A 110759-nucleotide genomic window follows, 5' to 3' on the forward strand; every position below is an offset into this window, starting at 1 on the left:
GTACCACCCGACTCGACCCCCAGGCCCTCTACTTCGTCTCGTACGACGGCCTGGTCAACAACAACTCCTTCCAGAAGAGCGGCCTTCTGACCCACCGGGGCCACCAGTACGCCGTCTGGTACACGGCGAGCCGCGCCGCCGTCGTCGCCCGCCGGGCACTCGGCGACGCCGACTGGGCCACCGTCACCCTCGACCACCGGCTCAAGAGCGACGACTCGCACAACGTCATCTCGATGGGGGTCTCCACGCTCGACGGCAGGCTGCACCTGAACATGGACTCCCACAGCAACGGCTACTTCTATGTGAAGTCGGTCGCCGGGCTCATGGACGACCCCTCGGCGGCGGCATGGACGCCCGACGTCTTCGGCCCCGTCCTGACGTCTCTCGACGGCACGGAGCTGACCTCCCAGTTCACCTACCCGCAGTTCCTGACGACCCCCGAGGGCAGGCTCCAGTTGAGCTACCGCGCCGGTGTCTCGGGAAACGGGCGCAACGCGCTCGCCGAGTACGACGGCACCCGGTGGACGGCGCTGGGGGAGTGGACCGCCTCGACCGGCACCTACACCAGCGCGCACGGCTCCTCCACGGCCCGCAACATGTACCTGCACGGCGTCGACTACGGCGGCGACGGACGCCTGCACGCCTTCTTCACCTGGCGGGAGCAGAGCGCCGCCGTGATGTGCGCGAGCGGCGGGCTGAGCAACCACGACACCGGCTACGTGTACTCCACCGACCGGGGCCGCACCTGGCGCAACGACGCCGGAACCCTCGTCGCCACCACGGGCGGCCCCGGCCTGGTGGCCGTGGACAGCCCAGGACTCGTCGTCGACCCGCTCGACCCCGACCACTCCCTGATGAACCAGGAGAGCCAGGCCGTCGACTCCACCGGCCTGCCGCACGCCGTCATCAGCTACGTCCCCGGCCGCTTCGGCCAGTGCACCACCGACTACGCCGCCGACCGCACCGCCCACGGCCGCGCCTTCCACCTGCGCAAGGACGCGTCGGGCGGCTGGACCAAGACCGAGATCCCCGTCCCGCCCCACTCCACCCAGCGCACCAGGCTCGTCCTCGACGCCCACGACAACGCTTACGCCGTCCTGCCCCGCGGCCACATCGCCGGGGCGTCCAGGGCGTCCGGCTACACCGACTGGGCCCTGCTCCACGACGCCGCCGACCTGAACGCCTTCGGCGAGGTGGTCGTCGACGAGGCGCGGGTGGGCGCCGACAACACCCTCTCCTTCCTCTACCAGGAGACCTCCACGGGCACCGCGCCGTCCGCGCTCCACGTGGCCGACTTCGCCCTGCCCGGATGACCGGGGTCAGGGGCGCCGGGACCGGCGGGGCCTGCGGGGTGTGAGGGCCGCAAGGGCGGCCACGTCAACACTTGGCAACGATTTTCATATCACAGGGATCTGGAATGGTTCCGAAAATCGTTTCCATCTAATGTGGGGGCGTGCCCGCCCGAGCGGGCGCACCGCTTCGCGTGACACCCGTACGACCCCTGGTGGAGGAATCCCATGTCCCTGTCCACGTCCCGGCTCCTGGCGCTGGCCACCGGCGCCTCGCTCGCCCTCCTCGCGGGCTGCGGCGGCTCATCGGACTCCGACGGCGGCAAGGACTCCGCACCAGGCTCCGGGGCCAAGATCCCGGTGGTCGCCTCCACCAACGTCTACGGGGACATAGCCAAGGCCGTCGGCGGCGACCGGGTCGACATCACCTCGATCGTCAGCGACCCCGACCAGGACCCGCACTCCTACGAGGCCAGCACCCAGAACCAGCTCGCCCTCTCCAAGGCCAAGGTCGTCATCGAGAACGGCGGCGGCTACGACGACTTCGTCGACCGCATGCTGAAGACCGCGGGCGGCGGCGCCGAGGTGATCAACGCGGTCAAGGTCTCCGGCAAGACCGCCCCCGAGGGCGGCGAACTCAACGAGCACGTCTGGTACGACTTCCCCACGGTCGCCAGGATCGCCGACAGGATAGCCACCGCCCTCGGCAAGGCGTCCCCCGACGACGCCTCCGACTTCACTGGCAACGCCAAGTCCTTCACGGCGAAGCTGAAGCCGCTGGAGGACAAGGAGGCGCAGATCAAGAAGGCGCACCAGGGCGACGGCATCGCCATCACGGAACCGGTGCCGCTGTACCTGACCGAGGCGAGCGGCCTCGTCAACAGGACCCCCGAGGACTTCAGCGAGGCCATCGAGGAGGGCAGCGACGTCTCCCCGAAGGCGCTCCGCGACACCCTCGCCCTCTTCACCGGCAAGAAAGTCCGGGTGCTCGTCTACAACGAGCAGACCTCGGGACCGCAGACGGAGAAGGTCGGGAAGGCCGCCAAGGACTCCGGCGTCCCCGACGTCCCGGTGACCGAGACCCTGCCCGACGGCAAGGACTACCTCGGCTGGATGGGCGACAACGTCGACGCGCTCGCGGAAGCGCTGGAGAAATGAAACGGCCCGGCATGGCCCTGTTGCCCGGCCCCCGCACCGCAGCCGAGGACGCACCGCCCGACGACGCCCCCGCGATCAGCCTGCGCGGCGCCGCGCTCTCCTACGGCGACCGCGAGGTGTGGCGCGACGTCGAACTCGACGTGCGGCCCGGGGAGTTCCTTGCGGTGCTCGGGCCCAACGGCTCGGGCAAGACCAGCTTCGTACGCGCCCTGCTCGGGCGGCACCCCCTGTCCGCGGGCACCCTCTCCGTCCTCGGGCGGGCGCCGCGCGCCGCGGGCCGTGACATCGGCTATGTGCCCCAGCAGTCGTCGCTGTCCACCCAGACCATGGTCCGCGCCCGCGACCTGGTGCGCTTCGGGATCGACGGGCACCGCTTCGGGCTGCCGCGGCGCTCGGCCGCCGTACGCCGCAGGGTGGACGAGATTTTGGACGCCGTCGGCGCCTCCGCCTACGCGGACGTCCCGCTCGGGCTGCTCTCCGGCGGCGAGCGCCAGCGGGTGCGCATCGGCCAGGCCCTCGCCACCGACCCCCGGGTGCTGCTCTGCGACGAGCCGCTGCTCTCCCTCGACCTGCACCACCAGCGCGCGGTCACCGCACTCGTCGACGCACGGCGCCGCTCCCACGGCACGGCGGTGGTCTTCGTGACCCACGAGATCAACCCCGTACTCGACCTGGTCGACCGGGTGCTCTACCTCGCCAGGGGCGGGCACCGGGTCGGCACCCCCGACGAGGTGCTCACCTCCGAGTCGCTGTCCGAGCTGTACGGCAGCCGGGTCGACGTGCTGCGCGTCCAGGGCCGGGTCGTGGTCGTCGGCGCCCCCGACGGGCCTGCCACGCCCGCCCACCACGACACCGTGGAAGGAGCACGCCCATGACGCTCGCCGACGGCATCTGGCAGCAGATGTTCACCTTCGACAACTACGGCGAACTCCTCACCCTGGTGCGCAACTCGCTGATCGTCGGCGTCGCGCTCGGCCTCGTCGGCGGGCTCGCCGGGGTCTTCGTCGCGATGCGCGACCTGCCGTTCGCGGTGCACGGCATCAGCGAGCTGTCCTTCGCCGGAGCCTCGGGCGCGCTGCTGGCGGGCACCAACATCGTGGCCGGGTCGATCGTCGGCTCCCTCGTCGCCGCGGGCGCGATCGGGCTGCTGGGCGCCAGGGCCCGCGACCACAACTCGGTCATCGGCATCCTCATGCCCTTCGGCCTCGGCCTCGGCGTGCTCTTCCTCGCGCTCTACAAGGGCCGGGCGGCGAACAAGTTCGGCCTGCTCACCGGGCAGATCGTGGCCGTCGACAGCCCCCAGACCGGCTGGCTGCTCGGCACCTCTGCCGTGGTCCTCGCCGCGCTCGCGGTGATCTGGCGCCCGCTCACCTTCGCCAGCGCCGACCCCGACGTCGCCCAGGCCCGCGGGGTGCCCGTACGGGCGCTGTCCCTCGGCTTCATGATCCTGCTCGGGCTCGCCGTCGCGCTGTCCGTCCAGGTCGTCGGCGCCCTGCTGGTGCTCTCCCTCGTGATCACCCCCGCCCTGGCCGCCGCGCGGATCACCGCCTCCCCCGTACTGCTGCCCGTCCTCAGCGTGCTGTTCGCGGTGGTCTCCATCGAGGGCGGCATCCTGCTCGCGCTCGGCGGCACCATCCCCATCAGCCCGTATGTGACGACGATCTCCTTCGCGATCTACGTCGGCTGCCGACTGGCCGGCCGGTACCGCGCCAGGCGCTGGGGGGCGAGGAGGACCACGGCACAGCCCGCGTGAGCACCGCGGGGCCCGCCGTCGCTCCCGGCCGTGTCACTCCGGGTCGTCGCGCTCCGCCACCCGCCGGTGCCGCGCCAGCGCGGGCAGCACGAACCACGCCAGGCCGAACCACACCACCATCCCCGCCACGATCCACCCCGCCGCGGTGTCGCTGCCCGCCACCCGCAGCACCAGCAGCAGCGCCGCGGCCATCGTGCACACCAGCAGGGCCAGGCCGAGCACGGTCAGCCGCGACGCCCAGACCACCGTCTCCGGCTTCAGCCGCAGCCCGGTCAGCATCCGGTGCAGCGACACCGGGCCCACCAGTGCCCCCGTGGTGCCCGCGCCGAGGGCGACGGTCACGATGTACAGGGTGCGGTCGCTGTCGGAAAGCTCCCCGAAGCGCTGCTGGAAGGCGACCGTCAGCAGAAAACCGAAGAGGATCTGCACACCCGTCTGCACCACCCGAAGCTCCTGGAGGAGTTCGCCCCACTGCCGGTCCGCCCGCTGCTCCGGGGTCTCGTCCCGGCCGGGGGCGGCACTCTCCGGGTCCACCCGGTCACCCTCCGCGCCTCGCGCCATGCCGCCTCTCCATCGCTCCGCACGCCACCGACGCCGCTCCGGGTGCCCCGCGAGGCCCGCGCCAATCGGCATCGCCCCGCGATACCGGGCATCCGTCGAGGTTCATCCGGGCGCGGCACGAGGAGATGGCCGCCTTCGAGGCCGTCGGGTACGCCAAGTTCTCCGGCCGGGCGGGGTGTGCGCCGCGACCCCGGGCCCCGCCGACGTCCAGGAACTCGACTGCACCCCGCCCACCCACGCGTTCAAGATCGTGCCGTCGAGCCTCGGCATGGCCTCCTGGGCGCCGGGGTGGCCAAGGCGCTCCTCGGCAAGGACGTACTCCCCGACGACGTCGTCCTCGCCGCGGACTCCGGCTCCGCCGCCAACTGGTACGCCCGCCATGTGCGGATGCGCGGCGACATGCGCGGCTCGCTGTCCGGCACCCTCGCCACCCTGGGCTGCGGTGTGCCCTACGCCATCGGCGCCGACTTCTCAAGGGCGACAGCGACAGGGCCGCCATGGTCAGGCAGGGTTTCAAGGCGAAAATCCAGGAGGCACTGCCGGACCGCCGCCCCCGTTCGTGAGACCCGTACCCGCCCCCCGGCCGCTGCGCCGAACGGCCCACGCCGCGTTTGCCGCCGTCCGCGCGCGGCTACAACGGCTCGGGCGGCGCCCCTGTCGTCACGCGCCGCCGCCGCGAGGAGGCAGCACGATGGCGCAGCTCGAACAGCCGGTCGCACGGCCCGCCGCGGCCCGGTCGGGGACGGAACGCCGAATCTCGGCGGGCAACCGGGTGCTGAGCGTCCTGACGACCACCGACCACAAGACCATCGGCTCCATGTACCTGGTCACCGGCTTCGCCTTCTTCCTTTTCGCGGGCCTGCTCGCGATGGGGATGCGGGCCGAACTCGCAAGGCCGGGGCTCCAGTTGTTCAGCCCCCAGGAGTACAACCAGATGGTGACGATCCACGGCACCATCATGATGCTGCTGTTCGCCACCCCCATGTTCGCCGGGTTCGCCAACGCGGTCATGCCGCTCCAGATCGGCGCCCCCGACGTCGCCTTCCCCCGGCTCAACGCGCTCACGTACTGGCTCTACCTCTTCGGCGGCCTCACCGTGGTCGGCGGCTTCCTGGTGCCGGGCGGCGCCGCCGCCTTCGGCTGGTTCGCCTATGCGCCGCTGAACAGCGCGGTGCGCTCGCCCGGCGCCGGGGGCGACCTGTGGGCCATGGGCCTGGTCGTCGCGGGGCTCAGCACCACCCTCGGCTCGGTGAACTTCATCGCCACCATCGTCTGTCTGCGCGCCCCCGGAATGACGATGTTCCGCATGCCGATCTTCACCTGGAACATCCTCTTCACCTCCATCCTGGCGCTGCTCGCGTTCCCCGTCCTCACCGGGCTGCTGCTGGCGCTTGAGGCGGACCGCAAGTTCGGCGCGCACGTCTTCGACGCGGCCAACGGCGGCGCGGTGCTCTGGCAGCACCTCTTCTGGTTCTTCGGCCACCCCGAGGTGTACATCGTCGCGCTGCCGTTCTTCGGGATCGTCACCGAGATCATCCCGGTGTTCAGCAGGAAACCCCTCTTCGGATACGTCGGCATGGTCGGCGCCACCATCGCCATCACCATGCTGTCGGCCACCGTGTGGGCCCACCACATGTTCGCCACCGGCGCGGTGCTGCTGCCGTTCTTCTCGGTGATGTCGTTCATCATCGCGGTCCCGACCGGGGTGAAGTTCTTCAACTGGATCGGCACCATGTGGCGCGGCTCGCTCTCCTTCGAGACCCCCATGCTCTGGTCCGCCGGATTCCTCGTCACCTTCCTCCTCGGCGGCCTCACCGGGGTGCTGCTGGCCTCCCCGCCGCTCGACTTCCACGTCACCGACAGCTACTTCGTGGTGGCACACCTGCACTACGTGCTGTTCGGCACCGTCGTCTTCGCCATGTTCGCCGGCTTCTACTTCTGGTGGCCCAAGTGGACCGGGAAGATGCTCGACGAACGCCTGGGGAAGATCCACTTCTGGACCCTGTTCACCGGCTTCCAGGGCACCTTCCTCGTCCAGCACTGGCTGGGCGAGGAGGGTATGCCGCGCCGCTACGCGGACTACCTCGCGGCCGACGGCTTCACCCTCCTGAACACGATCTCGTCCATCGGCGCCTTCCTGCTTGGCCTGTCGACGCTGCCGTTCCTCTACAACGTCTGGCACACCGCACACCACGCGCCCCGGGTCGCCGTCGACGACCCCTGGGGCTTCGGGCGCTCCCTGGAGTGGGCCACCTCCTGCCCGCCGCCCCGGCACAACTTCGAGGCGCTGCCCCGTATCCGCTCCGACTCACCCGCCTTCGACCTGCACCACCCGGAGGCCGGGGCCGCCACGCCCCCCGACACCGCCGGGCCCACGCCCAGCACCCACCGGGGGAGCGGCGCATGAGGACCGAGACCAGGCTCTTCGCGGGGGTGGCCCTGTTCTTCCTGGTCACCGACGTCATCTACACCGTGTGGTCCCGGGAGCCCGCGGGCATCGCGGCGCTCACCGTCTCCTTCGCGATGGCCGCCCTCGTCGCGTTCTTCTTCGGCCGGGTGCACCGGCGCGACGGTGCGCGCCCGGAGGACCGCAAGGACGGCGCCGTGGCCGACCGCACGGGTCCTGTCGACTTCTTCCCGCCGCACAGCCCCTACCCGGTGCTCACCGCGCTCGGCGCCGTGCTCGCCGCCCTCGGCGTCGTCTTCGGGCTCTGGCTCTTCCTGCTCGCCGCGGGCGTCCTGCTCGCCGGAGTCCTCGGCCTGGTCTTCCAGTACGCCGACCGGGACTCCGCGTAGCCCCGACACCCCGTAGCCCCGACACCGCGCGGCCCGCGCCACCGTGCGGCTGCGCGCACCGCCGGTGCCTCAGTCCCGGTCCTCGTCGGACCACGGTGACGCCGAGGGCGCCGTCAGCGCCTCCTCGCGGCGCCTGTCCTGCTCCGGTGTCACCGTCGTCTCCACCCGGTCCCGGTAGTACCAGGAGCTGAGCGCCGACCTGAGCCGGCCACGGCGCCGCTCCCCGGCCCGCGCGGGCGGCAGCGGCCCTGGCGTCTCGCGCACCACGAACCGGTAGCGCAGCGCGCCGGGCGCCGGGCTGTGCCGTTCGCCGATGCCGCCGAACACGCTCTGCCCGATCTCGCCCGTCTCGTCGCCCTCCTCGACCCGCCGCCTGTCCCGGAACTGGAGCGCCAGGCACACCCGCCGGGTCAGCCAGAACGCCGCGGGCGGCGCCAGTACGAGCGACACCCGGAAGATCCAGGTCAGCGTGTTCACATCGAGCTTCAGCGAGTGCGCAGCGACGTCGTTGCCGCCCGCCAGCAGCAGCACCGCGTACCCGACCACCGCCGCCACCCCGAGACCGGTGCGCACCGGCCGGTCCCTGGGTCGGTCGCACAGGTGGTGCTCCACCCGGTCACCCGTCACCCACTTCTCGAAGAACGGATACATGTAGAGCACCACGAACAACACCCCGGGCAGCACCACCGCGGGAACGAGCACGTTCCACATCACGGTGTGCCCGGCGAAGTCGGTCTCCCAGGGCGGCATCATCCGCAGCGCCCCCTCGAGGAAGCCCACGTACCAGTCGGGCTGCGCCCCCGTGGACACCTGGTCGGCGTTGAACGGCCCGTACACCCACACCGGGTTGATCTGCGCCACCGCCGCGAGCACCGTGAGCGCCCCGAACACCATCAGCAGCAGCCCCGTCGACTTCGCCGCGAACTGCGGGAACATCGGCTGCCCCACCACGTTCCTGTTGGTCCTGCCGCGCGCCGACCACTGGGTGTGCTTCAGATAGACCACCAGCACCAGATGGGCCACCACGAGCGCCAGCAGCAGCCCCGGGATCAGCAGCACGTGCAGGATGTACAGCCGGGGGATCAGCACATGTCCGGGGAACTGCCCGCCCCAGACGAAGAACGCCAGATAGGTGCCGACCACCGGGATCGAGCTGACGATGGTGAACGCCGTGCGCAGCCCGGTGCCGGAGAGCAGGTCGTCGGGCAGCGAGTACCCGCAGAAGCCTTCGAGCAGCGCCAGCAGGAAGAGGGTCACCCCGATCACCCAGTTGGCCTCGCGGGGCCTGCGGAACGCGCCGGTGAAGAAGACCCGCAGCAGATGCACCCCGATCGACGCCAGGAACACCAGCGCCGCCCAGTGGTGGATCTGACGCACCAGCAGCCCGCCGCGCACGTCGAAGGACACCCCCACCGTGGACGCGTACGCCTGTGTCATCCGCTGCCCGCGCAGCGGGGCGTGGCTGCCCCGGTAGACGGTCTCCACCATGCTGGGGTCGAAGAACAGCGTCAGGAAGACACCGGTCAGCACCAGCACCACGAAGCTGTACAGCGCCAGCTCGCCGAGCAGGAACGACCAGTGGTCGGGGAACGCCTTGCGCAGCAGCGCCCGCGCCGCCTCGCTCACCGGGAGCCGTCGGTCCACCGCCTCGTAGCCGGTCACCGCGGCTTCTCGTCTCCTGGCCGCCGTCCGCCGACCGCGCCGCTCCAGCATGTGCGGGCCTCGCTCCCGTCGCCTGCTCCTCACCTACGCGAGCACATGGTTAACCGCGCCCGCGGGCGGCCAACCCGGCGTTAGGCGGAACAGCGCAGAGCGGCGGGCCAGGCGGGGGTACGGGACAGGAGGGCGCAGGGCCGTACGGGACGGACTGCTGACGCCCCCTCAGTTCCCGGCGGGCGGCGCCGCGAACCGGGCCGTGAACGCCGCCGCGTCCCAGCCACCGCCGAGCCCGGGGCCGAGCCAGCCGGGCGCCGCCGCCCGGAAGCCGCCCGGGGCGAGCGACCCGGCGCCCGCCGGGACCGCGCCGAGCAGGGGCGCGCCCGCGGCCGTCGGCAGGTCCGCCAGATTGCAGCGCGCCGCGAGGCCGGGCCGCTCCGGCCAGCTCCCGACCACCACCCCGAGCTGGTCGAGCCCCCGGGCGCGCAGCGCCTCCGCGGTCAGCGCCGTGGTGTTGAGGGTGCCGAGCCCCGCCGCCGCCACCACCAGGACGGGGGCGCCGAGTTCCCCCGCGGCGTCCGCGAGGGTGCCGCCGTGCGCGCCGAACCTGACCAGCAGGCCCCCGGCGCCCTCGACGAGGACCAGATCGTGCTCGACGGCCAGCTTCTCGGCGGCCCGCGCCACATCCTCCGGCTCGACCGGCGTCATCCCCGCGCGCAGCGCGGCCGTGGCGGGGGCCAGCGGCTCGGGGAAGCGTGACACCTCGGTGGCGGGCACCCCGGCCAGCCGCGCCACCTCCCCGGCATCGCCCGGCTCGTCGGGCGCCACGCCGGTCTGCGCGGCCTTCAGCACCGCGACGGACCTGCCGCCCGCCCGCGCCACCGCCGCGACGGCCGCCGTCGTCACCGTCTTGCCGATCTCGGTGCCCGTCCCCGTGACCACGACGACCGCCATGCCGCCACCGTCCCTTCGTACCGCGCGGCAGCCGCCGCGCGCTCGTCCCGTACGCCCCGCCGTGCGCGGGCCCGCTCAGCCCGCGGTGGCCGCCGCCGCCACGGCCCGGCAGATCCGGGCGACGTCGTCGTCGTCCGCCACATACGGCGGCATCGTGTACACCAGATCCCGGAAAGGACGCAGCCAGGCGCCCTCCGCGACGGCCGCGGCGGTCGCCGCCGCCATGTCCACCTCGTGGTCGAGCTGGACGACCCCGATCGCGCCCAGCACCCGCACCTCGCGCACCCCGGGCAGCCCCGCCGCCCCGGCGAGCCCGTCCAGGAGCCCGGCCTCGACCCGCTTCACCCGCGCCGCCCAGTCCTGCGACAGCAGCAGCTCCACCGAGGCCGAGGCGACCGCCGCCGCCAGCGGGTTGCCCATGAACGTCGGCCCGTGCGCCAGCACCGGCACCTCGCCACGGGAGATCCCCTCGGCCACGGCAGGACTGCACAGCGTCGCCGCCATCGTCAGATAGCCGCCGGTCAACGCCTTGCCCACACACATCACATCCGGGCTCACCCCGGCCTGCTCCGCCGCGAACAGCGTGCCGGTGCGCCCGAAGCCGGTGGCGATCTCGTCGAACACCAGCAGCACCCCGTGCGCGTCGCACGCCTCGCGCAGCACCCGTAGATAGCGCGGCGAGTGGAAGCGCATGCCCCCCGCGCCCTGCACCACAGGCTCCACGACCACCGCGGCCAGTTCGTCCGCGTGCCGCGCCACCAGGGCGCGCAGCACGTCCGCGTACTCCTCCTCGTACGCGGCGGGCGGCGCCGGGGCGAAGACCTGCTCGGGCAGCACCCCCGACCACAGCGCGTGCATCCCGCCCTCCGGGTCGCACACCGACATCGGCTGCCAGGTGTCGCCGTGGTAGCCGCCGCGCCAGGTCAGCAGCCGGTGCTTGCCGGGACTGCCGAGGGAGCGCCAGTACTGGAGGCACATCTTGACGGCGACCTCCACCGACACCGAGCCCGAGTCGGCGAGGAAGACATGCTCAAGCCCCTCGGGCGTGATGTCGACAAGTCGCTTCGCCAGCCGTACGGCGGGCTCGTGGGTGAGCCCGCCGAACATCACGTGACTCATCCTGCCGAGCTGCGCGGTGACCGCCTCGTTGAGCACCGGGTGGTTGTACCCGTGGATCGCCGACCACCAGGAGGACATCCCGTCGACCAGCTCCGTGCCGTCGTCGAGGCGCAGCCTGACCCCGGCGGCCGACTCCACCACGAGCGGCTCCGTACGGCCCGGCATCGGACCGTACGGGTGCCAGACGTGCCGGCGGTCGAGGTCGAGCAGGTCACGCATTGGGTGCGAGGTCCGTTCCCGCGCCCCTGCGGCGTACCGCCACCAGGTCCGTGCGCGCCGCGCCCGCCGGGGCCGGCACGCGCTCCTCCTCGGCGGCGGGCGCCTCGTGCCCGCCCGCGCACGCCCCGCCGCAGCCGTGGCCGCCCTCGGCGCACCCCGGTGCCTCCGACAGCTCGGAGCGGTGGGCGGGCAGCGTCACCGTGCCCGGGTCCTCCACCTCGAAACCGGCGTCCGCGATCATGTCCAGGTCGGTCTTGCCCGCCTGGCCCTCGCTGGTCAGATAGTCGCCGAGGAAGATCGAGTTGGCCAGGTGCAGCGCCAGCGGCTGGAGGCTGCGCAGATGCACCTCGCGCCCGCCCGCGATCCGCACCTCCACGTCGGGGCAGACGAACCGGGTCATGGCCAGGATGCGCAGGCAGTGCTGCGGGGTGAGGTTCCACTCCTCGCCGAGCGGCGTCCCCTCGAACGGGATCAGGAAGTTCACCGGCACCGAGTCCGCGTCCAGCTCGCGCAGCGAGAAGACCACGTCGACCAGGTCGTCGGCGCTCTCGCCCATGCCCGCGATCAGCCCCGAGCACGGCGAGAGCCCCGCGGAGCGGGCCCGGCGCACGGTGTCGACCCGGTCCTCGTAGGTGTGGGTGGTGGTGATGTCCCCGTAGGTCGCCTCCGAGGTGTTCAGGTTGTGGTTGTACGCGTCGGCGCCCGCCGCGCGCAGCCGCTCGGCCTGGCCGTCGGAGAGCAGGCCGAGGCAGGCGCAGACCTCCACGCCCTCGTTCTGGCCCTTGATCGCCTCGATGGTCCGCGACACCCGGTCCACGTCCCGGTCCGTCGGGCCCCGGCCGCTCGCCACCAGGCACACCCGCTTCGCACCGCCCGCGACCCCGGCCGCCGCCGCCCGGGACGCCTCGTCCGGCTTCAGCCAGGTGTACTTGAGGATGTCGGCGCCCGAGCCGAGCCGCTGGGAGCAGTAGGAGCAGTCCTCGGGACACAGCCCGGACTTCAGGTTGACCAGGTAGTTCAGTTTCACCCTGCGCCCGAACCAGTGCCGCCGCACCTTCCCGGCCGCGGCCACCACGTCGAGCACGTCGTCATCGGGGGTGGCCAGCACGGCCAGGGCCTCTTCGCGGGTCGGCAGTTCCCGCCGGAGCCCCTTCTCGACCAGCGTCGTCAGCAGATCCATGGCCTCGATCCTCGCCTACCGCGGGCCCGGGGTCCAAGGAGACTTCGTACAAAGGAGACGCCGCGGGGTGTGGGTATGACCACATGCCGCGGGTTCGTCCACCCCGGTTAGGGTCGCGGTACGGCCCGCCGCCGCCCGCGGGCAGCCCCCGTACCGCATGGAGCGCAGGATGCCGAGACCGCCCTTCGACTGGATCGACGAGCAGGCGCGGCTGCGCGCGGACGCGGGGCTGACCCGGGTGCTGCGGCCGCGCGCCGCGCGGACCACGCTCCTCGACCTCGCGGGCAACGACTACCTCGGCCTCTCCCGGCACCCCGAGGTCACCGCGGCCGCGGCCGAGGCGGCCGGGAGCTGGGGCGCGGGCGCCACCGGCTCCCGCCTGGTCACCGGCTCCACCGAGCTGCACGGGGATCTTGAGCGCGAACTCGCCGCCTTCTGCGGCGCCGAGGCCGCCCTGGTGTTCTCCTCCGGGTACGCGGCCAACCTCGCCGCGGTCACCGCGCTCGCCCCCCACGGCACCCTGCTGGTGTCCGATGCGGCCAACCACGCCTCCCTCATCGACGGCTGCCGCCTGGCCCGCGCCGCTGTGCAGGTCACGCCGCACGCCGAGCCCGAGGCGGTGCGCAAGGCGCTCGGCACCCACCACGGGCCCGCCCTCGCGGTCACCGACTCGGTGTTCTCCGTCGACGGCGACGCGGCCCCGCTCGCGGCGCTCGCCGCCGTCTGCCGGCAGCGGGGCGCGGGCCTCCTCGTCGACGACGCCCACGGCTTCGGCGTGCTCGGCGAGGGCGGCAGGGGAGCGGTGGCCGCCGCCGGGCTCGCGGGCGCCGCCGACACCGTCACCACCGTGACCCTCTCCAAGTCCCTCGGCAGCCAGGGCGGCGCCGTGCTCGGCCCGGCCCCCGTCATCGCCCACCTCGTCAACGCCGCCCGCACGTTCATCTTCGACACCGGGCTCGCCCCCGCCGCCGCGGGCGCTGCGCTCGCCGCGCTGCGGCTGCTGCGCCGCGAGCCCGGACGGCCCGCCCTGGCGCGGGCCGCCGCCGCCCGTCTGTACGAGGGGCTGACGGCCGTGGGACTGCGCGGCACCCGCCCGGACGCCGCCGTCGTCTCCGTGCACGCTCCGTCACCGGAGACGGCGGTGGACTGGGCCGAAGCATGCCGGTCCGCAGGGCTGTTGGTGGGCTGTTTCCGGCCACCCTCGGTACCGGACGGCATCTCCCGGCTGCGGCTGACCGCCCGCGCCGATCTGACCCGGAACCAGCTCGACCGGGCGCTCGACACCATCATCCGCACCGCGCCCGACCTGGCGGACACCGCACACAACGCATGAGAAACGGCCGGAAACGCATAGAGCAGCGGTCGAAATCCCGCCAGCGCGCTCGAAGATCACGTCTAGCCGCTCAAATACGGTCGGTCGTAGCAGAGTTCACCGAATTGAGCGACAGATGTCCGCACATCTCGGTGGATCGGCTCCCGCGACCCCCGTCGAAGTGGCAGGCTGACGGGCAGCACCGGCCCCCGGGCGGCCCCCTCCCCGTCCGCCCCGCGGGACGGCCGGGCCTGGAAGGGGCAGCGCCGCCATGGCAGATCTTCAGGAAGCATCCGTCACGCTGAGGAGTGATGCCGCCTCGGTCCCCGCGGCGCGCGGCTACGTCGGCGACGTGCTCGCCCGGTGGGGCATGCCGTGCGGTTCAGAACCCGCCGACGCGGTACGGCTCATCGTCTCCGAACTCGCCACCAACGCCGTCCAGCACACCTTCGGCCAGTCCCCGACCTTCACCGTCGACGTCGTGCTCGAACGGGACGAGCAACTGCGCATCGGCGTCACCGACAGCCACCCGCGCCACCCCCAGCGGCTGCCCGCCGCGGTGCAGCAGGACAACGGGCGCGGCCTGGTCATCATCCGCTGGCTGATCGCGGAGCGCGGCGGGCGGCTGCTTGTCACGCCCACGCCCGCGGGCGGTAAGACGGTCTGGATCATGCTGCCGTGGCCGGTGCGCGTCGGCGCGGACGCCTGAGCGCCCGCGCCGGGCACGGGGCGCGCGGCGACCGCACCGCGCACCCCTGGGCGCCGAGGGCCGCCAGGTCAGGCGACCCGGCCGTACGACACCTGCTTCGTCCAGATCCGTTCCAGCTTCACCACGTCCCCGCTCTTGGGGGCGTGCCAGATCCGGCCGTGCCCCGCGTACACCCCGACGTGGTACACGCCTCCGCTGCCGTGGAAGAACACCAGGTCGCCCAGGGTGCGCCGGGACGCCTGCACATGGTGGGTGCCGTTGTACTGCGAGGCGGCGGTGCGCGGCAGTTTCTTGCCCGCCTGTTTGAACGAGTAGACCGTGAGACCCGAGCAGTCGAATCTTCGTGGGCCCGCCGCGCCCCACTGATAGGGCGAGCCCTTCTTGGAGGCGGCCACGTCGAGCGCCTTGACCGCCGCCGGGGCGGCCGCGGCCTCGGTGGCGCCGCCCGGTAGCGCGAGGGAGGAGCCCACCGCGGCGAGGGTGAGGGCGGACGCGGTGCAGGACCGCGTGAGAAGACCTGGGACACTATTGAGCGCTGTCATGCGCGAACCCTTCGTCCAGCCGCCTGTGAAGGATGGCCTGTCGGGTTCGGGCGGCGAAGGTGCCCGGCCGCGTCGGCGGCTTCACCCCAAGGGCCTTCGGCGCGATGCCGTCGGCCCGCCGTGCTGGGTCCTCCACTCCTGCCGATCCACTCACGTCGACCCTGCGTCCCGTGCGGCGGCAGGATTCGGCGTCCGCCAGGACCGCCCCGTCGCCGTGACGAGGGCTTGTCGTCGCAACGGATCTTCGTCCACCCCGGGCCCGATGTCAGCGCAATCCGGCGTTCCCCCGGCGCGCCGCGCGGCTGGCCCGACCGGGTGGCGCGCCGTGCGCGCGGGTGCCGTCGCGGCGCTCGTACCAGCGGCGCCGCGCATCCGTGGCGGTGGCGGGCGCAAGTGCGACGGGGCCGCGCCCGGCGCGGTTTCGCCCCCGGTTGGGGGTCTCGCGTTACGCCGGAGGGGGGTAGCCCGTACGGCGCGTTTCGCGGCGCGACACCACCGCGGCGCGGGGTCAGCGGCCGGGGGCGCCGGGCGGGCCGCCGTCCCGGTGCGGCCCCGCGGGGGCGGGCAGGGTGACCCGGGTGGTGCGGCGTTCGCCGTCGAGGACCCGCATGGCCTGCGCGAGCGTGGCGCCGTGCAGCTCGTCCTCGCCGCGCTGGTGCATCGTGGCCAGCGCGTCCCGCAGTTCGAGCGCCTTGGACACCAGGGCCTGGGCGGCCCGTAGCCCCCCGTAGGTGTGGTCGGCGCGGGCCGGGTTGATGCGGCCGAGCAGGTCCACGGCGTCGAGATAGCAGTCGATCAGCTCGCCCTCGGCGCGGGTCAGCGCGGGCAGCGGCGGCAGCTCGGGCGGCAGCATCGGGCGCTCACCGCCCGGCCGGCACGGCCCCGGACGCCTTGCGGTCGGCGATGATGCGGTCCACGAGCCCGTACGCGACGGCCGCCGAGGCGTCCAGCACATGGTCGCGCTCGATGTCCGCCGAGATCCGCTCCTTGTCCCTCCCGGTGTGCCGGGCCAGCAGCTCCTCCAGCAGCTCCCGTACGCGCAGCAGCTCCTGCGCCTGGATGGCGAGGTCCGTCGCCTGCCCCTCGACGGGCTCGTCGAGCGACGGCTGGTGGATCAGCACCCGCGCCCCCGGCAGCATCGCCCGCTTGCCCGGGGTGCCCGCGGCGAGCAGCACCGCGGCGGCGGACGCGGCCTGCCCGAGGCAGCAGGTCTCCACCTCGCAGCCGATGAAGCGCATGGTGTCGTAGATCGCCGTCATCGAACTGAACGAGCCGCCCGGCGAGTTGATGTAGAGGGAGATGTCGCGGTCGGGCGCGGCGTGCTCCAGGTAGAGCAGTTGCGCCATGACGTCGCTCGCCGAGGTGTCGTCGATCCGGGTGCCGAGGAAGACGATCCGCTCGTCGAGCAGCTTGGAGTACGGGTCAAGGGTGCGGTGTCCCGAACTGGAGCGCTCGGTGAACTCGGGCAGCACATAGCGGCCTGACGGCTGGGTCATGACGGTGCCTCCTCGCGACGGACCCCGCGGGCATACTCGCAGGGCCTGCACGTCCTGTAAAAAATGTACAGGACGTACATGACGTAATGTGGGGAGCATGGCGCATGAGATTCCGGTGACGCAAGCACGTGCGGAGTTCGCCGAACTGATCAACCGCGTGGTCTACGGCGGCGAGCGCGTGGTCGTCACCCGCCACGGAAAGCCGCTCGTCGCCCTGGTCTCGGCCGCTGACCTGGAACGACTCGAAGAGTTGGGCGACCGCTCCGAGGACCAGGTGATCTCCTCGGTCTCGTCGGTGCGCGGGGTCGCGTCCGCTCCCGGCGAACGCCGGCGCTTCGGGATCGCGGCGGAGCACAGGGGACCCGACCCCCGGTAGCCGGACGGGCCGCGGGGCCGCCGACGGAGGGGACGAAGGGGCGCCGGGGCGGCTCCCGGCGGCGGGTCAGCTCAGCGGCAGCCGCGGGAAACGGTGCCCGGCGGCAAGCGACTTGTCGCTCTTGGCGGCCTCCGCCTTCGCCTCGGCGGCGTACTGGTCCACGTACTCCTGCCCGGACAGCTCCAGGATGGTGTACATGATCTCGTCGGTGACGGCGCGCAGGACCGCCTTCTCGTCCTCAAGGCCCTCGTAGCGCGAGAAGTCCAGCGGGGCGCCGAAGCGGATGGTGATCTTCCGGAGGCTCGGCAGCTTCTGTCCCGGCGGCTGCGCCTCGAAGGTGCCGATCATCGCGCACGGCACCACGGGCACCCGGGCGCGCAGCGCCATCACGGCCACCCCGACCTTGCCCTTGTAGAGCCGGCCGTCGAACGAGCGGGTGCCCTCGGGGTAGATCCCCAGCAACTCGTCGCGGCTCAGCACCGAAAGGCCTTCTCTGATGGCGGCCTGCCCGGCCGCACGCCCGGAGCGGTCCACCGGGATCTGCCCCACGCCGCGGAAGAACGCCGCGGTCAGCCGCCCCTTGATGCCGGGGCCCGTGAAGTACTCGGCCTTGGCGAGGAAGGTGATACGGCGCCTGAGCATGGCCGGCATGATGAAGTGGTCGGCGAAGGACAGGTGGTTGCCCGCGATGATCGCGGCCCCCGACTCCGGCACGTGCGCGAGCCCCTCGATGCGCGGCCGGAACAGCAGGCGCAGCAACGGGCTGAAGAACAGGTACTTCAGCACGTTGTAGAACACGGTGTTCCCTCGCTCATTCCGGTCGGCTCCACGGGCATGCTCTGCCAGGTCACACCGCCCGTCGGGGCCCCGGCCCGCCCGCCTGCGCCACACCGTCCATGACCAGGTCTGACCGGACCCGTGCCGACTCCCATCCGGCCTTGCTGACACTTGATCAGCGAAGGACCCGATGACGCACGGTCTGCATCTGTCCGGCTGATCCTAGCCCGACCCGCCGGGCGGCCCGCAGAGTCGGGGCGAAAGGGTTCTCCGGGCCCGGCCCCCTCCGACGGTCACGGGCGCCCGCCCCGTCCTCCCGCGCGTCGGCGCGGGGGCGCCGCCGGGGCCCGATCGGTCACGAGCCGGCTGCCCGTTCAGGCACAGGCCCGCGCGCGGGGGCCGGCCCGCCACTGCCCGCCCCTCGACCTCCTGCTGCGCGATGAGGCACTGCTCGCACCCGGGCACCCGACTGGTGGCGGGAAGCCGGAGGTCTCCACCACCGCCGCTGGGCAGGACCTACGGGTTCGTCCAGGAAGGGCAGACCCGTCCCACGGAGGGGCACGCACGCGGCGGGCCGGACTTCGGTGATCATCCGTCAGCCATACTCCCCGCCCGACAGGGCATCTGCACTGTCAGCCATCGGAAGGCGGCGCGGTCGACGGGGCCCAGGGGGAGCGGGCTCGCGTCACGGCCGGACAGTCACCCGGCCCCGCTCCGCCTCCACCCCGAGCGCATGGCCGCGGTGCAATGCGCCTGCCCGACCGAGGAGCGGAATGACCCTCTACGAACACCCCCTGACCCCCGCGGGCTCCGCGGAGCCCGCCGGCGGCGAGGCCGGCCGCATGTTCCAGATGATCACGGGTTACTGGGTGACCCAGGTGGTGCGCACGGCGGCGGAACTCAACATCGCCGACCATCTGCGCGCCGGTCCCGCCACGGCGGCCGAGATGGCGCGCGAGGAGTCGCTCGACCCCTCCGCCACCCACCGCTTCCTGCGCGCCTGTGTCGCCCTTGACCTCGCCACCTGCGAGGACGGCGAGCACTTCGCCGCCACGCCGCTGCTGGAGACGCTGCGCACCGACCGCGCGGGCTCGCTGCGCGACCTGGCCCTGTGGGGCGGGATGTCGTGCCACTGGAAGCCGTGGGACCAGCTCGTCGACGCGGTGCGCACCGGCGAGGCGCAGGCCCCGGCCGTGCTGGGCCAGGACCTGTTCACCTACTTCAGCGGACACCCCGACGAGGGGGAGCAGTTCACCGCGGCCATGACGGCGATGACCGACGGGGTCGCCGAGCACCTGGCCGACGTCATCGACGTGACGGGAGCGGAGAAGGTCGTCGACATCGGCGGCGCCGCGGGCGCCTTCGTACAGACCCTGCTGGTACGGCACCCGTCGCTGCGGGGAGCCTGCCTCGACCTGCCGCACGTCGCCGACGCCGCCGAGAAGTCGGCCGCCCGCGCGGGCGTCTCGGACCGCTTCGACTTCATCGGCGGCGACTTCTTCGACTCGGTGCCCGCCGCCGATGTCTACCTGCTGAAGTACGTGCTGCACGACTGGGACGACGAGTCGGCGGTGCGGCTGCTGCGCAACTGCCGTGACGCGCTCAACCCCGGCGGCCGCATCCTGGTCACCGAACTGGTCATCGGGAGCGAGGAGGCCGCGGGCGGCCTGCCTACCCTCATGGACCTCAACATGCTGACGCTCTCCAACGGCGGCCGCGAGCGCAGCCGTTCGGAGTTCGAGGAGGTGTTCAAGGCGGCCGGGCTCCAGCTTCGTACCGTGACGCCGTCCGCCTCGCTGATCTCCGTGGTCGAGGCCGTGGCGGCCTGAACCGCCGGTGTCCGGCCGCCGGAACGCCAGGGCCTCGTGGCGTCGGCGGCCGGGGCGCCGACGGGCGCACGGGCACGGCAGGTCGACCGCGGTCGTCACGACCGTGGTCGTGCTAGCTTGGCGCCATGCCCACGAACGACGGCGCGGCCGGACCGAGGAGCCGCCGGGAGCGCCCCGCGAAGCCCGCCCTGAGCAGGCAGGGAATCATCGACACGGCGCTCGCCATCCTCCGTGACGAGGGGCTCGCCAAGGTCACCATGCGCCGTGTCGCCGCCGCCCTCGACTCCGGGCACGCGTCGTTGTACGTCTACGTCAGGGACACCGAGGACCTGCACGCGCAGATCCTCGACGCGCTGCTCGGCGACATCGGCGTCCCGGCCGCCGCCGACGGCGACTGGCGCGCGCGGATGCGCACACTGCTGACGGAGTACGGCACCCTCCTCGCCCGCCACCCCGGCATCGCCCGCATGGCGATGTCCACCCAGCCCACGGGCCCGCACTACATGGCGCTCGTGGAGGCGGTGCTCGCGCTGCTGCACGAGGGCGGCGTCGCGGACGCGGCCGCCGCCTGGGGAGTCGACCTGCTCCTGCTCTACCCCACCGCCATCGCCGTCGAGCACAGCAACCCGAAGGCCGACGCCCGCAGGGCCGAGGCCCGTACCGAGCTGGCCGACCGGCTGGCGGGCGCGGACGCGCGGGACCACCCGCACATCGCCCGGCTCGGCGCCGCACTTGTCTCCGGAACCGGCAGGGCCCGTACCGACTGGGCGCTGGACGTCCTGCTCGACGGCATCCTCGCCGCGAACGCCCGTACCCCCGAGGCGGAACCGGGCGGTACCGCGGCCGAGGAGTAGCAGGCCCTCGCCCGCACTCCGTGACCCGGGCGCCCGGGTCATGTCGCGATGTCGGGGTACGGCAGGGTCACATGGGCGAGCCGGCGGGCGTACTCCCGCTGGAAGCCGAGGGGTTCGTGGTCCCGTTCGAACATGCCGATGAAGAGGGTGAGCGTGAGGAACGGGTGGGCGCCGAGTGCGAAGAGCCTCGGGTAGTCGTGCGTGGCCAGCGCCTCGCGCTCGGTGTCGTCGAAGCGGAGCCAGGTCGAGGACTCGCCCTCGTGGCAGCCCAGGATGCGGCCCGCCCAGTTCTCCTCCCAGAAGGCGACGGTGCCGCGCGGGTCCTCCCGGTAGCGCTCGACGAGCGCGGGGTCCCGGTCGACGGTGAACAGGAACTTGTCCAGCAGGTACTTGCTCACGCCCGCACCCCCCGCGGATACCAGGTGAAGTACGCCTCCATGGTGTGGAAGAGGTCGTACGTGTCGACGTAGTCGGCCTTCTCGCCTTCCCCCGCCACCCCCATCATCAGCAGGAAGTCCATGAAGCCGTGGGTGGCGTTGCCCGGCAGGTGCAGGCTGTCCAGGGTGACTTCCGCGAGGCAGCCCTCGATGTCGCCCGACGCGATCCACCCGACCGCCCTGCGGTCGAACTCGGGGTCGGGCCCCGTCGGCCCGAACTGCCGCGGCCCGCCCAGCTCCAGCGAGAGATGCCCGGTGCCGATGACCGCCACCCGCTGGTCCGACGGCCAGGACTCGACCAACTCCCTGATGGTGCGGCCCAGTTCGACGAAGCGCCGGGGGCGCGGCAGCGGCGGCGCGAAGATGTTGGTGTAGACGGGCACGACGGGCAGGTCGTTCTGCGGGCGCAGCGTGAGGATCGGGCAGGTGATGGAGTGGTCGAGCCGCAGCTCGTTGGAGAACGCCAGGTCGAACCCGGCGTCGAGGCCCTCCCGCAGCACATGGGCGGAGAGCGCCTCCTCGCCCGTCAGCAGCATCCTCGGCAGCCCGAACTCCCGCTGCTCGTTGGAGAAGTTGGCGTCGTAGAACGGCGCCTTGCCGACGAGGAACTGCGGCATGTTGTCCAGCCAGAGCTGGTGGAAGTGGTCGGAGCCGACCATGACGAGGACGTCGGGCCTCGCCCTGGTGAGGGTCGCGCGGAACGACTCGATCTTGCGCACCCACTCATCCGCGAACGGCGGCCGGTCCTCGCCGGTGGCCGTGCTGGCGCGGTAATAGAACGGGTGGTGGGTCGACGCGATGACGGCGACCAGTTCAGCCATGGGCTCCTCCGTGGTCCGCGGCGCGGGGCGGGTGGGGCTCGGGAGCGACCGGGCGGTTGTTGAGGTCGACCGAGCGGAAGATCTCGTCGGCGACCGGATGGCGCAGCTCCTCGGCCAACTGGCCGATGAGCCCCGCGGTGCGGGCCAGCAGCGCGAAGCCACGCAGGAGTTCGAGCGGCAGCCCCAGGTCGGCCAGTGCGGCGCCGCAGGCCCCGGCGCCGTTGAGCGGCAGCGTCCTGCCGAGCACCCGCGGATGCACCCGCCCGATCGCCGCGAACAGCGACAGATGGGGGCCGTGAAGGCCCTCCTCGGCGGCGATGCGCAGCAGCCGCGGGGTCCGCGGGTCGCCCCGCTTGTGCACATGGTGCCCGAGCCCCGGCACATAGCGGCCCTCGGCCCTGGTGGCCGTGACGGCGTCGAGGGCGACCGCGTCCCAGCCCGCGTCGTCCGTGGGCGGTGCGCCGCCGAGGCCGCCGATGACCCGGTCGAGGTAGCGCCCGCAGTCCTCGGTCACCCCGAGGAAGCGGGAGCCGCCGCCGAGCAGCCCGGCGGCGAGCGCGCCCTGCACCGAGTCGGGCGCCGACAGATAGGTCAGCCGGGTCACGATCGCGGTCGGGGTGAAGCCGTGGTCGGCGAGGGCGGCGAGCACCGCCTCGAAGACCCGGGTCTCGCCGGGGGAGGGGCGCCGCTGGGCGGCGAGCCAGAACGCCAGCTCGCCGAAGCCGACCTCGCCCATGACGTCCTCGGCGAGGTCGCGGCCGAGCAGTGTGATCGAGGTGGGGGACGAGGCGCCGAGCGCCGTCGGATAGCGCCGGACCTCTGCGCCGTCCGCACCGTGCTCGCCGTGCTCGGGACGGTCGGCCGGGTCAGGCATCGTGCTCCGCACGGGGGCTGCTCAGCCAGGCGCGCACCAGGGCGCCGTGCTCGTCGAGTTCCGGCGGCGGCAGCCGGTAGGCGATCTCGGTCTCGGAGAAGCGCACGGGGTGGCGGGTGGTCGGCACGGCACGCCCGCCCTCGCCCGCCGCCACGACCGGTTCGAGACCGAAGCGCTCCGCCATGGCGAAGCCGCCGTCGATGGTGTGGACGGGACCGCAGGGCACCCCCGCCGCGACGAGCAGGTCGAACCACTCGGCGGCGCCGCGCACGGCGAGCCGCCGCACCAGCAGCGGCCGCAGCTCGTCCCGGTTCGCGGTGCGGTCGGCGTTGCGGGCGAAGCGCGGGTCGTCGGCCGCCTCCGGCATGCCGAGCACCTCGCACAGCCTGCGGAACTGCCCGTCGTTGGCGGCGGTCACGATCAGGTCGTGGTCGGCGGTGGGCAGCGGCTCGTACGGGAACACGCTGGGGTGGGCGTTGCCCATGCGGTAGGGGACCACGCCCCCGGCGACGTACGCGGAGCTGTGGTTGACGAGCCCGGTCAGCGCCGAGGACAGCAGGTTGACCTCGACGTGCTGGCCGCGCCCCGTCGCGTCCCGGTGGCGCAGCGCGGCGAGGATGCCGATGGCCGCGTGGTTGCCCGCCATCACGTCGAAGACGGAGATGCCGGCGCGGTAGGGCGGCCCGTCGGGGTCGCCGGTGAGGCTCATCAGCCCGGAGACCGCCTGGACCATCAGGTCGTACCCCGGCACATGCCGCCCGGGACCCGAGCCGAAGCCGCTGATGGAGGCGTAGACGACGCCCGGGTTCGCCTCCCGCACCGTGGCGAAGTCGAGCCCGTACCTGGCGAGTCCGCCGGGCCGGAAGTTCTCGACCAGCACGTCGGCCCGTGCCGCCAGTTCCCGCGCGAGCCGGGCGTCCGCTGCGTCGCGCAGGTCGAACGCGACCGAGCGCTTGCCGCGGTTGACGCCCAGGTAGTACGTCGAGGTCCCCTCGCGCACCGGCGGCGTCCACGCACGGGTGTCGTCGCCGCCTGGGGCCTCCACCTTGATGACGTCGGCGCCCAGGTCCGCGAGCAGCATGGTGGCGTAGGGGCCCGCCAGGACGCGGGAGAAGTCGGCGACCAGCACGCCCGCCAGCGGCCCCCGGGCGGCGGGGGAGTCGGTCGCGCGGTCCGGCATCCCCATCAGCTCCCCGGGAGAACGTCCGCTGGGCGGACGGACGTCCGGCCGGTGCCGATTGTGCCACGGCCGCGCCACGCGTCAAGGGGTCGTGGCGCTCAGCCCCGCGGCTCGGCGACCGCGCCCTGGCGGTGCGTCACCTGGGGCACCGTCTCCAGGCGCGCGAAGTCGGCGCTGATCTCGCCCGCGGTCCGCAACAGCAGCGGCAGATGGTGCTCGACCAGGCGCGCCACGGGTGTCTCCGCGGCGTGCGCGTTCACGTTGAGCGCGGCGATCACCCGGCCCTCGCCGTCGCGCAGCGGCGCGGCCACCGAGCGGATGCCGCGCGCGAGTTGCTCGTCCGTGAGGGCCCAGCCCCGGGCGCGCACCTCCCGCAGCGCCGCCTCGCGCTCGGCGCGGTCGGGCCGCCAGCGCGGCATAAGCCCCGACCTGCTCGGCTCGGCGAGCGCACGGTCCGCGTCGGCCGGGCCGAGCGCCGCGAGCAGCACCTTGCCGAGCGATGTGGCGAGCGCCGGGAACCGGGTGCCGATCTGCACCGCGAGCGTCACGATCCGCGGCACGGCGACCCGCGCGACATAGACGATGTCGCCGCCGTCGAGCTGCGCGATCGAGCAGGACTCGCCGGTGCGGGAGGACAGCTCCTCCATGTGCGGCCTGGCCACGTCCCACAGGCCCATGGACCTCACATACGCCACGCCGAGGCCGAGGACGCGCGGCGTGAGCGCGAAGCCGGGCGTCCGGGCGCGGACATAGCCCAACTCCTCAAGGGTGAGCAGGATGCGGCGCGCCGTGGGCCGGGCGAGCCCGGTCGCCGCCGCCACCTCGCTCAGCGACATCACAGGACGCCCCGGCTCGAACGCGCTGATCACGTCGAGGCCGCGCGCCAGCGCCTCGATGAAGTCGGGTCCCGTCCCCTGGCGTGCCATACGCTCCCCCGTCCGTCAGCCGTCGTCGCACCCCCCTGTCCGCTGGACGGACAGGCCGCGCACGGCCCGACCAGTGAAACACAACGCCGACTCCACGGGCATATCGTCAGGCCATGGCCGCCCTCCAAGCAGCCACGGCGCACGGCCGCCCGTACTGCCGAAGAACGGGAACGGACGACTCGACCGCAGAGCGGACACAGAAGCCCGTTTCCGTGTGCTCCCGCCTCCCTCCAGACGGTTGACACCCGAACTGCCGCTGCACACAGTGGCCTTGCATCCTGCCGACCGTCTGGCAGACGGGCGTCCGGACCCCGGGCGACCCGGTCGCACCGTGGTGAGGAGCCCCTGGTGAGCGAGCGCACTCCCTTCCCGTCAGGACGCCCCGTGGTGCTGCGCGGCGGCACGGTGCTGCCCATGGACGACCGGCGCCGTGTCCTGGAGAACACCGACGTGCTCGTCGTCGGCGACCGGATCGCGGCCGTCGGCACCGCGCTGCCCGTCCCCGACGACACCGTCGCCGTCGACGCCACCGACGGCATCGTCATGCCCGGGATGATCGACACCCACCGCCACATGTGGCAGACCGCCATGCGCGGCTACGGCGCCGACTGGACCCTCACCCAGTACTTCGTCTGGTACTACCTGGAGTCCGGCAAGCTCTTCCGGCCGCAGGACGTGTACGCGGGCAACCTCCTCGCGGCGGTCGAGGCCCTCGACGCCGGGGTGACCACGGTCGTCGACTGGTCCCACGGGCTGCGGACCGTCGACCACGCGGACGCCGCCGTCGACGCGCTGCGCTCGGTCCCCGGCCGCTTCGTGCTCGCCTACGGCAACATCCAGCAGCCGCCCGCCGTATGGACCGGCGCCCCCGAGTTCCGGGACTTCGTGCGCCGCCGGATCACCGGGGACGACATGCTGGGCTTCCAGATCGCCTTCGACGTGACCGGCGACCCCGAGTTCCCCGAGCGGCCCGCCTTCGAGACGGCCCGCGACCTCGGCGTCCCGGTCACCACGCACGCGGGCGTGTGGGGCGCCACAGGCGACGACGGCATCCGCCTGATGCACGACAACGGCTTCATGACCCCGCAGACCGTGTACGTGCACGCGGCGTCGCTTTCCACCGACTCCTACCACCGCATCGCCGCGACCGGCGGCTCGGTCTCCGTCTCCACCGAGAGCGAGCAGAGCGCGGGCCAGGGCTACCCGCCCACCTGGGCCATCCGCGCCCACGGCATCCCGGTCTCCCTCTCCATGGACACCAGCGTGTGGTGGAGCGGCGACCTGTTCTCCGCGATGCGCGCGACACTCGGCGCCGACCGCGCACGCGAACACCTGGAGGCGCACGCCAGGGGCGAGACCGTCACCCACTGCGCGCTCCGCGCCGAGCAGGTCGTCGACTGGGCGACCAGGGGAGGCGCCCGCGCCATCGGCCGCGGCCACGACCTCGGCAGCGTCGAGGCGGGCAGGAAGGCGGACCTCGTCCTGCTCAAGAACGAGCACTCGCCCGTCTCGTTCCCGGTCCTCAACCCCTTCGGCCACGTCGCCTTCCAGGCGCAGCGCGGGGACGTGCACACCGTCCTGGTGGACGGCCGCGTCGTCAAGCACGAGCACCGCCTCGTGGGCATCGACCTCGCCGCGGTCCGCGCGCGGACCGACGCCACCGTCGCGTACCTGCGCGCCACCCTGGGCGAGGAGGGCTGGCGCAGGGGCATGAGCCCGGACGTCCCCGAGACCGGGATACTCGACAACCCCTACACGTACACCGACTTCCGCACCGCCTCCACCCACAGCCGCAAGGAGTGATCCCGCGGCTCCCCTCCAGCCCTCCTCCGGGCCCGCGGCACACTCCCGCGGGCCGCTGTGCGACCGTGGTGGCGACCAGACGGGCACCGCGGACACGCGGGACGCACCACGCGTCACCGGCACAAGGAGCAGCGAACAGCGCATGGCACGGCCCATCACCATCGTCACCGGAGGCGGCCGCGGCATCGGCGCCGCCACCTGCGTGCGCCTCGCGCGCGACGGGCACGACATCGCCCTCGGCTACGTACGGGACCAGGACGCGGCGGAATTGACGGCACGTCAGGTCAGGGCGCAGGGCGCCCGGTGTGTCGCCGTGCGCGCCGACGTCGCCGAAGAGGCCGACGTCGACCTGCTCTTCGACACCGCGCACGCACAACTCGGCGCCCCCACGGGGCTCGTCAACAACGCCGGCTACTCGGGCCCGCTCACCCGGCTCGCCGACGCGGAGACCGCCGTCCTGCGCAGGGTGCTCGACGTGAACCTCCTCGGCACCCTGTTCGCCTGCCGCCGCGCCGCCCGCGACATGGCCGGGGGCGGCGCCGTCGTCAACGTCTCGTCCGGCGCCGCCACCCTCGGCTCCCCCGGCGAGTACGTCCACTACGCGGCGGCGAAGGCCGCCGTCGACTCCCTCACCCTCGGCCTCGCCAAGGAACTGGGCCCCGCCGTCCGGGTCAACGCGGTCGCGCCCGGCGCGATCACCACCACCATGCACGCCGACATGGGTGACGCGGGACGCGCCGAACGCATCGGCGCCGGCACCCCGCTGGGCAGACCCGGAGCCCCCGAGGAGATCGCCGCCGCCATCGCCTGGCTCCTGTCGGACGACGCCTCGTACACCACGGGCGCGGTCCTCAGGGTCGCGGGCGGGCGCTGAGCGGCGCCCCCCGCCGGGAGGGCGCGCCCGCGGTCAACGCCCGTCGCGTCGCCCCGCGCGCCGTCGCCGTACCAGCACCACCCCGCCGAGCACCGCGAACGGCCAGGTCGCCGCGAACGCCCAGATCGCGCCCGGCTCCTGGGTCTGGATGCCCGCCACCAGCAGGACCGCCGCCGCCACCGACGTCAGCAGCAGGAAGAGGTTCCTGCCCCACTCGGCGGCCTCCCACCCCTCGCGCAGCCGCCACCTGGCACGTGTCGTACGCGTCCGCCGGTTCAGATCCCGGTCGTGCCTGAGGACCTCCTCCATCTCGTCCAGGATTCGCTGCTCGTGATCGGGAAGCCGACCTGTCGCCATGGTTCCCACCTCCCAGCGCTCTCGTCGGCCGGTGTCCTGCGGCTCTCGCCTGACACGGCCACGAGTCCCCACGCTCCCGGCGGCCTAACGTGCACCGGCCGGCTGGTGGCGGGGGAGGGGCGGCGCCCCCGGGTGGCCCGGCGCCGCGCCCGCGCGCCGACCGGTACCGCAGTCATCCGGCCCCGCCTCGGCCACACAAAGCCCCCAGGTCGCTCGTTCGCCGCATCCGGATCAGGCCACGACGGCCAAGGCGCCCCCCGGGGCCCCAGGGGGGCGTCGGCGCGGGCCCCCGGGTCAGGTGCTGCGGGAGGCCACCATCCCCAGCGTGATCAGGCCGAGCACGACCCAGCCGAACCACAGCCACCCGTTGCTGCCGAGCGCCACCGTGTAGGCGGTCACGGCGACCAGGCCGCCGACCGTTATGACCCCCATCGCCTTCGTCGTCCCCGGCGTCTCGCGCATCGCGGCACCCTCCTCGTGCGGCCGGACGCGCCCGCGCCCGGGTCCGAACCTCCATAGTCACCCGGAAGGGCTACGAGAGGCCAGAGGACCAGGTGCCGGGGGTGGCCGTTCCGGACGGTGGCCGCGCGGTCACCGTCCGCCCGCCCGGCCCCCGCGGCCGGTACGCGTCAGTTCCCGCGGGCCTGGAGCGACGCGAGATACGCGTTGTACTCGGCAAGCTCCTTGTCGCCGTCGCGGTCCGCCTGGCGGTCGGCGCGGCGCGCCTGGCGCTGCTCGGAGCGGTACCACTGGAACAGCAGCGCAAGCAGCACGATCACCGACGGGACCTCGCTGAACGCCCAGGCGATACCGCCCGCCGCGGTCTGGTCGGACAGCGCCTCGATGCCGAGCGAGGCCGGAGGGTGCTTGTACGCGTCCACCATCGGGCCCGACGCCATCATCAGCGCGATGCCGAAGAACGCGTGGAACGGCATGCCCGCGAACAGCTCCAGCATCCGCATCACATGGCCGGGGCGGTGCGGCCCCGGGTCGATGCCCATGATCGGCCAGAAGAAGACCAGGCCGACCAGGAGGAAGTGCACCATCATCGCCGCGTGCCCGACGGCGGAGCCCATCAGGCTGTCGAAGAGCGGCGTGAAGTAGAGCCCGTAGAGGCTGGCGATGAACACCGGGATGGTGAAACCGGGGTGGGTGACCACCCGCAGGAACCGGCTGTGCAGGAACGCCAGCAGCACCTCGCGCGGCCCGGTGCGCCCGCGCCCCGCCACCGGCAGCGCCCGCAGCGCCAGTGTCACCGGCGCCCCGAGCAGCAGCAGGAGCGGCGCGAGCATGCTGATGATCATGTGCTGCACCATGTGCACGCTGAACATGACCATGCCGTAGTCGTTGAGCCGGGTGCACATCGTCAGCAGGACGAGCAGCACTCCGAGCACGAAGGACACGCTGCGGCCCACGGGCCAGGCGTCGCCGCGCCGCAGCAGCCGCGCCAGGGCCGAGCCGTACAGCGCGAGCCCGACGAGGCAGGCCGCGAGGAAGAACGGCTGGGTGGACCAGTGGAGCCCGTTGCCCAGCGTGAACGGCGGCAGGTCCATCGTCATGCCGTGCATGCCGTGATCCATCCGCCGCTCCTGATTCGTGCCGATTGCGCGGTTCTTGACGGCAACCAGACTAGAACCGCCCCCGCCGGGACCCGAGGGCGGGGGCGGCTTACGCGCATGGGGCGGAACCCATGTGGGTCACCGGGCGAAACCCGGGTGGCTCAGGGGGCGTTCACAGGACGGTCTCGGCCTCGGCGTAGCGCGCGTCGGGCACCGTCTTCAGGGTCTCCACGGCATCCGCGAGCGGCATCATCACGATGTCGGTGCCGCGCAGCGCCGTCAGATGCCCGAACTCGCCGCGGTGCGCGGCCTCCACGGCGTGCCAGCCGAAGCGGGTCGCGAGCACCCTGTCGTACGCGGTGGGGGTGCCGCCGCGCTGCACATGGCCGAGGATCACAGGACGCGCCTCCTTGCCGAGGCGCTCCTCAAGCTCCACGGAGAGCTGCCGCGCCACGCCCGCGAAGCGCTCGTGGCCGTACATGTCGGTGCCGCCCTCGTCGAACTCCATGGAGCCGGCGCGGGGCTTCGCGCCCTCCGCGGCCACCACGATGGCGAATTTCTTGCCCGCAGAGAACCGCTCGCCGACCCGCCTGGCCAGCTCGTCGATGTCGAAGGGCCGCTCGGGCACCACGATGGCGTGGGCGCCCGCCGCCATCCCCGAGTGCAGCGCGATCCAGCCGGTATGGCGGCCCATGACCTCCACGATCAGCACCCGCTGGTGGGACTCCGCGGTGGTCTTCAGCCGGTCGAGGGCCTCCGTCGCCACGCCCACCGCGGTGTCGAAGCCGAAGGTGACGTCGGTGCCCGCGATGTCGTTGTCGATGGTCTTCGGGACCCCGACGATCGGCAGGCCCCCGTCGGACAGCAGCCGCGCCGCCTTCAGCGTGCCCTCGCCGCCGATCGGGATGATCGCGTCGAGCCCCAGGTCGGCCACGTGGCCCTTGGCGCGCTCGACCCCGTCGCGCAGGTGCGCGGGCTGGACCCGGGAGGAGCCGAGGATGGTGCCGCCACGGGCGAGGATGCCGCTGACCGCGTCCAGGTCAAGCTTGCGGTAGTCGCATTCGAGCAGGCCCTTCCAGCCGTCGTGGAAGCCGATGACCTCGTCGCCGTGGTCGACGACGGCTCGGTGCACGACCGAACGGATCACGGCGTTCAGCCCTGGGCAGTCGCCGCCGGAGGTGAGAACACCCATTCGCATAGCCCGGAATACCTTTGCAACGTGGGCCGAAGGCCGGACCACGTCGTCCGGCTGGAGCACGGCCAGCCTACCGGCGACCCCGGACCGCCAGGACCCGCCGTCCGACTGCTGGACACGCTTCCAGGCGCCGTGTGAGCGATTCGACACCACGCAGCGGAACGAGGTCCCTGCGCGCGGTGAACGGCCGGGGGCGGGGCGGCGAAGCCCGGGCGGGCCCCGGGACCCGCCCGGTCCGCCCGGGCACGGGCGCCCGGCGTGGAGCGTCCTACGCGGGCTGCTGCGCCGCGGCGATCCGCTCGGCGCGCAGCGCCTCGTACCAGCGGTCGTCGGCGGGCGGCAGCGCGTTCACGTCGAGGGCCAGCTTCAGCAGCAGGTCGGCGATCAGCGGGTTGCGGGCGAGTACGGGGCCGTGCATGTACGTGCCGAAGACGGTGTCGTTGTACGCGCCCTCGGTGCCGTCGCCCGTGCCGTTGCCCCTGCCGAGCCTGACCTGGGCGAAGGGGCGCGCGTGCGGGCCGACGTGGGTGACGCCCTGGTGGTTCTCGAAGCCGGTGAGCGGCGGCAGGCCCAGACGGGGGTCGATGTCGCCGAGGACGTCGCCGACGCAGCGCTCGCCCTCGCCGCGGGTGGAGCGCACGTCGAGCAGCCCGAGGCCCGGCTCCCGCTCGCCGAGGTCGTTGATGAACTCGTGGCCGAGGATCTGGTACCCGGCGCACACCGAGAACACGATGGCGCCGTTGGCCACGGCCCGGGAGAGACCGCCGTCGCGGCGCAGCCGCTCGGCGGCGAGCCGCTGCGGCCGGTCCTCGCCGCCGCCGATCAGGTAGATGTCGCCCGAGGTGGGCACCTGCTGGTCGCTGCGGACGTCGATCCGGGTCACGTCCAGGTGCCGCTGCCTTGCCCTGCGCTCCACGACCAGGGCGTTGCCCTGGTCGCCGTACGTGCTCAGCAGGTCGGGGTAGACCCACACCAGTCGCAGACTGCTATCGCTCATGCCGAGGAGGTCCCTCTCCGGGATCGGGGGTGGCCGGTGGGTGTCAGTTGCCGACGCGGCGGCGCAGGTCCTGGAAGGCGGTGTAGTTCGCGATGACCTCGATCCGGCCGGGGGCCGCGGCCCGTACGGCCTCGTCGACGGTGTCGCAGACCTGGAAGTGCTGGCCCGCGACCTCCAGGCGCACCGCGAGGTCGAGCCGCCTGTCGCCGATGACGACGATGGGGTGCCCGGTCAGCCGGGTGTAGTCGACGTCCCAGAGCCAGGAGGTGTCGGTGCCGTCCGCGCCGCGCGCGTTCACCGAGAGGATCACCGGCGTCGGCGGCGGGTCGATCAGCGAGAACGTCTCCAGCCAGCCCGCCGGGTTCTTGGCGAGCAGCAGCCGCATGTCGCGGCCCGCGAACTGCACCACGTCGTAGCGCCCGGCCACCGCCTGCACCTGGTACATCCGCTCCAGCGCGACCTGCGGCGGCACCCCGAAAGCGGCGGCGACGGCGGCGGACGAGGCGGCGTTGGCCCTGTTGGCGCGGCCGGGGAGCTGGAGGTGGATGGGCCAGGCCGAGCCCTGCGGGTCGATGACGTGGTCGCCGGAGAGCACCCAGCTCGGCGCCGGGCGCCGGAAGCCGCACTCGCCGCAGTACCAGTCGTCGCCCGGGCGCTGCATCACACCGCCGCAGGACGGGCAGGACCAGGCGTCGTCCTTCCACATCTGCCCCGCGGCCACCCAGACCACGTTCGGCGACGACGAGGACGCCCACACCACCAGCGGGTCGTCGCAGTTCGCGATGACGACGGCCTTGGAGCCCGCCAGGCCCTCCCGCCAGTTCTCGGCGAGCATACGGGTCTCCGCGGCACGGTCGAGCTGGTCGCGGGAGAGGTTCAGCAGCGCGATGGCCTTCGGCTCCACGTCGCGGGCGACCCCGGCGAGGTACTTCTCGTCGACCTCGATCACGCCGAACCGCGCGTCGGAGCCGCCGGCGAGCGCGGAGGTGATCCCGGCCGGCATGTTGGCGCCGAGCGCGTTGGAGACCACCGGGCCCGCGGCGCGCAGCGCCTCCGCGATCAGCCGGGTGGTGGTGGTCTTGCCGTTGGTGGCGGAGACCAGGACCACGTCGAGGTGCTGGGCGAGCCTGCGCAGCAGCTCGGGGTCGAGTCTGAGTGCCACTTTGCCGCCGATGACGGAGCCGCTGCCACGGCCCGCCGCGCGCGAGACGGCCGCGGCCGCTCTCCCCGCCGTCACGGCCAGCTTGGACCGCGGTGACAGCGGGTCCGTGTTGCCTGCCATCCTTGTCGCTCCTCCTCGCGTACGGCGCCGCGCCCACCCCGGGCGGAGGGGAGGCGGGTGGCGTGTGGGCCAAGCCTATCGAGATCCGCGCCTGGCCCCCTACATCGGCACCGTCACGGTTCGGCCCGCCGCGGAGCTGGTGCGCGGGGGCCGGGCGGCCCGCGGGCCCGCGGACCGTAGGCTGTGCCGATGCGACACGCTCCCATCCCCGGCGCCACGGGGCGCGTACGGCCCCTGGTCCCGTTCGCCGACCCGGTGCTGCGCGGTCCGTGCGCGCCGGTGGCGGAGCGCGGCGCCGCGCTGGGGCGGCTGGTCGAGGACATGTTCGCCACGATGTACGCCGCGCGTGGCGTGGGCCTGGCCGCCAACCAGGTCGGCGTGGCCCTGCGGGTGTTCGTCTACGACTGCCAGGACGACGACGAAAGGCGCAGGCTCGGACACGTCGTCAACCCGGTGCTGGAGAGCGCGGAAGGAGTGCTCGTGGGCGGCCCGGAGGGCTGTCTCTCGCTGCCGGGCGTGGAGGCCGTCACGCCCCGCTTCGACCGTGCGGTGGTCACCGGCACCACCCTCGCGGGGGAGCCCGTGGAGCTGCGCGGCGAGGGGTACTTCGCCCGCTGCCTCCAGCACGAGTGCGACCACCTGGACGGCGCCGTCTACACGGAGCGTGTCGGAGGCTGGCGCCGCCGCCGGGTGGAGCGAGCGGCGGCCAGGGCCTGGCGCGCGGGCGGCTGACCGGTACGGCCGCCGCGGCGTCAGAACTCGGGTCCTTCCGCACTGTTGTCGACGACGGCGAGGCGGCCCCAGAGCAGATCCGTCAGGCCGCTCACCAACTCGCCGCGGGAGCAGGGTCTCTCGTTGAGCCACCAGTCGCCCGCCGCGTGCATCAGGCCGACGATGCCGTGCCCCCAGACCCGGGCGAGCCGGCCGCCCTCGGGGCCGAAGTCGATGCGCTCCTCGATGACCTTGGTCATGTCCTCGCCGAGGCTGCGCAGCAGCGGCGCGACCTGGCGGCCGACGTCCACGTCGGTGTCGCCCTGGGGGCTGCCCTCCGAGGGGTGCATCAGGAAGCGGTAGACCTGCGGGCGCGCCTCGATCGCGGCGAGGTAGGTGTCGAGGGTGGCCTCGACGCGCTGCCTGCGCTCCGCGGGGGCGTCGAGGGCGGCGCGCAGCGCTTCGAGGAGGCCGTCGGTGTGCCGCTTGGCGAGCGCCGCGTACAGGCCGCTCTTGTCGCCGAAGTGCCGGTAGAGGATGGGCTTGGTGATGCCCGCCTCGGCCGCGATCGCGTTCATGGAGGCCCCGGGTCCGTCGCGCAGCACCACGCGCTCGGCGGCTTCCAACAGCTCTCGCCGCCGGTCGTGTGACCGCTCAGGGTTGCCCAATGCTCTCTCCCCACCCGTGCTGTTTCGGTGACGCATCGGCAAACTAGCACTTGGCGGCGTGGGCGCCTCGAACGCTCTACCGGCAGTTGACATTTTCTACCAGCGGGTAATAAGCAGCTATTACCGTAGGTAACGTAAGCTGGACGGCGGAGCGCTGGAGGGGTCATGGCCGAGTTCACGATGGAGCTGAGCGACGAGCAGAAGGAGATCAGGGACTGGCTGCACGGCTTCGCCGCCGATGTCGTCAGGCCCGCGGCGGCGGAATGGGACGAACGCGAGGAAACCCCCTGGCCGGTGATCCAGGAGGCCGCCAAGGTCGGCATCTACTCCCTCGATTTCTATGCCCAGCAGTACTTTGATCCGACGGGTCTCGGGCTGCCGATGGCCCTGGAAGAGCTGTTCTGGGGCGACGCGGGCATAGCCCTGTCGATCGTGGGTACGGGCCTCGCCGCGGTGGGGGTGCTGGCCAACGGGACGGACGAGCAGATCGGCACCTGGATACCCCAGATGTACGGCGACGCGAACGACGTCAAGCTCGCCGCGTTCTGCTCCTCGGAGCCCGACGCCGGCTCCGACGTGGCCGCCATGCGCACCCGCGCGGTGTACGACGAGGCCGCCGACGAGTGGGTGCTGAACGGCACCAAGACCTGGGCCACCAACGGCGGCATCGCCAACGTCCACGTGGTCGTCGCGGTCGTCGACCCCGGTCTCGGCTCCAAGGGCCACGCCTCGTTCATCGTGCCCCCCGGCACCCCGGGCCTGAGCCAGGGCCAGAAGTTCCGCAAGCACGGCATCCGCGCCTCCCACACCGCCGAGGTCGTGCTCGACGAGGTGCGGGTGCCGGGCTCCTGTCTGCTCGGCGGCAAGGAGAAGCTGGACGAGCGCCTCGCCAGGGCCAGGGAGCGCGCCTCCGGCGGCGAGCAGGTGCGCAACGCCGCGATGGCCACCTTCGAGGCGTCGCGCCCCGCCGTCGGCGCCATGGCCGTCGGCACCGCGCGCGCGGCGTACGAGGTCGCGCTCGACTACGCCAAGGACCGCCGCCAGTTCGGCCGCCCCGTGATCGACAACCAGGGCGTCGCCTTCCAGCTCGCCGACATGCGCACCCGTATCGACGCATCGAGGCTGCTGGTGTGGCGGGCCTCCTGGATGGCCGTGAGCGGGCGCCCCTTCGAGGCCGCAGAGGGCTCCATGTCCAAGCTCTTCGCCAGCGAGACCGCGAAGCAGGTGACCGCGCAGGCGGTGCAGATACTGGGCGGCAACGGCTTCACGCGCGAGTACCCGGTCGAGCGGATGCACCGGGACGCCGCGATTTACACCATCTTCGAGGGCACGAGCGAGATCCAGCGCCTCGTCATCGCACGGGCGCTGTCGGGCGTCCCCATCCGCTGACCGCCCACCGCAGGCGCCGCCGGTGAGTCGGGGTGCCGCCCTTGGGCACGGCGCCACAGGACCGGCGGATGGGGATTCGGTGACGAGGGCGGTGCGCCCAGGGTCCGGGCCGCGAAGGCATGGGAAGATCGTCCAGGCGCTTCCCACGGGGGGCGGGCGTCGGTCCGGAGAGGCGCGCCCATCCGATCCGACGAGGAGGAACACATGTCCAAGCCGCCACTTCCCGAAGCCGCGGTGGCCCTGCTGCGGAAGGCCAACCCCGCGGTCATCGCCACGGTGCGCGCCGACGGCCAGCCGGTGTCCGCGGCGACCTGGTACCTGTGGGAGGACGACGGCCGGGTGCTGGTCAACATGGACGTGAGCCGCGCCAGGCTCAAGCACCTGCGCCGTGACCCCCGCGTCACCCTCACCGTGCTCGACGCGTCCGACTGGTACACCCATGTGACGCTGATCGGCCGGGTCGCCGGGCTGACCGACGACGAGGGCCTCACCGACATCGACCGGCTCTCCCGGCACTACCTCGGCAAGCCCTACGCGAACCGGGACAACCCCCGGGTGTCCGCCCGTATCGAGGTGGAGCGCTGGCACGGCTGGGGCAGTCAGCAGGACACCGACCAGCCCAGCGGCTGACACACACCGACCCGGGGGAGGCGCGGCGCCCCGGCGCCCGCCTCCCGCGCACGCCTTGCCAGGACCTGGCCGCGCGCCGGGTACGGTGCACAAGATCGAAGTCCCCCCGCGGGACGCCCACCGCTCACCACGAGGCCGGCCCATGCGCGCTGTCAGCTACGACTCCTACGCCCCCGACAACTCCCGGCTCACCTTGGGCGAGTTGCCCCGGCCGAAGGTCGGCCCGGGACAGGTGCTCGTCCAGGTGCGGGCGGCCGGGGTCAACCCGGTGGACTGGAAGGTCATGGCGGGCGGCCTCGACGCCGTCATGGACGCGGTCTTCCCGGTGATCCCGGGCTGGGACGTGGCCGGTGTCGTCGCCGCGCTCGGCTTCGACGTGCCGGAGTTCGCGGTGGGCGACGAGGTCATGGCCTACGCCCGCAAGGACGTGGTGCACGGCGGCACCTTCGCCGAGTACGTCACCGTGCCCGCGGGGGCCGTCGCCCGCAAGCCCGCCGCGCTCGACTGGCCGCAGGCGGGCGGCCTGCCGCTGGCCGGGCTCACCGCGCTGCGCACCCTCGACAGGCTGGCCGTGGGCTCGGGCGACACCGTGCTGGTGCACGGGGCGTCGGGCGGTGTGGGCGGCCTCGGCGTGCAGATCGCGCGGGCCCGCGGCGCCCGGGTCATCGGCACCGCCTCCGAGCGCAACCACGACTACGTGCGCGGCCTCGGCGCCGAGCCCGTCGGGCACGGCGAGGGCCTCGCCGAGCGGGTGCGGGCGCTGGCGCCCGGCGGGGTCGACGCGGTCGCCGACTTCGCGGGCGGCCAGTTGGAGACCACCCTCGCGGTGCTCGCCCCGGGCGGCCGGCACGGCTCGATCGCGGACGGGCAGGCGGGGGAGCACGGCGGCGAGGTGATCTGGGTCAGGCCGGACGGCGCCGGGCTCACCCGCCTCGCGGAGCTGGCCGACCGCGGCGGACTCACCGTCGAGGTGGCCGCCACCCACCCCCTGGAGGAGGTCGCCGCGGCCTTCGACGCGAGCCGCACGGGACACACCCGCGGCAAGCTCGTGATCACCCCATGACCGCGGCCCGCGCCCTCATCCGGGCCCGTCGGCCGGAGCGGCTTCCGTCTCCGCCTCCGTCTCCGTCTCCGCCTGCGTCCCGTGCCGCAGCGGTGTGAGCTGCTCGATGTCGTAGCGCAGCCGCAGCTCGGCGATCGCCCGGTGGTCGGGCGGCCCCTCGGCGGACAGGATCTCCAGCAGCTCGTCGAAGTACCGCTCATGGTCGGGCGGCGGCGACGCCTGGAAGAACATCTTCGCGGGGCTCCCCGTCGGGTTGGCGAACGCGTGCGGGCACCCGGGCGGCACCGCGATCACCGTGCCGGGGGTGGCGCGCACCACCCTGCTGCCCGCGGCGGAGCGCCAGCCCTGCCAGCGGTCTCTGGTGCGCACCAGTGGCTCGAACGCGAGCACGTCCAGCTCGCCCTCCAGCACGTAGAACAGCTCCTCGCTCCTGGCGTGCACATGCGCGCCCACATCGAAGCCTGGCGGCACGGTCACCTCGAAGCTGGAGGCGATCCGCGAGTGCGAGCCGGTCACCTTGTACGTCACCTGCTGGGCCGCGGTGCGCACGGTGCGGCCCTGGCCCGGCGGCACGAGCAGCCCCTCGGGCGGGCCGAGCGCCGTCACCGCCCCACCCCCGCCCGGAGCCCCCGCACCCGGGCCCTCACCACGCCACCGGCAGGGCCTCGGGGCCCCTGATCAGCGCGCCGCGCCGCCAGGGCACCTCGTCGGGCGGCACCGCGAGCCGCAGCCCGGGGACCCGGTCGAGCAGGGTGTCCACCAGCAGCTCCGACTCCATCCGGGCGAGGATGCCGCCCACGCAGTAGTGCGGGCCGTGCCCGAAGGCGACGTGCGGGTTGGGGCTGCGGTCGAAGTCGATGCGCTCCGGCTCTGGGAAGACGTCGGGGTCGCGGTTGGCGGCCAGATAGGACACGTAGACCGGGTCGCCCGCGCTGATCGGCACCCCGCTCACGGTGACGTCCTCCAGCGCGATCCTGGAGAGGCCCACCGCCGACCTGTGCGGGATGTAGCGCAGCAGCTCGTCCACGGCGCCGGGCCGCACCGCCGGCTCCGCGCGCAGCCGCTCCATCAGCTCGGGCCTGGTCAGCAGCAGGTAGAACATCTGGCCGCTGTTGTTGGTGACCGCCTCGCCGCCGATCTGGATGAGCACCGCGAGGCCCAGCGCCTCCTGCCGGGTCAGCTCGCCTGCCGCCATCGCCGCCCCGAGCAGCGCGGCGACGTCGTCGCCCCCGCTGTCCGCGCGCTCCTCGGTCAGCCGTCCGAAGTAGGCGGTCATCTCGTCCCTGGCCCGCTCGCTGACCTCGGCCCCGTACGAGGAGGAGAGGATGCGGTCGGTCCACTCGTGCATCCGCCCGCGGTCCTCGGCCGGTACGCCCATCACCTCGCACACCACGGCGATCGGGAAGGGGCCGAGCACGTCGGAGGTGAGGTCGGCGGGCGGCCCGCCGCGCAGCATCGCGTCGACGAGGGCGTCGAGTTCGGCCCGCGCGCGCTCGCGCACCCGCTCCACGCCCCGCGCCGTGAACGCGGCGGTGACCGCGCGGCGCAGCCGGGTGTGGTCGGGCGGATCGGCGAAGCCGACGGCGCCCTTCGCGGGGATGAAGTGCGGGGCGAGCCGGGTGACCTGACGGCCGAGGACGGCCTCGCGGCTGAAGCGGGCGTCGTTGGTCACCGCGCGCACGTCGTCGTAGCGGGTGACGAGCCACGCCCAGCCCTCCCCGTTGGGCAGTTGGATACGGGTGACAGGGCCCTCCCGCATCAGCTCGGCGAGCACCGGGTCGAAGTCCACGGCGGTCAGGTCGAGCGCGGGCCAGAACCGTACCGGCGGACGGGTGTCCGTGGCCGGGTCCCTCGTGGTGGTGTCGTCCATGGTGCTGCCTCCGGCGTGGTCTTCCGGGGCGTGGCGCCCCTTGGGCTGGCGGTCGGTGCGGGGGAGCGGGGTGCGGGACGTCGGCGGGGTGTCAGGCGCGGGCGCCGAGTGCGCGGCTGCGGTCGTCGGCGGTCCAGCGGCCGAGTGTCATCTCGGCGGTGATGCCGGGGCCGAATCCGGCGAGCATGCCGCGGGCACCGGCCCCGGCACCGCCCTCGTCGAAGAGCCTGCGCAGCGCGTCGAGAACGACGGCGCTCGCGATGTTGCCGTACTCGGTCAGGGTGGCCCGGCTGAAGCGGAACGCCTCGGGGGGCACCCGGAGGAACTTGCTGAGGTCGTCGAGGATGCGGGGGCCGCCCGCGTGGATGATGTAGAAGTCGAGTTCCGAGGCGTCCCAGCCGTGCAGCCCCGCGAGCGCCATCAGCGCGGGGGCCAGCGGCTCCATGGTGCCGGGCACCCGCTTGTCCAGCAGGAAGTGGAAGCCGGTGGCCCGGACGTCGTAGGCGATCCAGTCCTCCGTCCGGGGGATCAGATACGAGCCGTTGCGCTCCAGTTCGATCCCGGTGCCCCCGCTGCCGCGCACCACCGCCGCCGCCACCCCGTCGCCGAAGAGGCCGTTGGAGAGCAGTGAGCCGATGCCGAGGTCGGTGGGCTGGTAGCAGAGCGAGCAGAACTCGCAGGCGACGATGAGGGCGTTGGCCTCGGGGTAGGCCGTGCAGAAGTCGTGGGCCCTGTTGACCGCAGCGCCGCCTGCCGCGCAGCCGAGCTGGGCTATGGGTATCTGCCGGGTGTCGCTGGCGAACCCCATGGTGTTGATGAGCCACGCGGTCAGCGACGGCATCATGAAGCCGGTGCACGAGACGTAGATGATCACGTCGATGTCGGCGGGGCGCAGCTCGGCGTCGTCCAGCGCGCGCCGCACCGCCTCGGGGACCCGCGCCTTGGCCTCGGCCTCGTACAGCTTGTTGCGCTCCTCGAAGCCGGGGTGCTTCAGCGTCTCCTCGATGGGCTGCACGATGTGCCGGGTGAGCACTCCGGTGTTCCCGATGAGCCGCAGGGCCAGGGGGAGCTGGGGGTGGTCGGCGTGGTGGCGGCGCGCGAGGGACAGCGTCTCCTCCATGGTGATGACGTGTTCCGGCACAGAGACCGCGGGCCTGCACAGAGTCGCCATGAGCCTGCCTTCTCTCGTTCCCCGGGGGTGAAGGGTGATTTCTTCACGATCGCCCAGACGGCGGCGGATCTCCCTTCTGACTACTCCAGTCCGGGGACGGGCGGAGCGCCCCTTTCGCTGCGTCTCAGGCCCCCGCGGGCGTCGTCGCCCCTTGTGGCGCGGCCGCCCGTGGTCCGGGGGTGCGGCCCGGGGCGGGAACCATAGCCTCCCTATATAGGTGTATGATACAAAGGTCTTCATGGGCCAGGAAGACACACCGGACGGGGACGACGTCGCCGCGTTCCTCGAAGACCTCGCGCTGATGGCGATCCGCCACATCTCCGTGCGCGACATCAGCTTCACCACCGCCTCCACGCTGGGCAGGCTCGACCGCCTCGGCCCCGCGAGGCTCACCGACCTGGCGGGCGCGGAGAGCGTGGCCCAGCCGTCCATGACCCAGCTCGTGCAGCGGCTCGAACGCCAGGGTCTGGTCACACGAGTGCGGGACCCGGGCGACGGCCGGGTGGTGCTGGTGTCCATCACGGACGCGGGGCGCGAGCTGATGCGGCGCCGCCGCGCCACCCGCGTCAAGCTGCTCGGCGGGCTGCTCGACGGCCTGTCCGAGGCCGACCGGCAGGCCCTCGCCGAGGTCGCGCGCCTCGGCGCCGGCCCGCTCAGACGCCTCGTCGAGAACGCCTCGGCGCCCGCGGCCGACCGCACCGGCTGACCCGTACGCCCGCGGCGGGCCGCCGACCGGCACCGCCCCCGCCCCCCACACCCCGGAGTCCCATCAGAACTGGAGCACCGCTTGTCCTCCCACTCACCCGCGGCGAGCCCCTTCCGACAGCCCAGGGCCGTCTGGGCCGTGGCCTTCGCCTGCGTCATCTCCTTCATGGGCATCGGACTCGTCGACCCGATCCTGCCCGCGCTGGCCCAGAACCTGGACGCCACACCGAGCCAGGTCTCCCTGCTCTTCAGCAGCTACCTGATCGTCACGGCCGTCGCCATGATCTTCGTCGGCTGGATATCCAGCCGGATAGGCGCGAAACGCACCCTGGTCATCGGCCTGTCGGTGATCGTGGTCTTCGCGGCGCTCGCGGGCGCCACCGGCTCCATCAACGGCATCGTCGGCTTCCGGGCCGGATGGGGCCTCGGCAACGCGATGTTCATCGCGACCTCCCTCGCCGTGATCGTCGCCTCCGCCAGCGGCGGCTTCAGCGGCGCGATCATCCTCTACGAGACGGCACTCGGCCTCGGCATCGCCGTCGGCCCGCTGCTCGGCGGCCTGCTCGGGGACGTGAGCTGGCGCGGCCCGTTCTTCGGCGTCGCCGTCCTCATGGCCATCGCACTCGTCGCGACCGTCACCCTGGTACCGCCCACGCCGAAACCCGAGCGCGTCACCTCACCCGTCGCCCCGCTGCGCGCGCTGCGCCACCGCAGCCTGCTGACGATGGGCATCGTGGCCCTGATGTACAACTGGGGCTTCTTCACGATGCTGGGCTACGCGCCCTACCCGATGGAGCTGGACGCCCTCCAACTCGGCCTGGTCTTCACCGGATGGGGCCTGCTGGTCGCCGTCTTCGCGGTGTTCGGCGCACCGCGCCTCCAGGCGCGCTTCGGCACCGCCAGGGTGCTCTACGCCAACCTCCTCGCGCTCGGCGTGATCATGGCGGTGATCGCGGCGTGCGTCCACACCCCGGTCGTGGTCGTGGTGGCCGTGATCGTCAGCGGCGCGTGCATCGGCATCAACAACACCCTGACCACCCAGGCGGTGATGCTGGTCGCCCCGGTCGAGCGGTCCGTGGCGTCGTCGGCGTACGGCTTCCTGCGGTTCATCGGCGGCGGCCTCGCCCCGTACGTCGCGGGCAAGCTCGCCGACGCGGCGGGCCTCGGCCTGCCCTTCTACGTGGGCGCGGCAAGCTTCGTCCTCGCCATCCCCGTCCTGGCCACCGGCCACCGCATGCTGAGCAAGGCGGAGGCGGGCGGCGACGGCGCCGCAGCGCCGGTGGCCCCCGCGCTGAGCGCGGTCGGTGCCCCGGTCCCCGCGGGCTCGTCCCCCGTCGTGGTCGCGGTGGGCCCGCACCGGGGGGCGGCCGCCACCGTGGACGCCGCAGCCCGGCTCGCCGCGGGCTCCGCGAGCCCGCTGGAGATCGTGCATGTGCGGGAGACCGCCGTCGTCGAGGAGCAGAGCGCCGACACCGAGACCGAGGAGCAGGCCCGCGCCGCGGTGCGGGAGCACCTGGACCGGGTCGCCGCGCGCGGCGTCACCGCGTCGGGGCAGATCCTCACCAGCGTCGGCGACCACGCCTCCGCGGGCCGGGCGCTGGCCCGGCACGCAAGCGAGGTCGGCGCCCGTACGGTGGCGGTGGGGCGCTCGCCGCGCGGCGCGGTCGCCCAGTTCGCGAGCGGCGGCTTCACCAGCGCGCTCATCCACGCCGCCGCCTGCGACGTGGTCCTCGTCGAGACCGAGGGGGCGCCGAGGCCGCTGACCGCCGACGCGCTCAAGGAGCTGCGGGGCAGCGCCGCCTGAGAGGGCCCCGCCCGGCGCACCGCCACCCGGCGCGCCGGGCGGGGTTCAGTCGCGGGTGGCGCTGCTGTGCGCGATGCAGGCGACGTCGATGCGGTCGGCGAGCTTGGCCAGTTCGATGGTGAGCGCGGCGACCGTGTCCTCGTCGAGTCCGCCCTGCCCGGTGTGGACCAGGTGCAGCCAGTGGCCGCCGATGGAGCGCAGCAGCCGGCTCACGTCGCCCGCGGCCATCTGCAGGCGGCCATGGCTGTCGGTGATCACAGGCGGGGTGACTTCGTGAGGCACTTGGGCCCTCCCGGGGGACGACGACGCCAAGGATCGTAGCCGCAGCGCGGCGCCGTCCGGCGCAGCTTGGCCGTGGCGGGCCCGGAAAAGGGGGTGCCCCGGCCGGACGGGGGGATCGCGGCCGGGGCTGCTCTCGGGCGGGGCGGGTCTTCACCGCTTCCCCACACCTAGATGAACGGTAAACCAAACGGGCGCGTTCCCGGAAACCGGCGGGGCACCTGTGATGTGTGTTACTCCGCGGCGGCGGGCGGCGGTGTCACTCGTCGGCGCCGGTCAGGGGCTGGTCCGAGGCGGGGATCAGCCGCGCCGACAGGTCGGGCTCCGGCATGTCGGGGTCGAAGGGGAACAGCGGGCGGCGCACCCGGTGGTGGCCGAGACGCGTCAGGTCCTGGTCGACACCGCCCGGGGTCAGGGCCATCCGCCACCCGGCCGCCATGGCGAACAGCTCGGGCTCCAGGTAGCCGATCTTCACGATGACGATGTCGGCGCCGCGCGGGTCGAGGTCGAGCCCCGTGAAGTCCTGTTCGAGGTGGTAGGGCTTGCGCAGCTCGGTGAGGATCGCGTACACGCTGCCGACCCTGAGGACGACTTCCGTGCGGGCGTTGCGGTCGCCGTGCCGGATCGCGTGGACGGTGCCGGTCATCGTGACGGGCCCGGCGTGCCGGTCGTCGACCTCGGCGCCCGCGGTCACCGTGACGGAGGCGCCGACGCCCGCGGCCACCGCGGTGGCGACGGCCGCGGGCCCCGGCACGGAGGCGTAGAGGACCGTGGGACCCTCCGGGTCCTTGAACTCGGGTCGGTCGAGCAGCCTGGCCAGCCCCCAGGTGACGTCGCCCGCGCCGCCCGCCGTCGGGTTGTCGCCGGTGTCGCTGATGAAGTACGGGCGGTCCGCGCCCGCGAGCGCGGTGTCCAGGCACGCGTCGTACGTGCCGGTCTCCGCGACGAAGCCGAATTCGCGCCTGGCCTCCCAGAAGCCGCGCGCGAGCCGCTCGGCGCCCGCGGCCACGGCGCCCTCGTCGGGGCCCGTGACGACGACGGCGGCCCGGTTGCGGGGCTCGTCGGCCCAGGCGTAGCCGACCCACACCGCGGCGTCGGTGACCCCCGCGGCGGCCTCGACCTCGGCCACGGCCGCGTACACGCTCCTGCCGGGCTCCACCCGGGTCGAGGTCTGCTCCCCGGCCAGCAGCACGGGCACCGGCACCCACGCCTTCACGGGGCGGGGCGCGCCGGAGGCGAGCAGGTCGAGCAGGTTGCGCGCGGCGCGCTCCTTGGTCTCCATGGCGTCCTCGTGCGGTGCCATGCGGTAGCAGGTGATGAGGTCGCTCATGTGGGCCAGCGGGCGCGAGACGTTGCCGTGCAGGTCCATGGAGGTGGACACCAGGACGTCGGGGCCGAGGAGTTCCCTGATGCGGGCGAGCAGGACCGCCTCCGCGTCGTCGACGCCCTCGACGGTCATCGCGCCGTGGATGTCGAACCAGAGGCCGTCGGGGCGCGGCAGGGCGGCGAGGCGGTCGAGGAGTTCGGTGGACAGCTCGTCGAACGCGGACGCGGTGACGACGCCGCCCGGCAGCGCCTTGCCGACCAGGGCGCCCTGCCAGTCGGCGGCCTCCCGCAGCGGCTCGCCGGGCGCGAGGAAGGGGTAGCGGGTCAGCACGTCGGCGCCGCGCAGCGGGTGGAAGGCGGGGGCCTCGGTGCGCGCGGGCGAGAACGACGAGGACTCGATGCCGAGCCCGGCGATCGCTATCACCGGGCGGGTGGGAACGGGGTGGGACTGCGCCACGGGTACCTCACAAGGGGTCGGTGTCAGGCGCCGCCGGGGGCGCTGTCCGTCCCCGGGGACGCCTGACGGGGAATGGTGCCGGGCCGCCGCCCTGCGGTGGCGCCCGGCCTGCGTCTGTCGCCTCCGATGGCGGTGGCAGGCAAAGCCGCGAGGGCGTCGGCGAGGGCGGCCTGGAGGGCGAACTGCCCGGCGCCCACGAGACCGGCGTCGGCGCCCAGCCGGGTGCGCTCGATGGCCAGGTGCCGGGTGACAAGGGGGTGGCAGCTCTCGTAGAGCTGGCTGCGCACCGCGGCGACGAACGGGTCGAGGGTCGAGAAGATGCCGCCGAGGTAGACGGCGTCCGGGTTGAAGAAGTTGACGTTGGCCGCGAGGACGAGGCCGAGGTAGCGGCCCGCCCTGCGGACGGCGTGGGTGGCGCCCGGATGGGCGTCGGAGGCGAGCCGTACGACGTCGGCGGGGGTGTCGACGTCGGTGCCCGCCTCCCGCAGGATGCGCACCAGGGCGGCGCCCGAGGCGATCGTTTCGAGACACCCGGTGTTCCCGCAGGAGCACGGCACCTCGCCCGCGGCGTCGACGCGGACGTGGCTGATGTCGCCCGCCGCGTCGGTGGCGCCGCGGTAGAGCCTGCCGTCCACGATGATGCCCGCCCCGATCGCGGAGCCGATCTTCACCGTGATCGACTGCCGCTGCACGGGGGAGCGGGCGCTGTGCTCGCCCACCGCCATGCAGTTGGCGTCGTTGTGGACGGCCGCGGGCAGGCCGAAGCGGTCGGCGAGCCAGTCCCGTACGGGGAAGCGGTTCCAGCCGGGCATCCGCGACGGCAGGGTGACCACACCCGATCCGACCTCCACGGGTCCTGGCAGCGACAGGCCCACCGCCCTGAGGCTGCCCGCGTCGCTGCGCTGCGCCAGGGCCGCCAGAGCCTCGGCAAGTTGCGGCAGTACGACCTCGGGGCCCTCCGCGGTGGCGAGCGGGACCGTGTCGACGTCGCGCAGCCCGCCGCCCGCGAGGACGGTGCCGACGCGGGCGTGCCGCCCGCCCAGGTCGGCGGCGAGCGCGTAGCCGCTGGTGGCGCCGAGCCTGAGGACCTTGCGTGGGCGGCCTCCGGTGGGGGACGAGGTGCCGTGCTCCACGACGAGACCGTGGGTCACCAGGTGCCCGACGGTAAGGGATATCGTCGAGGGCGCGGCACCGAGCAGATCGGCAAGCTCGGTACGCGACTCCGCCTGTCCAGAGGCGAGGAGTTCGAGGACCTGCGCGGCCAGGGTGGGGGCACCCGCGCCGTGCTTGCGGCGCGGCGCGCTTTTTTCGGACATGGCGGGGATTACTTCCGCAGCGGGGCGTTTGACGTGAGGGTACGCGTGCTTCCGGGCGCGGCAGCGGAGGGAGTTTCTATCCCAAGTTTGTCCAAAATCCCCCTTCTCGGCTGCCGATTTTCTTTTTTCAGTACGGCAGTAACTGGATTGTTATCCAGGAGCGTTTGTTACTTCGACGAGTGGGTCGTTGACTAGCCGCCACAAGCGCCGGTCCCCCTGTCGTCGCCCGGATCGTCCGTGTGCGGGGGCCCGTTCAGTCCCTGAGGAGAGCCATGTTTCCTGCTCGCAGACCGGAGCGCCGCCGCTCGGCACTCGCCGTCGGTGCCGTCGTTACGGTGAGCGCACTGCTCGCCGCCTGCTCCGGGACGAGTGGGTCCTCGTCCTCGTCGAAAGACGCGATCAACTACGCCCTGCCGGCGAATTTCACGCCGAACTGGATACTGCCGATCGGTACCGCGGCACACCTGAACACCAACAACAGCTCCATCGCGCACAGCCTCTGGGAGCCCCTGGTCGCGTTCGACGGCTCCACCGGCAAGATCGCCTGGAACAAGAAGGCGTCGCTGGCCACCGCCGCGGACTTCGCCGCCGACCGCAAGAGCGTGAAGATAACGCTCGGCGACCGGCACTGGAGCGACGGCAAGCCGATCACCTCGCGCGACGTGGAGTTCTGGTTCAACGTCATCAAGACGAACAAGAAGGACTGGGCCAGCTACAGCGTCGGCAAGGCACCGGACGACTGGACCTCGTTCAAGACCAACGACGACCGGCACTTCACCCTCACGTTCGACAAGGCGTACAACCCGCAGTGGATGCTGGCCAACCAGCTCGACCTGATCACGCCGCTGCCGCAGCACGTGTGGGACAAGACCTCCGCCTCCGGGAAGGTGTCGGACGCCGACCGCACCGAGGCGGGCGCCAAGAAGGTGTGGACCTACCTCAACACCGCCGCGAAGGACATCGCGCACTACGCGTCGAACCCGCTGTGGAAGACCGTGAGCGGCCCGTACAACCTCAAGTCGTACTCCACCGCGGGCAAGGTCGTCCTCACCGAGAACAAGAAGTACGACGGCGGTGAGAAGGCGGGCATCCCGACCGTCAACCTGCTCCCGTTCACCACCACGGACGCGGAGAAGAACGCGCTGCGCTCCGAGAAGGTCGACTACGGCTACATCGACGCCACCGACCTCGACCAGGAGTCCACCTTCACCGACCAGGGCTACTCCGTGAAGCCCTGGACCGGCTGGGCCATCACCTACCTGCCGTACAACTTCAACAACCCGAAGATGGGCGCCGTCTTCAAGCAGCTCTACGCCCGGCAGGCGATCCAGCGCTCCATCGACCAGGTCAGCATGGCCAAGGTGATCTTCAACGGCACCGCGGTGCCCGGCTACGGCCCGGTCCCGCAGGCGCAGGCGTCCGGATACCTCTCGCCGGTGCAGAAGAACAACCCCTACCCCTTCTCCACCAGCGCCGCGAAGAAGCTCCTCACCTCGCACGGCTGGAAGCAGCAGGGCGGCGCGATGGTGTGCGAGGAGCCCGGCTCCGCAGACACGCAGTGCGGTGACGGCGTCGAGCAGGGCACCAAGTTCGAGATGCAGGTGCTGTCCCAGTCCGGCTCCACGGTCACCGACAACATGATGAGCACGCTCCAGTCCTCCCTCGCGAAGACCGGGATCAAGCTGTCCATCAAGACCGCGCCCGTCAACTCGGTGCTCTCGCAGACCCCGCAGTGCACCGAGGACCAGGACATCTGCAAGTGGCAGCTCTCCTTCTTCGGCACCGCGGGCAGTTGGTACTTCCCCGCGTTCCCGTCCGGTGACTCGCTCTTCCAGACCGGTGGCGGCTCCAACTTCGGCAACTACTCCAACAAGGAGGTCGACGACCTGATCAGCGGGTCCAACACCTCCGACTCCACGGACGCCATGCAGGACTACAGCGAGTCCCTCGCCAAGGAACTGCCCGTGGTGTGGCTGCCCGAGCCCGACTACCAGATCTCCGTCATCAAGAACGGCCTGGGCGGCTTCACCCAGGACTCGCTGGGCAACTTCCACCCGGCGCAGTGGAAGTGGGGCAAGTGACCCCGCCCCCCATCCGCACAGCACAGCCCGAGCGGTCGGACGCACCATGCCAACCCTGCTCTATCTGATCCGCCGGGTCCTCGCGGCCGCCGTGGTGGTGCTCATCGTGACGGTGGTGGTCTTCTGCCTCCTGCACGCACTGCCCGGCGGCCCCGCGAGGGGCATCCTCGGCCCCGGGGCGACCCCCCAGCAGATCAGCTCCTTCAACCACGAACAGGGCCTCGACAGGCCACTGCCCGTGCAGTACGTGTACTACCTGCGCACCCTGCTCCACGGCGACCTGGGCGTCTCGTTCACCGCCAACGAGAGCGTGTCCGACCTCATCGTGCAGCGGCTGCCGAAGACCCTGGTGCTGACCGTGCTGTCCGCGGTGGTCGGCCTGCTGCTCGCCGTCCCGCTGGGGATGTGGCAGGCGGTACGGCGCAACCGCCCCGTGGACTACGCGGTCACCACGCTGAGCTTCGTCGCGTACGCCACCCCGGTGTACTTCCTCGGCCTCGTCCTGGTCCTGGTGTTCACCCAGATCCTGCCGTGGTTCCCGTCGCAGGCCCCGCAGGGCGACACCCTCGGCCAGGTCTTCGTCGACTCCAACGCCCTGGTGCTCCCGGTGATCACGGGCGCCGCGTCGATGGTGGCGGTGTTCAGCCGCTACATGCGCGCGGCGACCCTGGAGAACCTCTCCGAGGACTACGTCCGCACCGCGCGGGCCGGTGGCGCCCGGCAGCGTGCCATCCTCCGCCGGCACGTGCTGCGCAACTCGCTGACCCCGGTCGTGGCGATGCTCGGCTACTACGTACCGGTCCTCTTCGGCGGGTCCCTGGTGGTGGAGCAGCTCTTCAACTACCCGGGGATGGGCCTGCTCTTCTGGAGCGCCGCGCAGTCCTCCGACTATCCGGTGCTGCTCGGCTGCGTCCTCGTCATCTCCGTCGCCACGGTGGCCGGGACCCTGATCGCCGACATCGTCCAGCGGGTCGTCGACCCACGAGTGAAGGCAGGCGGGGCATGAGCGCCGTGCTACAACCGGGCCAGGCGCCCGCGCCCCCCGGCATGCCCGAGGCGCCGGAGGGCGCCACACCCGCCCGGCTCGGGCTGCGCAGGTTCGCGCGCAACCGGCTCGCCGTGGCGGGCCTCGCCGTGGTGCTGCTCTTCGTCCTGTTCTGCTTCGTCGGGCCGCTGCTGTACACCACGGACCAGATCCACACCTCCCTGGACCAGGTCAACCAGGCGCCCGGCGGCTCCCACTGGTTCGGCACCGACGCCGTCGGCCACGACGAGCTGGGGCGGCTCATGTACGGCGGCCGGGTGTCGCTGATCGTCGGCCTTGCCGCCGGGTTCCTCGCCACCGTGATCGGGACGCTCTGGGGCGCACTCGCCGGGTACGCGGGCGGCTGGACCGACGCCGTGATGATGCGCTTCGTGGACGCGGGCATCGCCATCCCCGCGCTGTTCATCCTGCTCGTCGTGTCCGCCATCTCGACACCGGGCACCTGGGGCCTCGTCGTCATCCTCGGCCTGGTCTCCTGGCTGGTGCCGTCCCGGCTGATCCGGGCGGAGACACTCACCCTGAAGAACCGGGACTACATCCTCACGCTGCGGGCCACCGGCGGCACCCACGGCCGGGCCATCGCCCGGCACATCCTGCCGAACTCGGTCTCGACGATCGTCGTCGCCGCCACCTTCCAGGTCGCCGACGCCATCCTGCTCGTCGCCTACGTGTCCTATCTGGGCCTGGGCGTGCAGCCGCCGTCGACGGACTGGGGCGGCATGCTCTCCGCGGGGCTCACCGCCGCGCACTCGGGCCGCTGGTGGCTGATCGTGCCGCCAGGACTCGCGATCATCCTGGTGGTGTGCGCGTTCAACGCCATCGGCGACGGGCTCAGGGACGCCTTCGACGTGAGGGGACGCGGATGAGCGGCGACGCCGGTGACGGCAACGACGGCAAGCGGGGCCAGGCGGCACCGGTCTGCCGGGTGGCGGGACTCGACGTCACCTTCACCACCGAGACGGGCGACGTGCCCGCCGTGCGCGGGGTCTCCCTCGACATCAGGCCGGGCGAGACCCTGGCCCTGGTCGGCGAGTCGGGGTCAGGCAAGTCCACGGTCGCGCTGACCGCCATGGGACTGCTGCCGCCGCACGCCCGGGTCACCGGGACCGCCGTGGTCGGCGGCACCGACGTGACCGGCGCCACCGAGGACGAACTCGCGGGCCTGCGCGGGCGCACCGCGTCCATGGTCTTCCAGGAGCCGGCCACCGCGCTCGACCCGCTGACCCGCGTCGGCCGGCAGATCGCCGAGGTGATCCGCAACCACCGGCCGGTGGGCGCCAAGGAGGCCGCCGCCGAGGCGGTCGAACTGCTGCGCCGCGTCGGCATCCCCGAGCCGGAGAAGCGGGCGTCCTCGTTCCCCTTCCAGCTCTCCGGGGGCCAGCGGCAGCGGGTCGTCATCGCGATGGCGATCGCCAACAGGCCGTCCCTGCTCATCGCCGACGAGCCCACCACGGCGCTCGACGTCACGGTGCAGGCCGACATCCTCGACCTGCTGCGCGAACTGGCCGCGGAGGCCGGGACCGGCGTGCTGCTCGTGACCCACAACATGGGCGTGGTCGCGGACTTCGCCGACCGGGTCGCCGTCATGCTGCGCGGCGAGGTCGTCGAGACCGGCGACGTGGCCGACGTGCTGGGCCAGCCCACGCACACCTACACCAAGCGGCTGCTCGCCGCCGTGCCCCGGCTCACCGTCGCGGAGCCCGAGCGGCACGGCGGCCTCGCGCCCGACGTCCTCGCCAAGGAGCGTGCCGAGGCCGAGGCGGCGGAGGAGGCCAGGTACGCCAAGGACTCGGCGCGCGACGAGGTGGTGAGCCTCGGGAAGGTCTCCGTACGGTTCGGGCGCGGCCCGCGCGCCGTCCACGCGCTCGACGGGGTCTCCCTGACCGTGCGCGCCGGGGAGACCGTCGGCCTCGTCGGCGAGTCGGGCTCGGGCAAGTCGACCGCCGCCCGGGTCGCCCTCGGCCTGGTACGCCCGGTGTCGGGCACGGCCCGGCTCTTCGGCACCGAGCTGCGCGGCACCCGCGGGCGCGCGAGGCGCGAACTGCTCTCGCGGGTCGGGGTGGTCCTCCAGGACCCCGCGGCCTCCCTCGACGCGCGGATGAGCGTGGCGGAGTGCGTCGCGGAACCGCTGCGCGTCCACCGGCGCACCATGCCGTCCGCCGAGCGGCGGGCCCGGGTGACCGAGGCGCTTGAGCGGGTCAGGCTGTCGGGGAAGCTCGCGGGCCGCGCCCCCGGGGAGCTGTCCGGCGGGCAGCGCCAGCGGGTGAGCCTGGCCAGGGCGCTGGTGCTCGGACCCCGGCTGCTGGTCGCCGACGAGCCCACGAGCGCGCTCGACGTCAGCGTGCAGGAGACCGTCCTCGACGTCATCGAGGAGTTGCAGCGCGAGCTGGGCTTCGCCTGCCTGTTCGTCTCCCACGACCTCGCCGTGGTCCAGCACTTCGCCCGCAGTGTCGTGGTGATGCGCGACGGGCGCGTGGAGGAGGAGGGCCTGGCGTCGACCACCCTGCTGCACCCGGGCACGGACTACACCAGACGGCTGATCGCCGCCGTGCCGGTCCCGGACCCCGTGGTACAGCGGCGGCGCCGCTCGGAACGCCTTGCCGCCGCCCCAGGGGCGGGCGCGTGAACGTTCCCGCCCTGCCCCCCGGACCCGTGGACGGGCTCCTCGCGGGGGTGGACATCGGCGGCACCACCACCCGGGTGGTGCTGTGCGGGCCCGGGCTCGGCGTCGAGTGCGCCGCGGAGGTCCCCACCCCCGCGGCGCACGGCGGCGCCGCCATGACACGGGCCGCGTTCACCGCGCTCGACACCCTCCTCGACGGCGAGCCGCGCCCGCTGGCCGGGATCGGGTTCGGCGCCGCGGGCGTGGTGGACCGGGTCGACGGACGCATCCTCGTGGCCAGCGACTCCTTCTCCGGGTGGGCCGGGTTCGGGGTGACCGACGCCGCCGAGGCCGCGCTCGGGGTGCCCGCGTTCCTGGACAACGACGTCAACGCGTTCCTGCGCGGCGAGGTCGCGCACGGCGCCGCCGTGGGGGAGCGGCACGTCCTCGGGATGACGCTGGGCACCGGCGTCGGCGGCGCGCTGTGGATCGACGGCGCCCTGTACGACGGGCCGCACGGCGCCGCGGGCGAGATCGGACACGTGCCGGGCTTCGGCGACCTGCACTGTTCCTGCGGCGGCCGCGGCCACCTGGAGACGCTGGCGGCCGGGCGGGCGATCACCGCCGGATACGCCCGGCGCACCGGGCGGGTGCGCAGCGCCCAGGAGATTGCGGACGCCGCCGTCCGCGGCGACCAGGACGCCGCGGCGGTCTACGAGCGTGCCGGGGCCGCCGTCGCCCGCGCCCTGCTGATCACCGCGGGCGTCCTCGACGTCACCACCGCGGTGCTCGGCGGCGGGGTCAGCGACGCCTGGACCCTGCTCGAACCGGCCATCAGGGCCGCCGTCGCCGAGGAGCCCCCGGTCAGCGGGCGGCCGCTGCGAGTGGTCCCGTCCCGGCTCGGCCGGGACGCGGTCGCCGTGGGAGCCGCCGCGCACGCCCTGACGGAGCTGGGCGCGGCGGTACGCACCCCGTAGCCCCGCACGGCGGGAGCGCGCCGGTGGCGGTGTTCAGCCGCCGGCGCCCTCCCACACCGTCGTCGCGTTGCAGAAGGCCCTGATGCCGTGCCCCGCCAGCTCCCGGCCGTAGCCGGAGCGCTTCACCCCGCCGAACGGGAGCGCCGGGTGGGACGCGGTCATGCCGTTCACGAAGACCCCGCCCGCGCGCAGGTCCCGTACGCACCGGGCCAGGTCGACCGCGTCCCTGGTCCACACGTTGGAACTCAGCCCGAACGGCGTGTCGTTCGCCAGCGACACCGCCTCGTCCAGGCTCGCCGCCCGGTAGAGCGACGCCACGGGGCCGAACGTCTCCGCGTGGTGGATACGCATGCCGGGGGAGAGGTCGGTGAGCACCGTCGGCTCGTAGTACCAGCCGTCGTCCAGGCCCGCGGGGCGCCGCCCGCCGCACAGCACCCGGGCGCCCTGCGCCACCGCGTCCTCGACCAGCTCCTCCAGGTCGGCGCGCCCCTGCTCGCTGGAGAGCGGGCCCACCTCGGTGTCCTCGTCGGCCGGGTCGCCCACCCGCAGCGCCGACATGCCCTCGGTGAACCGCTCGGTGAACTCGTCGAAGACCCGGGCGTGCACGATGAACCGCTTCGCCGCGATGCACGACTGCCCGTTGTTCTGCACCCGGGCCGTCACCGCCGTCTGCGCCGCCTTCGCCACGTCCGCGGAGGGCAGCACCAGGAACGGGTCGCTGCCGCCGAGTTCGAGCACCGTCGGCTTGACCTCGTCGCCCGCGACCGACGCCACCGAGCGCCCCGCGGGCTCGCTGCCCGTCAGCGTGGCGGCCGCCACCCGGGGGTCGCGCAGCACCCGCTCGACCTCGCCCGAGCCGATCAGCAGCGTCCCGAAGCAGCCCTCGGGGAACCCGGCACGGCGCAGCAGGTCCTCCAGGTACAGCGCGGTGCCCGGCACGTTCGAGGCGTGCTTCAGCAGCCCCACGTTCCCCGCCATCAGCGCGGGCGCGGCGAACCGCACCACCTGCCACAGCGGGAAGTTCCACGGCATCACCGCGAGCACCACCCCGAGCGGCCGGTACACCACCCGGGCGGCGAGCGCCCCCGAGTCCTTCACGTCCGCCTCGTCGGGGTGCTCGTCCGCGAGCAGCGACTCGGCGCGCTCCGCGTACCACCGCATCGCCTTCACACACTTCACGGCCTCCGCGCGTGCCTGCACGACGGGCTTGCCCATCTCGGCCGTCATCAGCCGCGCCACATCGGCGGCATCCTCCTCCAGCAGCTCGGCCGCCTTGCGCAGCAGCACCGCGCGGTCCCCGAAGGTCGTCAGGCGCCAGGTCGCGAACGTCTCGTGCGCCCTGGCGATCCGCTCCTCGATCCCGGCCGCGTCCAGCGCCTCGTACGTCCTGAGCACGGCGCCGTCGGCGGGATTCACCGTGGCGATGGGCATGGATCACGACCTCCTCGAACGGGACCTCCCCGCCCCCGGGCCGGGGGCGCGCCACGCCCGCGTACCCCTCCCGGACGGCGTCATGCCGCGCCGCACCGGCCGGTTCACCCGGCGCCGAGGTGCTCCGCGAGCCGGTCGAGGAAGACCGCCTGCGCCGACACCACCGCGGTCCGCGCCGTGGTCAGCCCGAACCACGCCACCCGGTCCAGCTCGGGGAAGGTCTGGACGCGCCCCGAGCCGCGCGGCCACTCCATGGTGAAGGTGCCGGGCACCACCGCCCCCGGGTCGAGGTCCCCCGGCACCGCCCACACCGTGACCACCTTGCCGCCCGACTGCCTGACCCGGCCGAGCGGGATGGGCGCGGCCTGCGGCGGCGGCACCCCCAGCTCCTCGGTGAACTCCCGGCGGGCCGCGTCGAGCGGCGTCTCGGGGTCCTCGTACTCGCCCTTGGGCACGGTCCACGCGCCCGCGTGCCTGCGCGCCCAGAACGGCCCGCCCATGTGGCCGAGCAGCACCTCGACCCGGCCCGGCACCCCCGCGGCGGCCGGGTCCCGTGCCGCGGGCCCGTCCGCCGCGGGTGCCCGCCGGAACAGCAGCAGCCCCGCCGAGTACTTCTGTGTCATGCCCCCAGTCTGGGCACCGCGCGGCCCGCCGTCCTCCCCGGGGGCCCCGGCTCCCCCCCGGCGCGGCGGGCTCAGGCGCGGTGCGCGAGGACCGTCTCCACGGTGTCCGCGTCCTCGGGCCGCTTGTCCTCGCGGTAGCGCAGCACCCGTGCGAAGCGCAGTGCGACGCCCGCCGGGTAGCGGGTGGAGCGCTGGAGCCCGTCGTAGGCGATCTCCACCACCAGCTCAGGGCGCACCGTCACCACATGGCCGTCGTCGCCCGTGGACAGCGCCCCCAGCCGCTCGGTCTGCCACCGCAGCATCCGGTCGGTCAGCCCCTTGAACGTCTTGCCGAGCATCGCGAACGAGCCGTCCTCGCGGCGCGCCCCGAGGTGCAGGTTCGACAGCGTGCCGGTGCGCCTGCCGTGCCCCCACTCGGCGGCCAGCACCACCAGGTCGAGGGTGTGCACCGGCTTCACCTTCAGCCAGGACGCGCCGCGGCGGCCCGCGCTGTACGGCGCGTCGAGGCCCTTGACCACCACGCCCTCGTGGCCGCGCGCCAGCGTCTCGTCGAGGAAGGCCGCGGCGGCCCGCCGCGCCGCCGGGTCCGCGGGGTCGCCGACCAGGGTGCGCCGCACCCGCAGCGGCTCGGGCACGAGACGGGCGAGCACCGCGTGCCGCTCGGCGAACGGCAGGTCGAGCAGTTCGCGCCCGTCGGCCGCGAGCGCGTCGAAGAAGACCGCAGAGAGCGGCACCTCGCGGGCCGCCGTCGCCACGTCGACCCGCGCCCCCACCCGGCCCGACACCTCCTGGAAGGGCCGGGGCCGCCCGTCGGGGCCGAGCGCGATCACTTCGCCGTCCAGGATGAGGTCGGCCCCGGGCAGCTCGTGCGCCACCGAGGTCACCTCGGGCAGCCGCGCGGTGATGTCGTCGAGGGTGCGGGTGAAGACCCGTACCTCCCCGGCCGCGCGGTGCACCTGCACCCGGATGCCGTCGAGCTTCTCCTCGACCGCGCACGGCCCGAGCCGGTCGAGCGCGTCCTCCACCCCCGGCGCGGAGCCCGCCAGCATCGGCAGCACCGGGGTGCCCACCGTCAGCCGGAACCCGTCCAGCGCGTCCCGCACCCCCGAGGGGTCGGCCGCGAGCAGCGCCTCGGCCACCGGTGCCAGCGAGCCCGCCAGCATCACCGCCTGGCGCACCTCGGCGGGCGGCGCCCCGGTCGCCCTGGCCAGGCCCTCCACCGCCACCGCCACCAGCGCGCCCTGCCGCACCTCGCCGGTGAGCAGCCCGAACAGGAAGCGCTGCTCGGGCTCGGTGGCGGCGGCCAGCAGCTCCTGCACGAGGCGGCGCCGCCTCGCCCCCGAGCCCGCGCCGCTCACCCCGGCCAGCTCGGTCAGCCGGGCGTCCGTGCCGCGCACCGTCAGCGTGGGCTCGGCCGCGGGCGGCGCGGGATCGCGCAGGGACGCCCAGCCGATGCCGATACGGCCGCCGGGCAGCCGTCCCGCGAGGTAGGGGATCACGATCGGCACCTCGCCTGGCTCCGTGTCCCGGAACAGCTCGGCGAGCAGCGCGATCTTCCGGGACCGCGCCGAGGCGGCGGCGACGTCCCCTGACACCTGGGCGAGCCGGGCGAGCAGCATGGCCCCATCGTGCACCGCCGCGCCCCGCGCCGCCCCCGGTGCGGCGCCCGCGCCCGCGCCGTACGGGGCGCCCCGTACGGCGCGGGGAACGCGGGGAGGAGTATGGGGGGCATGTCCGTCCCCGCCATGTCCGCCCCCTTCCTGTCCGCCGCGCCCACGCTGCCCGTTGCGGGCCCGCTGTTCGACCCGGGCTCGGGCCAGGGTCTTCGCCAGTTCGCGGAACTCGGTATCGCCCTGCTGCTCTCCTCGCTGATCGGGCTCGAACGCGAGGCCCGCCAGAAGAGCGCGGGGCTGCGCACGCACACCCTCGTCGGCGTCGGCAGCGCCCTCTTCATGGAGGTGTCCGTCCACGGCTTCGCCTCCGTGCTCGGGCTCGACAGCGTCGCGTTCGACCCGTCACGGGTGGCCGCGCAGATCGTGTCGGGCATCGGGTTCATCGGCGGCGGGCTGATCTTCGTCAGGCGCGACGCCGTACGGGGCCTGACCACCGCCGCGACGATCTGGCTGACCTGTGCCATCGGCATGGCCTGCGGCGGCGGTCTCGCGCTGCTCGCCATCGGGGCGACCCTGGTGCACTTCCTGATCGTGCGCGGCTTCCCGCTGATGTTCGCCCGGCTGCCCCGGCACGCGGCCACGGACACCGTGCAACTGCGGCTCAGCTATCTGCCGAGCCGGGGCCTGCTCGGCCGCGCCCTCGAACTGTGCACCGGGCGCGGCTTCCGGGTCGTGGACGTCCAGGTCGAGAGCCGCCCGGACGACCCGCGGCGCCCGGTCGACGTGGTGCTGCGCCTCGAAGGCAGCGCGCCGGGCTACGAGCTGGTGGCCGAGCTGACCGACTGGGAGGGCGTGGGCTCGGTGAGCCTCGGGCGCGAGGAGGACAGCACGGAGTGAGCCGCGGGCCCGCCGCCCGGCGCGCCCCTCCCAGCGAGGGGCGCGCCGTCGACCGGTGGGGGCCGCCTCACCACTCCCCGTCGCCCACCGGCTTGCCCGGGCCCAGCGGCTCGACCTGTCCCGCGCCCGGCTCGGCCCAGGGCTCGTGGTCGGCGCCGAGCCAGTCGCCCACCGGCTGCACCCCGCTCAGCGGCTCCGCGCCCGGCAGATCGGCTGCGTCCTCGTCGAAGTACGAGAACCAGGGCAGCCCGGCCGCGGTGTACGCGGCGCGGTCCACCGGCGAGGGCGGCGGTGCCTCGCCGGTGATACGGCGCCAGTCGGGCGGCGTCACCAGGTGCACGAACACCCGGCCCGCGGGCGTGGCGGCGTAGTCCGACAGCGGGCGGTCGTCCCGGTAAACCTCCTGGCGCATGCTCCCGCCCGCGCCGACCCCCATCGCGGCCGCCCTGCGCGGCATCGCGCCCCCGGGCGCGGCGGCGGCCGTGGGCGCGCCGCCCGGCGGAGAGCCCGGCGGCGCGAAGCCGCCGGGTGGCGCGGGCGGGGCGGCGAGGCCGTACCCTGCCTGCTCCGGGACGGCCCGCCGCGCCTGCGCGAGCCGCCGCCGTTCCTCGTCCCACGCCCGGCGCGCCGCGTCGGTGAGCGCGAAGGACTGGAGCTGTACGCCGCCCCAGGTCTCCTCGCCCGTCACCTGGCCCTCCACCGTCGCCCCGAGGCCGAGCGGCACCGCGACGAACTGGCGCACCGTGCCCGAGCCCGAGTTGATCCCGTCGAGCCAGGGCTGCCTGGGCAGGGGGACGTAGTTCTGCCGGGCGTTCTGCCGGGCGTTCTGCCGGGCGCCGCGCAGCTCGGCGCTCCACGGCCGCCCCGACACCGCGCAGACCTTGCCGACCCCGACCTGGAGCGCGCAGGGCACCGACGTGCCGCGGAAGTTGAGCCACATCGCCTCCCGCAGGTACACCGGCAGCATCACGCCGCCCCGCGCCAGCCACTCGGGCGGCGCGGTGTCCGGGTAGTCCTCGACCCGGCGCAGCGGGAAGTCACCGAGTCCTGGCGGCAGTTGGTGGGTGCCCGACTCGGGCAGCCGCAGGGTCCTGACGAAGGAGACCCGGGCGCCGCCGGGGAGGTGCAGGGTGTTCGACTCGATCCGCACGCTGTCGTTCAATCGGCCCACTTCCTCTGCTGGGGCCGCGCGGCGTGCCATGCCGCGCGGCGCACGGACAACCGCCGTCCTCGGGAGCGCACCGGCTCCCAAGGACTCTCACGGCATTCTGCCCGCGGCGGTTCCCCGGCGCCCGCGATTTCCGGCACTGACCCGACAAGAACCGACAAGGCCCGACGAACCGGCCCCTACGGGCGGGGCCCGCGTGCGGCTCCCAGCGCGCCCGCCGCCGCGACCGCGGCCGCCCCCGCGAACGCCACCGTGTACGCGGCCGGCGACGCGAGGCCCGTGTCCGCGGCCGTCACCCCGACGACGAGGGAGATACCCACCTGGCTGCCGACCGCCCCGCCGACCGTGCGTGCCACGGTGTTGACGCCGTTCGCTGCGCCGCCGTGCGCCGCCGGGGCCGCCGAGGCCACCAGGCGCGGCAGCGCCGCCATCGCGAACCCGTACCCCGTGCCGCACACGGCGTAGCCCACCACCACCTCCCAGACGGCGGTGTGCGCCACGGCAAGGAGCACCCCGCCCGCCGCGGCCACCGCGAGCCCCCCGGCCAGCGGGAACCGGGCGCCGCGCCGCCTTTCGAGCCGGGGCGCCGCCCCACTCGCGGCCAGCGAGAGCAGCGTGCCGGGCAGCAGGATCAGCGCGGCGCCGGTCACCGTGGTCCCGAAGCCCCTGGCCACCGCGTGCCCGGAGACCGCCGGGCGGTCGGGGAGCTGGGAGAGCCGGGGCAGCAGGACGTAGAAGACGAACTGGTTGAGGCCGAGCAGGAAGGCGCCCGTGTGCGCCGCGGCCAGCCGGCGCCCGGTGAGCAGCCCGAGGTCCACGAGCGGGTCTGCGACACGCCGTTCCACCAGGACGAACGCCGCGAACAGCAGCGGCGCCGCGCCGAACAGCGCCAGTACCGCGGGCGAGCCCCAGCCCCACGCGGGCCCCTCGGTGACAGCGAGCAGCAGCGCCACCAGGGCGGCGGCGAGCACCAGCGCGCCCGGCGTGTCGATACGGCCCCGCCCCGCGGCCGGCACCTCCGGCACCCAGCGGGCGCAGGCCACGAGCGCGGCCAGGACGAGGACCGATCCGGCCACGAACAGCCAGCGCCAGGAGGCGTGGTCCACCACCAGGCCACCGGCCAGCAGCCCGACCCCCGCCGTGCCGCCGACCAGGCCCGAGGTCAGGGCGAGCCCGAACGCGACACGCCCGGGCGGCAGCACCTGGCGTACCACCGTGAACGCCAGCGGCAGCAGCGCGAGGGACACGCCCTGGACGGCCCTGAACCCGATCAGCCAGGCCACGTCGGGCGCGAACACCGCGCCCGCGGTGCCCAGGAGATACACCGCCAGGCTGGCGAGCAGCGCCCCCCGGGTGCCATGGCGGTCCGCGAGCCGGCCCACGAGCGGGGTGACCACCGCGCTGCTCAGCAGCGTCGAGGAGAGCACCGCCCAGGACGCGGCCGCGGCGGACGCTCCCAGCTCCCGCTGAAGCACCCCCACGGTGGGCACCAGCATCGTCTGCATCAGCCCGTACGAGAGCACCACGAGGACGAGCGCCGCCAGCGTCGCGTTCTGCCGGCGCCGTGCGCCGCCCGCCTCCCGCGGCGGCGCGCCGCGCGCCCCCGCGTCCTCCTCCGCCGTCCCCGTCACGGTCCTCTCGGTGCCCACTGCCACGCTCCCTCGCCGGGACGGATGCCTCCGTCTCCACAACCACCTGTGCGAACGGCGTTCGCATCGGCAGTTAGGGTAGCCTTACGAGAACAACGTTCGCAAGGTCGGGAGGCAGGGAGCCGATGGTGTCCGCGACGGGACGGCGGGGTCTGAACCGGGAGCTGATCGTGGCGGCGGCGCGCCGGATCGCGGATGCGGAGGGCATCGGGGAGCTGACCCTGCGCCGGGTCGCCGCGGAACTCGGCACCGGGCAGGCGTCCCTCTACCGGCACATCGCCGACCGCGCGGAGCTGCTGGGGCTGCTGGTGGAGGACCTGGCCGCGGGCTTCCCGCTGGTCGACGCCGCGGGGGAGGGGCCGCGCGCGGCTGCCGTGCGCCAGTGGGAGGCCCTTTACGCGCACCTCGCGGAGCACCGCTGGGGGGCACGGATCATCGCCGACGGCTACCACCTGGCGCGCGGCGGCCACCGGGTCGCGGGACACGCCGTGGCCCAACTCGCGCGCTGCGGGCTCGACTCGGAGGCGGCGGAGCGCGCCTATCGGGCGCTGTGGCGGCTGCTGCTCGGCCACCTCGTCAGCGACCACCCGTTCGGGCAGCACGGCCCCGGCCGCGAGGACGCCGTGGCCGACCCGGCGGCCGTCGCCGCGGGGGACTTCTCCTGGGCGCTGCGCCGCCTCCTCGACGGCGTCGCGGCGGGGCGCTGAGCGCGCCGGGCGCGGGGGCGGCCGTCGGCCGTGGCCGCCTCCGCGCCGCGCGGGCTCAGGCGCGCAGCCGCGGTGTCAGCCAGAGCAGTTGCACCGCGTCCTGGAACGGGCCGCCGCCCTCGTGCCCATTGAAGTCGTACACCTCGATCGCCTTGTCCTGGTGCGCGTACGCGTTGAACGCCGCGAACACCGTCGAGGGCGGGCAGGTCTCGTCCTCCAGGGCCGTGGAGAACAGTCCCGGCGCCGTGGCGCGGGAGGCGAAGTGCACCGCGTCGAAGTACGACAGCGTGCGCAGCACCCGCTCGGTGCGCCCCCGGTGGGTGCGCAGATAGCGGCCGATCTCCCGGTAGGGGTCCCGGTCCGTGAGGTGGATCGCGCGCGGGAAGTCGCAGAGGAACGGCACGTTGGGCGCCGCCGCCACCAGGTCGGGCACCAGTCCTGAGACGGCCAGGGTGATGCCGCCGCCCTGGCTGTTGCCGAGCACCGCGGTGCGCGAGGCGTCGGTCAGCGGGTGCGACCTGGCGGCCTCCACGGCGCGCACCGCGTCCGTGAACACCCGCCGGTAGTAGTAGCCGTCGGGGTCCTCGATGCCGCGCGTCATGTAGCCGGGGTGCGCCGGGGGGCTGCCCACCGGGTCGGGGGTGACGCCCTCGTGGTCGCCCGCGCTGCCCTGCCCGCGGGTGTCCATGACGAACTGGGCGAAGCCCGCGTTGGCCCACAGCAGATGCATGTGCGCGAGCCCGCGCCCGCCGCCGTAGCCCGCGTAGCTCACCACGAGCGGCAGCGGCTCGGTGGTCCCCGCAGGCAGGATCAGCCACGCCTTGACCGGGTGGCCGCCATAGCCGGCGTACGTCACGTCGTGGACGGTGACGCCGGTGAGCGGGGTCTCGTACGGCTCGAAGACGGCGTTCAGCGGATGGGAGCGGGCCTCGTCCAGAGTCTTTGTCCAGAAAGCATCGAAATCATCCGGCTCTTCCGACTCGCTGTGGTAATGACGGAGCTGGGTGAGCGGAAAGTCGAACAGGGCCATGCGGGACCGCCTCATTGATCGGAATCGGCTGATCGCACGGTACGTCGTCGACCCCGAAGGCGGCAGAGGGCAGACGCGGGCATATCGGTGCACGTGGCCTTCGGTAGGTTCCGGACGGCATGTCCGAAGCGGCATCATTCGTCCGAGGGAGCTGTTTCGGGCCATGCCGAACCCGCGCCCACCATGCCGGTACGGGCCCCGTGCGCGGACCGGTGCCGGGGCGGTGCCCTTCGGTGGCCCGCGGGGCGGGAGAATCCCGCCGTGCCGCGCGGGAGCGCGCGGACCGACCCCAGGAGGAGACCGTGCCGTCAGAAACCGCCCGCCCCGTCCCCGCGCTCCTCGCCTCCACCGCGGAGCTTGCCGCCGCCGGGGGTCCGGGCGGCGCCCGCTGGCGGCTCGACCCCACCCGCAGGCAACTCGACGCCAACCTGGTCCGGCTGGCCCCCGGCGAGCGCGTCGAACCGCACACCGAGCCCCTGCTCGATGTGCTGCTCCATGTCGTCGCGGGCGGCGGCACCCTCGAAGGCGAGGACGGCGCGATCGCGCTCACCCCCGGCGCGCTGGTCTGGCTGCCGCGCGGCGCGCGCCGCGGTATCGCCGCGGGGCCCGCGGGGCTCGTCCACCTCACCGTCCACGGCCGCCGCCCCGGGCTCGCCATCGGCGCCCGCGCACAGGGCGGCGAGGCCGCCTGCCAACTGCACCGGGTCTGCCGGGACTGCGGACGGCTCGCCCAGGAGAGCGACGCGCGCTACTGCGCCCGCTGCGGCGAACGGCTGCCGGCCGCCGACGGGGCGTGAACTCCCCTGTACCGCGGGCTCGTTTCGCCGTACACCTAATTATGACAGGGCCTTGACAAATATCGGGCGCATTGCGAGCATGCAAAAGAATCGGGCCGCTGCGTAAAAAGCTCTGTGTTCTGTGCAATAAGTCGCTTGTCGCGTTCACCGGGAAGGCCCCCGCCGGCAGTCTCCGGCGGGTGAGCCCTCCCGTACATCCCACCGTCGCGGCGGCCCGATTCGAGAGCAAGCGCGGCCGGCGCGCGCCTTGCCTGACAGCACCCCACGTACGTCAGGAAGGGAAAGCTCATGTCACGACACCCCAGAAGAGGGTGGCGACTGATCACGGCGTTCGCCATGATCCTGGCCGGAGGGGCGCTCGCCGTCCCGGCCACCGCGAACGGGGCCCCGCGGGACATCCCGGCGGAGGACTACCAGCAGGTCCAACTCGCAAGCGGCCCGGACGAGATGGGCGAGGCCATGTCGCTCGCCGTGCTGCCGGACCGCTCGGTGCTGCACACCTCGCGCGACGGCACCCTGCGGCTCACGGACGCCGAAGGCAACACCGAGGTGTCCGCGAAGCTCGACGTGTACACCCACGACGAGGAGGGGTTGCAGGGCGTCGGGGTCGACCCCGCGTTCGACGACAACCACTTCGTCTACCTCTACTACTCGCCCCGCCTCGACACCCCCGAAGGCGACGCCCCCGTGGACGGCTCCGCCGCCGACTGGGAGCAGTTCAAGGGCCATCTGAACCTCTCCAGGTTCGTCCTGAACGACGACGGCACCCTCGACCTGAACAGCGAGAAGGTCGTCCTCGAAGTCGACAACGACCGCGGCCAGTGCTGCCACGTCGGCGGCGACATCGACTTCGACAGCAAGGGCAACCTGCTGCTGTCCACCGGCGACGACTCCAACCCCTTCGAGTCGGACGGCTATGCGCCGCTGGACGAACGCGACACCCGCAACCCGCAGTTCGACTCGCAGCGCTCCGCGGGCAACACCAACGACCTGCGCGGCAAGGTGCTCCGCATCCACCCCGAGGCGGACGGCACGTACACCGTCCCGGACGGCAACCTCTTCCCGCCCGGCACCGACAAGACCCGGCCCGAGATCTACGCCATGGGCTTCCGCAACCCGTTCCGTATCCAGGTCGACCGGCAGACGGACATCGTCTACGTCGGCGACTATGGCCCGGACGCGGGCGCCGCGAACCCCGACCGCGGCCCCGGCGGGCAGGTCGAGTTCGACCGCGTCACCCAGGCAGGCAATTTCGGCTGGCCGTACTGCACCGGCACCAACACGCCGGAGGAGACGTACACCGAGTGGACGTTCCCCGACGGCCCCTCGAACGGCGCATACGACTGCGCGGGCGGCCCGACGAACAACTCCCCGCACAACACGGGGCTGACGAAGCTCCCGCCCGCCCAGCCCGCCTGGATACGCTACGGCGGTGACGCGGGCTCACCGCCCGAGTTCGGCAGCGGCTCCGAGTCGCCCATGGGCGGCCCCGTCTACCACTACGACGCCGACCTCGACTCCGCCGTCAAGTTCCCCCAGGACCTGGACGGCAAGTTCTTCGCCGAGGAGTACGGCCGCAAGTGGATCAAGACGGTCGACATCGGCGACGACGGCTCCCCCGGCGCCATCGAGGACTTCCCGTGGACCGGCACCCAGGTCATGGACTCCGCCTTCGGACCCGACGGCGCGCTCTACGTCCTCGACTACGGCGACGGCGGCGGCAACCAGGCCCTCTACCGCGTCGAGTACCTCGCGGGCAGCAACCGCAGTCCGGTCGCCAAGGCCGCCGCCGACAGGACCTCGGGACCCACCCCGCTGAGCGTGGAGTTCTCCTCGGAGGGCAGCTCCGACCCCGAGGGCGGCGCCCTCTCCTACTCCTGGGACTTCGGCGACGGCGCCACCTCCACCGACGCCGACCCCACCCATGAGTACACCGAGGCGGGCACCTACTCGCCCACCCTCACCGTCACCGACCCCGAGGGGCTGACCGGCACCGCGAGCCTCGTCGTCACCGCGGGCAACACCGCGCCCACCGTCCACCTCACCTCCCCGTCCGACGGCCAGCTCTTCACCTTCGGCGACACCGTCGACTTCACCGTCGAGGCAAGTGACCCCGAGGACGGCACCGTCGACTGCGCCAAGGTCAAGGTCACGTACTCGCTCGGCCACGACAGCCACAAGCACCAGATCACCTCCAAGAACGGGTGCAGCGGCAGCATCCAGGTGCCCACCGACGGCGAGCACGACGCGGCGGCCAACCTCTACGGGGTCTTCGACGCCGAGTACACCGACGCGGGCGGCCTGACCACCGTCGACACCAGCACCCTCCAGCAGCACCACAAGCAGGCGGAGCACTACACCGACCAGAGCGGCATCGAGGTCGCAGGCCACGGCCCCGCCGAGGGCGCCAGAACCGTCGGCTTCACCGACGACGGCGACTGGACCTCCTACGAGCCCTACCGGCTCTCCGGCGCCACCTCGTTCACCGCGCACGTCGCGTCGGCCGGACCGGGCGGCACCATCGAGGTGCGCGCGGGCGCACCCGACGGCACCCTGCTCGGCACCGCCACCGTGCGGCCCACCGGGGACTGGGAGACCTACGAGGACGTCACGGCCGACCTGAGCGGCGGAACCGACGAGGCCACGGCGCTCTACCTCGTCTTCAAGGGCCCCTCGGGCCAGGGCAACCTCTTCGACGTCGACTCCTTCACGATCGGGTAGTGACATGCCACAACCTGCCAAGCGGCACCTGCGGCGGCTGACCGTCGCGGTGGCGGCGGGCACGGCGCTCGCCCTCGGGGCCCTCCTCACGGCCCCGGGGGCGCAGGCCGACGCCGACGCCACCCACGACGTACTGGTCTTCTCCAAGACCGCGGGCTTCCGGCACGACTCCATCCCGGCCGGAATCCAGGCGATCACCGAACTCGGCGCGGCCAACGACTTCTCGGTCACCGCGACCGAGGACGCCGCCGCCTTCACCCCCGACAACCTCGCGCGCTACGACGCCGTGGTCTTCATGAGCACCACGGGCGACGTGCTCGACGACACCCAGCAGTCCGCCTTCGCGGCGTACGTCGACGGCGGCGGCGGATACCTCGGCGTGCACGCCGCCGCCGACACCGAGTACGACTGGCCCTACTACGGCACCCTCGTCGGCGCCTGGTTCGAGGGACACCCCGAGCCGCAGCAGGCCGTGGTCGTCACCGAGGACCACGACCACCCCGCGACCGCCCACCTGGACGACCGCTGGACCCGCACCGACGAGTGGTACAACTACCGCACCAACCCCCGCCCCGACGTGCACGTTCTGCAGAGCCTGGACGAGTCGAGCTACAGCGGCGGCACCATGCAGGGCGACCATCCGATCACTTGGTGCCACCCCCAGGGCCAGGGCCGCTCCTTCTACACCGGGCTCGGCCACACCCAGGAGTCCTACGCGGACCCGGACTTCAGGCAACTGCTGCTCGGCGGCGTCCAGTACGCGACCGGCGCCGTGGCCGCCGACTGCGCACCGCCCACCGCCCCCGCCATCGGCGGCTCGCTCACCTGGGTGTCCGTCACCTCGTTCAACGAGTGGCACGAGGGCAGCTCCATCGAACCGGCCGCGAGCGACCCGCCCGCAGGCCACGGCTACGAGACCTACGAGGGCGCCTACGGGAAGAGCGGCGCCGCGGCCGAGACCGCGTACCTCGACCGCACCGCCGAGTTCGCCGCCCGCTTCGAGGCGGAACGGCAGCCGTAGACCCCCGAAGGACAGGGGAGCCGAGGCGGCGGGAGCGCGGTCGAAAGGGCCGCGCCCCCGCCGCCGCGCCGCCTCACCCCGTCAGATCCCCCTCCCGCTCGTTGACCGCCGCGTAGTGCCGCAGCCGCTCCTCGTCGACCACCACCCCGAGCCCCGGCCCCCGCGGGACCGCGAGACGGCCGTCCGCCAGCGACAGCGGCTCGATGATGTCGTCGGCGTGCAGGTAGTACATGCTGTCGATGGCGCGGGAGAGCACCGGGGTGCTCGCCACCACCGCCAGGTGCGCCGCCGTGGCGATGCCCAGCTCACCGCCGCTGTGCAGGTTCATCCCCAGCCCGAACGTCTCGCAGTGCGCCGCGAGCGCCTTGGTGGCGGAGATCCCGCCCCACTTGTAGACGTCCCCGTGGACCACGTCGACCGCGTTCAGCCGCACCGCGGGGGCGAAGTCCTCGAAGCGGACCACGCACATGTTGGTGCACAGCGGTATCCGCACCCGGGCCCGCACCTGGCTCATCCCGTCGATACCGACGCACGGGTCCTCCAGGTACTCCAGGTCGAGGTCCTCAAGCGCGATCCCGGCCCGTACCGAGTCGGGCACCGACCAGGCCGCGTTGGGGTCCACCCGCAGCTCCACACCCGGCAGCGCACCGCGCAGCGCCCGCATGATCGCCACATCGCCGTCCACGTCCGTGGTGCCCTTCAGCTTGACCGCGCCGAAGCCGCCCTCGGCGACGACCCGCGCCGCGTGCTCCGCGAGCGCCCCGGGCAGCGCGGCCCGGTCCGCGCCCGGCGCGTCGGCGCGGGTGACGAGCGCCGTGATCGGCACCTCGTCGCGCACCCTGCCGCCCAGCAGATCGGTCACGGACTGCCCCGTGGCCCTGCCCATGGCGTCCCAGCAGGCGACGTCGAGGGCCGCGATGGCCGCGTAGCCGAGATAGCCGTAGAAGAACGGCACCATGTGCTGTCTGCGGTGGAACGCTTCGAGCGCGAACGGGCTGGTGCCGACCAGGTCCTTCGCCAGCTTCTCCACCAGCGCGGCGACGGGACTGCCCCACATGGTCTCGCCCCAGCCCTCGACCCCCTCGTCGGTACGGACCCGTACCACGGTGCGGGTCTCCCCGGTCTTCGTCTCGAAGGAGCTGGTGAACGGGTTGACCAGGGGAAGGTTGACGACCCACACATCGACTTCGGTGATCTTCATGGTTCTCCGTAACGTGTCAGGCTCTGGGGTGTGCCCGAAGGCGGCGGACGCGGCCGCCGTCACCGCGGCGCGGGGTCGGGGTCCTCGGCGCCCGCGGGGCCCGTCGCCGCGTCGAACGCCCGGATGGCGCGGGCAAGCCCGGTCGCCCGGTCGTCGAGCAGCCGGCCGCCGGTGTCCGCGTCCGCCTCCGAGGCGTCGTCCGTGGCGCCGCCGACCCGCTCCCACTCGCCGTGCCGCTCCGTGGTCAGGCCCGGGTACGGCGGCTTGTCGAACAGCGGCGGCGGCTCCACGGGGGGCCGCGCGGAGACGGGGGTGCGCACCAGGCCGGGGTGCGCGGCCAGCATCAGCGAGGTCTCGAACCAGCCGGCGTGGCCCGGGGTGGCCGCGGGCCGCTCGACCTCGCCCGCGGTGCCCGCGGTGACCGTCCAGTACGAGCAGGCCGCGGCGCTGACGTCGGCGCGCAGCGCGAAGCGCTTCACGGCGAGCCGCATGATCTCGTCGTTGCCGCCGTGCCCGTTGACGACCATGATCCGGCGGTAGCCGCTGGTGAGCAGGGAGTCGAGGATGTCGCCCAGCACCGCCGCGAGGGTGTCGGCCGACAGCGACACCGCCGCCGCGAAGAGGTGGTGCGGGCTGTGCCCGTAGGGCAGCGTGGGCAGCCGCACCACCCGCGGCGGCCGGTCCCCCGCGGCCAGCAGGGCCAGCGCCCGGTCCACCACCGCCTCGGCGAGCAGGGTGTCGGTGCCCAGCGGCAGATGGGCGGCGTGCTGCTCCTGGGAGCCGATCGGCAGCAGGGCGATGCCGTCCCCGCCCGCCGCGCGGGCCTCCCGCCAGGTCAGCTCGGTCAGATTACGTTGACTCACGGTGCTATCTCCAGGAAACAGGGACGTGGCAGAGTCGGCGCATGGCGCACAGAAGTTCTCCGCTGCGGCTGGTGCGGGACCCCGTGCCGGGACCCGCGCCCGCCCCGCATGCGACACGGACCCTGGGGGCGGTCGAGCTGGTGCCGGGACGGGTGCGGGCGGCCGTGCTGAGCGTGTCCGGCCGGGTGGTCGAGCGCGCCGAGGCGTCGTACGACCCGGCGGCGCCCGGCGCCGCCGACGTCGACGCGGCCCTGGCGCGCGCCGCCCTGGTCTTCGCCGGGCACGAGCCCGCAGGGGTGGGCGTGGCCGCGGCGGGCCTGGTGGACCCGGCGGCCGGGCTGATCATCGAGGTGAACGACGTGCCCGCGCTGCACGGCTACCCGGTCACCGCCCGGCTCGCCGCGCTCACCGGCGCCCCGGTCAGGGTGGAGCACCGGGCCAGGCTCCAGGTGCTCGGCGACCGCTGGTTCGGCCCCGGGCGCGGGCGCACCACCTTCGCTTCGGTGTCCACCGGCGAGGTACTGGGCGTCGGCATCCTCTACCGGGGCGAGGTGCTCGCCCCGGTGGGCGGCAGGAGCGGCGCCCATATGACGGTCTCGGCCAGTGGCGAGCGCTGCACCTGCGGGAACCGCGGCTGCTGGAAGACCGTCGCCACGACCCGCTGGCTGCGGGCGCGGGCCGCGGACGCCGGGCTCGGCACGGCCGCGACGCTCGGCGGCCTCGTCGCCCGCGGCGACGCGCGCGCCCGCGACCTGGTCGCCGAGTACGCGGAGAACCTGGCGCTCGGCCTCGTCAACGTGCAGCAGCTCTTCGCACCCGGGCTCTTCGTGCTGCACGGGGAGGCCAGGGAGGGCGGGGAACGGTTCAGGGCGCTGATCGAGCGGCGGCTGCGGGCGGACGTGGCGGCGGCGGGCGCCGAGGAGCCGCGCGTCCTGGTGAGCGACGCAGCCGTGGACGACGTCGCCCTGCTCGGCGGCGCGGGACTCGTCCTCACCGACCTGTAGCGCCCCCCTCACGCCCCGCCTCCCGCGGCGCCTGCGCGGCGCCGCGCCCGGTGCGGGTCCGGCACCGGCACGGCGTCCAGCAGCCTGCGGGTGTACGGGTCCCGGGGCGCGGTGAACACCTGGGCTGAGGAGCCCAGTTCGACGACGCGCCCGGCGCGCATCACCGCCACCCGGTCGGCGACCTGCCGTACCACCGCGAGGTTGTGGGAGACGAACACGTACGTCAGGCCGTGCCGGCGCTGCAACTCCGTGAGCAGGTCGAGGATGCGCGCCTGCACCGACACGTCGAGTGCGCTGGTCGGCTCGTCCAGCACGACGAGCCGGGGTTCGAGGGCGATCGCCCGGGCGATGGAGATCCGCTGGCGCTGGCCGCCGGAGAACTCGTGCGGATAGCGGTCCTGGGTGTCCGGGTCGAGCCCGACGGATGCGAGGAGCCGCCCGACGCGCTCGCGCAGCGCGGCCCTTCCGCTCCTGCCGCGCGCCTCCGGGTCGTGGGTGATCAGGGGCTCCGCGACGACGTCGGTGATCCGCATGCGGGGGTTCATGCTGGAGTACGGGTCCTGGAGGACCACCTGCATCCGGCGCCGCACCCGCCGCAGCGCGGTGGCGGAGAGCGCCGACAGGTCCTCGCCCTCGAAGCGGACGGTGCCCGCGGTGGGCTCGGCGAGCCGCAGCAGCAGCCGGGTGAGGGTGGTCTTGCCGCAGCCCGACTCGCCGACGAGCGCCAGGGTCTCGCCCTCGTCCACGGTGAGCGAGACACCGTCCACGGCGACGGTGGGCGCCGTTCCGTACCGTCCGCCGAACTCCTTGCGCAGGCCGTCGAGTTCGAGCAGCGGCCGCCGGCTCTCGGTCATGCGGTCGGCTCCAATCGGGGCGTGGCGGCGAGCAGCCGCCTGGTGTACGGGTCGGCGGGGCGGTCGAACACCGCGGCGGCCTCGCCCTGTTCGACGATCTCGCCGTCGTGCATCACGGCCACCCGGTCCGCGGTCTCGGCGACCACCCCGAGGTCGTGGGTGATGAGCAGGACCGCCATGCCGTGCCGCCGCTGGAGCGCCACGAGCAGGTCGAGGATCTGCCGCTGGACGGTGACGTCGAGCGCGGTGGTGGGCTCGTCGGCGATCAGCACCCGGGGCCGCGCGACCAGCGCCGCGGCGATCATCACGCGCTGCCGCAGACCGCCGGACAGCTCGTGCGGGTACTGCCGGTAGCGGCGCTCGGGGTCGGGGATGCCGACCTCGTCGAGGGTGGCGAGCGCCTGCTCGCGCGCCTCGGCGCGGCTCGCGCCCCTGTGGTGCCGCAGCACCTCGGCGACCTGCCCGCCCACCCGTTGGAGCGGGTCCAGGCTGGTCATCGGGTCCTGGAACACCATGGAGACGGCGGCGCCCCTGACCCTGCCGAGATCCCGCTCGCCGAGGGCGAGCAGGTCGCGCCCCTCGAAGAGGACACGGCCGCCCGCGTACACGCACGGCGGCTCGGGGTTGAGCCGCAGCGCGGACAGCGCGGTGGCGGTCTTGCCGCTGCCGGACTCGCCGACGACGGCGAGGGTCTCGCCCGCGGCGACGTCGAGGCTCACCCCGCGCACGGCGTGCACGGTGGCGGACTGGAGGCGGAAGTCGACGGTCAGGTCCTCGAATCGGAGGACGGGCTCTGCGACGGCGGTCGGTGTCATCGGCGGTACGCCTTCGGGTCCGCGACGTCCCGCAGGGCGTCTCCTGTGATGTTGACGGCGAGCGAGGTCACCATGAGGGCCACGCCGGGGAAGACGGCCACCCACCAGGAGGTGCCCAGGTAGAGCTGGCCGTCGGCGAGCATGGAGCCCCAGGTGACGGTCTCCTTCGGGACGCCGAGCCCGAGGTAGCTCAGCGACGCCTCGGCGACGATGGCGGCGGCGATGTGCAGGGTGCCGATGGTGGCGAGCGGCGCCATCACGTTGGGCAGCAGATGGCGGCGCATGATGGCGGTGTCGGTGACACCGATCGCGCGGGCCTCGACGACGAAGTCACGGGAGCGCAGCGACAGCACCTCGGAGCGCACGACGCGCGCGTACGACACCCATCCCGTGATGCCGAGGACGAGGATCACGTACCAGAGGCCGGAGCCGAGGAAGCCGACGATGGCGAGGGCGAGCAGGATCGCGGGGAAGGCGAGCTGTACGTCGGCGAGACGCATCAGGACCCGGTCGGGCCAGCCGCCGAGGTAGCCGGACGCGAGCCCCACGACCGTGCCGATGACCCCGGCGAGCAGCGCCGCGCTGGCGCCCACGAGCAGCGAGACCCGGGTGCCGTAGATGACCCGGGAGAGCATGTCGCGGCCGAGCTGGTCGGTGCCGAGGAGGTGGGCGCCGCTGCCGCCCCGCTCCCAGGCGGGCGGCCTGAGCCGGGCGAGCAGGTCCTGCGCGTTCGGGTCGGCGGGCGCGATGAGCGGCGCGAACACGGCGGCGACCAGCAGCAGCGCGAGCACCACGAGCGCGGCGACGGCGAGCCGGTTGCGCAGCAGGGTGCGCACGGCCGCGGCGCGCGGGCTCGCGGCCCTGGCGGGCGCCCCCGCGGGGGCGGTGGTGGAGGTGGTGGTCACGGCGAAGTCCTCACCCTCGGGTCGAGGAGGCTGTAGGAGAGGTCGACGAGCAGGTTCACCACCACGAAGACGGCGGCGAAGAAGAGCACGGTGGCCTGCACGAGCGGGAAGTCGCGGTGCGAGATGGCCTCGATGGTCAACTGGCCGACGCCCGGCCAGGAGAAGACCTGCTCGGTGAGGATGGCGCCGCCGAGCAGGCTGCCGACCTCAAGTCCGACGACGGTGACGACGGGCAGCGACGCGTTGCGCAGCCCGTGGGTGAGCACGGTCTTGACCGGTCCGAAGCCCTTGGCCCGCGCGGTGCGGATGTGGTCGGAGGAGAGCACGTCGATGAGCGAGGAGCGCAGCAGCCGGGCCACCACGGCCACCGAGTAGACGGCGAGGGTGACCGCGGGCAGCACCAGGTTGGCGAAGGTGCCGTAGCCGGAGGCGGGCAGCGCGTGCAGCCCGACGGCGAAGACGAGGATCAGCAGGATGCCGACCCAGAACGGCGGGGTGGACTGGCCGAGCAGCACCCCGGTCATCACCGTGCGGTCGGAGGCCCTGCCGCGCCGCATGGCCGCGAAGATCCCGGCGGGTACCGCCACGACGAGCGTCACCACCAGGGCGCCCGCGGCGAGTTCGAGGGTGGCGGGCAGCCGGTCGGCGAGGATGTGCCCGACCGGCTGGTTGTAGACGAGGGAGTCGCCGAAGTGCAGCCGCGGCAAACCCCACAGGTAGTCGAGGTACTGCACGACGAGCGGCCGGTCGAGCCCGAGGCTCGCGCGCAGGGTGGCCTCCTGGCGGGCGGTGGCGTCGGGCGGCAGCAGCACCTTCACGGGGTCGCCGGAGAGCCGTACGAGGAAGAACGAGACGGTGGCCGTGCAGAAGAGCACGAGCAGCGCGGTGCCGACCCTGACCAGGACCTGCCGCAGCAGCGGGTGGCCGCCGCGGGCGCGGGGCACGGCGGCCGCCCCGGTGGCGGGCGGCGGTGTCGAGACGTCGGTCATCGGGCCACCTCCGCGTCGGCCATGCTGAGGACGCCCGCGGAGCCCGGTTTCCAGCGGGGCCTGTCGTTGCGGGCGTAGATGTTGTCGATCTGGTAGAGGGAGACGAACGGCGCCTCGTCGCGCATCAGGCGCTGGAGGTCGGAGAACGCGCGGCGGCGCTTGTCCGGGTCGACGGACAGCTCCTCGGTGTCGATCAGCGCGTCCGCCCGCTTGTCGTGCCAGCGGCTCTGGCGGCGGTCGCTGCGGACGTTGGACTGGAGCATGCTCTCGCCGTCCAGCGTCCACACCGTGCTCGCCGCCAGGTACATGGGCCCCAGCGCGCCGTGGTCGTCGGAGGTGAGGCGGGTGGCGTAGGTGCCCGGGTCGAGCAGCTCCACCTTGGCGTCGACGCCCGCGCGGGCCAGCAGTCCCGAGACGGCCTCGGCGACGTTGGAGTCGATGTTGGAGGCGGTGAGGGTGGTGCTGAAGCCGTGCGGGTGGCCCGCCTCGGCCAGCAGCTTGCGCGCGGTGGCGACGGACCGGGTGAACGGCTTGACGGAGGGGTCGAAGCCGAAGGCGCCGCGCGGGATCATCGCAGGCACCTCGCGGGCCTTGCCGCCCAGCACGGCCTTGATGAGCAGCGGCACGTCGACGGCGTGGTTGAGGGCCTGGCGCACCCGCTTGTCCCGCAGCGGCCCGTCCTCCAGCGTGTTCAGGGAGAGATAGGAGGTGCGGATGCCGGTGAAGTGGTCGAGGGTGACGCCGGTGTAGCCGTCGAGCTGCTGGGCCGCGTCCGGGGTGAGCCCGGTGACGAGGTCCACGCCGCCGCTCTGGAGGGCGGCGAGCGACGAGGAGGCGTTGGGCGCGGGGCTGAAGACGAGTTCGTCGACGGGGGGCCGGCCCGCCCAGTGGCCGGGGTTGGCCCGCATCCGCAGCTCATGGTCGCGCTTCCAGCTCACGAAGGTGAACGGGCCCGTGCCGACCGGGCGTTCCGCGAAGCCGCGGTCGCCGACCTTGGCCAGGTAGCGCGGCGGCACGGCGGCCCCGCCGAACAGGGAGAGCTTGTCGGGCAGGATCGGGTCGTGGAGCGAGGTGTGGATGTCGACGGTGTGCGGGTCGACGACGGAGACGCTCTTCACATAGCGCAGTTCGACGATCGGCGACTTGGTACGCGGGTCGAGCAACCGCTCGATGCTGAACTTGACCGCCGCCGCGTCACAGGGCTCCCCGTTGTGGAAGGCGACCCCGGGGCGCAGGGTGAAGCGCCAGGTGAGCGGGGCGGTCGCGGTCCAGGTGAGGGCGAGCCGCGGGTGCAGCCGGTTGTCGCGGCCCCGGGTGGTGAGCGTGTCGAACATGTTGATCAGGACGTTCATGGAGGTCATGTCGCCCTGCTTCTGCGGGTCCAGCGTCAGCGGGTCGCCCGGCTGGGACACCCGCAGCACGTTGCCCGCGTCGCCCGCGGGGTCGTTGCCGCAGCCGGCGAGGAGCGCGGGCGCCGCCAGGGCGGGGACGAGCAGTCCGCCGAAACGCAGGACGTCGCGGCGGGGCGGCCCGGCGCGATGCGGAGCGCGGGCACGGTCCACCGTCCGCCCCTGCCGAATTCGTTCCATTGAACAACACATCCGTTCCGTCAAATGGAATGCGGTTGGGTTAAGCTAAGCGACATGCCGAAACCGGTCAACACCTCCGCCCGTGCCCAGGAGCCCGTGAAGGGTCCGGTCGACAAGGCGATGGAGGTGCTGGAAGTACTCGTCGCGGACGGCGGGGGCCCGCACCGGCTCGGCGAGATCGCCCGCCGTACCGGCCTCGCCAAGCCCACCGTCCACCGCCATCTGCGGGCCATGGCGGAGCAGGGCTTCGCCCGCCCCGCCGAGGGCGGCAGCTACCGTCCGGGACCCCGGCTGCTCGGGCTCGCCGCCGCCGCGCTCGACACCAGCCCCGACCTCGCGCTCGCCAGGCCCGCCCTGCGCGACCTGCGCACCCGCACGGGGCTGCGCGCGCTCTACGCGGTGCGCGACGCGGACGAGTACGTCCTGCTCGAACTCTCCGAGCCCGCCGGGGAGTACGGCTGCGCCGCCCGCCCGGGCGACCGGGCGCCGCTGCACCGCGGCGGCCCCGGCCTCGCGATCCTCTCCGCGCTCCCCGCCGCCGAGGCCGACGCGGTGCTCGCCGCCGCAAAGCCCCTCAGGGCCGCGGTCCACGCCCGTAACGGACCCGGGGCCCTGCGCGCCGAGGCCGCCGCCGCGGCGCGGCGCGGCTACGCCCTCGACGACGGGTACGAGGAGCCGGATGTGCGCTGCCTCGCCGCGCCCGTGACCGAGGCGGACGGCCGGGTGGTCGGCGCGCTCGGCGTCCGGGGTCTCGCGTTCGTCCTCGGCGAGGAGAGCGTGGCCCTGTACGGCCCGATGGTCCGCGCCGCGGCCCGCGCGCTCTCCGCGGGGCTCGGCGGGCGGCGCCTCGAAGCGGTCGCCGAGGCGGGCGAGTCATGAGCGCGCTCAGGGCACTGCTCGAACGGGCCCGCGAGGACCGGGTGTTCTCCGCGGCCGCCTGGTCGGTCGGCACGGCGGAGGGGGCGCTCGACCGCGGCTGGACGGGCACGAGGAGCTGGGGCGGCCGGGGGGCCGAGGCGCGCGCCCTGGACGGCTCCGAGCTGTGGGACCTGGCCTCCGTGACCAAGCCGGTGGTCGGGCTCGCCGTCATGGCCCTCGCCGACCGGGGCGCGCTCGCCCTCACCGACACCGTCGGCGACCACCTCCCGCGCTACCGCACCGGCACCGCCGCCGACCTGACGCTCCACCAACTCCTCACCCACACCTCGGGGCTGCCCGGCGGGGTGCCCCTCTACCGCGCCCACCCCACCCGTGAGTCGCTGCTCGCGGCGCTCGGCGCGCTGCCGCCGCGCGCGGCGCCCGGCACCCGGGTCGAGTACTCCTCGCAGGGCTTCATCCTGCTCGGCCTCGTCGCCGAGGCCGCCGCGGGACGGCCGCTCGACGAGCTGGTCGACACCCTCGTCGGCCGCCCGCTCGGCATGGCGGACACCGGCTTCAACCCCGGCGAGGAGGGCCGCGCCCGTGCGGTGGCCACCGAGGACTGCCCCTGGCGCGGCCGGGTGGTGGTCGGCGAGGTGCACGACGAGAACGCGGTCGTGCTCGGCGGGGTCTGCGGCCACGCCGGCCTCTTCGCGACCCTGGCGGACCTGGAGCGGCTCGGGAGGTGCCTCGCGGCGGGCGCCCCCGGGCTGCTGCGCCCCGCCACCCACGCCCTGATGACCGCCGGGCACACCGACGCCCTCAACCTGCGGCGCGGCCTCGCCTGGCAGGGCCTCGACCCGGCCGGCTCCCCGGTCGGGCCCGCCTTCGGACCCGACTCCTACGGGCACACCGGGTTCACCGGCACCAGCATCTGGGTCGACCCGCGCGGAGGCCGCTACGCGGTGCTCCTCACCAACCGCGTCCACCCCTCCCGCGCGGGCGACGCCATCAGGGCCGTCCGCCACGCCTTCCACACCGCCGCACCCTGACCCGCCCCACCGCGACACCCCCTTGACAGGTGACGCGACCTCCGCCATTGTCGTAACCGGACGAACAGGTGACGCCGACCGGCGGTCGCCGCGGCCGACCGGGGAGCCGGGCCGGAGCCCGGGAGGCGCCCGGAGAAGAGGAGGCGGCCATGCCGCGCCAGGGGAAGACCGAGAAGACCGAGGACGCCGCCAGGGCCGCGCGCCGCGCCAGGTTCGGGACCCTGCCCGAGCGGGTGCGCCCGCAGGACACCGTGGAGACCAGGCCGGCGATCGCGCCCGACCCGTCCCGCGACACCTACAGCTCCGACGAGTGGCTCGTACGCTACTGCCTCTGACCGCCCGCTTTCCGCCCGCCACGGGACCGCCGCCCCCCGCACCGGGGGAGCGGGCGGTCCCCGGCGCCGTCTCCTGTCCGGAGTCCGGTTCGGACTCCTGTTCAGGCCGATCCGATGGACCTTTGCGATGGACCTGGAACACGTCTTCCTCTGCGGCAGCCCCGCGCTCGACTTCGCCGCCACGCTGCGCGCCCGCGACACCGTACGGTTCGAGCTGTTCGTGACGCCCGAGCGGCTGAGCGCCTGGTTCCTCGGCTCGGGGCTCGTGGACGCCGTCACCTCCTGCGACGAGGCCGACGTCGCGGCCGCGATCGCACTGCGGGAGGCCGTCTACGCCCTGGTCACGGCGCGCCGCAGGGACGAGCCGTACGGCGAGGACGCGCTCGCGGCGGTGAACGCGGCCGCGGGCCGCCCGCCCGCCACCCCCCGGCTCACCCCGGCGGGCCGCTGGACACAGGCCACCGCCCCCGAGGCGCTGTCCACCGTCGCCCGGCACGCCGTCGAACTCCTCGCGGGGCCCGACGCGCCCCTGATGAAGGAGTGCGCCAACCCGCCCTGCACCCGGGTCTTCCTCGACAGGTCACGCGGCTCCCGGCGCCAGTGGTGCGGCATGGAGTCCTGCGGGAACCGGCTGAAGGCCGCCGCCTACCGCTCCCGCAAGCGGCAGGCGGCCACCGCCACCTGACCCCGCCGGCCGGTTCAGAGCCGGTCGGCGTCCACCACCGCCCGTGCGAACTCCTCAGGCGCCTCCTGCGGGACGTTGTGCCCGACGCCCTTCAGCGTCCGGTGCGCGTACGGGCCCGTGAAGTGGTCCCGGTACCCCGACCCGTCGCCCGGCGCCGCCGTGAACGGGTCGCGCTCCGCGTCCAGGGTCACCGTCGGCACCGCGATCGGCGGGGCGTCCGCGAGCAGGCGCTCCCAGCGGTCGTAGCGCCGCTCGCCGTCGGCGAGGCCGAGCCGCCAGCGGTAGTTGTGCAGCACGACGGCCGCGTAGTCCGGGTTGTGGAAGGCCGCGGCGGTGCGCTCGAAGGTGGCGTCGTCGAAGTCCCAGGTGGGCGAGACGGTGTCCCAGACGAGCCGGGTCAGATCGTGCCTGAGGTCCGGGTCCTCCAGGGCGAGCCGGCCGCGCTCGGTGGCGAAGTAGTACTGGTACCACCAGGCGTACTCGGCCGCGGGCGGCAGGGGGCTCCTGTTGGCCGCCAGGTCCGTCACGAGGTAGCCGCTCACCGAGACCAGCGCCTTGCAGCGGCCAGGCCACAGCGCCGCGACGATGTCGGCCGTGCGCGAGCCCCAGTCGAAGCCCGCGAGGACGGCGCGCTCGATCCGCAGCGCGTCGAGCAGCGCCACGAGGTCGAGCGCCACCGCGGACTGCTGGGCGTTCCTGACCGTGCGCGCCGACAGGAAGCGGGTCGTGCCGTGCCCCCGCAGATACGGCACGATCACCCGGTAGCCGCGGTCCGCGAGCAGCGGCGCCACGTCGACGAAGCTGTGGATGTCGTACGGCCAGCCGTGCAGGCAGACGACCACGGGGCCGTGTGCGGGCCCGGCCTCCGCGTACCCGACGTCGAGCAGGCCCGCCCGCACCCGCTTCAGCGGCCCGAACGAGGTGTGCGCGCCCGGCCGGGGCGCGGCGCCCGCCGCGCCCGCGGGCGTCGGCGCGGCCGCCGCCGCGACGCCGGGGACCGCCATCGCCGAGGCGGCCGTGGAGCCCGCTCCGATGCCGCACACCTTGCCGAACGTCCGCCGCCTGATCATGAGCCGTCTCCCTCGCGCTCCGCGCCGCCACCGGCATGCCGCACCGGGACGGGCACCGGCCACGCGGCGCCCGTCGTGGCACGACTGTCCCAGCCCGCCGCGTCACCTGTCAAACCGGTGACGCGATACGGGGGTGTCGTACCCGGCGGGGCCGCGGTGGCCCGACTCGTACGGAAGGGGGCGGAGTTGGCCCCGTGCGTCGCGCGGCCGGTCTCAGGTCCTGCGGGGCACGCTCCGGAACACCCGGGTCAGCGGCGGCTCCACCACCACCCGCAGCAGCCGCCGCACCGGCACCGTGCACAGCGCCGTCATCAGCGTCAGCACCGCCGCGGTCACCGCCAGCTCGCCCAGCGGTCCGTGCACCCAGCCGTGGTCGTACCAGCCCCAGTACCGGGATGCCTTGATCACGAAGCCGTGCAGCAGATACGCGTACACCGTGCCCGCGCCCAGCGCCGTGCACCACAGCCGCCGCCCCGGCACCCAGGCCAGGAAGCACCCCGTGAGCAGCACCGCGAGACCGAAAAGCACCGGGGTGCTCAGCAGCCCCGCCCACCCCGGCACCCCGATGTCGGTGACCGGCGAGCGGTGGTACAGCCACTCCGTGTCCAGCCGGGGCGACAGCAGGTACGTCCCGGCGAGCGCGAGCGGGAACACCACGAGGGCGGCGCCGCGCACCGCGCGGGTGCGCAGCCGGGCGAAGTGCTCGGGGCGCAGCACGAGGCCGAGCACGAAGCACGGCAGGAAGCCCAGCACCCGCTGGAGCCCCAGGTCGCCCCCGGTGGCGGGGGACATCGAGGCGAGCGCCGCGACCCCGAGCGCCACCGGCACCGGGTGCCGCAGCGCCAGCCACAGCGGCGTGGTCAGCCGCCAGACGAAGAGCGCCAGCAGGAACCACATCAGGTACCAGGGGTCGAGCAGGCTGAAGGGGTAGTCGGGGTCGTGCCCCGCCCACCGGTAGAAGAGCGTGTACGCGATCTCGAACACCGCGTACGGGACCGCGACCCCGGTCACCAGCCGCCGCACCCGCCCGGGCGAGGCGTCGAAGGTGCGCGAGAAGTACCCGGAGACCAGGGCGAAGGCGGGCATGTGGAAGGCGTACACGAGCAGGTAGAGCGCCCGTACCGCCCGGCTGTCGTAGGTCAGTGGCTCCCAGGCGTGGCCGCAGCCCACCAGCAGGATGGTCAGATACTTGGCGTTGTCGAAGAACGCGTCACGCCCGAGGCCGCGCCCCGGCGAGGCCGGCTGCCGTGCTACCGAGGGCGCCGCTTCGCGCGGCACCGTCTGCTGTTCCATGGCGTCCCCTGGGGCCGCGGCGCCCGGGGGGCCGCGGCCGGTGTCGTACTGGTGCTGACGGGCGGCGCCTGCCCGACCGCCACGCTCCCATGACCGCCCGAACGGGTGATGGGGGCCACGGCGGGGACACCGCGCCGCCGCGCCGGCACCGGCGCACCGGGGGACGGGTCAGCCCAGGGCGTCCTGGAGTGCCTGCTCGGCCTGGTCCCAGGAGGGGTGCCAGAGCGTGGTCACCGGCTCCCACACCGGCACCCCGTCGGGGGAGCCGAGCGAGGTGGCGGAGAAGGACACCCCCGGGTGCGACGGGTCGCCCGCCACCCGCACCGAGTCCACGTGTCTCGCGGTGGACACGTCGGCGGGGTCCACGGTGCGCACCGCGGCGTAGGCGGCGCGGGTGAGACCGATCGGGTACGCGGCGGACCCGGCGGGCGGCACCGGCACCGCCGCGCCGTCCAGGTCGCCGAAGGTGACCGTGGGGATCTGGTCGACGACACAGGGCACCAGGCCGGTGTTCTTGATGCTGATCTTCAGTACGTGCGGCTGGTCGGTGGCGCTCGCCGACACCGTCAGCGCGGACGGCAGGCAGGTGGTGGCGGCGGGCGCCGCGGGCGCGGGGCGCGGCCCCGCCGCGAACGCGGTGGGCGCGGCGAGGACGAGGGCGGCGGCAGCAGCGGTCGACGCCGCGGCAACGGTACGGGCACGCATCAGCGGTGAGCCTCCTGAGGGTCGCGGTGGCCTGGTCGGCCGCCCATGAGACCTCCCAGCGGCCCTTCGGGTTGTGCGACATCCGGAGGAAATCGCGGTGCGGCCCCGCGGCGGCCGGTGAGCCGCGGCGGGGCCGCACCGGGAGTGCGCGTCAGGCCCCGCGCCCGCGGCGCGCCCTGCGCCGTACCGCGAGCGCCGCGCCCCAGGACACCAGCAGCGCACCGCAGCCCGCCGCGGCCAGCAGACCGGGTCCGAAGGGCCCGAACGCCCCGTCGCCGTCCGCCGCGGAGGCGTGCACGGCGCCCGCCTGCGCGGGCGGCGGCGTCGCGGCCGTCCCCGGCGCCAGCGTGCCGACGGGGCGCACCCGGTCGGCCGACGCGAAGCCCCAGTCCAGCAGCGACCTCGCCTCCCGGTACACGGCGTTCGGCTCCCCGCTGGTCGGGTGCATCAGCGTCACCAGCAGGGTGCGCCCGCCGCGGTGGGCGGCGGCGATGAGGGTGTTGCCCGCGTTGGTCGTGTAGCCGTTCTTGACACCGAGCACGCCCCGGTAGCGGCCGAGCCCGTCGGCCCCGGTCAGCAGCCTGTTGGTGTTCTGGATGGCGTACGGTCCCTCGTCGCCGGGGAACTTCGCGACCGCCGTCGAGCAGTACCGCGCGAAGTCCGGGTCCGCGAGGCCCGCCCTGCCGAACACCGCCAGGTCGTACGCGGACGACACCTGGCCGGGGTGGTCGTAGCCGTCGGGGGACACCACCCGGGTGTCGCGCGCGCCCAGCTTCTTCGCCTTCTCCCGCATCTGGCGCACCGTCGCCTCGTCGCCGCCGATCATCGAGCCGAGCACGTGCACGGCGTCGTTGCCGGAACTGAGGAACACCCCGCGCCACAGGTCGTCCACCCGGTAGCGGTGCCCGGTCTCCACGCCGACGAGGCTGCTGCCCTCGCCGACCCCCGACAGGTCGGACGCGGTCACCCGGTGGACCGAGTCCGGCTTCAGACGCGGCAGCGCGGTCAGCGCGAACAGCGACTTCAACGTGCTCGCGGGCGGCAGCGCGCGGTGCGCGTCGTGCGCGGCGAGCACCTCGCCGCTGTGGGCGTCGGCCACCAGCCAGGACAGCGCGGAGATGTCGTCGGGTGGCCGGGCGTCCTGGGCCCTGGGGTTGGCCCGGGTGCCGGACCCGTCGAGGAGCCCGTGCGGTGGCTCGGGGCGCGGCGCGGGCGGCGCGGGCTCCCCGGGGCCCGCAGCCGCGAGCGGCACGGGACCGAGCAGGGCGAGCCCCGCGGCCAGCGCCAGCGCGGGAACGCCGGTGCGCGCCGTGCGGCGGGCGGTGTGCGGCAGCAAGGATGATCTGATCGCCATTCCGCCACCGTAGGAACGGCCTTGGGCGCGCGCAGGTCCGTTGGGCCGGGTGGCGGTACGGCGCCCGCCGGGCGCGCCGCGCCGCCCGCGCGCCCGACGGCCCGTCACACCGGGGCCGCGCGGCGCCCCGTGGGCCCGCGGGCGCGCTCCGCTCGTGGCGCGCGCCCGCCGCGGCGGCCATAGCCTGCACCTGCGAGCCCCCTCCCGCACGAGAAACGGACCAGGCATGCCCGTATCCCGGTACCGCGCCGCCGTCCCGGCCGCGGCCCTGACCCTCGCCGCCGCCCTCGCGGGCTGCGCGGGCCACCCGCAACGGCCCGCGGACACTCCGCGCCGCACCGGGGTCGCCGCCGCCCCCGCACCGGAGCGCCGCGCTCCCGAACTCCCCGCGACCCTGCCGGGCCTGGGGCCCGCGACCCTCGCCAGGATTCCGGCGGGCACCGGGCAGGTGCTGGTGGTCACGGGCCGCGGCAGGGACGCCGCCACCGCCACCGCCGTACTCCATGTGCGCACCCCGCTCGGGTGGTCCGCGGGCAGGGCCTGGCCCGCGCGCAACGCCAGGGACGGCTGGACCGACGAGCACTACGCGGACGACATGCGCTCGCCCATCGGGGTGTTCGCGCTCACCGACGCGGGCGGCCGCAGCGAGAACCCCGGCACCCGGCTGCCGTACGACCGCTCGCCCCGCTTCGTCGCGGAGGGCGACGGCTTCGACGGCGAACCGCTCGACGGCAGCTTCGACTACGTCGTCGCGATCAACTACAACCGGGAGGCGGGTGTCTCGCCGCTGGACCGGGGCCGCCCGCTCGGCGAGGAGCGCGGCGGCGGCATCTGGCTCCATGTCGACCACGGCGGCCCCACCCACGGCTGCGTCGCCCTCTCCGAGCGGGACCTGCGCGACCTGCTGCGCCGCCTCGACCCGGCGAGGTACCCGGTGATCGTCATGGGGGACGCGGCGTCCCTGGCCCGCTGAGGGCGGGCCGCTAACGGACCCGGCACCCCTCCTCGGGGCGGGCGGCGTCCGCCGTCGCCACCGGCTCGGGAAGCCGGGGCTCGCTGCGGGCGACCGGCGGCGGCAGCGGAGCGGTGGCGGGCGCGCGGGTGACCGTGGCCCGCAGCACCAGGGCGGCAAGGGTGAGGGCCAGGATGGCGAGGGTGTACACCTCGGTGGTGGAACGCAGCCCGTAGTGGGTGTCGGCGAGGCCCGCGACGACCGCGGGCACGCTGAAGGCCAGGTACGAGATCACGTAGACGACCGCGATCAGCGCGCCGCGCTCGTGCGGCCGTGCGATGCGGGCGATGGTGCCGAACGCGGCGAGCGCCCCGGCGCCGAATCCGGCCCCGGCGACGACGGTGCCCACGGTGGCGAGGGCGAGGCTGTTCCCGTGCACACCGGCGAGCCCGCCCAGGGTGCCGGCGCCGAGGCCGCAGGCGGCGGGCAGCAGCAGCCGGTGCGCGGGCACCCGGCGCAGCAGCGACGAGGTGACCGCCGCGACCCCGCACAGCAGGGTGATGACGAAGCCGCCGACGAGGTGGTTGCCGAGGCCGAACACGCCCGCGGCGACCGAGGGGCCGAGGGAGAAGTACAGGCCGCCGAGGGCCCAGGTGGCGATCATCACCGGGATCACGGGCAGCAGGTCGGCACGGAGATGGCGGGGGATGCCCGCCTTCGGGACGAGCGAGCCGAGGGCGCCCGGCCTGCGGGTGACGGTCTCCGGCATGAGGAGCGCGGCGCCGCCGGAGAGCACCATGCCGCCGAGCAGGATCGCGTAGACGAGATGGGTCGGCGCGGGCCCGAACTGCACCAGCGCCCCGCAGCCGAGCGCGCCGACCGCCAGGCCCCCGGTGGGTGCCACGGAGTTGACGATGCCCGCGTGGTGCTTGGCCCTGGGCGGCGCCAGGTCGACGAGGGCCGCGCCGAGCACCGATATCGCCGCCCCGGTGGCGAGGCCCTGCACCAGCCGCGCGAGGCCGAGCACCAGGGTGTCGCCCGCCGCGAGGAAGAGCACGAGCGCGGCCGCTTCGAGGACGAGGGCGCCGCAGAGCACCGGGCGCCGCCCGATGTGGTCGGAGAGCCTTCCGACGACGAGGAGCGCGGCGAGCAGCCCGAGGACATAGATGGCGAAGATCCCCGTGAGCACGGTGGGGGAGAAGCCCCACATGCCCTGGTAGACGACGTAGAGCGGGGAGGGCGCGCTCGACGCGGCCATGAAGAGCACGATCACGACCGTGGTGACCACGAAGAAGACGCGATGCCGGCGCGGATGACCGGCCTCGTCCTCGGCGGGGGAAGGCGGTGCGGTGGCGGGCATGGGCCCCTCCTCTAAAGCAGTGAGATTCGCTTTAGCTCCGGAGCCTACCGTAATGCAGTCATCGATGCGTTAGCTTGTCGCAGTGATCTATGCGATAGTGGGCGTATGTCCGAGTCGTGGAGTGACGTGCGCGTCAGGGACGAGACACCCGCGGAGCACGCGGGGGGCACCACCGGCAGCCGACCCGGCGGCCGGTCGGCGCGGGTGCGCGCCGCGGTGCACACGGCCGTGGGCGAGCTGCTGGCCGAGGGCGGCGGCGAGACCCTGACACTGCCCCTCGTGGCGGCACGCGCGGGCGTCCACCCGACCACCCTGTACCGGCGGTGGGGCTCGGTCGGCGAGCTGCTCGAAGACGTGGCGTCCAGCAGGTTCAGCGGCGCCGACGACGCTCTCGTGGTCCCGGACACCGGGACCCTCGCGGGCGACCTGCGGCAGTGGGCCGCGGACGTGGCGACCGACCTGGCCGACCCCGACGTGCTCACGCTGATGCGCGCCGCCATCGGCTTCGGCGAGCAGGGCGGCTGCCTGTGCCGGGGCGACCGGCTCGCACAGCTCGGCGCGATGCTGGCCCAGGAGCGCGAGCGCGGCGGCACGCCGCCGTCCGTCGAACGCGCGGAGGACGCGCTGCTCGGCCCCCTCTACTACCGCGCCGTCTTCAACGAGACCCCGGGCAGCCCCGAGTGGGCGCGCTCCCTGGTCGACCGCCTCCTGTGACGGCCGCGCTTGCCGGGGCGTGCCGCCCCCGGGCCGCCCGGTGTCACACCCGGCCGTGCGCCACGAGCGCGGTGTGCGGCAGCACGAGCGCGCCGTCCGGGGCGGTGAACTCCGCGCACAGCGCGCGGAAGTGGCCCTCGATCTCCTCGACGACCTCCGGCGGCTGACTCGTCACCGTCTGCCCGATCGTCGCCACCCCGGCGGCGGGACCGCTCCACCACTCCTCGGGGGTGGTCCTGTGCCCCCAGGCCAGGGCGGCGCAGCCGACGTCCGCAAGACCCGCCTCGCGCAGCAGCGCCGCGAGGCCCCGCTCGGTGCGGGGGAAGTCGTCCCCGGGGTCGAGGGCGGGCAGATGGGCGGGGCGTTCGACGCCCGCCGCCCGCACGGCCCGTCCGAGCAGGGCCTGCCCCTCGGCGGCCGGGGCCGCCCAGACCGTGACGGCCGCCCTCCCGCCGCGCCGCGTCACCCGGCGCAGCTCCGCAAGCGCCGCCCGGGGCCTTCCGACGTGGTTGAGGACGAAGTTGCCGACCACGGCGTCGAACGCGCCGTCGGCGAAGGGCAGTTCCGGCAGGGCCGCAAGCCGCACATCCGCAGCGGGCACCTCGCGTGCGGCGGCGGCGACCATCGCGGGCTCGGCGTCCACCGCCGTGACCCGGGCGCCCCGCGCACACGCCCCGGCGGCCGCGCCGCCCGTGCCCGTCCCCACGTCGAGGACGCGCGTGCCCGCGCCGACCCCGGCCGCGTCGAGCAGCCGGGGGACCGGATACGAGCAGAGCTTGGCGAAACCGGCCGCGTAGGCGTCCGCCCGGCCCGCCCACGCCCTGCGCTCCGACTCGTCGAACGCCGTCACGCCCATCCGCCCTCCCCTGGACCGTCTCCGCCACGCCGCCCACGACGCTAACCCATGGGCCCCCGCCCTGCGGTCAGCCGACCCGCACCCACCGCGCCTTCGACGGCGTCCCGTGCTTGTCGACGGCGAAGACCATGTACCAGCCGGAGGGCACAAGCGAGCGGTCGTCGGGGACGCGCACCGTCAGCCGGTCCCCCGACCGCTTCATGCCCAGCGCCACGGAGCGCTGGTCGAAGTCCGTCACATGGGTCGCGGAGCCCGGCCTGATCATCCGCACCGAGGCGATGTCGGCGCCCTTCGCGGTGCGGAACGTGGCCGCGCCGCCGCGCGCCACCTGCCCCGGCCCCCCGGACAGTCCGGGGCGCTTGCCGTGGAAGAGGTACGGGGGCGTGTACACCTCCACCCGCTGCTCGAAGCGGCCGAGCCTGGTCCCCGCCTTGTCCGAGAAGAGCGGGTCGGAGCCGAACACCGCCACCCTGCCGTCCGGCAGCAGCAGCGCCTCGGTGTGGTAGTCGCGGCCCACCGCGGGGGCCGCCGCCCCGGTGAACGTGTTCTTGCCGGGGTCGTAGAACTGCGCCTTGTGGATGTCGCTCGCGCCCCTGCCCCGGTAGTCGCTGCTGCCGCCGGTGGTGAACACCGTGTCGTCCGGCATGATCACGCTGTTCAGGTAGCGGGTCTTCACGGGCAGCTCGGGGCCGTCCTTGAAGGCGGGCTTCGCGTCGTCGAGGTCGATCAGCGCGGTGCGCGCGGTCGCCTTCTTCGACTCCCCGACACCGCCGCCGCCGAGCACCATCACCCGGTGGTCCTGCGCGGGCGGCAGCAGCACCGACGAGGACGTCTCCATGATGTCCGGGTGGCTCAGGCCCCGCACCGGCGTGAACGAGTTGCTCCGCAGGTTCCACATGCCCGGGACGCGGCCCTTGTCCGCGGGGCCGTAGCCCGCGTTCGAGCCGGTGTAGAAGACCCGGTCACGGCCCGTCAGGAAGAAGGAGGGGTACGTGGGGAAGTACCGGCTCGGCGCCTTCGACCAGGTCTTCGTCGCCGGGTCGTACACCTCGTTCTTGCCCGGCACCACCTGCCCGATCTCGTCGAGCCCCGACACCGCGAGCACCTTGCCGTCGGTGAGCGTCGTCAGCGTCGGATACCAGCGGGCCTCCGCCATCGAGCCCACCTCGGTGTACTTCTCCGTCACCGGGTCGAACTCGTACGCGCCCCTGATCCCCTGGAAGTCCTTCTTGTCCAGGCCGAGTTTGTTCGCGATGCCGTACACGTTGCGGCGCTCGGCGCCCTTGAAGCCCTTGACCGTGTACTGCTCTGTGGTGTTGGTGATGCCCTTGGGGCCGTCCTCCGTGGCCTCCACGTACACCCGCACCTCGCTCGCGGTCACCCGCGCCGCGCCCCTGCGCCCGGCCTGGCGCTTCTTCGCGGCCGGCACCCGCACCGTGGTCTGCGCCCGGTACTCCGTGCCCGACGGGGAGCGGAACACCGTGCCCTTGGGGATGACACGGGCCTTGTCCGGGTTCTCGTTCTTGACGACCATCGCGCCCCCGGCCCGCTTCACGTCCCCCTTCAACGCCTCGTAGCGGCCGGTGCCGCCGGCGATGAGGATCTTGCCGTCGGGCAGTTGGGCCTGGCCCGCGCAGAACATGTCGTCCGGGGTGTCGATCTTGCGGAAGGTGTTCTTCACCGGGTCCCAGATCGTGCTGCGGAACGTGCCGCCCTCGAAGTGGTGCACGTCGTTGCCCGATCCCGCGATCAGCAGCACCTTCCCGGTGCGCAGCATCACCGCGTGGATGGCGTTCAACTGGTAGCGCTTCGGCATGTCCGCCAGGTCCCAGTGGCCGCGCGCCGCCTTGTACGAGGGCCTGTTGATGGCCCAGTCGTGGTACTGGTCCTGGGCGAAGCCGACCACCGCGGGGGCGTTGAGGCCGATCAGTGCGAGCGCCACCCCGGCCCCGAGCAGCTTCTTGCGCCCCGTGGGACGGAATGCCTTGAGACGGGAAGGGCGCTGCGGCATCGGCTGCCTCCGGGTGAACGGGCACATAACGGACCCACGAGGACTACCGCACGCACCACGGCCCCCGGCGGCGACACTCGCACCAGAGGCGGCGCGAATGGGCCGAACCGAGCAATGGGCCAACCCTCTTGAGCGATACGGCGGCGGGGCGGCCGTGGGAAGTGAGGGGCCGTCACGGCGGCCACCGGCGAGGGGGAGGGGAAACCCGGCCGCACACATGTCCCAGGTGCGCGGCCGGGTTGCCGTGAAGACCCGATGACCAGTCGGGAGATCACTACTGTCACCCCTGCGTACGTGCGTGTTCCCCGCCCCGGCCCCCGTATTCCTCCCGGATTCACGGACCCCGGAGCGGGCCCGCACGGCGCGGACCGCCCATGCCCGCACTCGGGACGAGACTTGACCATCCCTTTACAACCGAACCGGTCCCCGCGTGCTCTAAGGAGAGTGACCGCACCACAGCAGGCGGGACCGGAAGCACGCGGCCTGCCGACCCCGGAGCCACCGGGGCCGCACACCGCCCGTACCGCCAGGACCCCGGAAGGACCCAGCGCCGGGGCGACGACCAACCGACTCCGGAAACGGCGGGAAGGCCATGGACGCCGTCAACACGGCAGTGCAGGGACGGGTGGGTGACCGGCCGCGCGCCGACGGGCGCGAAGCCGAGGCGGCGGCGCTGTTCGCCGCCGCCTACCCCAGACTCGCGGGCTGGTGCCGCAGTCTCGTCCACTCCGACGAGATCGCCCACGAGACCGCGGCCGAGGCGTTCACCCGGCTCTGGTCCCGCTGGGGCACCGTGGACGCACCCGTCCCCTACCTCTACTCCGTCGCCTCCAACCTGATAAAGCAGCACTGGCGCCACCTCGACAAGGAGCGCACCGCGCTGCGCAGACTCACCAGGGAAGCCACCGAGACCGCGCCGCCCGCCGACCGCGGCGCGATCGTCAAACACCTCGTGCAGAGCCTGCCGGAGCGCCAGCGCGTGCCCGTCCTGCTGCACTACTACGCCGGACTGCGGATCGACGAGATCGCCACCGCGCTGCACCGCCGCCCCGGCACCGTCAAGAGCGACCTGCACGCCGCACGCCAGGCCCTCAGAGCCGAACTGCGAGGACTCCATGACTCCACGACATGAGCCGGACCGGGACCACGACGACACCCGGGAACCCTCCGAGGTCGCCGAGGCTTTCGACCACGACGTGACCCCGCTCGCGCCGCCCCCCGGCGCCTACGACACCGTCAGGCAGCGCGCACACGGCCGCCGCAGGCGCCGGGTGATGTGGGCGGGCGCCGCCGTCGCGGGCTGCGCCGCGGCCGTCGCCCTCACCCTCACCGCCACCTCCGGCGGCCCCACGCCCGACAGCGTCGCCGTCGGCGACACCGCGGACCAGCGGCAGACCCCCGCCGACCGGGGCGACTCCCCGGCCCCGCCCGAGACCCCGCACTCCACACCCCCCAGCACCCCGCCCTCCCACGCCCCCCACAGCCCCGGCAGCGCCCAGCCGCCCGCCTCCGACCCCCCGGCCTCGGGCGAACCCAAGTCCACCGGCTCGCAGCCGCCCGTCTGCGCCACCTCCGACCTCGGCATCAGCCTCGGCCAGGGCGAGGGTGCCGCCGGCTCCCTCTACCGGCCGTTGCGCGTCACCAACAACGGCGACAGCGCCTGCTCCCTCTACGGGTTCCCCGGCGTGTCCATGGTCGACTCCGCGGGCCGCCAGGTGGGCAAGCCCGCCGACCGCGCGGGGGCCCAGGCCGGCGGACGCGTCGTCATGAAGCCGGGACAGCGCGAGGAGGCCACCCTGCGCGTCCTCACCGCGGCCGTCGCCACCGACCCCGGCTGCCACGCGAGCAGCGCCAGCGGCATCCGCGTCTACCCGCCGGGCCAACGCGCCTCCAAGGTCGTCTCGGTGCCCGGCCTCAAGGGCTGCGCGAGCCAGAGCGTCACCACCCTCACCATCACCTCCTTCGGCGTCCACTGAGCCCGACCCCACCGGGGCGCACCCCGCGCCCCCCGAACGTCCGCACGGGACAGGAACGGACCAGGAGACCCCGTGCGGAGGCAAGGGCCGGACGCGCCGCGGCCTTCGGCGCGTCCGGCCCCGTGTTGCGCGGCGCCCCGGCCACGGCGACCCTGGGACCCACCCACAGGACACCACCGCCCACTCTCCGTACACGCAGAACCGGGGGGGGACCCACGGCGAGGCGGGCCCCACGAAGGAGCACCAGGCATGACCGCGCAGGTCAACCGCTACTACGCCCTCGTAGTGACCGCGGCCCCCCACCGCGAGCCCCATATCCGCAGCATCGTCGCCGCCCATCTCAGGCACTGGGGCCTCGCCGACCACGCCGAGCCCGTCTGCCGCGGCGTGGGCGAACTGTTCCGCAACGCCGCCCAGCACGCGGGCCCCGCCCCCGGCTGCATCGTCGAACTCCGCTGGAACGGCCGCCGCCTCACCGCCGCCGTCTCCGACCCCGACGCCGCACCGCCCCGCCCCCGCGACGACGGAAGCGGCGGCCTCGCGCGCGTCGCCGCCCTCGGCGACACCTGGGGCACCGCCCCCACCCCCACCGGCAAGATCGTCTGGTTCACCCGCGCCGCCCCCGCGCCCGTACCCGCCTGCGCGCCCCCGGCCGCCGCCGCCGTACCCACCGACGTCCCGAGCCGGTGAGAGCGCCCCGCGCAGGACGGGGCGGCCGCCCCCGCGGCACCCGCTTGGACCAGCCGGGCGCCACGGACTAGATTGGTTGACGTCAAGCAAGTAAATGGGAGATCCGCGTCCCGGTGGGAGTGGTGGCCCGTGGTGAACGGTGTGCAGGCGTCAGGCCCCGCACGGCCCGAGGCGGGCCCCGCCCCCGGCTACAAGTGGATCGCGCTGTCCAACACGACCCTCGGCGTGCTCATCGCCACGATCAACCAGTCGATCATGCTGATCGCGCTGCCCGACATCTTCCGCGGTATCGGCGTCGACCCGCTCGAACCGGGCAACACCAGCCTGCTGCTCTGGCTGATCATGAGCTATCTCGTGGTCACCGCGGTGCTCGTGGTCAGCTTCGGCAGGCTCGGCGACATCTACGGCAGAACGAGGATGTACAACCTCGGGTTCGCCGTCTTCACCGTCTTCTCCGTCATGCTCTCGGTGACCTGGATGGACGGCACCGCGGGCGCGGTCTGGATGATCGTCATGCGGGTGCTCCAGGGCGTCGGCGGCGCCATGCTCATGGCCAACTCCAACGCCATCCTCACCGACGCCTTCCCCGCGAGGCAGCGCGGCCTCGCCCTCGGCCTCAACCAGGTCGCGGGCATCGCGGGCTCCTTCATCGGGCTGGTGCTCGGCGGTCTCCTCGGCCCCGTCGACTGGCGGCTGGTCTTCCTCGTCTCCGTCCCGATCGGCGTCTTCGGCACCGTCTGGGCCTACATGCGGCTCAGGGACACCGGGGTGCGCACCCCGGCCCGGCTCGACTGGTGGGGCAACATCACCTTCGCCGTCGGCCTCGTCTCCGTCCTCACCGGCATCACCTACGGCATCCAGCCGTACGGCGGCAACACCATGGGCTGGGCCAACCCCTGGGTCGTCCTCGCGCTCGCGGGCGGCGTCGTCGTCCTGGCCGTGTTCTGCGTCATCGAGACCCGGGTGGCGTCGCCGATGTTCCACCTGTCGCTCTTCAGAATCCGCGCCTTCACCGCGGGCAACCTCGCCGGGCTCCTCGCCAGCCTCGGCCGCGGCGGACTGATGTTCGTGCTCATCATCTGGCTCCAGGGCATCTGGCTGCCCCGGCACGGCTTCAGCTTCTCCCAGACCCCGCTGTGGGCCGGCATCTACATGCTGCCGCTCACCGTCGGCTTCCTCGGCGCCGGGCCCGTCTCCGGCTGGCTCTCCGACCGGTTCGGCGCGCGCACCTTCGCCACCGGGGGCATGGTCCTCGCGGCCGGCAGCTTCGCGGCGCTCGAAGTGCTCCCCGTGGACTTCTCGTACCTCTGGTTCGCCCTGATCCTGCTGCTCAACGGCGTCGGCATGGGCCTGTTCGCGTCGCCCAACAGGGCCGCCATCATGAACAGCCTCCCGGCCGACCAGCGCGGCGTCGGCGCGGGCATCAGCACCACCTTCCAGAACTCCGCCATGGTGCTGTCCATCGGCATCTTCTTCTCGCTGATGATCGCGGGCCTCACCTCCTCGCTGCCGTCCGCCATGACCCACGGCCTCACCGCCCAGGGCGTCCCGGCCGCCGACGCGCACCGGGTCGCCGCACTGCCCCCGGTGAGCGTCCTGTTCGCCTCGCTGCTCGGCTACAACCCCGTCCAGACCCTCCTCGGGCCCCACGTCCTCGACAACCTGCCGTCCGGGCACGCCTCCTACCTCACCGGGCGCACCTTCTTCCCGCAGCTCATCTCCGGCCCCTTCGCCGACGGGCTCTCGGTGGCCTTCGGCTTCGCCATCGCCGCCTGCCTGATCGCCGCCTGCGCCTCGCTGCTGCGCGGCGGCAAGTACTATCACGGCGACAGCAGGACCCTGGCCGGTTCCGGCGCGGGCGCCACCCCGTCCGCGGGACCCGCGGGGCCCCCGCACCGTGCCGGCGAAGCCGCCCCCACCCGTGACGCGGCCGAGGGTGGCACGGCCGGAACGGGAGCGACCGACGCCCGCTCCGGCACCCGGCCCGGCAGGCCGGGGCCGCAGTCCACACCGCCGAAACGCCCCGGGAGCCCCTGATGCGTACACCGTACGAGCGCGCCGCGGACCAGCGGTCCGACCGGGGCGTGGCCCCGGCGCGGCTGCCGCGCCCCGCCGCCACCGCGGACGGGGAGCCGGACTCGGAGGACCTCGCGGCCCGGCTGCGCGCCTCCATCCAGCACCTGATGCCGATGCTGCGGGCGCAGAGCGTGCACAGCGACCTCACCCCGAGCCGCCTCTCGGCGCTCGCCGCCCTCGACGACCGCGGCCCGCTGCGGATCAGCGAGCTGTCCGCCCGGATGGGTATCGCGCTGTCCACCGCCTCCCGCATGATCGACCTGCTGGAGGGCCTCGGCTGGGTCCACCGCCGCGCCGACCCGGCCGACCTGCGGGCCAGCCTCGTCGACGTCACCCCGCAGGGCCGTACGGTGCTGCGCTCGGTGCGCACCGAGCACGCGGGCAAGCTCGCCACCGAGATCGCCAGGCTCCCCGCCGACCGCATCAGGCTGCTGCACGACGCGCTGCCCGCCCTCGAAGCGCTCGCCGACCAGGTGCAGCAGGGCCCCGCCGCCGGAAGGACCGACAACCCGGGCGCACCGGACGGCGGTTGAGCCGGGCCGCGAGATCCCGGCACCCGAACCGCCCGCGGGGCGCGCCCGCCCGGCGCCCGCGGGCCGCACCACCCCTCCGGCCCCCGCCGGAGCGCACAGAGAACACCCGCCCCTGGGACAGGAACCGAGGACGTCCATGTACGACGCACTGCTCGCCGAGACCGTCACGATCACGGGACACGGCGGCGATGCCATCGAAGCGTATGCGGCCAGGCCGCTGACCCCGGGTCCGGTCGGGTCCGTCGTGGTCATCCACCACATGCCCGGCTACGACATCCAGACCAAGGAGATAACGCGCCGGTTCGCCGCCGAGGGCTACAACGCCGTCTGCCCGAACCTGTACACCAGGGAGGCCCCGGGCGCCGACCCCGACGACGCCTCCGCCACCGCCCGCGCCCAGGGCGGGGTGCCCGACGAGCGCCTGGTCGGCGACGTGGCCGGGGCCGCCGCCTATCTGCGCGGGCTGACCTCGTCCAACGGCAGGGTGGGCACCATCGGCTATTGCTCGGGCGGCCGCCAGTCCTTCCTCGCGGGCTGCTCGCTGGAACTCCAGGCCGCGGTCGACTGCTACGGCGCCTTCGTCACCGGCGAGCCGCCCGCCGGGCTCACCTCCGCGGGACAGCCCATCGTCCACCTCACCAAGGACCTCTCCTGCCCGCTGCTCGGCCTCTTCGGCGCCGAGGACAGCCACCCCTCGCCCGAGAACGTCGCCGCCCTCGAACAGGAGCTGAAGGCGCACGGCAAGGAGTACGAGTTCCACAGCTACGAGGGCGCGGGGCACGCCTTCTTCGCCGTCAACCGGCCCAGCTTCCGGCCGGAGGCCGCGCTCGACGGCTGGCAGCGGGTCCTCGGCTTCTTCGGCCGCCACCTGTCCGCCTGACACCCGGCAACCCCGCCACGGAAGGCAGCAGCACATGTGCACGTACCTCACCGAGAAGACCGCGATCGAGGGCAGCGGCAAGGGCCCGCGCGGCTACTTCGCGCTGACCGAGGCCATGGTCTACGTCGACCACCCCCAGCACGCGCAGCAGGACCACACCGTCAACATCGACTTCCTCAACCCGGCCGAGGGCCCCTCCGCCAGGATCGCGGTGGAGCTGACCGAGGAGTCCGCACGCGCCCTGATGGAGGCCATCCGCACGGCGCTCGCCACGGCGCCCCCCGGCCTGGCCGCCGCGGGCCATCTCCCCGGCGAGGCCCGGCGCCCCCACGCCGCCTGACCCACCACGAGGCCCCGGCGCGTGCGGCCCGGGCGCACGGAGCATCCGGCGCCCGGGCCGCCTCGGCCCCTGCCGGTCCCGGGGGCGGCGCCGCCCCCGCCTACCGGGCCCGTACGCCCGCGACGACCGTGGCGCCGAGTTCCGCGCACTCCTCGACGCGGGTGTCGAGGCCGCCGCGCGCGAACGCCTCGACGGCCGCGGCGACCTGGTGCTCGCCGGTCTCGATCAGCAGCACCCCGCCGGGCGCCAGCCAGCCCGCCGCCCCTGCGGTCACCCGGCGCAGCACCCGGAGCCCGTCCCCGCCGCCGTCGAGCGCCACCAGCGGCTCGTGCACCCGGGCCTCCTGCGGCAGCAGCGCGATGTCACCGCTCGGCACATACGGCACGTTGGCGCAGAGCACACCGACCGTGCCCCGCAGCCGTGCGGGCAGCGCCGCGAACAGGTCGCCCTCGTGGACGGCGCCCGGCGGCGGCACGTTACGGCGCGCGCAGCGCACCGCCGCCGGGTCCACGTCAGCGGCGTGCAGCTCCGCGAGGTCGAGCCGGGCGGCGAGCACCGCGGCCACCGCGCCCGAGCCGCAGCACAGGTCGACCGCGACGGGCCGGGGCGGCGCCAGCTCCAGGGCCCGCGTGGCGAGGAACTCGGTGCGGCGCCTCGGCACGAAGACACCGGGTTCGAGCGCGATGCGCAGCCCGCAGAACTCCGCCCAGCCGACCACCTGTTCCAGCGGCAGCCCGGCGACACGGCGCGCCACCAGCGCTTCGAGCCCGCCGTCGGGCGGGCCGGGGGAGGCCGCCGCGGCCATCAGGAGCCGCGCCTCGTCCTCCGCGAAGACACAGCCCGCGGCGCGCAGCGCGGCGACGACGGCGGACTCGGAGAGCGGTGCGGGACGGGACCCGGGGGCCGGGGAAGCGGCGGGGGAGGGCTCCCCGGAGGAGGGGTGCTGAGGGGACGAAGCCACCGACATGGCGGAAAGACCTTTCGGAGTGCCGACGGGCACCCCCCGCTCACGACGGCCTAGCGGCCACGCGCATGGCCGTGGGGGGAGAGCGCCCGCCTGACTGACAGGGGAATGGGTCCCACCTCCTCGGCTCGTGACGTGCCCGGCCACTGTACCGGTCCCTCAGGACCCCGGGCGCGGGGCCCGGGCCGTACGGGGCCCGGGCCGTCCGTGGCAGGCGTGCGGGTCAGGCGCCGTCGCGCAGCGGCCGCAGCGCGTCGCTCAGCCGGACCAGCTCCGCGAACATCGTCTTGGCGGCCGAGGTCATGACGTCGTTCGGCGCTATGGCGCCGTCCTCGTCGAGGAACTGCTGGACGAACGGGATGGACACCGCGTCCGGCACCACGACCATCCGCAGCGCGCTCAGCACCTGCTTGATCATCTGGGCGGCGCGGGTGCCCGCCGACACCCCGCCGTAGCTGACCAGGCCGACCGGCTTGTGCAGCCACTCGTGGTGCAGGAAGTCGATGGCGTTCTTCAGCGGGGCGTTGAAGCCGTAGTTGTACTCGGGCATGACGAACGTGAAGGCGTCGGCGCTCGCCACCTTCGCGCTCCAGTCCCTGGTGTGCTGGTGGGTGTACTTGCCGAGGCGTGGGTGGTGCGGCTCGTCGAGGAACGGCAGGTTCACCTCGGCCAGGTCGACCAGTTCGACCTCGGAGAACGCGCCGTGCGCGACCGCCTCCTCGGCGATCCACCGCCCCACCGGCAGACCGATACGCCCGGGGCGGGTGCTCGCGACGATGACTTCAAGCTTGGCCATGGTGCCGTCCTTCTTGGCGCGGGTGGTACGGGGGTGTGCGCGCCGCCCGCGCCGTGCGGGCGACCGCTGGCGCGGGGGCGGACTCCCGCCAGTACAACAGACCGCCCCCGGGCCCCCTCGCCCGCCCCGGGCCGCGCGGGAGGAGCGGTGGTGGCCGGAGCGTTCCCGGGGCGCTACGGTGGAATGGACTCAGCGGTCCAGAAGGTGTCGCGGACTCCGTCGCGCCCGGGGAGAGGTCTGCCCCAAAAAATGGACCGGACAGTTCAATCTCAGGAAGCGAGCAGCACACCATGGGCACACGCCTCAGCGGCAGGACCGCACTCGTCACCGGGGCCACCAGCAACATCGGACGCGCCATCGCGGAGGCGTTCGCCGCCGAGGGGGCCCGCGTGGCCGTCTCGGGCCGCAGCGCGGAGCGCGGCAAGGCCGTCGTGGAGGGCATCAGGGCGGCGGGCGGCACCGCCGAGTTCGTCCCCGCCGACCTCGACGGCAGCGAACGGGCGTCCCGCGCCCTCGCCGAGTCCGCCGCCCGGACCCTCGGCGGGCACGTCGACATCCTGGTGAACAACGCCGGGATCTTCCCCGCCGACACCACCACGACCACCACCCCCGAGACCTTCGACCGGATCATGGCCGTCAACGTGAAGGCGCCCTTCTTCCTCACCGCCGCCCTCGCCCCCGCGATGGCACAGGCCGGCGGCGGCGCGATCGTCAACCTGGGCTCCTGGGTGGCCCGCCTCGGCCTCCCGGTCGGTGTCGCCTACAGCGCGAGCAAGGGCGCCGTGGAGACCCTGACCAGGGCCTGGGCGGCCGAGTTCGGCCCCGCGGGGGTACGGGTCAACGCCATCTCCCCGGGTGTCGTACAGGAGCCGCTGCCCGACGGCGGCCACCCCGCCGCCGGGATGATGAGGGGCACCCCCGCGGGCGCGCCCGGGCACCCCGCGGCCATCGCGCGTGCGGCGGTCTACCTCGCCTCCGACGAGGCCGCCTTCGTCCACGGCACCGTCGTCGACGTGGACGGCGGCAGGGTCGGCGTCGCCGTCGTCGCCGCCTGACCCCGCCCGGCGCACCCCTACCGCGCGCGGGCCGCGGGGCACCCGCCCCGCGCCCGTTCGCGGCCTGCCGGATGCCCGCCGGAGGCCCGCCCGCACCCCGGCGGCCCCGCCCCTGGGCACCCGACGCGCACAACCGGAAACACCGCCTCCCGATCCGCCCCCAGCCCCCGTGCCCCGCCCACCCGCGCGTACAGTTGCCCGCCCCGCCGTGCCGGGCCTCGGAACGGTCACAGGGGGTGCGCAATAGACCCAGAAGCGCTGTAATGACGGATTGTGGTCAGCGAAAGCTCGACGGGACGGGGAATCGGAACATTGCGTGTCGAGAGCGCGCTCAAGGCGATTCCCGCGGGCCTGGACGCGCAGCGCCGTACCCGGTCCGTCGTCGAACAGATCCTGGTCTTCACCCCCGCCACCCTGGCGGCCGTGCACCTGCCGCAGCGCGGCACCCTGCGGCTCGTGGGCGTCGCGGGCGTGCCCCGCGCCGTCTACGGCGTCGAGAACGCCTACGACCCCGCGGGCGACTCCCCGCCCGCCCGTGTCCACCGCACCGGAAACCCCCTCTGGGGCACCGCGGCCGACCTCACGCCCGACGGCGCCGAGGCGGCCCGCGCCGGGCTGCCCGCCGCGGGCGATGCCTGCCTCGCCGTCCTGCCGCTGCGCGTCGGCGAGGCAGGCGGGGGCGCCCTGACCGTCGTCGGCGCGGGCCCCGGCGCCTTCGGACCCGACGACCGCGCCGTCCTCGCGGTGTTCGCCGCCGCCCTCGGCGGCGCGGCCCCGGGCCGCGACGGCGGCCGCCACGGGGAGCCGAAGGAGCGCCCGGTGTCCTTCGTGCTCACCATGGACAGCGGCCATGTCGAGGTCAACGACGAGGTGCTCGGCCTCTTCGGGATCGCCCGCGGCGAGTTCGACGGCCGGGTGGAGACCCTTCTCGCCCGCACCGTCCCCGAGGACCTGCCGACCCTGATGTCCGTCGTCGAGCCCGACCACATGGCCATCGGCGACCGCGAACTCGACTTCCGCATCCGCCGCCGTTCCGGCGAGCCGCGCTGGCTGCGGCTGCGCGGCCAGGTGCTGCCCGCCACCGAGGAGCAGCCGCTGCGGCTGCACGGCACCATCATCGACACCTCGGGCAGCCGCGCCGGGGCCAAGGACGTCTCCCGGGTGCAGCGGCTCGCGGCCAGGCTGGCCGCCGCGAACACCGTGCGCGACGTCAGCCAGGCCATCGTCACCGCGCTGCGCCAGCCGCTCGGCGCCGACCGGGTCGCCCTCGCCGAACTCACCTCGGACCGGCTCGTCGTCACCGTCCTCGACCCGCCGGAACCCGAGCTGTGGCCCCCGCTGTGGCGCACCGAGTGGCGTACCGAGTGGCCGGACGCGCCGGTGCGCACCATGCCCGCGCTGTCCGCCGCCCTCAACGAGGGCCGCACCGCCGTCTGGCCCACCGCGGCCGACCTGGAGCCCTCGCTCGCCGAGGTGGGCCCCGGCGGCCTCGCCGTGCTGCCGCTGCCCGCCGCGGGCCGCACCGTCGGCGTCTGCCTCATCGGCTGGGACCGCCCCCACACCTCGGGCCCCGACGAGCGCGCGCTGCTCACCGCGGCCGCCGCGCTCGCCGGCCAGGAACTCGCCCGCGTCCACGCCTTCGACGCCGAGCACGAACTCGTCGGCCAGCTCCAGCGCGCCCTGCTGCCGCCCCGGCTGCCCGACCTGCCGGGCGGCCTCGCCGTCGCCCGCTACCTCCCCTCCACCGTCGGGCTCGGCGTCGGCGGCGACTGGTACGACGTCATCCCGCTGCCCGACAACCACGTCGCGCTCGTCATCGGCGACGTCCAGGGCCACAACGCGCAGGCGGCCACCCTCATGGGCCAGATGCGCACCGCGCTGCGCGCCTACGCCGTCGAGGGCCACCCGCCCGACGTCGTCGTCTCCCACGCCAACAGGCTCCTCGTCGGCATGGAGAGCGACCTCTTCGCCACCTGCTGCTACGTGGACGTCGACATGGAGGAGGGCACCGCCTGGTGTGTGCTCGCCGGGCACCTGGCGCCGCTGCTGCGCCACCGCGACGGCGCCACCGAACTCGTCGACGCGGAGGGCGGCCCGCCGCTCGGCGTGGTCGCGGAGGCCGAGTACCCGATGACCCCGGTGGGCCTGCGGCCCGGCACCCTGATCGCGCTCACCACGGACGGCCTCGTCGAGTCCGCCGACCTCACCATGGACGACGGCGTACGGGGCCTGCTCGCGGCCCTCGGCGACGCGGACGCCGACGACCTGGGGCTGCTGGCCGACGCGCTCCTCGGCAGCGCCAACCGCAGCGACGACGTCGCCCTGCTGCTGATGCGCTACGACGGCCTCGCGATACGGCCCGAGCGGGAGAGCTGGACCATCTGGCGGGTGCCCGAGGCGCCGCGGCACGCCCGCCGCTTCACCCGCCGCACCCTGCGGGCCTGGGGCGTCACCCAGGAGGTCGACACCGCGCTGCTCGTGGTCTCCGAACTGGTCACCAACGCCCTCGTGCACACCGAGGGCCCGGTGCGGCTCGACCTCACCCTGATCAACGACCGCCTCAGGGTCGCCGTCGGCGACTCGTCGCCCCGCACCCCGGTCAAGCCCACCAACATCGGCTGGGCCGCCACCGGCGGGCGCGGAATCCTCCTCGTCGAGGCGGTGTCGGCGGCGTGGGGGACGCTGCCGGTGAGCGGGGGCAAGCAGGTGTGGAGCGAGATAATCGTACGGTGAGCGGCCGAGGGCCACGGCGGTCGCGCCCCGCCGCCCCGGTGTCACGCCGCGGCGCGCCCGGCCCGGGGGCGGCGGCGCAGCCCCGGGACTTCGAGGGCCGGGGGCAGATGGGCCTGGTCGAGGACGCCGATGTCGGTGCCGGGCGGGACGATCTCGTCGACGCGGTCGAGGACGTCGTCGCCGAGCGCCACGTCGAGGCCCGCGAGCAGGTCGTCGAGGTGCTCCATGGTGCGCGGCCCGATCAGCGCGCTGGTGACCCCGGGGTGCGCGATGGTGAACGCCATCGCGAGGTGGGTCATCGGCAGGCCCGCCTCCGCCGCGAGGGGGATCAGCCGCTCCACCGTGTCGAGCCTGCGCTCGTCCTCCATGTGCCGGACCATGCCCGAGCGCCGCAGCGGGTTCGGCGCGTTCCTGCGGACGCGGCCGGTGAGCAGGCCCTGGCCGAGCGGCCCCCACACCAGGGTGCCCATCCCGAAGCGCTGGGCGGTGGGCAGGACGTCGCGCTCGATGCCGCGGTTGAGCAGGGAGTAGACGGGCTGCTCGGTGTGGAAGCGGGCGAGGCCGCGCCGCTCGGCGACCCACTGCGCCTCGACGATGTCGCAGGCGGGCGTCCCCGACGCGCCGATCGCGCGGACCTTCCCGCTGCGGATCAGGTCGGTGAGGGCGGACAGGGTCTCCTCGATGTCGGTGTCGGGGTCGGGGCGGTGGAGCTGGTAGAGGTCGATGTGGTCGGTGCGCAGCCGCCGCAGCGACTCCTCGACGGCGGTGACGATCCAGCGGCGGGCGCCGCCGCGGCGGTTGGCGTCCTGGTCCCCGGGGCGCGGGCGGCCGAACTTGGTGGCGAGCACCACGTCGTCGCGGCGCCCTTCGAGTGCCCTGCCGACGATGTCCTCGGAGTCCGCGTAGGCGTCGGCGGTGTCGACGAGGTTGATCCCGGCGTCGAGCGCCCTGTGGATGATGCGGATCGAGTCACGCGGGTCGTTGCCCATGCTGGTCGCGAACATCAGGGTGCCCAGCGCGTAGGGGCTGACCCGGATGCCGGTCCTGCCGAGGGTGCGGTACTGCACGGTGTCCTCCATGCGGTGGTCGCCTTCGGGGCGATGCCGTAGGCTACCCGAAACGGAATGCCTTTCCGGAACTATACGGAAAGCTTTTCCGGTTATGCAAGCGGAGGTGGTGTGGTGTCCCAGGACAGGACGCGCGAGGAGGCGGTGCCGCGGGAGCCTGCGGCCAGGGCGGACGGCGGCCCTGCGCCGCGCAGGCGCCGCGCCGACGCGAGGCGCAACGTCGACGCGCTGGTCGAGGCCGCACGGCGCGTCTTCGCCACCTCGGGGGTGGACGCGCCCGCGAAGGAGATCACCGACCTCGCCGGGGTCGGCGTCGGCACCCTGTACCGGCACTTCCCGCAACGTGCCGACCTGGTCAAGGCCGTGGTGGAGAGCGGGATCGACGCGGTGGCCGACGCGGGCCCCGAGCTGAGCGCGGCGCACCCGCCGGTGGACGCGCTCACCGCGTGGGTGGGCCGCTTCACCGACCTGCTCGCGACCAAGCGCGGCCTCGCCTCGGCGCTGCACTCGGGCGACCCGGCGTTCGCGGGGCTGCCCGGCTACTTCATGGCACGGCTCGGCCCCACCCTCGCGGCGCTGCTGGCGGCGGGGGTCGCCGACGGCACGGTGCGCGACGACATCGGCGCCGAGGACCTGCTGCACGCCCTCGCCCAGCTCTCCCAGCCCGTCCCCGGCCGTGGCCCCGAGCACACCCGCCGCGTCGTCGCGGTCCTCGTGGACGGCCTGCGCGTCTGACGGGGCGGGCGCGGACGGGGCCCCTGGTACGGCCCCGCTGTTCCGGGCCCCGGCTATCGCCGCCTGCGCCTGCGCCTGCGTACCGCCGTGAAGACGGCGAGCGCGATCGCGGCGCCGAGCGCCGGCAGGGCGGCCCGCTTGGCGAGCGGCACCGCCGCCGCGCCCAGGAGGTCGAGCGGCTCGGGCCCCGGCGCCGCCGGCACCGGCCCGGCCTCCCGCCCCTGCGCGGGCACCGCGTCCCGCGGCTCCGACGGGGCATGGGCGTCCCGCGGCCCCGGCGAGGGACGCGCGTCCCGCGGCTCGGACGCGGGCTCCGCGTCTCTGGGCTCGTCCTGCGGCCCGAGGCGCCGGGCGAGACACGCCGCGAACTGCCCCAGGACGCGCTCCCCGACGTCCGCCATCACCCCGCGCCCGAACTGCGCGGGACGCCCCGTCACCGCCAGGTTCGTGGACACCGCCACCCGGGTGCCGCCGTCCGCCTCCGTGAGCGTGCCGGTGACGGTGGCGCGGGCCGTGCCCTGCCCCCTGGTCTCCTTGCCGCTCGCGGCCAGCACCATCCGGTGCCCCGCCGCGTCCCGCTCCTCGAAGACCGCGGTGCCGCGGTAGGTGACGGTGACCGGGCCCACTTTCACCTTCACCCGGCCCGTGACCGTGGTGCCGTCGAAGTCCTCCACCGTGGCACCCGGCATGCACGGCGCCACCCGCTCGATGTCGAGGAGCGCCCGCCACGCCTCGTCGACCGGGACAGGCACGGTGAACGCGTGCTGCAGTTCCATCGTCCGCTCCTCCTGGTGAGGGCCCGCAGGGGGCCGCCTCGTCCGTCCGCCCCGCTCAGCCGTGGATCGCCCCGGCCTCCGTGGTCAGCGGGGCGCCGCTGCCGCCCCAGCGGGTCGCGACGATCTCCGCCGCCACCGACACCGCCACCTCCTGAGGCGTACGCGCCCCGAGGTCCAGGCCGACCGGCGACCTGAGCCGTGCCAGCTCCGCCTCGCCCACCCCGCGCTCGCGCAGCCGCGCCTCCCGCTCCTCGTGGGTGCGGCGGCTGCCCATCGCGCCGATGTACGCGGCCGGCCGCCGCAGCGCCTCCTCAAGCAGCGGCACGTCGAACTTGGGGTCGTGCGTCAGCACGCAGACGACGGTGCGCTCGTCGGTGCCGGTGGCCGCCAGATAGCGGTGCGGCCACTCCACCACCACCTCCACGCCCGGCGGGAACCGCCGCGGCGTCGTGAACACGGGGCGCGCGTCGCACACCGTCACCCGGTAGCCGAGGAACTCACCGATCCCGGCCACCGCCGCCGCGTAGTCGATCGCCCCGAACACCAGCATCCGCGGCGGCGGCGCGAACGACTGCAAGAACACCGTGACCTCGTCCCGTCTGCGCTGCCCCCGGGGCCCGTAGTGCCGCAGACCGGTGGCGCCCTGCGCCGGCTCCCCGCGGGCGTCGGCGGTGACCGCCGCGTCGAGGCCCGCGCCGCCGAGTGAGCCGAGCACCCGGTCGGGCCACACCGCCAGCGTCGCGCCCCGCCGCGCCGGGCCCGCGACCACGCTCGCCCAGGTCACCGGGTGCTCACCGGCCACCGACCCGGCCACCTCGGCGAAGGTGGGATCGGCCGCGGGGGACACCGGACGCACCAGCAGGGTGACCTCACCGCCGCAGGTGAGCCCCACCGCGAACGCGTCCTCGTCGCTGTAGCCGAAGGTCTCGGTGCGCGCCTCGCCGTCCGCCACCACCGCACGCGCCAGCTCGAACACCGCGCCCTCGACACAGCCGCCCGACACGCTGCCCAGCACCTCGTCGTCCGGGCCCACCGCCATCGCGGCACCCGGCCCGCGCGGTGCGCTCCTGCTCACCGAGACCACCGTGGCCAGGCCGAACGGCGAACCCGCCGCGTACCAGTCGCGCAACGCGGGAAAGATCTCACGCACCGTCCGCTCCTCTCACCACAGCCGCCAGATGTTCGAGCGCCGCCAGACTGTGGCCCTCGACGAAGTCGTCCACGCTCGGCAGCGCCGCCGCCATGCCGCCCGCCAGCGGCGCGTAACCGGGCCGCGCCTTACGGGGGTTGGCCCACACCACCCGGTGCGCGAGCCGCCGCAGCCGGCGCATCTGGGCGCCGAGCAGCGCCGCGTCCCCGCGCTCCCAGCCGTCCGACAGCACCACCGCGACCGCGCCGCGCGCCATGCCACGCTGCCCCCACCGGTCGAGGAACACCCGCAGGCCCTCCCCGAGCCGGGTACCGCCGCGCCAGTCCGGCACCGCGCGCGCCACCGCGGCAAGCGCCGTCTCGGGGTCCCGGTGCGCCAGCTCCCTGGTGACCCGCGTCAGCCTGGTCCCCAGCGTGAACACCTCGGTGCGCGGCCCCGAGCCGCCGTGCGCCGCCGCGTGCGCGAACCGCAGCAGCGCGTCCGCGTAGGGCCCCATCGAACCGCTCACGTCGACCAGCAGCACCACGGCGCGCGGGCGCTCGGTGCGCGCCCTGCGCAGCAGCGGCGCGGGCTCGCCGCCGCGGCGCAGCGCCGCGCGCACGGTGCGCCCCGGGTCCGCTGCACCGCGCCGCGCGGGCCGCAGCCTGGCCGCCCTGCGCGGCTCGCCCGGCAGCGTGAACGCGGCCAGCAGCCGCCGCAGTTGGTCGCGTTCCGGCGCGCGCAGATCGCCGATGTCCCGGTGCCGCAGCACCTCGGCGGACGACGCGAGCACCGACGTTGCCGCGCCCCGGCCCTCCCGCTCACGCCCGTCCCCGTCCACGGCCGTCACCCCCGCCCGCGCCCGGGTCCTCGGCAGGGGCGGCACCGCGCGCCGCGGCCCCGGACGCCCCGTACCGCCCCCGAAGTAGGCCGCGAACACCCGGTCGTAGCGGTCCAGGTCGTCCGGGTCGCCGCAGAGCGTGGCCCGGCCCGCCCAGTACACCCCGCCGCGCCACCCGGCACCCAGCTCCGCACAGGCCGCGAGGAACGTCTGCACCCGGTCGGGGCCCGCGGCCACGCCCGCGGCCCGCAGGGCGCGCGCGAAGCCCACGAGCCCCGCCGTGCCGTCGGCGCCGCCCACGCCGCTCACACCCCGCGCGCCGCGAGCACCGCGGACAGGTCGAGGGCCCTGGCCCGCTCCAGGTCCTCCCGGTACTTCAGCACCGAGCCGAGGGTGGCCACCGCGAGGTCCGCGTCCCACTCGTCGGCGCCGAGCGCCGCAAGCGCCTCCGCCCAGTCGATGGTCTCCGCCACCCCCGGCGGCTTCAGCAGGTCCTCGCCGCGCAGCGCCTGCACCGCCGCCGTCACCTGCTCGGCGAGCCGCGCCGCCACCCCCGGCAGCCTGCGCCGCACGATGGCCGCCTCGCGCGCGAAGTCCGGGTGCGCGAACCAGTGGTACAGGCACCGCCGCTTCAGCGCGTCGTGCACGTCCCGCGTCCTGTTGGACGTGAGGACCACCACGGGCGGCGCCGCCGCGCGCAGCGTGCCCAGCTCCGGCACCGTCACCGCGTACTCCGAGAGGAGTTCGAGCAGGAACGCCTCGAACTCGTCGTCCGCACGGTCGATCTCGTCCACAAGCAGCACACACGGCGAGGTCTCCAACGCCCGCAGCAGCGGCCTGGCCAGCAGGAACCTGCGGTCGTACAACTCGCCCTCGACGCGCGCTGCGTCCCGCACGCCCACCGCCTCCGCGGCCCGCAGATGCAGCAGTTGGCGCGGGAAGTCCCAGTCGTAGAGTGCCTGCGAGGCGTCGATGCCCTCGTAGCACTGCAACCGGATCAGCGGCGCGTCGAGTACGGCGGCGAGCGCGGACGCCAGCGCCGTCTTGCCGACACCGGCGTCGCCCTCGCAGAACAGCGGGCGGTGCAGCCGCAGCGCCAGGTGGCAGGCGATGGCGAGCCCCTCGTCGACGAGGTACCCGCTCTCCGCGAGCCGCTCCCGCAGCAGGTCGGGGCCGCCCCCCGCCACGGGCGGCCGCTGCGGCCCGGCGGCGGTCACGCCCCCGCCGCCGCCAGCACGGCGCGCCGGGTCAGCACCCGGGCGAGATGGCGCCGGTAGTCGGCGGACACGGCGGGTTCCGACGCGGGGGCCGTGCCCTCGTCCGCCGCCTCCGCGGCCCGTCCCACGGCCGCCTCCTCGACGGACACCCCGCGCAGCGCGTCCTCGACGGCAGTCGCACGCAGCGGGGTGGCGCCCATGTTGGTCAGCCCGATCCTGGCGTCGGCGAAGGACCCGTCCGCGTGCCGCACCAGCGCGGCCACCCCGACCATGGCCCACGCCTGTGTGCCGCGGCTGAACTTCTCGTAGTGGAAGCCCCAGCCGCCGCGCTTCGGCACCCTGACGGCCGTGAGGAGTTCGTCGGGTGCGAGCGCGGTCTGGAGGTAGTCCACGAAGAACTCGCGCGCCGGTACGGTCCGCGGTCCGCCGGGGCCGCGCAGCACCAGCTCGGCGCCGAGGGCCAGCGCCACCGCGGGCAGGTCGCCCGCCGGGTCGGCGTGGGCGAGCGAGCCGCCCAGGGTGCCGCGGTGGCGCACCGCGGGGTCGGCGACCGTGGCGGTGGCCGCCGCGAGCAGTCCCGCGTGCCGCCGCACCAGCGGGTCGCGGATCACCTCGTGGTGGGTGGTGCACGCCCCGATGACCAGGCTGTCCCCGTCCTCCGACACCCCGTGCAGCGCGTCGAGCCTGCCGATGTCCACGACGAGTTCGGGGAACGCGAAGCGCAGCCGCAGCAGCGGCAGCAGGCTCTGCCCGCCCGCGAGCACCTTGGCCTCGTCGCCCGCGTCGGCGAGCAGCCGCACCGCGTCGTCGACCGTGCCGGGCCGCCGGTAGTCGAACGCCGCCGGGATCATGCCGCTCCCTCCTCGCGCGCCGCCGCCTCCCGCAGGGTCTCCCAGACCCGGCCCGGGCTGCATGGCATGGTGACGTCGGTGACCCCCAGCGGGCGCAGCGCGTCCACCACCGCGTTGACCACCGCGGGCGTGGAGGCGATGGTGCCCGCCTCGCCGACGCCCTTGGCGCCGAGCGGGTTGGAGGTGGCCGGGGTCTCGGTGCGGTCGGTGACGAAGTCGGGCAGGTCGGGCGCGGCCGGCACCAGGTAGTCGGCCATGGACCCGGAGACGAGGTTGCCGTCGGCGTCGTACACCGCCTCCTCGTACAGGGCCTGCGCGATGCCCTGCGCGAGCCCGCCGTGCACCTGCCCCCGCACGATCGTCGGATTGACGACCCTGCCGACGTCGTCGACGCCCACGTACGAGCGGATGGCGACCCGCCCGGTCTCGGTGTCGACCTCCACGGCACACAGGTGGGTGCCGTGCGGATACGAGAAGTTGTCCGGGTCCACGACCTGTTCCGCGTTGATGGTGGGCTCCATGCCGTCCGGCAGGTCGTGCGAGGAGAACGTCTCGAAGGCGACCTCCTGGATCGTCCTGCGCGCGTCGGGCGAGCCCTTCACCGAGAACACGCCCCCGCTGAAGTCGAGGTCGTCCTCGGCGGCCTCCAGCAGGTGGGCCGCGACCCTGCGCGCCTTCTCGACCACCTTCCGCGCCGCCCCGTGCACCGCGGCGCCGCCCACCACGAGCGAGCGGGAGCCGTAGGTGTCCATGCCCTGCGGCGCCGACCTGGTGTCGCCGTGCACCACCTCGACGTCCTCGAAGGGCACCCCGAGCACGTCGGCCGCGATCTGGCTCCAGGACGTGGCGTGGCCCTGGCCGTGCGGGCTGGTGCCGGTGACCACCTCGACCTTGCCGGTGGGCAGCATCCTGATGCTCGCCGCCTCCCAGCCGCCCGCCGCGTACCGGAGGTCGCGCAGCACCCGGCTCGGCGCGAGCCCGCACATCTCGGTGTACGTGGACACCCCGATGCCGAGCCGCACCCGGTCGCCGCGCCGCTGCCGCTCCCGCTGCTCGACGCGGAGCGCGTCGTACCCGAACAGGTCGAGCGCCCGGTCCGTGGCCGCCTCGTAGTTCCCGCTGTCGTAGGTGAGCCCCGCGATGGAGGCGTACGGGAACTCGTCGTGCCCGATCCAGTTGCGCCGCCGCAACTCGATCGGGTCGACGCCGAGTTCGGCCGCCAGGTCGTCCATGATCCGCTCGATGGCGAAGGTGGCCTCGGGCCGTCCGGCGCCGCGGTAGGCGTCGGTGGGCGTGCGGGTCGTGAACACCCCCGTGCAGCGGAAGGAGTAGGCGTCCATCTTGTAGATCGCCGGGTACATGAACGCGCCCAGGATCGGGATGCCGGGTGTGACCAGCATCAGATACGCGCCCATGTCGGCGAGGAGGTCCACCTTGAGCCCGAGCAGCCGCCCGTCCGCGGCCGCCGCGACCTCGATGTCCTGGACCTGGCCGCGGCCGTGGTGGGTGGCGAGGTACGCCTCGGAGCGCGACTCCGTCCACTTCACGGGCCGCCCGAGCCTCCTGGCCACCGCGAGCGCCAGCGCCTCCTCCCCGTACACCTGGAGTTTGGAGCCGAAGCCGCCGCCGACGTCGGGCGCGACGACGCGCAGTTTGTGCTCGGGGACGCCGGTGACGGTGGCGAGCATCACCCGCAGGATGTGCGGGATCTGGGTGGCCGAGTAGACGGTGTACTCGCCGGACGCGGCCAGCGGGGTGACCACCACGGAGCGCGGCTCCATGGCGTTGGGCACCAGCCGCTGCTGGTGGTATCTGCGCCGCAGCACCACGTCGGCGCGCTCGCGCACCGCCGCGTAGTCCTCGCCGGTGTCGAGCGGCCACAGGTAGCTGCGGTTGGTGCCGTGCCCGGCGTGGACGAGCGGGGCGCCGTCGTCGAGCGCCGCCTCCAGGTCGAGCACCGGGTCGAGCGGGGTGTAGTCGACCTCCACTGCCTCCAGCGCGTCGGCCGCGGCGTACCGGTCCCGGGCGACGACCACCGCCACCGGCTCGCCCGCGTAGCGCACCTCGTCCACGGCGAGCGGCGGGTGGTCGGGCAGCACGATGTCCTCGGTCACCGGCCAGGCGCAGGGCAGCGAGCCGAGCCCTTCGGCGAGGTCGCGGCCGGTGAACGCGGCGATGACGCCGGGCTCCCCGAGCGCCGCCGACACGTCGACCCGGTCGACACGGGCGTGCGGCACGGGGCTGCGCACCAGGGCCATGTGCAGCATCCCGGCCACGGTGATGTTGTCCGTCCAGGTGGTCTGCCCGGTGACCAGCCTGGCGTCCTCCTTGCGCGGCCTGGCCCTGCCGACCTCGGTCTCCGCGCCGGTGGAAAGCTGCTCGGTCATGCCACCGTCGCCTCCTCGGCGGGCACCGCGGGCTCGTCGGCGCGGGAGGCGTCGGCGGCGGCGATGACCGCGTCCACGATGTTCTGGTAGCCGGTGCACCGGCAGAGGTTCCCCTCCAGCGCCTGCCGCACCTCGTCCCTGCTGGGCGCCGGGTTCTCGGAGAGCAGGTCCCGGGCCGCCATGATCATGCCCGGGGTGCAGTAGCCGCACTGAAGGGCGTGGTGCTCGTGGAACGCCTGTTGCAGCGGGTGCGGGGTGCCGTCGGGGGCCGCCAGCCCCTGGATGGTGGTCACCGTGCCGCCGTCGGCCTGGACCGCCAGCATGGAGCAGCTCTTCACCGTGGCCCCGTCGCAGTCGACCGTGCAGGCGCCGCAGTTGCTGGTGTCACAGCCGACCGGGGTCCCGGTGAGCCCCAGCCGTTCGCGCAGGTAGTGGACGAGGAGCAGCCGTGGCTCCACCTCGTCCTCGTACGTCGTGCCGTCCACTGTCACCGAAACACGGGTCATCGGCCCTCCAAGGAGCCCGGGCGGATTCACGGAAAACGTGACGTGCGCCACTCTAAGACGGCGGCACCGCTCTTGCGAGGGGGCGGACGTCGCCCCTCCGGATTGCGCCGCGGGACCGTTCGGGTGTCAGCGCGGGGCGGCGGCGGAGAGGAAGGCGGCGTTGTCGGGGGTGCGCCGCAGCCCGTGCAGCAGGGTCTCCAGGGCGGTGGGCGCGTCGTGCCGCGCCAGGGCGCGCCGCAGGGTGTGTACGGCGCCGAGGTCGGCGGGGGAGACCAGCAGCTCCTCGCGGCGGGTGCCGGAGGGGGTGACGGCGACGGCGGGGTGCAGCCGGGCTTCTGCGGCGGTGCGGTCGAGGCGCAGCTCCATGTTGCCGGTGCTCTTCAGCTCCTCGAAGAAGTAGTCGTCGGCGCGTGAGCCGGTCTCGACGAGGGCGGTGGCGATGATGGTCAGCGACCCGCCCTCCTCGGTCTGCCGTGCCGCGCCGAACAGCCGCTTGGGCCCGTGCAGCGCGCGGGCGTCGACACCGCCGGAGAGGGTGCGCCCGCCGGCTCCCGCGGCGTTGTTGTGCGCGCGGCACAGCCGGGTGAGGGAGTCGAGCAGCAGCACCACGTCCCGCCCCTGTTCGACGAGCCGCTTGGCGCGTTCGACGGCGAGTTCGGCGAGGGCGATGTGGTCCTTGGGCGGCCGGTCGAAGGTGGAGGCGAACACCTCCCCGCGCACACTGCGGCGCATGTCGGTGACCTCTTCGGGGCGCTCGTCGACGAGCAGGGTCATCAGGTGGCAGTCGGGGTGGTTGGCGGTGACGGCTGCCGCGATCTGCTGGAGCAGTACGGTCTTGCCCGCCCGGGGCGGCGCGACGATGAGCCCGCGCTGCCCCTTGCCGATCGGCGCGACGAGATCGATGACCCGCGGCGCGAGTCCGCCCCCCGGGTGTTCGAGGCGCAGCGGCCGGTGCGGGTGAAGCGGCGTCAGCTCATGGAACATGGCCCGCTTCGCGGGCACTTCGGCAAGGTCATGGAGTTTCCCGCGCGGCCCGAGGACCCCGGTGACACGGTCCCCGGCACGCAGCCGGTGACGGCGAATCAGATCCGCGGGAACACGGGGGT

At 74.0% G+C, this 110759-nt stretch carries 104 protein-coding genes, 1 pseudogene and 1 riboswitch (2 of these 106 cut by a window edge); of the genes and pseudogenes, 47 read left to right on the forward strand and 58 right to left on the reverse strand.

Going from position 1 to position 110759, the window contains the following annotated elements; all coding sequences use genetic code 11:
- The 4 genes from ACIBIW_RS07920 to ACIBIW_RS07935 form a co-directional block, all read left to right on the forward strand.
- Nucleotides 1-1313 carry the 3' portion of a BNR repeat-containing protein gene (locus ACIBIW_RS07920; RefSeq protein WP_399333170.1) on the forward strand. It extends 136 nt beyond the left edge of the window, so the window shows 1313 of its 1449 coding nt (coding positions 137-1449); the start codon falls outside the window, past its left edge; the stop codon is at nt 1311-1313.
- Nucleotides 1314-1517: 204 nt separating this feature from the next.
- Nucleotides 1518-2447, forward strand: a complete 930-nt coding sequence (locus tag ACIBIW_RS07925) for a metal ABC transporter solute-binding protein, Zn/Mn family (RefSeq protein ID WP_399333172.1) — start codon at nt 1518-1520, stop codon at nt 2445-2447.
- Nucleotides 2448-2458: 11 nt separating this feature from the next.
- Complete coding sequence (locus ACIBIW_RS07930) at nt 2459-3322, forward strand: metal ABC transporter ATP-binding protein (RefSeq protein ID WP_399333174.1); 864 nt, start codon at nt 2459-2461, stop codon at nt 3320-3322.
- On the forward strand, nt 3319-4200 hold the full coding sequence (locus tag ACIBIW_RS07935) for a metal ABC transporter permease (protein WP_399333176.1): 882 nt from the start codon (nt 3319-3321) through the stop codon (nt 4198-4200). The genes ACIBIW_RS07930 and ACIBIW_RS07935 overlap by 4 nt, the downstream gene beginning before the upstream one ends.
- 33 nt (nt 4201-4233) lie before the next feature.
- Here ACIBIW_RS07935 and ACIBIW_RS07940 read toward each other — a convergent pair whose 3' ends face one another.
- On the reverse strand, nt 4234-4761 hold the full coding sequence (locus ACIBIW_RS07940) for a DUF6328 family protein (protein ID WP_399333178.1): 528 nt from the start codon (nt 4759-4761) through the stop codon (nt 4234-4236).
- Between the two features lie 315 nt (nt 4762-5076).
- On the opposite strand from ACIBIW_RS07940, the pseudogene ACIBIW_RS07945 reads away from it, so the two are divergent.
- The 3 genes and pseudogenes from ACIBIW_RS07945 to ACIBIW_RS07955 all read left to right on the forward strand — a co-directional run.
- Nucleotides 5077-5235 (forward strand): annotated as a pseudogene (locus tag ACIBIW_RS07945) (thiamine pyrophosphate-dependent enzyme); the annotation flags it as partial.
- A 217-nt stretch (nt 5236-5452) separates the two neighbouring features.
- Complete coding sequence (ctaD, locus tag ACIBIW_RS07950; RefSeq protein WP_399333180.1) at nt 5453-7168, forward strand: cytochrome c oxidase subunit I; 1716 nt, start codon at nt 5453-5455, stop codon at nt 7166-7168.
- The gene (locus ACIBIW_RS07955; RefSeq protein WP_399333182.1) at nt 7165-7557 is read left to right on the forward strand and encodes a cytochrome c oxidase subunit 4; all 393 of its coding nucleotides are present in this window, start codon (nt 7165-7167) and stop codon (nt 7555-7557) included. Before ctaD ends, ACIBIW_RS07955 begins: the two co-directional genes overlap by 4 nt.
- A 69-nt stretch (nt 7558-7626) precedes the next feature.
- On the opposite strand, the gene ACIBIW_RS07960 is transcribed toward ACIBIW_RS07955, so the two are convergent.
- From ACIBIW_RS07960 to bioB, 4 genes are all read right to left on the reverse strand, one after another.
- Nucleotides 7627-9270 (reverse strand): cytochrome bc complex cytochrome b subunit, encoded by a 1644-nt coding sequence (locus ACIBIW_RS07960; RefSeq protein WP_399333998.1) that lies wholly within the window; start codon nt 9268-9270, stop codon nt 7627-7629.
- 168 nt (nt 9271-9438) lie between these two features.
- Complete coding sequence (gene bioD / locus ACIBIW_RS07965; protein ID WP_399333184.1) at nt 9439-10167, reverse strand: dethiobiotin synthase; 729 nt, start codon at nt 10165-10167, stop codon at nt 9439-9441.
- A 75-nt stretch (nt 10168-10242) separates the two neighbouring features.
- On the reverse strand, nt 10243-11505 hold the full coding sequence (locus ACIBIW_RS07970; RefSeq protein WP_399333186.1) for an adenosylmethionine--8-amino-7-oxononanoate transaminase: 1263 nt from the start codon (nt 11503-11505) through the stop codon (nt 10243-10245).
- Entirely contained in the window at nt 11498-12685 is a 1188-nt protein-coding gene (bioB, locus tag ACIBIW_RS07975; RefSeq protein WP_399333188.1) for a biotin synthase BioB, read from the reverse strand. The genes ACIBIW_RS07970 and bioB overlap by 8 nt, the downstream gene beginning before the upstream one ends.
- A 169-nt stretch (nt 12686-12854) precedes the next feature.
- Here bioB and ACIBIW_RS07980 point away from each other — a divergent pair, with 169 nt between their 5' ends.
- Both ACIBIW_RS07980 and ACIBIW_RS07985 read left to right on the forward strand, forming a co-directional pair.
- Nucleotides 12855-14018 carry an 8-amino-7-oxononanoate synthase gene (locus tag ACIBIW_RS07980; protein WP_399333189.1) on the forward strand — a complete coding sequence of 388 codons (1164 nt, stop codon included), beginning with the start codon at nt 12855-12857 and terminating at the stop codon, nt 14016-14018.
- Nucleotides 14019-14268: 250 nt separating this feature from the next.
- Entirely contained in the window at nt 14269-14706 is a 438-nt protein-coding gene (locus ACIBIW_RS07985) for an ATP-binding protein (protein WP_399333191.1), read from the forward strand.
- Between the two features lie 68 nt (nt 14707-14774).
- On the opposite strand, the gene ACIBIW_RS07990 is transcribed toward ACIBIW_RS07985, so the two are convergent.
- The 3 genes from ACIBIW_RS07990 to ACIBIW_RS08000 form a co-directional block, all read right to left on the reverse strand.
- Nucleotides 14775-15248 carry a C40 family peptidase gene (locus ACIBIW_RS07990; RefSeq protein WP_399333193.1) on the reverse strand — a complete coding sequence of 158 codons (474 nt, stop codon included), beginning with the start codon at nt 15246-15248 and terminating at the stop codon, nt 14775-14777.
- Nucleotides 15249-15253: 5 nt separating this feature from the next.
- Nucleotides 15254-15449, reverse strand: a riboswitch (cyclic di-AMP (ydaO/yuaA leader).
- Between the two features lie 307 nt (nt 15450-15756).
- On the reverse strand, nt 15757-16101 hold the full coding sequence (locus ACIBIW_RS07995) for a hypothetical protein (protein ID WP_399333195.1): 345 nt from the start codon (nt 16099-16101) through the stop codon (nt 15757-15759).
- Nucleotides 16102-16108: 7 nt separating this feature from the next.
- Nucleotides 16109-16744, reverse strand: coding sequence for an ATP-dependent Clp protease proteolytic subunit (locus ACIBIW_RS08000; RefSeq protein ID WP_399333197.1), 636 nt, complete (start codon nt 16742-16744; stop codon nt 16109-16111).
- A 97-nt stretch (nt 16745-16841) separates the two neighbouring features.
- Here ACIBIW_RS08000 and ACIBIW_RS08005 point away from each other — a divergent pair, with 97 nt between their 5' ends.
- Nucleotides 16842-17120 carry a type II toxin-antitoxin system Phd/YefM family antitoxin gene (locus ACIBIW_RS08005; RefSeq protein WP_399333199.1) on the forward strand — a complete coding sequence of 93 codons (279 nt, stop codon included), beginning with the start codon at nt 16842-16844 and terminating at the stop codon, nt 17118-17120.
- Nucleotides 17121-17186: 66 nt separating this feature from the next.
- On the opposite strand, the gene ACIBIW_RS08010 is transcribed toward ACIBIW_RS08005, so the two are convergent.
- Nucleotides 17187-17918, reverse strand: a complete 732-nt coding sequence (locus ACIBIW_RS08010) for a lysophospholipid acyltransferase family protein (RefSeq protein ID WP_399333201.1) — start codon at nt 17916-17918, stop codon at nt 17187-17189.
- Nucleotides 17919-18670: 752 nt separating this feature from the next.
- Between ACIBIW_RS08010 and ACIBIW_RS08015 the strand changes: the two genes are divergently transcribed.
- Together ACIBIW_RS08015 and ACIBIW_RS08020 are read left to right on the forward strand one after the other, a co-directional pair.
- Nucleotides 18671-19726, forward strand: coding sequence for a methyltransferase (locus ACIBIW_RS08015; RefSeq protein ID WP_399333203.1), 1056 nt, complete (start codon nt 18671-18673; stop codon nt 19724-19726).
- Between the two features lie 125 nt (nt 19727-19851).
- Nucleotides 19852-20580, forward strand: a complete 729-nt coding sequence (locus ACIBIW_RS08020; protein WP_399333205.1) for a TetR/AcrR family transcriptional regulator — start codon at nt 19852-19854, stop codon at nt 20578-20580.
- A gap of 38 nt (nt 20581-20618) precedes the next feature.
- Here ACIBIW_RS08020 and ACIBIW_RS08025 read toward each other — a convergent pair whose 3' ends face one another.
- The 5 genes from ACIBIW_RS08025 to ACIBIW_RS08045 form a co-directional block, all read right to left on the reverse strand.
- Nucleotides 20619-20978, reverse strand: a complete 360-nt coding sequence (locus ACIBIW_RS08025) for a hypothetical protein (protein ID WP_399333207.1) — start codon at nt 20976-20978, stop codon at nt 20619-20621.
- The gene (locus ACIBIW_RS08030) at nt 20975-21838 is read right to left on the reverse strand and encodes an extradiol ring-cleavage dioxygenase (protein ID WP_399333209.1); all 864 of its coding nucleotides are present in this window, start codon (nt 21836-21838) and stop codon (nt 20975-20977) included. Before ACIBIW_RS08030 ends, ACIBIW_RS08025 begins: the two co-directional genes overlap by 4 nt.
- Nucleotides 21831-22712 carry a citryl-CoA lyase gene (locus ACIBIW_RS08035; protein WP_399333210.1) on the reverse strand — a complete coding sequence of 294 codons (882 nt, stop codon included), beginning with the start codon at nt 22710-22712 and terminating at the stop codon, nt 21831-21833. The genes ACIBIW_RS08030 and ACIBIW_RS08035 overlap by 8 nt, the downstream gene beginning before the upstream one ends.
- The gene (locus ACIBIW_RS08040) at nt 22705-23898 is read right to left on the reverse strand and encodes a CaiB/BaiF CoA transferase family protein (RefSeq protein WP_399333212.1); all 1194 of its coding nucleotides are present in this window, start codon (nt 23896-23898) and stop codon (nt 22705-22707) included. The genes ACIBIW_RS08035 and ACIBIW_RS08040 overlap by 8 nt, the downstream gene beginning before the upstream one ends.
- Before the next feature lie 92 nt (nt 23899-23990).
- The gene (locus ACIBIW_RS08045) at nt 23991-24818 is read right to left on the reverse strand and encodes an IclR family transcriptional regulator C-terminal domain-containing protein (RefSeq protein ID WP_399333215.1); all 828 of its coding nucleotides are present in this window, start codon (nt 24816-24818) and stop codon (nt 23991-23993) included.
- Nucleotides 24819-25166: 348 nt separating this feature from the next.
- On the opposite strand from ACIBIW_RS08045, the gene ACIBIW_RS08050 reads away from it, so the two are divergent.
- Entirely contained in the window at nt 25167-26621 is a 1455-nt protein-coding gene (locus ACIBIW_RS08050) for an amidohydrolase family protein (RefSeq protein ID WP_399333217.1), read from the forward strand.
- 142 nt (nt 26622-26763) lie between these two features.
- Nucleotides 26764-27495 carry an SDR family oxidoreductase gene (locus ACIBIW_RS08055; RefSeq protein ID WP_399333219.1) on the forward strand — a complete coding sequence of 244 codons (732 nt, stop codon included), beginning with the start codon at nt 26764-26766 and terminating at the stop codon, nt 27493-27495.
- A 33-nt stretch (nt 27496-27528) separates the two neighbouring features.
- Here ACIBIW_RS08055 and ACIBIW_RS08060 read toward each other — a convergent pair whose 3' ends face one another.
- The 6 genes from ACIBIW_RS08060 to ACIBIW_RS08085 form a co-directional block, all read right to left on the reverse strand.
- Nucleotides 27529-27852 carry a DUF3040 domain-containing protein gene (locus ACIBIW_RS08060; RefSeq protein ID WP_399333221.1) on the reverse strand — a complete coding sequence of 108 codons (324 nt, stop codon included), beginning with the start codon at nt 27850-27852 and terminating at the stop codon, nt 27529-27531.
- Between the two features lie 294 nt (nt 27853-28146).
- A complete protein-coding gene (locus tag ACIBIW_RS08065) occupies nt 28147-28284 on the reverse strand; it encodes a hypothetical protein (protein WP_399334028.1) in 138 nt (45 codons plus the stop codon).
- A gap of 197 nt (nt 28285-28481) precedes the next feature.
- The gene (locus tag ACIBIW_RS08070) at nt 28482-29432 is read right to left on the reverse strand and encodes a cytochrome c oxidase assembly protein (protein ID WP_399333223.1); all 951 of its coding nucleotides are present in this window, start codon (nt 29430-29432) and stop codon (nt 28482-28484) included.
- 151 nt (nt 29433-29583) lie between these two features.
- Nucleotides 29584-30609, reverse strand: a complete 1026-nt coding sequence (locus tag ACIBIW_RS08075; protein WP_399333225.1) for a 6-phosphofructokinase — start codon at nt 30607-30609, stop codon at nt 29584-29586.
- Nucleotides 30610-30874: 265 nt separating this feature from the next.
- Nucleotides 30875-31603 (reverse strand): type 1 glutamine amidotransferase, encoded by a 729-nt coding sequence (locus ACIBIW_RS08080; protein ID WP_399333227.1) that lies wholly within the window; start codon nt 31601-31603, stop codon nt 30875-30877.
- A 43-nt stretch (nt 31604-31646) separates the two neighbouring features.
- Entirely contained in the window at nt 31647-32885 is a 1239-nt protein-coding gene (locus ACIBIW_RS08085; protein WP_399333229.1) for a MurT ligase domain-containing protein, read from the reverse strand.
- Nucleotides 32886-33074: 189 nt separating this feature from the next.
- Between ACIBIW_RS08085 and def the strand changes: the two genes are divergently transcribed.
- Complete coding sequence (gene def / locus ACIBIW_RS08090; RefSeq protein WP_399333231.1) at nt 33075-33617, forward strand: peptide deformylase; 543 nt, start codon at nt 33075-33077, stop codon at nt 33615-33617.
- Nucleotides 33618-33637: 20 nt separating this feature from the next.
- On the opposite strand, the gene ACIBIW_RS08095 is transcribed toward def, so the two are convergent.
- Nucleotides 33638-34300 (reverse strand): TetR family transcriptional regulator, encoded by a 663-nt coding sequence (locus ACIBIW_RS08095; protein ID WP_399333233.1) that lies wholly within the window; start codon nt 34298-34300, stop codon nt 33638-33640.
- A 129-nt stretch (nt 34301-34429) separates the two neighbouring features.
- Between ACIBIW_RS08095 and ACIBIW_RS08100 the strand changes: the two genes are divergently transcribed.
- From ACIBIW_RS08100 to ACIBIW_RS08110, 3 genes are all read left to right on the forward strand, one after another.
- Nucleotides 34430-35653 carry an acyl-CoA dehydrogenase family protein gene (locus ACIBIW_RS08100; protein ID WP_399333234.1) on the forward strand — a complete coding sequence of 408 codons (1224 nt, stop codon included), beginning with the start codon at nt 34430-34432 and terminating at the stop codon, nt 35651-35653.
- Nucleotides 35654-35857: 204 nt separating this feature from the next.
- Complete coding sequence (locus tag ACIBIW_RS08105) at nt 35858-36283, forward strand: PPOX class F420-dependent oxidoreductase (RefSeq protein ID WP_399333235.1); 426 nt, start codon at nt 35858-35860, stop codon at nt 36281-36283.
- A 142-nt stretch (nt 36284-36425) separates the two neighbouring features.
- Nucleotides 36426-37346, forward strand: coding sequence for an NADP-dependent oxidoreductase (locus ACIBIW_RS08110; RefSeq protein ID WP_399333237.1), 921 nt, complete (start codon nt 36426-36428; stop codon nt 37344-37346).
- Between the two features lie 15 nt (nt 37347-37361).
- Here the strand turns inward: ACIBIW_RS08110 and ACIBIW_RS08115 are convergent, their stop codons facing one another.
- The 3 genes from ACIBIW_RS08115 to ACIBIW_RS08125 form a co-directional block, all read right to left on the reverse strand.
- The gene (locus ACIBIW_RS08115; RefSeq protein ID WP_399333239.1) at nt 37362-37952 is read right to left on the reverse strand and encodes a cupin domain-containing protein; all 591 of its coding nucleotides are present in this window, start codon (nt 37950-37952) and stop codon (nt 37362-37364) included.
- 37 nt (nt 37953-37989) lie between these two features.
- The gene (locus ACIBIW_RS08120) at nt 37990-39216 is read right to left on the reverse strand and encodes a cytochrome P450 (protein ID WP_399333240.1); all 1227 of its coding nucleotides are present in this window, start codon (nt 39214-39216) and stop codon (nt 37990-37992) included.
- Nucleotides 39217-39307: 91 nt separating this feature from the next.
- Nucleotides 39308-40387, reverse strand: a complete 1080-nt coding sequence (locus ACIBIW_RS08125) for a type III polyketide synthase (protein ID WP_399333242.1) — start codon at nt 40385-40387, stop codon at nt 39308-39310.
- Nucleotides 40388-40625: 238 nt separating this feature from the next.
- Here ACIBIW_RS08125 and ACIBIW_RS08130 point away from each other — a divergent pair, with 238 nt between their 5' ends.
- Complete coding sequence (locus ACIBIW_RS08130) at nt 40626-41093, forward strand: MarR family winged helix-turn-helix transcriptional regulator (RefSeq protein WP_399333244.1); 468 nt, start codon at nt 40626-40628, stop codon at nt 41091-41093.
- A gap of 81 nt (nt 41094-41174) precedes the next feature.
- Entirely contained in the window at nt 41175-42896 is a 1722-nt protein-coding gene (locus ACIBIW_RS08135; protein ID WP_399333246.1) for an MFS transporter, read from the forward strand.
- A gap of 45 nt (nt 42897-42941) precedes the next feature.
- Here ACIBIW_RS08135 and ACIBIW_RS08140 read toward each other — a convergent pair whose 3' ends face one another.
- The 3 genes from ACIBIW_RS08140 to ACIBIW_RS08150 form a co-directional block, all read right to left on the reverse strand.
- Complete coding sequence (locus tag ACIBIW_RS08140; protein WP_399333248.1) at nt 42942-43178, reverse strand: DUF6213 family protein; 237 nt, start codon at nt 43176-43178, stop codon at nt 42942-42944.
- A gap of 256 nt (nt 43179-43434) precedes the next feature.
- A complete protein-coding gene (locus tag ACIBIW_RS08145; protein WP_399333250.1) occupies nt 43435-44958 on the reverse strand; it encodes a M81 family metallopeptidase in 1524 nt (507 codons plus the stop codon).
- Nucleotides 44959-44981: 23 nt separating this feature from the next.
- Nucleotides 44982-46274: an ROK family protein gene (locus ACIBIW_RS08150; protein WP_399333252.1), complete on the reverse strand. Its 1293-nt coding sequence runs from the start codon at nt 46272-46274 to the stop codon at nt 44982-44984.
- Nucleotides 46275-46546: 272 nt separating this feature from the next.
- Between ACIBIW_RS08150 and ACIBIW_RS08155 the strand changes: the two genes are divergently transcribed.
- The 5 genes from ACIBIW_RS08155 to ACIBIW_RS08175 are packed head-to-tail and all read left to right on the forward strand — an operon-like array spanning nt 46547 to nt 52979.
- The gene (locus ACIBIW_RS08155) at nt 46547-48355 is read left to right on the forward strand and encodes a peptide ABC transporter substrate-binding protein (protein WP_399333254.1); all 1809 of its coding nucleotides are present in this window, start codon (nt 46547-46549) and stop codon (nt 48353-48355) included.
- A gap of 46 nt (nt 48356-48401) precedes the next feature.
- Nucleotides 48402-49361 carry an ABC transporter permease gene (locus ACIBIW_RS08160; protein WP_399333256.1) on the forward strand — a complete coding sequence of 320 codons (960 nt, stop codon included), beginning with the start codon at nt 48402-48404 and terminating at the stop codon, nt 49359-49361.
- Nucleotides 49358-50266: an ABC transporter permease gene (locus ACIBIW_RS08165; RefSeq protein WP_399333258.1), complete on the forward strand. Its 909-nt coding sequence runs from the start codon at nt 49358-49360 to the stop codon at nt 50264-50266. The genes ACIBIW_RS08160 and ACIBIW_RS08165 overlap by 4 nt, the downstream gene beginning before the upstream one ends.
- Complete coding sequence (locus ACIBIW_RS08170) at nt 50263-52026, forward strand: dipeptide ABC transporter ATP-binding protein (protein WP_399333260.1); 1764 nt, start codon at nt 50263-50265, stop codon at nt 52024-52026. The genes ACIBIW_RS08165 and ACIBIW_RS08170 overlap by 4 nt, the downstream gene beginning before the upstream one ends.
- Nucleotides 52023-52979: an ROK family protein gene (locus tag ACIBIW_RS08175; protein WP_399333262.1), complete on the forward strand. Its 957-nt coding sequence runs from the start codon at nt 52023-52025 to the stop codon at nt 52977-52979. Before ACIBIW_RS08170 ends, ACIBIW_RS08175 begins: the two co-directional genes overlap by 4 nt.
- Nucleotides 52980-53012: 33 nt before the next feature.
- Here the strand turns inward: ACIBIW_RS08175 and ACIBIW_RS08180 are convergent, their stop codons facing one another.
- The 3 genes from ACIBIW_RS08180 to ACIBIW_RS08190 all read right to left on the reverse strand — a co-directional run bounded on the left by ACIBIW_RS08180 (nt 53013) and on the right by ACIBIW_RS08190 (nt 56652).
- On the reverse strand, nt 53013-54410 hold the full coding sequence (locus ACIBIW_RS08180) for an NADP-dependent succinic semialdehyde dehydrogenase (protein WP_399333264.1): 1398 nt from the start codon (nt 54408-54410) through the stop codon (nt 53013-53015).
- 104 nt (nt 54411-54514) lie between these two features.
- Complete coding sequence (locus tag ACIBIW_RS08185; protein ID WP_399333266.1) at nt 54515-55033, reverse strand: NUDIX domain-containing protein; 519 nt, start codon at nt 55031-55033, stop codon at nt 54515-54517.
- A 71-nt stretch (nt 55034-55104) separates the two neighbouring features.
- Entirely contained in the window at nt 55105-56652 is a 1548-nt protein-coding gene (locus tag ACIBIW_RS08190; protein WP_399333268.1) for an ATP-dependent DNA ligase, read from the reverse strand.
- A 111-nt stretch (nt 56653-56763) separates the two neighbouring features.
- On the opposite strand from ACIBIW_RS08190, the gene ACIBIW_RS08195 reads away from it, so the two are divergent.
- Nucleotides 56764-57543: an MgtC/SapB family protein gene (locus tag ACIBIW_RS08195; RefSeq protein WP_399333270.1), complete on the forward strand. Its 780-nt coding sequence runs from the start codon at nt 56764-56766 to the stop codon at nt 57541-57543.
- A gap of 67 nt (nt 57544-57610) precedes the next feature.
- On the opposite strand, the gene ACIBIW_RS08200 is transcribed toward ACIBIW_RS08195, so the two are convergent.
- Together ACIBIW_RS08200 and ACIBIW_RS08205 are read right to left on the reverse strand one after the other, a co-directional pair.
- Nucleotides 57611-58744, reverse strand: a complete 1134-nt coding sequence (locus ACIBIW_RS08200) for a hypothetical protein (protein ID WP_399333272.1) — start codon at nt 58742-58744, stop codon at nt 57611-57613.
- Between the two features lie 146 nt (nt 58745-58890).
- Nucleotides 58891-60360 carry an MFS transporter gene (locus ACIBIW_RS08205; protein WP_399333274.1) on the reverse strand — a complete coding sequence of 490 codons (1470 nt, stop codon included), beginning with the start codon at nt 60358-60360 and terminating at the stop codon, nt 58891-58893.
- A 125-nt stretch (nt 60361-60485) separates the two neighbouring features.
- On the opposite strand from ACIBIW_RS08205, the gene ACIBIW_RS08210 reads away from it, so the two are divergent.
- Nucleotides 60486-61067, forward strand: coding sequence for a TetR/AcrR family transcriptional regulator (locus ACIBIW_RS08210; RefSeq protein WP_399333276.1), 582 nt, complete (start codon nt 60486-60488; stop codon nt 61065-61067).
- A 55-nt stretch (nt 61068-61122) separates the two neighbouring features.
- On the opposite strand, the gene ACIBIW_RS08215 is transcribed toward ACIBIW_RS08210, so the two are convergent.
- On the reverse strand, nt 61123-62097 hold the full coding sequence (locus tag ACIBIW_RS08215) for an acetylxylan esterase (protein WP_399333278.1): 975 nt from the start codon (nt 62095-62097) through the stop codon (nt 61123-61125).
- A gap of 302 nt (nt 62098-62399) precedes the next feature.
- Here ACIBIW_RS08215 and ACIBIW_RS08220 point away from each other — a divergent pair, with 302 nt between their 5' ends.
- The 3 genes from ACIBIW_RS08220 to ACIBIW_RS08230 all read left to right on the forward strand — a co-directional run bounded on the left by ACIBIW_RS08220 (nt 62400) and on the right by ACIBIW_RS08230 (nt 66636).
- On the forward strand, nt 62400-62894 hold the full coding sequence (locus ACIBIW_RS08220; RefSeq protein ID WP_399333280.1) for a hypothetical protein: 495 nt from the start codon (nt 62400-62402) through the stop codon (nt 62892-62894).
- A 288-nt stretch (nt 62895-63182) separates the two neighbouring features.
- Nucleotides 63183-65615 carry a PQQ-dependent sugar dehydrogenase gene (locus ACIBIW_RS08225; protein ID WP_399333282.1) on the forward strand — a complete coding sequence of 811 codons (2433 nt, stop codon included), beginning with the start codon at nt 63183-63185 and terminating at the stop codon, nt 65613-65615.
- A 4-nt stretch (nt 65616-65619) separates the two neighbouring features.
- Nucleotides 65620-66636, forward strand: a complete 1017-nt coding sequence (locus ACIBIW_RS08230; protein ID WP_399333284.1) for a ThuA domain-containing protein — start codon at nt 65620-65622, stop codon at nt 66634-66636.
- Between the two features lie 73 nt (nt 66637-66709).
- Here ACIBIW_RS08230 and ACIBIW_RS08235 read toward each other — a convergent pair whose 3' ends face one another.
- Both ACIBIW_RS08235 and ACIBIW_RS08240 read right to left on the reverse strand, forming a co-directional pair.
- The gene (locus ACIBIW_RS08235) at nt 66710-67837 is read right to left on the reverse strand and encodes a mandelate racemase/muconate lactonizing enzyme family protein (RefSeq protein ID WP_399333288.1); all 1128 of its coding nucleotides are present in this window, start codon (nt 67835-67837) and stop codon (nt 66710-66712) included.
- Nucleotides 67838-67896: 59 nt separating this feature from the next.
- Complete coding sequence (locus ACIBIW_RS08240; RefSeq protein WP_399333290.1) at nt 67897-68700, reverse strand: creatininase family protein; 804 nt, start codon at nt 68698-68700, stop codon at nt 67897-67899.
- Between the two features lie 41 nt (nt 68701-68741).
- Between ACIBIW_RS08240 and ACIBIW_RS08245 the strand changes: the two genes are divergently transcribed.
- Nucleotides 68742-69704 carry an ROK family protein gene (locus ACIBIW_RS08245; protein WP_399333292.1) on the forward strand — a complete coding sequence of 321 codons (963 nt, stop codon included), beginning with the start codon at nt 68742-68744 and terminating at the stop codon, nt 69702-69704.
- A gap of 8 nt (nt 69705-69712) precedes the next feature.
- On the opposite strand, the gene ACIBIW_RS08250 is transcribed toward ACIBIW_RS08245, so the two are convergent.
- The 5 genes from ACIBIW_RS08250 to ACIBIW_RS08270 are packed head-to-tail and all read right to left on the reverse strand — an operon-like array spanning nt 69713 to nt 74856.
- Nucleotides 69713-70558 (reverse strand): ATP-binding cassette domain-containing protein, encoded by an 846-nt coding sequence (locus ACIBIW_RS08250; protein WP_399333294.1) that lies wholly within the window; start codon nt 70556-70558, stop codon nt 69713-69715.
- Nucleotides 70555-71373 (reverse strand): ATP-binding cassette domain-containing protein, encoded by an 819-nt coding sequence (locus ACIBIW_RS08255; protein WP_399333296.1) that lies wholly within the window; start codon nt 71371-71373, stop codon nt 70555-70557. Before ACIBIW_RS08255 ends, ACIBIW_RS08250 begins: the two co-directional genes overlap by 4 nt.
- Nucleotides 71370-72278 carry an ABC transporter permease gene (locus tag ACIBIW_RS08260; RefSeq protein WP_399333298.1) on the reverse strand — a complete coding sequence of 303 codons (909 nt, stop codon included), beginning with the start codon at nt 72276-72278 and terminating at the stop codon, nt 71370-71372. Before ACIBIW_RS08260 ends, ACIBIW_RS08255 begins: the two co-directional genes overlap by 4 nt.
- Nucleotides 72275-73267, reverse strand: a complete 993-nt coding sequence (locus tag ACIBIW_RS08265) for an ABC transporter permease (RefSeq protein ID WP_399333300.1) — start codon at nt 73265-73267, stop codon at nt 72275-72277. The genes ACIBIW_RS08260 and ACIBIW_RS08265 overlap by 4 nt, the downstream gene beginning before the upstream one ends.
- The gene (locus ACIBIW_RS08270; RefSeq protein WP_399333302.1) at nt 73264-74856 is read right to left on the reverse strand and encodes an ABC transporter substrate-binding protein; all 1593 of its coding nucleotides are present in this window, start codon (nt 74854-74856) and stop codon (nt 73264-73266) included. Before ACIBIW_RS08270 ends, ACIBIW_RS08265 begins: the two co-directional genes overlap by 4 nt.
- A gap of 54 nt (nt 74857-74910) precedes the next feature.
- Here ACIBIW_RS08270 and ACIBIW_RS08275 point away from each other — a divergent pair, with 54 nt between their 5' ends.
- The 4 genes from ACIBIW_RS08275 (at nt 74911) to ACIBIW_RS08290 (ending at nt 77786) form a co-directional block, all read left to right on the forward strand.
- The gene (locus tag ACIBIW_RS08275) at nt 74911-75735 is read left to right on the forward strand and encodes an IclR family transcriptional regulator (RefSeq protein ID WP_399333304.1); all 825 of its coding nucleotides are present in this window, start codon (nt 74911-74913) and stop codon (nt 75733-75735) included.
- Nucleotides 75732-76766, forward strand: a complete 1035-nt coding sequence (locus ACIBIW_RS08280; RefSeq protein ID WP_399333306.1) for a serine hydrolase domain-containing protein — start codon at nt 75732-75734, stop codon at nt 76764-76766. The genes ACIBIW_RS08275 and ACIBIW_RS08280 overlap by 4 nt, the downstream gene beginning before the upstream one ends.
- Before the next feature lie 149 nt (nt 76767-76915).
- Nucleotides 76916-77101: a hypothetical protein gene (locus ACIBIW_RS08285; protein ID WP_399333308.1), complete on the forward strand. Its 186-nt coding sequence runs from the start codon at nt 76916-76918 to the stop codon at nt 77099-77101.
- Between the two features lie 127 nt (nt 77102-77228).
- A complete protein-coding gene (locus ACIBIW_RS08290) occupies nt 77229-77786 on the forward strand; it encodes a CGNR zinc finger domain-containing protein (RefSeq protein ID WP_399333310.1) in 558 nt (185 codons plus the stop codon).
- Between the two features lie 14 nt (nt 77787-77800).
- On the opposite strand, the gene ACIBIW_RS08295 is transcribed toward ACIBIW_RS08290, so the two are convergent.
- The 4 genes from ACIBIW_RS08295 to ACIBIW_RS08310 form a co-directional block, all read right to left on the reverse strand.
- The gene (locus ACIBIW_RS08295; protein WP_399333312.1) at nt 77801-78856 is read right to left on the reverse strand and encodes an alpha/beta fold hydrolase; all 1056 of its coding nucleotides are present in this window, start codon (nt 78854-78856) and stop codon (nt 77801-77803) included.
- Nucleotides 78857-79069: 213 nt separating this feature from the next.
- Nucleotides 79070-80149: an acyltransferase family protein gene (locus ACIBIW_RS08300; protein WP_399333314.1), complete on the reverse strand. Its 1080-nt coding sequence runs from the start codon at nt 80147-80149 to the stop codon at nt 79070-79072.
- Between the two features lie 168 nt (nt 80150-80317).
- Nucleotides 80318-80854: a DUF4232 domain-containing protein gene (locus ACIBIW_RS08305; protein WP_399333316.1), complete on the reverse strand. Its 537-nt coding sequence runs from the start codon at nt 80852-80854 to the stop codon at nt 80318-80320.
- Between the two features lie 151 nt (nt 80855-81005).
- Nucleotides 81006-82208, reverse strand: coding sequence for a D-alanyl-D-alanine carboxypeptidase family protein (locus ACIBIW_RS08310; RefSeq protein ID WP_399333318.1), 1203 nt, complete (start codon nt 82206-82208; stop codon nt 81006-81008).
- A gap of 226 nt (nt 82209-82434) precedes the next feature.
- Between ACIBIW_RS08310 and ACIBIW_RS08315 the strand changes: the two genes are divergently transcribed.
- Nucleotides 82435-83181, forward strand: a complete 747-nt coding sequence (locus ACIBIW_RS08315; RefSeq protein WP_399333320.1) for a L,D-transpeptidase family protein — start codon at nt 82435-82437, stop codon at nt 83179-83181.
- Between the two features lie 10 nt (nt 83182-83191).
- Here ACIBIW_RS08315 and ACIBIW_RS08320 read toward each other — a convergent pair whose 3' ends face one another.
- Nucleotides 83192-84520, reverse strand: coding sequence for an MFS transporter (locus ACIBIW_RS08320; protein ID WP_399333322.1), 1329 nt, complete (start codon nt 84518-84520; stop codon nt 83192-83194).
- Between the two features lie 105 nt (nt 84521-84625).
- Between ACIBIW_RS08320 and ACIBIW_RS08325 the strand changes: the two genes are divergently transcribed.
- Complete coding sequence (locus tag ACIBIW_RS08325) at nt 84626-85234, forward strand: TetR/AcrR family transcriptional regulator (RefSeq protein WP_399333324.1); 609 nt, start codon at nt 84626-84628, stop codon at nt 85232-85234.
- 43 nt (nt 85235-85277) lie between these two features.
- Here ACIBIW_RS08325 and ACIBIW_RS08330 read toward each other — a convergent pair whose 3' ends face one another.
- Nucleotides 85278-86084, reverse strand: a complete 807-nt coding sequence (locus ACIBIW_RS08330; RefSeq protein ID WP_399334000.1) for a class I SAM-dependent methyltransferase — start codon at nt 86082-86084, stop codon at nt 85278-85280.
- 73 nt (nt 86085-86157) lie between these two features.
- A complete protein-coding gene (locus tag ACIBIW_RS08335) occupies nt 86158-88101 on the reverse strand; it encodes a galactose oxidase-like domain-containing protein (RefSeq protein WP_399333326.1) in 1944 nt (647 codons plus the stop codon).
- Between the two features lie 592 nt (nt 88102-88693).
- On the opposite strand from ACIBIW_RS08335, the gene ACIBIW_RS08340 reads away from it, so the two are divergent.
- The 7 genes from ACIBIW_RS08340 to ACIBIW_RS08370 all read left to right on the forward strand — a co-directional run bounded on the left by ACIBIW_RS08340 (nt 88694) and on the right by ACIBIW_RS08370 (nt 94596).
- Entirely contained in the window at nt 88694-89233 is a 540-nt protein-coding gene (locus ACIBIW_RS08340; protein ID WP_399333328.1) for an RNA polymerase sigma factor, read from the forward strand.
- Nucleotides 89217-90077 carry a DUF4232 domain-containing protein gene (locus ACIBIW_RS08345; RefSeq protein WP_399333330.1) on the forward strand — a complete coding sequence of 287 codons (861 nt, stop codon included), beginning with the start codon at nt 89217-89219 and terminating at the stop codon, nt 90075-90077. The genes ACIBIW_RS08340 and ACIBIW_RS08345 overlap by 17 nt, the downstream gene beginning before the upstream one ends.
- A 249-nt stretch (nt 90078-90326) precedes the next feature.
- Nucleotides 90327-90767 carry an ATP-binding protein gene (locus ACIBIW_RS08350; protein WP_399333332.1) on the forward strand — a complete coding sequence of 147 codons (441 nt, stop codon included), beginning with the start codon at nt 90327-90329 and terminating at the stop codon, nt 90765-90767.
- Nucleotides 90768-90899: 132 nt separating this feature from the next.
- Nucleotides 90900-92804, forward strand: coding sequence for an MFS transporter (locus ACIBIW_RS08355; RefSeq protein ID WP_399334001.1), 1905 nt, complete (start codon nt 90900-90902; stop codon nt 92802-92804).
- Nucleotides 92804-93376: a MarR family winged helix-turn-helix transcriptional regulator gene (locus tag ACIBIW_RS08360; RefSeq protein WP_399333334.1), complete on the forward strand. Its 573-nt coding sequence runs from the start codon at nt 92804-92806 to the stop codon at nt 93374-93376. The genes ACIBIW_RS08355 and ACIBIW_RS08360 overlap by 1 nt, the downstream gene beginning before the upstream one ends.
- Before the next feature lie 136 nt (nt 93377-93512).
- Nucleotides 93513-94256 (forward strand): dienelactone hydrolase family protein, encoded by a 744-nt coding sequence (locus ACIBIW_RS08365; RefSeq protein ID WP_399333336.1) that lies wholly within the window; start codon nt 93513-93515, stop codon nt 94254-94256.
- A gap of 34 nt (nt 94257-94290) precedes the next feature.
- Nucleotides 94291-94596 carry a DUF6295 family protein gene (locus tag ACIBIW_RS08370; RefSeq protein WP_399333338.1) on the forward strand — a complete coding sequence of 102 codons (306 nt, stop codon included), beginning with the start codon at nt 94291-94293 and terminating at the stop codon, nt 94594-94596.
- Nucleotides 94597-94696: 100 nt separating this feature from the next.
- Here the strand turns inward: ACIBIW_RS08370 and ACIBIW_RS08375 are convergent, their stop codons facing one another.
- Nucleotides 94697-95563: a putative protein N(5)-glutamine methyltransferase gene (locus ACIBIW_RS08375; RefSeq protein ID WP_399333340.1), complete on the reverse strand. Its 867-nt coding sequence runs from the start codon at nt 95561-95563 to the stop codon at nt 94697-94699.
- Nucleotides 95564-95783: 220 nt separating this feature from the next.
- Complete coding sequence (locus ACIBIW_RS08380) at nt 95784-96356, reverse strand: NADPH-dependent FMN reductase (RefSeq protein ID WP_399333342.1); 573 nt, start codon at nt 96354-96356, stop codon at nt 95784-95786.
- Nucleotides 96357-96646: 290 nt separating this feature from the next.
- Between ACIBIW_RS08380 and ACIBIW_RS08385 the strand changes: the two genes are divergently transcribed.
- Nucleotides 96647-97411, forward strand: a complete 765-nt coding sequence (locus ACIBIW_RS08385; RefSeq protein ID WP_399333344.1) for an SDR family NAD(P)-dependent oxidoreductase — start codon at nt 96647-96649, stop codon at nt 97409-97411.
- 312 nt (nt 97412-97723) lie between these two features.
- The gene (locus ACIBIW_RS08390; RefSeq protein ID WP_399333346.1) at nt 97724-100144 is read left to right on the forward strand and encodes a SpoIIE family protein phosphatase; all 2421 of its coding nucleotides are present in this window, start codon (nt 97724-97726) and stop codon (nt 100142-100144) included.
- Nucleotides 100145-100185: 41 nt separating this feature from the next.
- Here the strand turns inward: ACIBIW_RS08390 and ACIBIW_RS08395 are convergent, their stop codons facing one another.
- Entirely contained in the window at nt 100186-101211 is a 1026-nt protein-coding gene (locus ACIBIW_RS08395; protein ID WP_399334003.1) for an aldo/keto reductase, read from the reverse strand.
- A gap of 144 nt (nt 101212-101355) precedes the next feature.
- Between ACIBIW_RS08395 and ACIBIW_RS08400 the strand changes: the two genes are divergently transcribed.
- Nucleotides 101356-101946: a TetR/AcrR family transcriptional regulator gene (locus ACIBIW_RS08400; RefSeq protein WP_399334005.1), complete on the forward strand. Its 591-nt coding sequence runs from the start codon at nt 101356-101358 to the stop codon at nt 101944-101946.
- Nucleotides 101947-101999: 53 nt separating this feature from the next.
- Here ACIBIW_RS08400 and ACIBIW_RS08405 read toward each other — a convergent pair whose 3' ends face one another.
- The 8 genes from ACIBIW_RS08405 to rho all read right to left on the reverse strand — a co-directional run.
- On the reverse strand, nt 102000-102722 hold the full coding sequence (locus ACIBIW_RS08405) for an SRPBCC family protein (protein ID WP_399333348.1): 723 nt from the start codon (nt 102720-102722) through the stop codon (nt 102000-102002).
- Nucleotides 102723-102777: 55 nt separating this feature from the next.
- Nucleotides 102778-103872: an XdhC family protein gene (locus ACIBIW_RS08410; protein WP_399333350.1), complete on the reverse strand. Its 1095-nt coding sequence runs from the start codon at nt 103870-103872 to the stop codon at nt 102778-102780.
- Nucleotides 103865-105001: a VWA domain-containing protein gene (locus ACIBIW_RS08415; RefSeq protein ID WP_399333352.1), complete on the reverse strand. Its 1137-nt coding sequence runs from the start codon at nt 104999-105001 to the stop codon at nt 103865-103867. The genes ACIBIW_RS08410 and ACIBIW_RS08415 overlap by 8 nt, the downstream gene beginning before the upstream one ends.
- Nucleotides 104998-105909: an AAA family ATPase gene (locus ACIBIW_RS08420; protein ID WP_399333354.1), complete on the reverse strand. Its 912-nt coding sequence runs from the start codon at nt 105907-105909 to the stop codon at nt 104998-105000. Before ACIBIW_RS08420 ends, ACIBIW_RS08415 begins: the two co-directional genes overlap by 4 nt.
- The gene (locus ACIBIW_RS08425; RefSeq protein WP_399333356.1) at nt 105906-106760 is read right to left on the reverse strand and encodes an FAD binding domain-containing protein; all 855 of its coding nucleotides are present in this window, start codon (nt 106758-106760) and stop codon (nt 105906-105908) included. The genes ACIBIW_RS08420 and ACIBIW_RS08425 overlap by 4 nt, the downstream gene beginning before the upstream one ends.
- Nucleotides 106757-109147, reverse strand: a complete 2391-nt coding sequence (locus ACIBIW_RS08430; protein WP_399333358.1) for a xanthine dehydrogenase family protein molybdopterin-binding subunit — start codon at nt 109145-109147, stop codon at nt 106757-106759. Before ACIBIW_RS08430 ends, ACIBIW_RS08425 begins: the two co-directional genes overlap by 4 nt.
- Nucleotides 109144-109653 (reverse strand): (2Fe-2S)-binding protein, encoded by a 510-nt coding sequence (locus tag ACIBIW_RS08435; RefSeq protein ID WP_399333360.1) that lies wholly within the window; start codon nt 109651-109653, stop codon nt 109144-109146. Before ACIBIW_RS08435 ends, ACIBIW_RS08430 begins: the two co-directional genes overlap by 4 nt.
- 126 nt (nt 109654-109779) lie before the next feature.
- Nucleotides 109780-110759: the 3' portion of a transcription termination factor Rho gene (gene rho / locus ACIBIW_RS08440; protein WP_399333362.1), read on the reverse strand. Its footprint extends 166 nt past the window's final position; the window shows 980 of its 1146 coding nt (coding positions 167-1146); its start codon lies off the right edge, out of view; it ends in the stop codon at nt 109780-109782.

This window comes from Streptomyces sp. NPDC050560, from assembly GCF_044457285.1.
Lineage (GTDB): Bacteria > Actinomycetota > Actinomycetes > Streptomycetales > Streptomycetaceae > Streptomyces.

Excerpts from the sequence above, each read along its gene's own strand:
- ACIBIW_RS07925 (WP_399333172.1), top strand. The coding sequence starts at position 1,518 with ATGTCCCTGTCCACGTCCCGGCTCCTGGCGCTGGCCACCGGCGCCTCG.
- ACIBIW_RS07930 (WP_399333174.1), top strand. The coding sequence starts at position 2,459 with ATGGCCCTGTTGCCCGGCCCCCGCACCGCAGCCGAGGACGCACCGCCC.
- ACIBIW_RS07935 (WP_399333176.1), top strand. The coding sequence starts at position 3,319 with ATGACGCTCGCCGACGGCATCTGGCAGCAGATGTTCACCTTCGACAAC.
- ACIBIW_RS07940 (WP_399333178.1), bottom strand. The coding sequence starts at position 4,761 with ATGGCGCGAGGCGCGGAGGGTGACCGGGTGGACCCGGAGAGTGCCGCC.
- ctaD (WP_399333180.1), top strand. The coding sequence starts at position 5,453 with ATGGCGCAGCTCGAACAGCCGGTCGCACGGCCCGCCGCGGCCCGGTCG.
- ACIBIW_RS07955 (WP_399333182.1), top strand. The coding sequence starts at position 7,165 with ATGAGGACCGAGACCAGGCTCTTCGCGGGGGTGGCCCTGTTCTTCCTG.
- ACIBIW_RS07960 (WP_399333998.1), bottom strand. The coding sequence starts at position 9,270 with ATGCTGGAGCGGCGCGGTCGGCGGACGGCGGCCAGGAGACGAGAAGCC.
- bioD (WP_399333184.1), bottom strand. The coding sequence starts at position 10,167 with ATGGCGGTCGTCGTGGTCACGGGGACGGGCACCGAGATCGGCAAGACG.
- ACIBIW_RS07970 (WP_399333186.1), bottom strand. The coding sequence starts at position 11,505 with ATGCGTGACCTGCTCGACCTCGACCGCCGGCACGTCTGGCACCCGTAC.
- bioB (WP_399333188.1), bottom strand. The coding sequence starts at position 12,685 with ATGGATCTGCTGACGACGCTGGTCGAGAAGGGGCTCCGGCGGGAACTG.
- ACIBIW_RS07980 (WP_399333189.1), top strand. The coding sequence starts at position 12,855 with ATGCCGAGACCGCCCTTCGACTGGATCGACGAGCAGGCGCGGCTGCGC.
- ACIBIW_RS07985 (WP_399333191.1), top strand. The coding sequence starts at position 14,269 with ATGGCAGATCTTCAGGAAGCATCCGTCACGCTGAGGAGTGATGCCGCC.
- ACIBIW_RS07990 (WP_399333193.1), bottom strand. The coding sequence starts at position 15,248 with ATGACAGCGCTCAATAGTGTCCCAGGTCTTCTCACGCGGTCCTGCACC.
- ACIBIW_RS07995 (WP_399333195.1), bottom strand. The coding sequence starts at position 16,101 with ATGCTGCCGCCCGAGCTGCCGCCGCTGCCCGCGCTGACCCGCGCCGAG.
- ACIBIW_RS08000 (WP_399333197.1), bottom strand. The coding sequence starts at position 16,744 with ATGACCCAGCCGTCAGGCCGCTATGTGCTGCCCGAGTTCACCGAGCGC.
- ACIBIW_RS08005 (WP_399333199.1), top strand. The coding sequence starts at position 16,842 with ATGGCGCATGAGATTCCGGTGACGCAAGCACGTGCGGAGTTCGCCGAA.
- ACIBIW_RS08015 (WP_399333203.1), top strand. The coding sequence starts at position 18,671 with ATGACCCTCTACGAACACCCCCTGACCCCCGCGGGCTCCGCGGAGCCC.
- ACIBIW_RS08020 (WP_399333205.1), top strand. The coding sequence starts at position 19,852 with ATGCCCACGAACGACGGCGCGGCCGGACCGAGGAGCCGCCGGGAGCGC.
- ACIBIW_RS08030 (WP_399333209.1), bottom strand. The coding sequence starts at position 21,838 with ATGGCTGAACTGGTCGCCGTCATCGCGTCGACCCACCACCCGTTCTAT.
- ACIBIW_RS08035 (WP_399333210.1), bottom strand. The coding sequence starts at position 22,712 with ATGCCTGACCCGGCCGACCGTCCCGAGCACGGCGAGCACGGTGCGGAC.
- ACIBIW_RS08040 (WP_399333212.1), bottom strand. The coding sequence starts at position 23,898 with ATGGGGATGCCGGACCGCGCGACCGACTCCCCCGCCGCCCGGGGGCCG.
- ACIBIW_RS08045 (WP_399333215.1), bottom strand. The coding sequence starts at position 24,818 with ATGGCACGCCAGGGGACGGGACCCGACTTCATCGAGGCGCTGGCGCGC.
- ACIBIW_RS08055 (WP_399333219.1), top strand. The coding sequence starts at position 26,764 with ATGGCACGGCCCATCACCATCGTCACCGGAGGCGGCCGCGGCATCGGC.
- ACIBIW_RS08060 (WP_399333221.1), bottom strand. The coding sequence starts at position 27,852 with ATGGCGACAGGTCGGCTTCCCGATCACGAGCAGCGAATCCTGGACGAG.
- ACIBIW_RS08065 (WP_399334028.1), bottom strand. The coding sequence starts at position 28,284 with ATGGGGGTCATAACGGTCGGCGGCCTGGTCGCCGTGACCGCCTACACG.
- ACIBIW_RS08070 (WP_399333223.1), bottom strand. The coding sequence starts at position 29,432 with ATGGATCACGGCATGCACGGCATGACGATGGACCTGCCGCCGTTCACG.
- ACIBIW_RS08075 (WP_399333225.1), bottom strand. The coding sequence starts at position 30,609 with ATGCGAATGGGTGTTCTCACCTCCGGCGGCGACTGCCCAGGGCTGAAC.
- ACIBIW_RS08080 (WP_399333227.1), bottom strand. The coding sequence starts at position 31,603 with ATGAGCGATAGCAGTCTGCGACTGGTGTGGGTCTACCCCGACCTGCTG.
- ACIBIW_RS08085 (WP_399333229.1), bottom strand. The coding sequence starts at position 32,885 with ATGGCAGGCAACACGGACCCGCTGTCACCGCGGTCCAAGCTGGCCGTG.
- def (WP_399333231.1), top strand. The coding sequence starts at position 33,075 with ATGCGACACGCTCCCATCCCCGGCGCCACGGGGCGCGTACGGCCCCTG.
- ACIBIW_RS08095 (WP_399333233.1), bottom strand. The coding sequence starts at position 34,300 with ATGCGTCACCGAAACAGCACGGGTGGGGAGAGAGCATTGGGCAACCCT.
- ACIBIW_RS08100 (WP_399333234.1), top strand. The coding sequence starts at position 34,430 with ATGGCCGAGTTCACGATGGAGCTGAGCGACGAGCAGAAGGAGATCAGG.
- ACIBIW_RS08105 (WP_399333235.1), top strand. The coding sequence starts at position 35,858 with ATGTCCAAGCCGCCACTTCCCGAAGCCGCGGTGGCCCTGCTGCGGAAG.
- ACIBIW_RS08110 (WP_399333237.1), top strand. The coding sequence starts at position 36,426 with ATGCGCGCTGTCAGCTACGACTCCTACGCCCCCGACAACTCCCGGCTC.
- ACIBIW_RS08120 (WP_399333240.1), bottom strand. The coding sequence starts at position 39,216 with ATGGACGACACCACCACGAGGGACCCGGCCACGGACACCCGTCCGCCG.
- ACIBIW_RS08125 (WP_399333242.1), bottom strand. The coding sequence starts at position 40,387 with ATGGCGACTCTGTGCAGGCCCGCGGTCTCTGTGCCGGAACACGTCATC.
- ACIBIW_RS08130 (WP_399333244.1), top strand. The coding sequence starts at position 40,626 with ATGGGCCAGGAAGACACACCGGACGGGGACGACGTCGCCGCGTTCCTC.
- ACIBIW_RS08150 (WP_399333252.1), bottom strand. The coding sequence starts at position 46,274 with ATGTCCGAAAAAAGCGCGCCGCGCCGCAAGCACGGCGCGGGTGCCCCC.
- ACIBIW_RS08155 (WP_399333254.1), top strand. The coding sequence starts at position 46,547 with ATGTTTCCTGCTCGCAGACCGGAGCGCCGCCGCTCGGCACTCGCCGTC.
- ACIBIW_RS08160 (WP_399333256.1), top strand. The coding sequence starts at position 48,402 with ATGCCAACCCTGCTCTATCTGATCCGCCGGGTCCTCGCGGCCGCCGTG.
- ACIBIW_RS08165 (WP_399333258.1), top strand. The coding sequence starts at position 49,358 with ATGAGCGCCGTGCTACAACCGGGCCAGGCGCCCGCGCCCCCCGGCATG.
- ACIBIW_RS08170 (WP_399333260.1), top strand. The coding sequence starts at position 50,263 with ATGAGCGGCGACGCCGGTGACGGCAACGACGGCAAGCGGGGCCAGGCG.
- ACIBIW_RS08180 (WP_399333264.1), bottom strand. The coding sequence starts at position 54,410 with ATGCCCATCGCCACGGTGAATCCCGCCGACGGCGCCGTGCTCAGGACG.
- ACIBIW_RS08185 (WP_399333266.1), bottom strand. The coding sequence starts at position 55,033 with ATGACACAGAAGTACTCGGCGGGGCTGCTGCTGTTCCGGCGGGCACCC.
- ACIBIW_RS08190 (WP_399333268.1), bottom strand. The coding sequence starts at position 56,652 with ATGCTGCTCGCCCGGCTCGCCCAGGTGTCAGGGGACGTCGCCGCCGCC.
- ACIBIW_RS08195 (WP_399333270.1), top strand. The coding sequence starts at position 56,764 with ATGTCCGTCCCCGCCATGTCCGCCCCCTTCCTGTCCGCCGCGCCCACG.
- ACIBIW_RS08200 (WP_399333272.1), bottom strand. The coding sequence starts at position 58,744 with ATGGCACGCCGCGCGGCCCCAGCAGAGGAAGTGGGCCGATTGAACGAC.
- ACIBIW_RS08210 (WP_399333276.1), top strand. The coding sequence starts at position 60,486 with ATGGTGTCCGCGACGGGACGGCGGGGTCTGAACCGGGAGCTGATCGTG.
- ACIBIW_RS08215 (WP_399333278.1), bottom strand. The coding sequence starts at position 62,097 with ATGGCCCTGTTCGACTTTCCGCTCACCCAGCTCCGTCATTACCACAGC.
- ACIBIW_RS08225 (WP_399333282.1), top strand. The coding sequence starts at position 63,183 with ATGTCACGACACCCCAGAAGAGGGTGGCGACTGATCACGGCGTTCGCC.
- ACIBIW_RS08230 (WP_399333284.1), top strand. The coding sequence starts at position 65,620 with ATGCCACAACCTGCCAAGCGGCACCTGCGGCGGCTGACCGTCGCGGTG.
- ACIBIW_RS08235 (WP_399333288.1), bottom strand. The coding sequence starts at position 67,837 with ATGAAGATCACCGAAGTCGATGTGTGGGTCGTCAACCTTCCCCTGGTC.
- ACIBIW_RS08245 (WP_399333292.1), top strand. The coding sequence starts at position 68,742 with ATGGCGCACAGAAGTTCTCCGCTGCGGCTGGTGCGGGACCCCGTGCCG.
- ACIBIW_RS08250 (WP_399333294.1), bottom strand. The coding sequence starts at position 70,558 with ATGACCGAGAGCCGGCGGCCGCTGCTCGAACTCGACGGCCTGCGCAAG.
- ACIBIW_RS08255 (WP_399333296.1), bottom strand. The coding sequence starts at position 71,373 with ATGACACCGACCGCCGTCGCAGAGCCCGTCCTCCGATTCGAGGACCTG.
- ACIBIW_RS08265 (WP_399333300.1), bottom strand. The coding sequence starts at position 73,267 with ATGACCGACGTCTCGACACCGCCGCCCGCCACCGGGGCGGCCGCCGTG.
- ACIBIW_RS08270 (WP_399333302.1), bottom strand. The coding sequence starts at position 74,856 with ATGGAACGAATTCGGCAGGGGCGGACGGTGGACCGTGCCCGCGCTCCG.
- ACIBIW_RS08275 (WP_399333304.1), top strand. The coding sequence starts at position 74,911 with ATGCCGAAACCGGTCAACACCTCCGCCCGTGCCCAGGAGCCCGTGAAG.
- ACIBIW_RS08280 (WP_399333306.1), top strand. The coding sequence starts at position 75,732 with ATGAGCGCGCTCAGGGCACTGCTCGAACGGGCCCGCGAGGACCGGGTG.
- ACIBIW_RS08285 (WP_399333308.1), top strand. The coding sequence starts at position 76,916 with ATGCCGCGCCAGGGGAAGACCGAGAAGACCGAGGACGCCGCCAGGGCC.
- ACIBIW_RS08290 (WP_399333310.1), top strand. The coding sequence starts at position 77,229 with ATGGACCTGGAACACGTCTTCCTCTGCGGCAGCCCCGCGCTCGACTTC.
- ACIBIW_RS08295 (WP_399333312.1), bottom strand. The coding sequence starts at position 78,856 with ATGATCAGGCGGCGGACGTTCGGCAAGGTGTGCGGCATCGGAGCGGGC.
- ACIBIW_RS08300 (WP_399333314.1), bottom strand. The coding sequence starts at position 80,149 with ATGGAACAGCAGACGGTGCCGCGCGAAGCGGCGCCCTCGGTAGCACGG.
- ACIBIW_RS08305 (WP_399333316.1), bottom strand. The coding sequence starts at position 80,854 with ATGCGTGCCCGTACCGTTGCCGCGGCGTCGACCGCTGCTGCCGCCGCC.
- ACIBIW_RS08310 (WP_399333318.1), bottom strand. The coding sequence starts at position 82,208 with ATGGCGATCAGATCATCCTTGCTGCCGCACACCGCCCGCCGCACGGCG.
- ACIBIW_RS08315 (WP_399333320.1), top strand. The coding sequence starts at position 82,435 with ATGCCCGTATCCCGGTACCGCGCCGCCGTCCCGGCCGCGGCCCTGACC.
- ACIBIW_RS08320 (WP_399333322.1), bottom strand. The coding sequence starts at position 84,520 with ATGCCCGCCACCGCACCGCCTTCCCCCGCCGAGGACGAGGCCGGTCAT.
- ACIBIW_RS08325 (WP_399333324.1), top strand. The coding sequence starts at position 84,626 with ATGTCCGAGTCGTGGAGTGACGTGCGCGTCAGGGACGAGACACCCGCG.
- ACIBIW_RS08335 (WP_399333326.1), bottom strand. The coding sequence starts at position 88,101 with ATGCCGCAGCGCCCTTCCCGTCTCAAGGCATTCCGTCCCACGGGGCGC.
- ACIBIW_RS08340 (WP_399333328.1), top strand. The coding sequence starts at position 88,694 with ATGGACGCCGTCAACACGGCAGTGCAGGGACGGGTGGGTGACCGGCCG.
- ACIBIW_RS08345 (WP_399333330.1), top strand. The coding sequence starts at position 89,217 with ATGACTCCACGACATGAGCCGGACCGGGACCACGACGACACCCGGGAA.
- ACIBIW_RS08350 (WP_399333332.1), top strand. The coding sequence starts at position 90,327 with ATGACCGCGCAGGTCAACCGCTACTACGCCCTCGTAGTGACCGCGGCC.
- ACIBIW_RS08360 (WP_399333334.1), top strand. The coding sequence starts at position 92,804 with ATGCGTACACCGTACGAGCGCGCCGCGGACCAGCGGTCCGACCGGGGC.
- ACIBIW_RS08365 (WP_399333336.1), top strand. The coding sequence starts at position 93,513 with ATGTACGACGCACTGCTCGCCGAGACCGTCACGATCACGGGACACGGC.
- ACIBIW_RS08370 (WP_399333338.1), top strand. The coding sequence starts at position 94,291 with ATGTGCACGTACCTCACCGAGAAGACCGCGATCGAGGGCAGCGGCAAG.
- ACIBIW_RS08375 (WP_399333340.1), bottom strand. The coding sequence starts at position 95,563 with ATGTCGGTGGCTTCGTCCCCTCAGCACCCCTCCTCCGGGGAGCCCTCC.
- ACIBIW_RS08380 (WP_399333342.1), bottom strand. The coding sequence starts at position 96,356 with ATGGCCAAGCTTGAAGTCATCGTCGCGAGCACCCGCCCCGGGCGTATC.
- ACIBIW_RS08385 (WP_399333344.1), top strand. The coding sequence starts at position 96,647 with ATGGGCACACGCCTCAGCGGCAGGACCGCACTCGTCACCGGGGCCACC.
- ACIBIW_RS08405 (WP_399333348.1), bottom strand. The coding sequence starts at position 102,722 with ATGGAACTGCAGCACGCGTTCACCGTGCCTGTCCCGGTCGACGAGGCG.
- ACIBIW_RS08425 (WP_399333356.1), bottom strand. The coding sequence starts at position 106,760 with ATGATCCCGGCGGCGTTCGACTACCGGCGGCCCGGCACGGTCGACGAC.
- ACIBIW_RS08430 (WP_399333358.1), bottom strand. The coding sequence starts at position 109,147 with ATGACCGAGCAGCTTTCCACCGGCGCGGAGACCGAGGTCGGCAGGGCC.
- ACIBIW_RS08435 (WP_399333360.1), bottom strand. The coding sequence starts at position 109,653 with ATGACCCGTGTTTCGGTGACAGTGGACGGCACGACGTACGAGGACGAG.